The sequence below is a fragment of the Pantoea sp. SOD02 genome (assembly GCF_024707505.1).
Taxonomy (GTDB): domain Bacteria; phylum Pseudomonadota; class Gammaproteobacteria; order Enterobacterales; family Enterobacteriaceae; genus Pantoea; species Pantoea symbiotica.
Window position 1 is genome coordinate 57,672 of record NZ_CP102605.1, and the last position, 115,343, is coordinate 173,014.

93 protein-coding genes and 1 riboswitch (1 of these 94 only partly in view) are annotated in these 115,343 nt (G+C 53.5%); of the genes, 56 read left to right on the top strand and 37 right to left on the bottom strand.

What is annotated here, in order from left to right; genetic code table 11:
- Positions 1–222 carry the 3' end of a Cof-type HAD-IIB family hydrolase gene (locus tag NR302_RS19915; RefSeq protein ID WP_008109141.1) on the top strand. Its footprint begins 600 nt before the window's first position, so the window shows 222 of its 822 coding nt (coding positions 601–822); its start codon lies off the left edge, out of view; it ends in the stop codon at positions 220–222.
- 122 nt (positions 223–344) lie between these two features.
- Here the strand turns inward: NR302_RS19915 and NR302_RS19920 are convergent, their stop codons facing one another.
- A complete protein-coding gene (locus NR302_RS19920; RefSeq protein WP_258145565.1) occupies positions 345–1,232 on the bottom strand; it encodes an SDR family oxidoreductase in 888 nt (295 codons plus the stop codon).
- A 103-nt stretch (positions 1,233–1,335) separates the two neighbouring features.
- On the opposite strand from NR302_RS19920, the gene NR302_RS19925 reads away from it, so the two are divergent.
- Positions 1,336–2,160 (top strand): helix-turn-helix transcriptional regulator, encoded by an 825-nt coding sequence (locus NR302_RS19925; RefSeq protein ID WP_258145566.1) that lies wholly within the window; start codon positions 1,336–1,338, stop codon positions 2,158–2,160.
- Here NR302_RS19925 and NR302_RS19930 read toward each other — a convergent pair.
- Positions 2,102–2,533 (bottom strand): helix-turn-helix domain-containing protein, encoded by a 432-nt coding sequence (locus NR302_RS19930; RefSeq protein ID WP_176973274.1) that lies wholly within the window; start codon positions 2,531–2,533, stop codon positions 2,102–2,104. The genes NR302_RS19925 and NR302_RS19930 overlap by 59 nt on opposite strands.
- Positions 2,534–2,644: 111 nt before the next feature.
- On the opposite strand from NR302_RS19930, the gene NR302_RS19935 reads away from it, so the two are divergent.
- The 4 genes from NR302_RS19935 to NR302_RS19950 all read left to right on the top strand — a co-directional run bounded on the left by NR302_RS19935 (position 2,645) and on the right by NR302_RS19950 (position 7,749).
- The gene (locus NR302_RS19935; protein ID WP_258145567.1) at positions 2,645–3,694 is read left to right on the top strand and encodes an NAD(P)-dependent alcohol dehydrogenase; all 1,050 of its coding nucleotides are present in this window, start codon (positions 2,645–2,647) and stop codon (positions 3,692–3,694) included.
- A gap of 412 nt (positions 3,695–4,106) precedes the next feature.
- Positions 4,107–4,499 carry an adenylyltransferase/cytidyltransferase family protein gene (locus tag NR302_RS19940; RefSeq protein ID WP_258145568.1) on the top strand — a complete coding sequence of 131 codons (393 nt, stop codon included), beginning with the start codon at positions 4,107–4,109 and terminating at the stop codon, positions 4,497–4,499.
- Between the two features lie 166 nt (positions 4,500–4,665).
- A complete protein-coding gene (locus tag NR302_RS19945; RefSeq protein WP_258145569.1) occupies positions 4,666–6,501 on the top strand; it encodes a methyl-accepting chemotaxis protein in 1,836 nt (611 codons plus the stop codon).
- A gap of 171 nt (positions 6,502–6,672) precedes the next feature.
- Positions 6,673–7,749: a diguanylate cyclase gene (locus NR302_RS19950; protein ID WP_258145570.1), complete on the top strand. Its 1,077-nt coding sequence runs from the start codon at positions 6,673–6,675 to the stop codon at positions 7,747–7,749.
- Position 7,750: 1 nt separating this feature from the next.
- Here NR302_RS19950 and NR302_RS19955 read toward each other — a convergent pair whose 3' ends face one another.
- Entirely contained in the window at positions 7,751–8,212 is a 462-nt protein-coding gene (locus NR302_RS19955) for an OsmC family protein (RefSeq protein WP_154156670.1), read from the bottom strand.
- A gap of 358 nt (positions 8,213–8,570) precedes the next feature.
- Between NR302_RS19955 and NR302_RS19960 the strand changes: the two genes are divergently transcribed.
- The 3 genes from NR302_RS19960 (at position 8,571) to NR302_RS19970 (ending at position 10,200) form a co-directional block, all read left to right on the top strand.
- Positions 8,571–9,074, top strand: a complete 504-nt coding sequence (locus NR302_RS19960) for a hypothetical protein (protein ID WP_258145571.1) — start codon at positions 8,571–8,573, stop codon at positions 9,072–9,074.
- On the top strand, positions 9,071–9,418 hold the full coding sequence (locus NR302_RS19965; RefSeq protein ID WP_258145572.1) for a hypothetical protein: 348 nt from the start codon (positions 9,071–9,073) through the stop codon (positions 9,416–9,418). The genes NR302_RS19960 and NR302_RS19965 overlap by 4 nt, the downstream gene beginning before the upstream one ends.
- Before the next feature lie 245 nt (positions 9,419–9,663).
- The gene (locus tag NR302_RS19970; RefSeq protein WP_258145573.1) at positions 9,664–10,200 is read left to right on the top strand and encodes a GNAT family N-acetyltransferase; all 537 of its coding nucleotides are present in this window, start codon (positions 9,664–9,666) and stop codon (positions 10,198–10,200) included.
- 53 nt (positions 10,201–10,253) lie between these two features.
- On the opposite strand, the gene NR302_RS19975 is transcribed toward NR302_RS19970, so the two are convergent.
- The 6 genes from NR302_RS19975 to NR302_RS20000 form a co-directional block, all read right to left on the bottom strand.
- Complete coding sequence (locus tag NR302_RS19975; RefSeq protein ID WP_258145574.1) at positions 10,254–14,024, bottom strand: autotransporter adhesin family protein; 3,771 nt, start codon at positions 14,022–14,024, stop codon at positions 10,254–10,256.
- Positions 14,025–14,098: 74 nt separating this feature from the next.
- A complete protein-coding gene (locus NR302_RS19980; protein WP_258145575.1) occupies positions 14,099–15,331 on the bottom strand; it encodes an autotransporter strand-loop-strand O-heptosyltransferase in 1,233 nt (410 codons plus the stop codon).
- Between the two features lie 258 nt (positions 15,332–15,589).
- A complete protein-coding gene (locus NR302_RS19985) occupies positions 15,590–16,669 on the bottom strand; it encodes a mechanosensitive ion channel family protein (RefSeq protein WP_258145576.1) in 1,080 nt (359 codons plus the stop codon).
- Positions 16,670–16,930: 261 nt separating this feature from the next.
- Complete coding sequence (locus NR302_RS19990; RefSeq protein WP_258145577.1) at positions 16,931–17,800, bottom strand: ATP-grasp fold amidoligase family protein; 870 nt, start codon at positions 17,798–17,800, stop codon at positions 16,931–16,933.
- A gap of 5 nt (positions 17,801–17,805) precedes the next feature.
- Positions 17,806–19,041, bottom strand: a complete 1,236-nt coding sequence (locus NR302_RS19995; protein ID WP_258145578.1) for an oligosaccharide flippase family protein — start codon at positions 19,039–19,041, stop codon at positions 17,806–17,808.
- 366 nt (positions 19,042–19,407) lie between these two features.
- Positions 19,408–19,980, bottom strand: coding sequence for a TetR/AcrR family transcriptional regulator (locus NR302_RS20000; protein ID WP_154156681.1), 573 nt, complete (start codon positions 19,978–19,980; stop codon positions 19,408–19,410).
- A gap of 94 nt (positions 19,981–20,074) precedes the next feature.
- Here NR302_RS20000 and NR302_RS20005 point away from each other — a divergent pair, with 94 nt between their 5' ends.
- The gene (locus tag NR302_RS20005) at positions 20,075–20,968 is read left to right on the top strand and encodes an ABC transporter six-transmembrane domain-containing protein (RefSeq protein WP_258145579.1); all 894 of its coding nucleotides are present in this window, start codon (positions 20,075–20,077) and stop codon (positions 20,966–20,968) included.
- A 77-nt stretch (positions 20,969–21,045) separates the two neighbouring features.
- On the opposite strand, the gene NR302_RS20010 is transcribed toward NR302_RS20005, so the two are convergent.
- Positions 21,046–21,792 carry a FadR/GntR family transcriptional regulator gene (locus NR302_RS20010; protein ID WP_008109091.1) on the bottom strand — a complete coding sequence of 249 codons (747 nt, stop codon included), beginning with the start codon at positions 21,790–21,792 and terminating at the stop codon, positions 21,046–21,048.
- Between the two features lie 195 nt (positions 21,793–21,987).
- On the opposite strand from NR302_RS20010, the gene NR302_RS20015 reads away from it, so the two are divergent.
- The 8 genes from NR302_RS20015 to NR302_RS20050 all read left to right on the top strand — a co-directional run bounded on the left by NR302_RS20015 (position 21,988) and on the right by NR302_RS20050 (position 28,373).
- The gene (locus NR302_RS20015) at positions 21,988–22,728 is read left to right on the top strand and encodes an SDR family oxidoreductase (protein WP_258145580.1); all 741 of its coding nucleotides are present in this window, start codon (positions 21,988–21,990) and stop codon (positions 22,726–22,728) included.
- A gap of 13 nt (positions 22,729–22,741) precedes the next feature.
- Positions 22,742–23,587 (top strand): fumarylacetoacetate hydrolase family protein, encoded by an 846-nt coding sequence (locus tag NR302_RS20020; protein WP_258145581.1) that lies wholly within the window; start codon positions 22,742–22,744, stop codon positions 23,585–23,587.
- Complete coding sequence (locus NR302_RS20025; protein WP_258145582.1) at positions 23,587–24,873, top strand: L-fuconate dehydratase; 1,287 nt, start codon at positions 23,587–23,589, stop codon at positions 24,871–24,873. The genes NR302_RS20020 and NR302_RS20025 overlap by 1 nt, the downstream gene beginning before the upstream one ends.
- Position 24,874: 1 nt before the next feature.
- Positions 24,875–25,729 carry an amidohydrolase gene (locus tag NR302_RS20030; RefSeq protein ID WP_258145584.1) on the top strand — a complete coding sequence of 285 codons (855 nt, stop codon included), beginning with the start codon at positions 24,875–24,877 and terminating at the stop codon, positions 25,727–25,729.
- A complete protein-coding gene (locus NR302_RS20035; protein ID WP_258145586.1) occupies positions 25,707–26,483 on the top strand; it encodes an SDR family oxidoreductase in 777 nt (258 codons plus the stop codon). Before NR302_RS20030 ends, NR302_RS20035 begins: the two co-directional genes overlap by 23 nt.
- Positions 26,480–26,830, top strand: a complete 351-nt coding sequence (locus NR302_RS20040; RefSeq protein WP_154182695.1) for an L-rhamnose mutarotase — start codon at positions 26,480–26,482, stop codon at positions 26,828–26,830. The genes NR302_RS20035 and NR302_RS20040 overlap by 4 nt, the downstream gene beginning before the upstream one ends.
- Positions 26,831–26,866: 36 nt before the next feature.
- Positions 26,867–28,093, top strand: coding sequence for an L-fucose:H+ symporter permease (fucP, locus tag NR302_RS20045; RefSeq protein ID WP_258145587.1), 1,227 nt, complete (start codon positions 26,867–26,869; stop codon positions 28,091–28,093).
- Between the two features lie 91 nt (positions 28,094–28,184).
- Positions 28,185–28,373, top strand: a complete 189-nt coding sequence (locus NR302_RS20050) for a YjfB family protein (RefSeq protein WP_008110591.1) — start codon at positions 28,185–28,187, stop codon at positions 28,371–28,373.
- 97 nt (positions 28,374–28,470) lie between these two features.
- Here NR302_RS20050 and NR302_RS20055 read toward each other — a convergent pair whose 3' ends face one another.
- Positions 28,471–29,478: an NAD(P)-dependent alcohol dehydrogenase gene (locus NR302_RS20055; RefSeq protein ID WP_258145588.1), complete on the bottom strand. Its 1,008-nt coding sequence runs from the start codon at positions 29,476–29,478 to the stop codon at positions 28,471–28,473.
- 94 nt (positions 29,479–29,572) lie between these two features.
- Between NR302_RS20055 and NR302_RS20060 the strand changes: the two genes are divergently transcribed.
- On the top strand, positions 29,573–30,475 hold the full coding sequence (locus NR302_RS20060) for a LysR family transcriptional regulator (protein ID WP_258145589.1): 903 nt from the start codon (positions 29,573–29,575) through the stop codon (positions 30,473–30,475).
- Positions 30,476–30,502: 27 nt separating this feature from the next.
- Here NR302_RS20060 and NR302_RS20065 read toward each other — a convergent pair whose 3' ends face one another.
- From NR302_RS20065 to NR302_RS20075, 3 genes are all read right to left on the bottom strand, one after another.
- A complete protein-coding gene (locus tag NR302_RS20065; RefSeq protein ID WP_258145590.1) occupies positions 30,503–31,150 on the bottom strand; it encodes a dTMP kinase in 648 nt (215 codons plus the stop codon).
- 192 nt (positions 31,151–31,342) lie between these two features.
- On the bottom strand, positions 31,343–31,555 hold the full coding sequence (gene cspA / locus NR302_RS20070; protein ID WP_007885867.1) for an RNA chaperone/antiterminator CspA: 213 nt from the start codon (positions 31,553–31,555) through the stop codon (positions 31,343–31,345).
- A gap of 261 nt (positions 31,556–31,816) precedes the next feature.
- Positions 31,817–33,718 carry an acyltransferase family protein gene (locus tag NR302_RS20075; protein WP_258145591.1) on the bottom strand — a complete coding sequence of 634 codons (1,902 nt, stop codon included), beginning with the start codon at positions 33,716–33,718 and terminating at the stop codon, positions 31,817–31,819.
- A gap of 654 nt (positions 33,719–34,372) precedes the next feature.
- Here NR302_RS20075 and pagP point away from each other — a divergent pair.
- Positions 34,373–34,930, top strand: a complete 558-nt coding sequence (gene pagP / locus NR302_RS20080; protein ID WP_374990665.1) for a lipid IV(A) palmitoyltransferase PagP — start codon at positions 34,373–34,375, stop codon at positions 34,928–34,930.
- Positions 34,920–36,437 carry a carboxylesterase gene (locus NR302_RS20085; protein ID WP_258145593.1) on the top strand — a complete coding sequence of 506 codons (1,518 nt, stop codon included), beginning with the start codon at positions 34,920–34,922 and terminating at the stop codon, positions 36,435–36,437. Before pagP ends, NR302_RS20085 begins: the two co-directional genes overlap by 11 nt.
- Here NR302_RS20085 and NR302_RS20090 read toward each other — a convergent pair.
- From NR302_RS20090 to NR302_RS20100, 3 genes are read right to left on the bottom strand one after another with little or no spacing between them, the layout of a single operon-like run.
- Positions 36,424–37,389 carry an acyltransferase gene (locus NR302_RS20090; protein WP_008110604.1) on the bottom strand — a complete coding sequence of 322 codons (966 nt, stop codon included), beginning with the start codon at positions 37,387–37,389 and terminating at the stop codon, positions 36,424–36,426. The genes NR302_RS20085 and NR302_RS20090 overlap by 14 nt on opposite strands.
- The gene (locus NR302_RS20095) at positions 37,386–40,448 is read right to left on the bottom strand and encodes an efflux RND transporter permease subunit (protein WP_258145594.1); all 3,063 of its coding nucleotides are present in this window, start codon (positions 40,446–40,448) and stop codon (positions 37,386–37,388) included. Before NR302_RS20095 ends, NR302_RS20090 begins: the two co-directional genes overlap by 4 nt.
- Positions 40,448–41,533, bottom strand: a complete 1,086-nt coding sequence (locus NR302_RS20100; RefSeq protein WP_258145595.1) for an efflux RND transporter periplasmic adaptor subunit — start codon at positions 41,531–41,533, stop codon at positions 40,448–40,450. The genes NR302_RS20095 and NR302_RS20100 overlap by 1 nt, the downstream gene beginning before the upstream one ends.
- A gap of 760 nt (positions 41,534–42,293) precedes the next feature.
- On the opposite strand from NR302_RS20100, the gene NR302_RS20105 reads away from it, so the two are divergent.
- Together NR302_RS20105 and NR302_RS20110 are read left to right on the top strand one after the other, a co-directional pair.
- Positions 42,294–44,981 carry a cation-transporting P-type ATPase gene (locus NR302_RS20105; RefSeq protein ID WP_258145596.1) on the top strand — a complete coding sequence of 896 codons (2,688 nt, stop codon included), beginning with the start codon at positions 42,294–42,296 and terminating at the stop codon, positions 44,979–44,981.
- Positions 44,982–45,106: 125 nt separating this feature from the next.
- Entirely contained in the window at positions 45,107–46,147 is a 1,041-nt protein-coding gene (locus NR302_RS20110; RefSeq protein WP_258145887.1) for an AI-2E family transporter, read from the top strand.
- 73 nt (positions 46,148–46,220) lie between these two features.
- On the opposite strand, the gene NR302_RS20115 is transcribed toward NR302_RS20110, so the two are convergent.
- Entirely contained in the window at positions 46,221–49,265 is a 3,045-nt protein-coding gene (locus tag NR302_RS20115; protein ID WP_258145597.1) for an efflux RND transporter permease subunit, read from the bottom strand.
- A complete protein-coding gene (locus NR302_RS20120; protein WP_258145598.1) occupies positions 49,265–50,353 on the bottom strand; it encodes an efflux RND transporter periplasmic adaptor subunit in 1,089 nt (362 codons plus the stop codon). The genes NR302_RS20115 and NR302_RS20120 overlap by 1 nt, the downstream gene beginning before the upstream one ends.
- Positions 50,354–50,860: 507 nt before the next feature.
- On the opposite strand from NR302_RS20120, the gene NR302_RS20125 reads away from it, so the two are divergent.
- A complete protein-coding gene (locus NR302_RS20125) occupies positions 50,861–53,563 on the top strand; it encodes a cation-transporting P-type ATPase (RefSeq protein WP_258145599.1) in 2,703 nt (900 codons plus the stop codon).
- 60 nt (positions 53,564–53,623) lie between these two features.
- On the opposite strand, the gene NR302_RS20130 is transcribed toward NR302_RS20125, so the two are convergent.
- A complete protein-coding gene (locus NR302_RS20130) occupies positions 53,624–53,857 on the bottom strand; it encodes a YgdI/YgdR family lipoprotein (protein ID WP_258145888.1) in 234 nt (77 codons plus the stop codon).
- Between the two features lie 129 nt (positions 53,858–53,986).
- Positions 53,987–54,757 carry a GntR family transcriptional regulator gene (locus NR302_RS20135; RefSeq protein WP_258145600.1) on the bottom strand — a complete coding sequence of 257 codons (771 nt, stop codon included), beginning with the start codon at positions 54,755–54,757 and terminating at the stop codon, positions 53,987–53,989.
- 79 nt (positions 54,758–54,836) lie between these two features.
- Here NR302_RS20135 and NR302_RS20140 point away from each other — a divergent pair, with 79 nt between their 5' ends.
- The 8 genes from NR302_RS20140 to ddpX are packed head-to-tail and all read left to right on the top strand — an operon-like array spanning position 54,837 to position 64,076.
- Positions 54,837–56,117: a M20 family metallopeptidase gene (locus NR302_RS20140; RefSeq protein ID WP_258145601.1), complete on the top strand. Its 1,281-nt coding sequence runs from the start codon at positions 54,837–54,839 to the stop codon at positions 56,115–56,117.
- 21 nt (positions 56,118–56,138) lie between these two features.
- Entirely contained in the window at positions 56,139–57,737 is a 1,599-nt protein-coding gene (locus NR302_RS20145) for an ABC transporter substrate-binding protein (RefSeq protein ID WP_258145602.1), read from the top strand.
- Between the two features lie 9 nt (positions 57,738–57,746).
- Entirely contained in the window at positions 57,747–58,694 is a 948-nt protein-coding gene (locus NR302_RS20150; RefSeq protein WP_007885920.1) for an ABC transporter permease, read from the top strand.
- Complete coding sequence (locus NR302_RS20155; protein WP_008110632.1) at positions 58,687–59,514, top strand: ABC transporter permease; 828 nt, start codon at positions 58,687–58,689, stop codon at positions 59,512–59,514. The genes NR302_RS20150 and NR302_RS20155 overlap by 8 nt, the downstream gene beginning before the upstream one ends.
- Complete coding sequence (locus NR302_RS20160; protein WP_258145603.1) at positions 59,514–61,151, top strand: ABC transporter ATP-binding protein; 1,638 nt, start codon at positions 59,514–59,516, stop codon at positions 61,149–61,151. Before NR302_RS20155 ends, NR302_RS20160 begins: the two co-directional genes overlap by 1 nt.
- 10 nt (positions 61,152–61,161) lie before the next feature.
- Complete coding sequence (locus NR302_RS20165) at positions 61,162–62,388, top strand: M20 family metallopeptidase (protein WP_258145604.1); 1,227 nt, start codon at positions 61,162–61,164, stop codon at positions 62,386–62,388.
- Positions 62,388–63,500: a Xaa-Pro peptidase family protein gene (locus NR302_RS20170; RefSeq protein ID WP_258145605.1), complete on the top strand. Its 1,113-nt coding sequence runs from the start codon at positions 62,388–62,390 to the stop codon at positions 63,498–63,500. The genes NR302_RS20165 and NR302_RS20170 overlap by 1 nt, the downstream gene beginning before the upstream one ends.
- Positions 63,501–63,515: 15 nt before the next feature.
- The gene (gene ddpX / locus NR302_RS20175; protein WP_258145606.1) at positions 63,516–64,076 is read left to right on the top strand and encodes a D-alanyl-D-alanine dipeptidase; all 561 of its coding nucleotides are present in this window, start codon (positions 63,516–63,518) and stop codon (positions 64,074–64,076) included.
- 212 nt (positions 64,077–64,288) lie between these two features.
- Here the strand turns inward: ddpX and NR302_RS20180 are convergent, their stop codons facing one another.
- Entirely contained in the window at positions 64,289–64,555 is a 267-nt protein-coding gene (locus tag NR302_RS20180; protein WP_008110643.1) for a DksA/TraR family C4-type zinc finger protein, read from the bottom strand.
- A gap of 112 nt (positions 64,556–64,667) precedes the next feature.
- Positions 64,668–64,795, top strand: a riboswitch (TPP riboswitch).
- A 101-nt stretch (positions 64,796–64,896) separates the two neighbouring features.
- On the opposite strand from NR302_RS20180, the gene NR302_RS20185 reads away from it, so the two are divergent.
- The 6 genes from NR302_RS20185 (at position 64,897) to NR302_RS20210 (ending at position 71,853) form a co-directional block, all read left to right on the top strand.
- Positions 64,897–65,979 (top strand): long-chain fatty acid--CoA ligase, encoded by a 1,083-nt coding sequence (locus tag NR302_RS20185; RefSeq protein WP_258145607.1) that lies wholly within the window; start codon positions 64,897–64,899, stop codon positions 65,977–65,979.
- Positions 65,976–67,424 (top strand): acyl-CoA reductase, encoded by a 1,449-nt coding sequence (locus NR302_RS20190; protein ID WP_258145608.1) that lies wholly within the window; start codon positions 65,976–65,978, stop codon positions 67,422–67,424. Before NR302_RS20185 ends, NR302_RS20190 begins: the two co-directional genes overlap by 4 nt.
- A gap of 97 nt (positions 67,425–67,521) precedes the next feature.
- Positions 67,522–68,289 carry an SDR family oxidoreductase gene (locus NR302_RS20195; RefSeq protein ID WP_258145609.1) on the top strand — a complete coding sequence of 256 codons (768 nt, stop codon included), beginning with the start codon at positions 67,522–67,524 and terminating at the stop codon, positions 68,287–68,289.
- Between the two features lie 277 nt (positions 68,290–68,566).
- Positions 68,567–69,262 (top strand): hypothetical protein, encoded by a 696-nt coding sequence (locus NR302_RS20200; protein WP_258145610.1) that lies wholly within the window; start codon positions 68,567–68,569, stop codon positions 69,260–69,262.
- Between the two features lie 545 nt (positions 69,263–69,807).
- Positions 69,808–70,287 (top strand): type VI secretion system tube protein TssD, encoded by a 480-nt coding sequence (locus NR302_RS20205; RefSeq protein WP_258145611.1) that lies wholly within the window; start codon positions 69,808–69,810, stop codon positions 70,285–70,287.
- 129 nt (positions 70,288–70,416) lie between these two features.
- Positions 70,417–71,853 (top strand): protein kinase, encoded by a 1,437-nt coding sequence (locus NR302_RS20210; RefSeq protein ID WP_258145612.1) that lies wholly within the window; start codon positions 70,417–70,419, stop codon positions 71,851–71,853.
- Between the two features lie 276 nt (positions 71,854–72,129).
- Here NR302_RS20210 and malG read toward each other — a convergent pair whose 3' ends face one another.
- The 3 genes from malG to malE are packed head-to-tail and all read right to left on the bottom strand — an operon-like array spanning position 72,130 to position 75,801.
- Complete coding sequence (malG, locus tag NR302_RS20215; protein ID WP_061719673.1) at positions 72,130–73,020, bottom strand: maltose ABC transporter permease MalG; 891 nt, start codon at positions 73,018–73,020, stop codon at positions 72,130–72,132.
- 9 nt (positions 73,021–73,029) lie between these two features.
- A complete protein-coding gene (gene malF, locus NR302_RS20220; RefSeq protein ID WP_154156714.1) occupies positions 73,030–74,550 on the bottom strand; it encodes a maltose ABC transporter permease MalF in 1,521 nt (506 codons plus the stop codon).
- A 60-nt stretch (positions 74,551–74,610) separates the two neighbouring features.
- Complete coding sequence (malE, locus tag NR302_RS20225; protein ID WP_154194289.1) at positions 74,611–75,801, bottom strand: maltose/maltodextrin ABC transporter substrate-binding protein MalE; 1,191 nt, start codon at positions 75,799–75,801, stop codon at positions 74,611–74,613.
- Positions 75,802–76,164: 363 nt separating this feature from the next.
- Between malE and malK the strand changes: the two genes are divergently transcribed.
- The 3 genes from malK to malM all read left to right on the top strand — a co-directional run bounded on the left by malK (position 76,165) and on the right by malM (position 79,638).
- On the top strand, positions 76,165–77,274 hold the full coding sequence (malK, locus tag NR302_RS20230) for a maltose/maltodextrin ABC transporter ATP-binding protein MalK (RefSeq protein ID WP_061719670.1): 1,110 nt from the start codon (positions 76,165–76,167) through the stop codon (positions 77,272–77,274).
- A gap of 41 nt (positions 77,275–77,315) precedes the next feature.
- Positions 77,316–78,617 (top strand): maltoporin, encoded by a 1,302-nt coding sequence (locus tag NR302_RS20235; RefSeq protein WP_179452535.1) that lies wholly within the window; start codon positions 77,316–77,318, stop codon positions 78,615–78,617.
- Positions 78,618–78,714: 97 nt separating this feature from the next.
- Positions 78,715–79,638, top strand: coding sequence for a maltose operon protein MalM (gene malM, locus NR302_RS20240; RefSeq protein ID WP_258145613.1), 924 nt, complete (start codon positions 78,715–78,717; stop codon positions 79,636–79,638).
- A gap of 134 nt (positions 79,639–79,772) precedes the next feature.
- Here the strand turns inward: malM and malQ are convergent, their stop codons facing one another.
- Entirely contained in the window at positions 79,773–81,815 is a 2,043-nt protein-coding gene (gene malQ / locus NR302_RS20245) for a 4-alpha-glucanotransferase (RefSeq protein WP_258145614.1), read from the bottom strand.
- Positions 81,812–84,205, bottom strand: coding sequence for a maltodextrin phosphorylase (malP, locus tag NR302_RS20250; RefSeq protein ID WP_258145615.1), 2,394 nt, complete (start codon positions 84,203–84,205; stop codon positions 81,812–81,814). The genes malQ and malP overlap by 4 nt, the downstream gene beginning before the upstream one ends.
- A 274-nt stretch (positions 84,206–84,479) precedes the next feature.
- On the opposite strand from malP, the gene malT reads away from it, so the two are divergent.
- Positions 84,480–87,182 (top strand): HTH-type transcriptional regulator MalT, encoded by a 2,703-nt coding sequence (gene malT, locus NR302_RS20255; protein ID WP_258145616.1) that lies wholly within the window; start codon positions 84,480–84,482, stop codon positions 87,180–87,182.
- Between the two features lie 514 nt (positions 87,183–87,696).
- Here malT and NR302_RS20260 read toward each other — a convergent pair.
- Positions 87,697–88,230 carry a GNAT family N-acetyltransferase gene (locus NR302_RS20260; RefSeq protein ID WP_258145617.1) on the bottom strand — a complete coding sequence of 178 codons (534 nt, stop codon included), beginning with the start codon at positions 88,228–88,230 and terminating at the stop codon, positions 87,697–87,699.
- 44 nt (positions 88,231–88,274) lie between these two features.
- Complete coding sequence (locus NR302_RS20265; protein WP_258145846.1) at positions 88,275–88,784, bottom strand: GNAT family N-acetyltransferase; 510 nt, start codon at positions 88,782–88,784, stop codon at positions 88,275–88,277.
- A gap of 63 nt (positions 88,785–88,847) precedes the next feature.
- Here NR302_RS20265 and NR302_RS20270 point away from each other — a divergent pair, with 63 nt between their 5' ends.
- Complete coding sequence (locus tag NR302_RS20270) at positions 88,848–89,420, top strand: XRE family transcriptional regulator (protein ID WP_179452541.1); 573 nt, start codon at positions 88,848–88,850, stop codon at positions 89,418–89,420.
- A gap of 60 nt (positions 89,421–89,480) precedes the next feature.
- On the opposite strand, the gene eptB is transcribed toward NR302_RS20270, so the two are convergent.
- On the bottom strand, positions 89,481–91,133 hold the full coding sequence (gene eptB / locus NR302_RS20275; RefSeq protein ID WP_258145618.1) for a kdo(2)-lipid A phosphoethanolamine 7''-transferase: 1,653 nt from the start codon (positions 91,131–91,133) through the stop codon (positions 89,481–89,483).
- A 401-nt stretch (positions 91,134–91,534) separates the two neighbouring features.
- On the opposite strand from eptB, the gene NR302_RS20280 reads away from it, so the two are divergent.
- Positions 91,535–91,783 carry a hypothetical protein gene (locus NR302_RS20280; protein WP_258145619.1) on the top strand — a complete coding sequence of 83 codons (249 nt, stop codon included), beginning with the start codon at positions 91,535–91,537 and terminating at the stop codon, positions 91,781–91,783.
- A 28-nt stretch (positions 91,784–91,811) separates the two neighbouring features.
- Positions 91,812–92,120: a surface-adhesin E family protein gene (locus NR302_RS20285; protein WP_258145847.1), complete on the top strand. Its 309-nt coding sequence runs from the start codon at positions 91,812–91,814 to the stop codon at positions 92,118–92,120.
- Between the two features lie 15 nt (positions 92,121–92,135).
- Here the strand turns inward: NR302_RS20285 and NR302_RS20290 are convergent, their stop codons facing one another.
- Positions 92,136–93,056 (bottom strand): LysR family transcriptional regulator, encoded by a 921-nt coding sequence (locus tag NR302_RS20290; protein ID WP_258145620.1) that lies wholly within the window; start codon positions 93,054–93,056, stop codon positions 92,136–92,138.
- A 111-nt stretch (positions 93,057–93,167) separates the two neighbouring features.
- Between NR302_RS20290 and NR302_RS20295 the strand changes: the two genes are divergently transcribed.
- The 6 genes from NR302_RS20295 to NR302_RS20320 all read left to right on the top strand — a co-directional run bounded on the left by NR302_RS20295 (position 93,168) and on the right by NR302_RS20320 (position 102,425).
- Entirely contained in the window at positions 93,168–94,310 is a 1,143-nt protein-coding gene (locus NR302_RS20295) for a M20 family metallopeptidase (RefSeq protein WP_258145621.1), read from the top strand.
- A complete protein-coding gene (locus tag NR302_RS20300) occupies positions 94,297–95,697 on the top strand; it encodes a YfcC family protein (RefSeq protein ID WP_258145622.1) in 1,401 nt (466 codons plus the stop codon). The genes NR302_RS20295 and NR302_RS20300 overlap by 14 nt, the downstream gene beginning before the upstream one ends.
- A gap of 302 nt (positions 95,698–95,999) precedes the next feature.
- The gene (locus tag NR302_RS20305) at positions 96,000–100,559 is read left to right on the top strand and encodes an autotransporter outer membrane beta-barrel domain-containing protein (RefSeq protein ID WP_258145623.1); all 4,560 of its coding nucleotides are present in this window, start codon (positions 96,000–96,002) and stop codon (positions 100,557–100,559) included.
- A gap of 134 nt (positions 100,560–100,693) precedes the next feature.
- Positions 100,694–101,287: an NAD(P)H-dependent oxidoreductase gene (locus tag NR302_RS20310; protein WP_258145624.1), complete on the top strand. Its 594-nt coding sequence runs from the start codon at positions 100,694–100,696 to the stop codon at positions 101,285–101,287.
- A complete protein-coding gene (locus NR302_RS20315; protein ID WP_258145625.1) occupies positions 101,284–101,859 on the top strand; it encodes a TetR/AcrR family transcriptional regulator in 576 nt (191 codons plus the stop codon). Before NR302_RS20310 ends, NR302_RS20315 begins: the two co-directional genes overlap by 4 nt.
- 17 nt (positions 101,860–101,876) lie before the next feature.
- On the top strand, positions 101,877–102,425 hold the full coding sequence (locus NR302_RS20320) for a pyridoxamine 5'-phosphate oxidase family protein (protein ID WP_258145626.1): 549 nt from the start codon (positions 101,877–101,879) through the stop codon (positions 102,423–102,425).
- Here the strand turns inward: NR302_RS20320 and NR302_RS20325 are convergent, their stop codons facing one another.
- The gene (locus NR302_RS20325) at positions 102,426–103,892 is read right to left on the bottom strand and encodes an MFS transporter (RefSeq protein ID WP_258145627.1); all 1,467 of its coding nucleotides are present in this window, start codon (positions 103,890–103,892) and stop codon (positions 102,426–102,428) included.
- A 116-nt stretch (positions 103,893–104,008) separates the two neighbouring features.
- Between NR302_RS20325 and ftrA the strand changes: the two genes are divergently transcribed.
- Positions 104,009–105,013: a transcriptional regulator FtrA gene (ftrA, locus tag NR302_RS20330; RefSeq protein ID WP_258145628.1), complete on the top strand. Its 1,005-nt coding sequence runs from the start codon at positions 104,009–104,011 to the stop codon at positions 105,011–105,013.
- 75 nt (positions 105,014–105,088) lie between these two features.
- Here the strand turns inward: ftrA and uraH are convergent, their stop codons facing one another.
- Positions 105,089–105,511 (bottom strand): hydroxyisourate hydrolase, encoded by a 423-nt coding sequence (gene uraH / locus NR302_RS20335; RefSeq protein ID WP_258145629.1) that lies wholly within the window; start codon positions 105,509–105,511, stop codon positions 105,089–105,091.
- 149 nt (positions 105,512–105,660) lie between these two features.
- Positions 105,661–106,677: a LacI family DNA-binding transcriptional regulator gene (locus tag NR302_RS20340; RefSeq protein WP_258145630.1), complete on the bottom strand. Its 1,017-nt coding sequence runs from the start codon at positions 106,675–106,677 to the stop codon at positions 105,661–105,663.
- A gap of 389 nt (positions 106,678–107,066) precedes the next feature.
- Here NR302_RS20340 and NR302_RS20345 point away from each other — a divergent pair, with 389 nt between their 5' ends.
- The 3 genes from NR302_RS20345 to NR302_RS20355 are packed head-to-tail and all read left to right on the top strand — an operon-like array spanning position 107,067 to position 110,899.
- A complete protein-coding gene (locus tag NR302_RS20345) occupies positions 107,067–107,786 on the top strand; it encodes a gluconate 2-dehydrogenase subunit 3 family protein (RefSeq protein WP_154156741.1) in 720 nt (239 codons plus the stop codon).
- Positions 107,787–107,814: 28 nt separating this feature from the next.
- Positions 107,815–109,587 carry a GMC family oxidoreductase gene (locus NR302_RS20350; protein ID WP_258145631.1) on the top strand — a complete coding sequence of 591 codons (1,773 nt, stop codon included), beginning with the start codon at positions 107,815–107,817 and terminating at the stop codon, positions 109,585–109,587.
- Position 109,588: 1 nt separating this feature from the next.
- The gene (locus tag NR302_RS20355; RefSeq protein ID WP_258145632.1) at positions 109,589–110,899 is read left to right on the top strand and encodes a cytochrome c; all 1,311 of its coding nucleotides are present in this window, start codon (positions 109,589–109,591) and stop codon (positions 110,897–110,899) included.
- A 374-nt stretch (positions 110,900–111,273) separates the two neighbouring features.
- On the opposite strand, the gene NR302_RS20360 is transcribed toward NR302_RS20355, so the two are convergent.
- A complete protein-coding gene (locus tag NR302_RS20360) occupies positions 111,274–111,477 on the bottom strand; it encodes a general stress protein (protein WP_008106297.1) in 204 nt (67 codons plus the stop codon).
- Positions 111,478–112,388: 911 nt separating this feature from the next.
- Between NR302_RS20360 and NR302_RS20365 the strand changes: the two genes are divergently transcribed.
- On the top strand, positions 112,389–113,954 hold the full coding sequence (locus tag NR302_RS20365) for a methyl-accepting chemotaxis protein (protein ID WP_258145633.1): 1,566 nt from the start codon (positions 112,389–112,391) through the stop codon (positions 113,952–113,954).
- Positions 113,955–113,998: 44 nt separating this feature from the next.
- Here the strand turns inward: NR302_RS20365 and map are convergent, their stop codons facing one another.
- Positions 113,999–114,781, bottom strand: coding sequence for a type I methionyl aminopeptidase (map, locus tag NR302_RS20370; protein WP_258145634.1), 783 nt, complete (start codon positions 114,779–114,781; stop codon positions 113,999–114,001).
- Entirely contained in the window at positions 114,778–115,023 is a 246-nt protein-coding gene (locus tag NR302_RS20375) for a ParD-like family protein (protein ID WP_258145635.1), read from the bottom strand. Before NR302_RS20375 ends, map begins: the two co-directional genes overlap by 4 nt.
- Between the last annotated feature and the right edge of the window lie 320 nt (positions 115,024–115,343).

A 115,343-nucleotide genomic window follows, 5' to 3' on the forward strand; every position in this document is an offset into this window, starting at 1 on the left:
CTGCTGCAGGAAAAATGGGGCATCGATGATTGTGAAGTGGTGGCGGTAGGCGACAGCGCCAACGACATCGAAATGCTGCGTCAGGCGTGCTACAGCTTCTCAATGGCGAACGCCGCAGCGCCGGTCAGCGCGGTGTCGCGTTACAGAACCGAAAGCAACAATGACGAAGGCGCGCTTAACGTGATCGCCCGCATTCTTGCGCGCGAAGTGCCGTTTGGTTGATGAATTTCCAGGTGCGCATAAATGCGCACCCTACGAAAACCTCGCCAAATCGTCGTAGGGTCGCCATTCATGGCGACCGATTCACGCTTAACTGTCAAGCATTACGCCATTCATGGCGACCGTTATTTAAAATATCCCGCCTCACGCATATCCTGCAGTAATCCCAGCCCACGCGGCTGCCAGTTAAACGTCTCACGCGTCCACGCGCTGGAGGACGGATTATCGGTAGAGGCGAAGAACGCCATCCAGCCTAGCCACGCTTTGGCTTCTTCCAGCGTCAGGCTTTTCACCGGCAGCGCTAATCCGGCGCCGATGGTTTCGGCAATCTGACGGAACGGCACACCTTCTTCCTGCACCGCATGCAGAATCGCCCCCGGCTCAGCCTGCTCAGCCGCAAGGCAAAACAGTTCAGCTGCATCATCACGATGTACCGCAGGCCAGCGATTCTCGCCGTCGCCAACATATACCGCCGCACCTTTCTCCTTTGCCATGTTGATGATTATCGGAATAAATCCATGATCGCCCGCGCCATGCACGGTTGGCGGCAAGCGCACCAGCGCCACGCGCACGCCGCTGTCGGCCAGCGCCAACGCGGCGACGTTAGAATTGGAACGTGGATGCGCGCCCGCTGTCGGTCTGATTTGTTCGGTGGCGAGACGTCCAGGCGACACCAACGCGGTGCCGGTGGTGACAATTAGCGGGCGATCTGAACCTGCAAATACTTCACCCATCGCCAGAATCGCGCGCTGATCGACCTCTGCAGCATGATCCATGCGGCTGAAATCGTGTATATATCCGGCGTGGATCACGCCGTCGCTCTGTTCAACGGCCTTGCGCAGACCGACGAGATCTTCAAGATCGCCGCGAATCACCTGCACACCTTGCTGCTGCAATTTTTCTGCGGAAGCCTCGCTACGCGCAAGACCTTGCACCTGATAACCACGTGTCTGCAGTTTTTTCACAATGGCGGAACCGATAAAGCCGCTCGCCCCGGTCACAAAAATTCGCATATTGGTGCTCCACTTTTTCAAAGTTGAAGCACTATCATAAAAGTCTGCGACGCGGCGAAAAGTCGTGAGCTTATACAGGTATACGCACTAACAGGATAAAGGCATGACTCAGCAAGATGACAACGTGCTCGGCAACTATCTGCGCGAACGCCGCCAGCGGCTTGATGCGGCGAAACTCGGCTACACCTTGCTGCGCCGCCGCACACCGGGCCTGCGCCGGGAAGAAGTGGCGGTGCGCGCGTGCGTTAGCACCACGTGGTATACGTGGCTGGAGCAGGGCAGAGGCGGCGCGCCTTCGGAAGAAGTGCTGGAACGTTTAGCTCGCGCATTGGAGCTGAGCGCCGCCGAGCGCGATCACCTGTTTTTGCTGGCGCAAAATCGTCTGCCGGGCGTGACATGGCAAGCGGGTGTGGATGTTTCGCCATCGCTACAGCGCGTACTCGACAGCATGGAGAACACGCCAGCGCTGGTGAAAACCGCAGAGTGGCAAGTGGTGGCGTGGAACCGCGCGGCGACCAAAGTGTTTGTTGATTACGCCGAGCTGCCGCCCGCCCAGCGCAATATCCTGCTAATGATGTTCCGTAACGAGGAGATGAAGAAGCGCCTCCCGGACTGGCATAAAGTGACACGCGGCATGGTGGCTAACTTCCGCGCGGACGTGGCGCGAACCGGCGCCAGCGAGCATGTGCGCGCGCTGGTGGATGAGCTGTGCGAGATGAGCGACACCTTCCGCCAGCTGTGGCAATCGCAGGAAGTGAGTCAGCATGGCGAAGGCATCAAACAGCTGTGGCTGCCCGACGAAGGTGTGCTCGAGCTGGAATACAGCACCTTCGCGGTTGAAGGCAAACCGGGTTTAAGTCTGGTGGTGTTTAATCCGCGTCAGCAGCACGATCGGGATTGTGTGGTGCGGCTGATGGCGCGTCCGTAGCGGCGCGATAGTGGGCTTCCATCTCATCCAGTGCCGCCTGATTCTCCAGCCCCCATTGATACATCTGTTCAATCGGTGCCGCGAACGTCATGCCGAGCGGCGTTAAGCGGTAATCGACTTTCGGCGGCACTACATCATAAACGTGACGGGCAATCAGCCCGCGCTGTTCCAGCTCTTTCAGCGTTTGAAACAGCATCTTCTTCGAAATTCCCTGCAGGCTGCGTTGCAACTCGCCGGTGCGTGCGCGATGGTTCGGCCAGTGATACAGCGCGTGCAAAACCATGCTGCTCCATTTCACCGAAAACAGATCCATCAGCCGGCGCGGCGGCGAATCCGCATAAAAAAACAGCTTACCGTCAACAATTGCGGGCATCGTTTGAACCTCCTGTACGGTTACCAAATGGTAACTACTATCAATTTTGCACCATGTTCACTATAGTCTGCCGCCTTCAGCTAGCCAAAGCCAGTTCATTACGGAGGCACTATGAAAATCAATGCATTAGTCGCGCACGACGCGGCTAAACCGCTCTCTTCCAGCCAGATTGCACTGCGCCCGCTGCAGCAGCAGGATGTCAAAATTGAAATTTTGTACTGCGGCGTGTGCCATTCGGATCTGCATATGGCACGTAACGAATGGGCGGTCAGTCGCTATCCGCTGGTGCCGGGACATGAAATCGTTGGACGCGTGGTGGAAACCGGCGCGGACGTAACCAATTTCAAAGCGGGCGATGTCGTGGGCGTGGGCGTGATGGTCGATTCCTGCCGCGAATGCCATTTCTGCCAGCAGAAAGAAGAGCAATATTGTGAATCCGGCTTTGTTGCAACTTACAACGGCATCGATAAATACACTGGCGACAGCACGTGGGGCGGCTACGCACAAAATGTCGTGGTCGATCAGCACTTCGTGGTGTCCGTACCTCAAACCTTGCCGTTAGCGGGCGTTGCGCCGCTGTTGTGTGCGGGCGTCACTGTGTGGTCGCCGTTGCGTCACTTTAACGTGAAAGCTGGTGATAAAGTTGGCGTTGTCGGCTTGGGCGGATTAGGCCATATGGCGGTTAAGCTGGCGAGCGCGATGGGCGCGGAAGTCACGCTGTTCACCACTTCACCGGCCAAAGGTGAAGATGCGCTGCGTTTAGGCGCTGCGCGCGTAGTGGTTTCACGTGATGCGGAGCAGATGGCGGCGGCACAAACTTCACTCGATTTCATCGTGGATTGCGTCTCAGCACCGCACGATCTCGATCCTTACCTTGCCACGCTGAAAACCAACGGTCGTTTAGTGCTGGTCGGCATTCCCGAGCAGCCGCACCAGTCTCCTAACGTCACGCCGATGGTGAATCGTCGATTGAGCATCAGCGGCTCGTCGATTGGCAGCATTCAGGAAACCCAGGAGATGCTGGATTTCTGCGGCAAACACAATATCACTGCCGATATCGAACTGATTGCCGGTGAAGAGATCGAAACTGCGTTCACACGCATGTTGAAGGGTGATGTGAAGTACCGCTTCGTTATCGATATGCAAGCGACGCGCTGGTAAACGTTATACGCCTGCACATTGTTGCAGGCGATTTCACCCTGAAATCGCCTGAATAAACATATTCAGTCTATTGATATCATTGATTTTTAATTCTGAAGCGGGTGTCAAAGCTCGCCAGAAACAATTAGTGAATATAGTTACAACATACTTTTAATTGTTCACCTATCAGCACCCTGATGTGACATCATCGTCACCTGTCGGTCCACCAGCAAAAATCGAAATTTTTTTGCCCAACTCTGCAGTCCATCCATTCGGGATTCTTTAATAAACAGCATTATTAATTTCCACCTGAATGGAAGTTTTACTTCCGCAATAAAACATGTGATCTAGATATTCAATTGAAAATAATGCTTTATTTTTATGGCATGTAAATTGCTCTAGTGGGTATTACATTTTAACTGATATCACGCCGATGAAAAAAATCATCACCTTCGGAACCTTTGATGTGTTCCATGTTGGGCACCTACATATCTTACAGCGAGCAAAAAGGCTGGGTGACTGGCTAGCTGTTGGCGTCTCCTCTGACGCCTTAAACTTCCACAAAAAAGGGCGTTATCCGGTTTACGATGAAAGTGACCGAATGTCGATTATTGCGGGCATTAAATATGTCGATGAAGTTTTTCTCGAGGAGTCGCTGGAATTGAAGCCTGACTATATTAAAAAATATCACGCCGATACCTTGGTGATGGGCGATGACTGGAAAGGTAAATTTGACAGGTATTCTTCACTGGCTGAAATCATCTATCTGGAACGCACTCCTTCGATATCGACAACCTCCCTGATCGAAGTAATAAAAAAGCGTTAACACTGTTGGAGGTGGTGAGTAACGCCAGTAAATCTTATGCGCTGTTTCCGGTTGCGCGTCACATCCTGCAATCACTTTTTGCACAATCCTGAATAAACATTTCCCGTACCGCTCCGATAACTCCCTTACAAACTTTACAAAAACAATAATCGCAGGAGCAGGGAACATGGGGCTGGTATCCCGATTACGTAATGTGCGCATCACGCGTAAGCTGTCGGCAGGATTCGGCATCGTGCTGTTGTTAGTGGCACTGGCAACCGGATTGAGCGTGCAGCGCTTCAACGCCATTCATGACATCTATCAGAAAACTAATCTGATTTATGACATCAACATTGAAGTGTTTCAGGCCAAAATTAACCGCCTCAAATATCTTTATGGCGATGACAAATCTGGCCAGGTGATGGCGAACTACGTCACGCATGCGCAGCAGCTTACCAGCGAAGCGAAACAACTTTCATGGTCGGATGGCGCCAGAGCGCGGGTGGATGAGCTGGGAACGCACCTCACCAGTTTCCAGAACAGCATTGGCGCCATGACGCAAGCCACGCAGCAACTCAATAGCCTGCGCTCGCAGCTTGATGCCTTAAGCCAGCAAGACATGACCTCGCGCTACACTCAACTGATTCGCACCCCGGTTACCAATCCTGAACTCACCAACCAAATCTACGAACAGCTGTTCGCCATTAGCAACGTGCGTGAAGAAGCCTGGGCGCTGCGTTTTAACGTTAGCGATACGCTGCGTAAAACGCTGGAGAACCATTTCCAGCAGGCCGAACAGGGCATGAAAGCGCTGCTGGCGCAGTTACCGCCGGAACAGCAGGGCGAATTTACCTCGCTGTGGCAGGACACTGAGAAATTTAAAAGCCTCAGCCTGCAAGCGGCGGATGCCTATGGTCAGCTGCGTGCGGCGGAAGATACCGTCAAAGTGGCGGGCGATAAAAGCAGTGCGGCGATTAAACAGATCATTACCATCGTCAAAGCGCGCAACGATGAACTGGCCAACGGATCGGCGGCAATCTCACTGCTGATTGGTGGTCTGGCGATCCTGTTCGGCGTGCTGGTGGCGTGGTACATCATTCGTCAAATCACGCGTCCGGTATTCCATAACCTGGAACTGGCGGAGCGCATCGCCAATGGCGATCTCAGCTCGCATTTTGCCACCGATCGCCATGATGAACTCGGCAAGCTGACGTCGGCGATGGGACGCATGAACGAACGGCTGCGCAGCATGATCGGCGATGTGCTGAGCAGCGTTAGCAGTGTGTCACAGGCGGCCAGTGCGATTAATCAGGGCAACCTCGATTTGTCATCGCGCACTGAACAACAAGCGGCGGCGGTGGTGGAAACCGCTGCCAGCATGGAGCAGCTCACTGCCACGGTGAAAAATAACGCCGCCAATGCGCGTCAGGCAAGTCAGATTGCGGCGGAAGCGTCACACAACGCCAACAAAGGCGGCATCGCAGTGCGTGATGTGGTGAACACCATGGGCGAAATCTCTGACAGCTCGAAAAAGATCGCCGATATCACCGCCGTAATTAACAGCATCGCCTTCCAGACTAATATCCTCGCGCTGAACGCGGCGGTGGAAGCGGCACGAGCCGGCGAGCAGGGCCGTGGTTTCGCCGTGGTCGCCAGCGAAGTGCGCAATTTGGCACAGCGCAGTGCCGGTGCGGCAAAAGACATTGAGCAGTTGATCAGTGAATCGGTGGGACGCATCAGCAACGGTCACCAGCAGGTGGCGCGCGCCGGTGAAACCATGGATCAGATCCTCGGCAGCATTGCGCGCGTGAATGAAATCATGGAAGAGATTTCAGCAGCATCGGATGAGCAAAGCCGCGGCATTGAGCAAATTGCCCGCGCGGTAGGCGAGCTGGATACCACCACGCAGCAGAACGCAACGCTGGTTAGCGCCTCTTCGCACTCAGCGAATTCACTGGAAGAACAGGCGATGATGCTGGAACGATTGGTGGCGCAGTTCCGCTTGCAGGGAGCTGTACGCTAAAAATTACAGTGGAAGTCGGTTCAGATTGACTTCCACTGTTTCTCTTTTGAGCTACGCGCGACTTTTTTGTGCGGTTGCAGAAGTGCAAGGTAAATATTCTTAAAATATTCCGCTCCACTGATAACTTTTCCCGTTAAACTGCAATTCTTGTCGTCCTGATACTTCCCGTGCATGAACTACTACTCACCTGACGATAGTCACTTGAAGCGGCGTTCCCAACGCTTCGTCCGTCGCATGTTTATCATGCGTCAGCTCGGCACGATTTTATGTTTTTTCCCAATCCTCTCGGTACTGATGGAGATGGATCGTGGCCTGGCGTTTAGCGCCCTGTTATTTGTGAATGCGTTTCTCTGGCCGTGGCTGGCTTATCGCCGCGCGTTGCGAGCCGAAGATTCCACCACCACCGAACGGCACAATTTAACCCTCGACGCCGCCTTCGGTGGCATTTGGGTGGCGCTAATGGCGCTGAGTCCGCTGCCTTCATTTGTCATTATGGCGGTGCTGGCCTCGGATCGTTATGCCGCCGGCGGTGCCGCGCAGTTGATCGCAGCGATGCAGGCATTTCTCTGCGGCTTTGTCATGGTATGGCTAATGGATGGCGCTGGCGTAAACCTGACGTTCAGCACACAAACCGTTTGGCTGACCTTGCCGCTCGCGACTTGCTACATGCTGGTGCTCAGCGTCACGTCGTACAATCTCACCTGGCAATTGCGCAAGCGTAACCGCGAGCTGGAGCGCATTGCGCTGATGGATCCCGGCCTGGAAATTCCCAATCGTCGCCTGTTTGAACGCCGTTTGGAGAGCGAATTTCTCAGTACGCGTCGTGGTGACAGCGCCGGTTATTTGCTGCTGATGGACCTCGATTATTTCAAAACGGTAAACGATACGTGGGGCCATGAAGCGGGGGATTTCCTGCTGGCAGAAATCTCCGCGCTGCTACGAAATCATGTGGGATTGCAGGATATTCCGGCGCGTTTTGGCGGCGATGAGCTGGGCGTGATTGTGCATCATGCCAGCGACGAATCGGTGGTGGCGCTGGCCCAACGTTTGCAGGAAAAGATCGCCCAGGTGCGCTTACCGGCGTCGGCGGAGTTTCGTTGTTCGGTGAGTATTGGTATTGCATCGGCAGCAAATGCGGAGTCGATTCGTCACTGGTTGCGGCATGCCGATGAAGCGCTGTATGAGGTGAAACGCGCCGGACGCAACGGCGTGCGCTTATGGCAACCGTCGCTGGCCGGCGCGGCCTGAATCACACGAATTCGGGTTCGCAGTTCACCGGGAAGTTAAGCGAGTTAGCGATGAAACAGGCTTCATGCGCCTGATGATGCAGTTCACGCGCGCGGTCCGCATCAGCCGGATCGCGCAGCGCAATACGCGGTTTCAACGTGATATTGGTAAACCGGCCGCGCGTGCCCTCAATCATTGTTCCTTCCGCCGCATCTTCATAGGCTTCCACCACAATTCCGGCGTCAGAACAGAGATGCAGATACCACAATTTGTGGCAAGCCGAGGCTGAAGCTAGCAGTAACTCTTCTGGATTCCAGCGCGCCGCATCACCTCGAAACGCCGGATCGGCGCTCAGTGCTACCGTCTCTTTGCCAGCGGCAATCAGCTCCGCGTTGCGGTCATAAGCGGTATAAGATGCGGTGCCTTTGCCACGGTTGCCGGTCCAGCGTACCGTGACCTGATAATGGTGTTCCTTTGCTGCCATGTTAAAAGCTCCTTTTTAAATCGTAGGGTTGCCATTAATGGCGACCCTCTCAATGTACGCTCGAAACTGGAAAATACCAGCCACGGTGTTATCCGGTCACCATAAATGGTGACCCTACGAAAATCCCGCCAAACCATTGTAGGGTCGCCATTCATGGCGACCAGGAATCAAACCTGTGCGGCAAACCCTCATTATGCAAAATTCCACTAGACAACAATAAACGCATAAAAAAATAAAGTTACAGAAAATATTGCCGATAACTCTTTTCGTATTTATCTAAAGAGTATTCCTTTCCAGATTGGTTGAACTTCACTTTTATATTGCTGTTATTAGGTTTAATATTAAATAAGGATATTATATGAAGTATTTTAGCACCTTGTTAATCCCCACAGTGCTGAGCCTTTCAGGCTGTGCTAATTTATTCCCTGAACCAGAGCAATTCACACCGCCACCTGCAAGTTCCGATGTGGCAAAAATTCGTCTTATCGGACCTCCAATGAGTTATGCATTACATCAGACTGACAGTTCAGGTAAAAAAACTGGCGGTTGGATCTTGAAGCATAACGCATATCTAAATCCTTTTTTAGGTTCTACCAAGGATATTGGGTTACCAAAAATAACAGGCAAGCAGTATAAGGACGATTATGTTGAAACATTGCTTATTCCTGATGAAAAAACCATTATTCATCACTCGTTATATCAGGGTTGTAACGTGAATCTCCCGTTTGTTCCTGAAAAGAAAAAAATCTATGAAGCTCATATTAGCTATGGCGATAAGACAGGATATTGTGTTCTATACCTCAAAGAAGTGGCTCTCGATAGCGTAAATGGTATCTACGTTGAAAAGGAAATTTCAAAATGAAATGGGATAGATTAATTCTAACAGTATTAGTTTGCGCGTTCATTTCTTCGTGTGCAGCTAACGTTGATCGTACAAAAGAGACTCGACTGTCGGATTATTCAGAGAAAGAAGTTAAGCAGAAACTCGTCCCTGAAGTAACGAGCCGTAAAGATGTACTGCTCACTTTTGGTACTCCGATAAATCCAGAGGATTATAATAATGCCAAACGTTGGCAGTATTATTCTAAAATTGTTGATAGACGCATCTACTTTCTCATTCCATTTATCTCTGACAGGGAGCAATTTCTCACTGTCGATTTTTCAGACCAAGGTATAATCACGGCTTATCATTATGAAGAAAAGTGATTGCGTAATTTGAAATACACACATTTCGCAATACCACAATTTATCGTGCAATAACCTGCCAAATTAACGTAGAGTCGCCATTCATGGCGACCAATTTAAGCATTAGATACAAGCATTACTCACTCATTGGCATCGTTAAAGTGTATGTGCTCCGAGTCATCAATTTTCATCAATGGATAGGATCTTTTCGAGACGCTATTAGGTAAACTAAGGGAATCGTTAGCGTTTGTCAGGGTGAGTTTTTAATGTTAGAGACAGACCGCCTGATCCTCAGACAATGGCAGGAAAAGGACTTACAACCCTTTGCCGAACTCAACGCCGATCCTGAGGTAATGAAGTACTTCCCGAAAGCGTTGAGTCGCCAGGAAAGCGACAACGTCGTTTCAAGATTCATAGAAATGATTGTTTTAAACCAAGGTTGGGGTTTCTGGGCCGTTGAGATGAAAGCCACCGGCGAATTTGTAGGTAGCGTGGGTTTAGCACATCAGGCAGATCGGTTTGACTTTTCTCCCTGCACGGAAATTGGCTGGCGTATCAATAAAAAATTCTGGGGGCAAGGGATTGCCAAAGAAGCAGCCGAAACATCGCTGGCTTATGCCTTTGATGTTTTGCATCTTCGTGAGGTCGTTTCGTTTACCAGCATTCATAACACGCCATCTGAGAATTTAATGAAGCGATTGGGGATGCAGAAACAAGCAACATTTCTCCATCCCGCGTTACCTGCCGATCACCATCTTGCTGAGCACGTGCTGTACAAGATTTTCAACCAACAGCTGAGTTAAGAACCTGGTTTCACTTAATGCCGGGCAAAAATGCCCGGCATGTGTGGTTGGAATTACCGGAACGACACGCCCAGTCTGACCATGCCGTAGTAGCCTTCAGATTCTCCGCCATGCAGAGATTCAGACCAGCCGCCCTGTACGCCTAACGTGACGTTTTCACGGATGTTCGCATCCACGCCGCCGTTTAATCCTATACCGGTACCCGACAGCTTGCTCCGGAACGACGCATCCGAGCCTGATACACCTTCGACTGACGCTTTGACCTCACTGTGGCCGCCATATGTCTGTGTCACGGACGGCGTCACCCACCAGGAAAGTCTGGTTTTAGCGTCCTGGAACGCGCTCAGTTTTAAACCTGCGCGAACCGACTGGCGGTGGCTGTCAGACCAGTTGATCGAGGCTGCTTCATCCTGTCCATCATCCAGACTTAAGCCCTGCACCGTGTACTGCAACTGCGGTTCCAGAGCCAGGGTTGAATTTATACTGAAAGCCTGCCCGACTTCTGCAGAAGCCAACCAGCCGGTGCCGCTGGTCTTCAGCCGCGTACTATCATTAGACGCAACAGAGAGGCTGTGATGGCTCGCCTGCAGCAGGCCGTCAATGTGCAGACCGGCATTGCTGCGGCCCGACAGGTAAGCGCCGCCAGTGTAAACCGTGTCGCGATCGGTACCCGCCGCGCCGGTGCCGCCGTCACGCCAGACGTCACTGCGCACCAGGCCGATGCCGCCGTAGAGGCCCGCGCGCCAGTTGGCATTCACGCCATCCAGCTGCCAAAGATCGCCACCCAGCTGCAGGAAACTGTACTCGCCGCTGCTTTCCGGCACGCTGCCTGAGGTTAGGCTGCCGCGATCAGGATGACCGAGCTGTCCCGCTGCGAGGCGGCCCCAGACCCGGCTGTCAGGCGCATACTGGAATCGTGTGTCTGCCGTTCCTGCCATCAGGCGGTCATAGTCGAGTGACTGTGACGGAAGGGCCGCGTAACTCCACATTCCGTCGCGGTAGTTTACTGGTCCGGTTGCCACTACGTCAGGCGTGCTGCTGTTATCCGTACTCGGTTGTTGCGTCTGCTGCGAAGTCAGATACCAGCTCTGATCCGCGTTACGGTAGAGGCTATAAGCGTAAGCACCCGCGACCAGTGGCTGATTCATGCTGAACGCGCCAGCTTCGGTCGTGGCACCGTTGATGGCCTGAATCACCGCAATACCACTGCCGGTAGTCTGTGCGCCGAGTCCGCTGCGGTTTAGAATCCGTAGCCCGGTGCTGCCCGTGGCCTGTCCACCATCAATGATCACTTTATCAATCGGTGAACTGCTGTCGCCTGCCACGGTATTGAGTGTGATGGTGCCGCCGTTGCCTGCAAGGTTTGTCACGGTCAGCGTATGCGGCGTAAATGCCCCCTGTGACGGCACAAAAACAATGCTGCCTGCATTGGTCAGCGTATCAACCAGCGAATCTCCGGTGATATTCCAGCTACTGCTTTGGTCGATGGTCACGTCTGTCGGATCAATAATCCCCGTCAGGACGGTGCTGTTAACCAGTGACAGCGATGTACCGGACAGCGCCACGATATTAGTGGTTGCCTGCAGGCCGTCCATGACCAGCGCACCAGCGTTAAGATTGACCTGCGACTGGCTGAAGGTGCCTCCCAACGTTAGCGTGCCAGCACCGCTCTTGGTGAGTTGTCCGCTGCCGGATACGCTGGAGTATAAGGATGCGTTAGTGCTGGTGTCATAAGTGGTGACACCATCGTTGATAAAGTTGCTGTTTGCCAGCGTTAAAACGCCGCCATCGGCAATGTCCAGCAAGCCGCCGGTTGCAACGGTGGTGTCAGTGGCAACGCCTCCGCTGGCGACTGATAAGAGGCCACCCTGATTGATGATTGATCTTGAGGCAATGCCGCCGTTGAAGACAGTCAGCATACCGCCGTCGTTGACGGTGGTGGCAATAGCGCTGCCCTCAACGTACTCCCGACCACCGGAGTTTACGAGAGTGCCTGTGGCGGTTCCGCCCGCTTTTACGGACTGCAGACCGCCAGCGTTCACCGTGGTGCCGGTGGCGCTGCCGCTAACGGATTCCCGTCCAGCTGAGTTTAGGATCGTGCCGCTTGAAGCGTCACCGGCTTCGACATCCAGAAAACCGTTATTTTCCAGCAATACATTTTTCGCCTGGCCACCGCTGATGGAAAAGGCCCCCAGCGCGTTGTTACCGTTCAGAGTGGCACTCGTTCGGGTGTTGAGCACCGCGCCGGATGCCAACGTCAGGCCGGTGGCGGTGGCACCATCATTGGTATAAAGCGTTCCGCCACTTTTGACTACAGCACCCGATGCCGAACCACCGCTTTGAACATTCATGTAGCCGTTATTAGTGACAGTGGTCCAGTTTGCGCTGCCTCCGTCATACACGTATTGTGCGCCGCCTGCGGCCACCGTGGCTGAGTTTGCCGTACCGCCGACACCTTGCGCCGCGTTATTGCCGATCAACGTACCGTTCGCGATACCATCCGTATAGACGTACTGGGCGCCGCCTGAGTTCAGCATCGTTGAGGTTGCCATGCCCAGAACCTGTTGCGTGCCACCCGTTACCGATGCCGAGATGGCTTCACCGCCCGCATAAACCGTCTGGTAACTGCCTGAATTGAGCTGAGCGGCGGTGCTTAATCCACCGGAGTTAAGGTATTCGATACCACCAGAATTAATGATGGTAGACACCGTTGAGGCACCACTGTTAACGAAGACTTTACCGTTATCATTGATCGTGGCTGAGGTAACCGTTCCAAAGTTGTTTATCTGGCCGCCAGAGTTAACCACAGTGCCTGCGGCTACGCCGCCTGCGCTCACATTCTGTTGCCCATTTTGGTTCACTGTGGTGCCCGTGGCTGTCCCGGAGACCACCTCCTGGCCACCATTAATCACAGAAAAGAGGGCAGAGCCGCCGCTATAAATTGTCTGATTGCCACCGTCTAACACGGTGGTAGCGATAGCCGTTCCGCCACTCGTTACCACAGCCAGGCCCGCTGATGCGACAGTGGTATTGGTCGCGCTGGTTGCAGACAAGACGCTGAGTATGCCGTTATTCTCCATCAGCAGATTTTGTGCCTGCCCACCGCTAATGGAGAACGCACCCAATCTATTGATACCCATCAGCGTGGTGCTGGTGTCGGCGTTCAGCGTGCCACCTGCCTGCTGGTTAATATTCATCCCCACTGCGCCATTCAGGATGCTCAGGGTCCCGCCTGAATTGATGAGTATCGTATTGGCAGAACCGCCAGCAATATTCGCGCGTCCACCAGAATTAATCGTGATACCGGAAGCGTTGGCATTGGTATTCAGCTCAATGCCGCCACCGTTACTTAACGTGGTTGAGGAAACGGAACCTCCAGCATAGACATACTGTGTTGCTTTATTGTCAACCAGAGTGCCTGTTGCCACGCCACCACTCTGAACATACTGGTATGATCCTTTGTCACTCAACACGCTGGATGTTGCCAGGCCGCCGGCATAAATCGTTTGGTCGGCACTGCTGGTGACTTGGGTGCCCGTAGCGGTTGCGCCGCTGTTTACATACTGTTTTGCATGATTCGAAACGGTTACAGCAGATGAGGTATCGCCACTATTCAGTGTTTGTGTGTTCCCGGCACCCGTCACAACCGTTCCAGTGTAATTCTGTGCCGAGGCTGGCAAAGAAGTCATGCCACTCAGCAGCAGAAAGGCAACCGCTGCCTTCTTCACGGCCATTGGTGGGCGACCACCGCATCCGGCACGCTCAGAAGCCACTACCCATGCCTGACGCGCCGCGCTCCAGACGATTCTGTATGCTCTATTCATTTCCCTATCTCTCTTTTTTTATTGTATTCAGGTGAATAATTCACCTTGCTGTATGTCATTACGTAGTTGTGGTGTTACTTGTCCTGAAGCTGTGCATGGAGACGATCCGTTACGCCGCATACCTGCTTGCCGGTGATAAGGCGGGTGCACTCGTACTGCCGGTCGGTTCCTTTGTGACGGGGACACCAGAAATAGTCCCGGTGATCGAAAGTCTCTTGCAGGCTATCCCAGCAGCCACTGCATCCATGGCTGCTGAATACCCGCCATGGCGTGTAAAACTCCGCGCCGGGCAGACTGAAACCACTAATGAGGACGACCGGTATCTGCGCTGCCCACGCAAGCCATGACAAGCCACTGGCAAGACCGATGAAAAAGCTGGCATGCCGAAGCAGATCTACACGCTCTTGCAGCGGCAGATTGCCAGTGAAGTCTTCGGCTCCGTATGGGATGTGGTTCCAGACAAAACCCTGGCCGGTACGGGAATCACGGTCAATGCACAGCACTCGATAACCGAGTTTTTTCAGATGCATGACGACTTCCGCCCAACCATGGCCGTTGTTCCAGAACTTGGCCTGACAGGTTGACTGGACGCCGATGCAGACGTATGGCTCGGTTATGGTGCGCGGTGCATTGAGATTCAGACGCGGCGCTTCCTCTCTGACGTCAACGCCAAGGATGTGACCAGCGATGCGGTGAAACCCGGCCTGGCGAAAATCAATTGGCTGATGCGTAGAGTTGCCGCCGAAAAACAGGCCGACCCGATAGGTGGCGTAGGGAGTAAGATGCTGGATTGCATCCGGCGTCGAGAACCGTATCTCGGGATACTGCCCTTCAAGCAGAGTGATGATGTTCTGCGCCATAGCACATTCAAGGCGGCACTCGTGGAGCAGGCGAAAACGCTCCGCATACTGGAACCAGCCCAGCAAGTCACCCAGTGTGCCGGTAGGAAAGAAAATCAGTACGTCTCGATCTTTAAGGGATAGGGTTTCATCCAGTAAGGGAATCGCTTCGTCGCCACGCCAGACTTGAATGCGAAAACGGACAAAATATTTTTTAGCCGACGTGACCCAGCCCGCGCCAGATTCACAATGGAACAGGATGTTGCCTGAATCGTCGTCCATCAGCGCCACGCGCCAGCGTCCTTGCGGAAGCAACACTCTGGCACCGTCGTTGAAGTCGTACAGAATCCCTTCAGGCCCCTGAATCGTAGGTTGCGCCGGCGCACAAACAAATGGATAAGGATGAGATTCTTCCGCGATAACTGACGATACGGCGATGTTGTCGGCGATGGGGATTATTCCCGTCATGGCCGGCCTCTACGACGTGTTGCCAGCAACGAACGCGCATGCCAAATCAGCTGGCTAATGATGATCCTCACAGCGACTCCCTGATGCTTAAAAGATAAGCACGGCTTACATTGAAAAAGCGATATCAGGGGTTATCGGAGGAGAGAGAAGTTTCAATAGAGGGCGGTATGAAAAAAATTGTAGTGGTTTCATTCATAACGAGGGTGCAAAGACGCCATTATGATCGTAGGGTCGCCATTAATGGCGACCGATTTACCCTTAACTATTCGCCTCTCGAGTCCCGGCATCAGTCAGTGTCGCCCGGACCTGAGGAAGACTCTGCGGATAATTTTGCTGAATAAACTCAATCATCTTTTCCCGCACGTAACAGCGCAGATCCCAGGCGGTGGGGGAGTTTTGTGCCGTCATCAACATACGTATCGTCATGGTTTTGTCCGTGGTATCAGTAACCTGAAGCACCTGAGTTTGCTGATCCCAAAGTTTAGTTTCGCTGAGCACTCTTTCAAAATGCCTGCGCAGTGGTTCTAACGGCATGGAGTAATCGAGATAGAGAAATACCGAGCCTAATATTTGGGCGTTATTACGCGTCCAGTTCTGGAAGGCATTTTCAGTAAAGTAGGTAATGGGCAGAACCAAACGGCGCAGATCCCAGATACGCACAACAACATAAGTTAGGTTGATCTCTTCAATCCAACCCCATTCATTTTCTACCACCACGGCATCATCAATTTTTATTGGCTGCGTAAAGGCGATCTGAATACCTGCAAACAAGTTGACCAGCGACTTCTGCAGCGCAAAGCCAATGATAATACCGGCAACACCGGCACCGGCGAGGATGGTGGTGCCGAATTTTCGTACGCCAGGGAAACTAAGCAGAATCAGTGATAGACACAACGTCACCAATACGACGATAGCGACTTTTTTGACATACATTATCTGCGTACGAATTTTTCGTGCGCGAAGGTTATTCGACAGATTGATGTCATAGCGAATGAAAAGCATATCCTGCGCCACATTAATCAATCGAATTATCACAGAGCAGAAGGATAGAATAATAAATATATTAACGGTGGTAGTGATAAAACTCAGGGATCCAGGCTGGATATTAACAGAGTTAAGCCCTGCACTGATTAACAGCAAAGGTATAAACAGAAACATCGAGCCACGCAGGTGCTTTTCCAGTGATTTGAACAGTTTTCTGTCACGATTCTGCCAATAGCGGATGAACCTGAGCAGGATAAATCGCGCCAGAAAACCCACTGCGAGTGAGAGCGTGACAAGTAACACAGCAGGCACCCAAGTTGGCGCACCCGATAACTCATCAAATAATAATGGCATTACTTTCCCTTTTATTAAGCCAACAACCTAGGTTGTCAGATAAGTTAAAAAATCAGTAACCATTCTTTTATCGGTTATCTGCGGATTATTTCTTTACGCATATCAGTATAGACGCTGTGGCTGGCTTGATCGTTAGGGGGAAAGATGGCGGGTGCATCGGTCGCCATTAATGGCGACCCTACGATGGATTGGCGCGTTTTTCGTAGGGTGCGCATTCATGCGCACCTATTGTGAAAACTGGCAAATCATTCACTTTCGACACTACAACTTTAGCTGGTGGCCTAAAATAGCATCGGCTTCCTGCAATGTAACATCGAGTCCTGCAGACGGCGTGAAGGTCAGTTCGCCAAAAATAACGTTACCATTGAGAAGGTAAAAATCAGCGCGGACAAATTTAAAATCCGATGCCAGTTTAACAGCATACTCTTTCATTTTATGAAAACCTTCGGGCATTTTCGGATAATTGTTGGAATTGATTAATTCAACGGTATCTTCAAAGGGAAGCGGGTTCCAGTTCATATCAAAATAATAGAACTTAGGTTTGCCTTTTTCTCGCTCCATGCAAACCATCACCGCATAAGGTTTTCCATTGAAACAGTAGAATTTGTAATCTTCTGGAAATCCACCGCGCTCATTCTCAATGTATTTCTCGCATAAGATTTTGCGGTCTATTTTCTTATACTGGGGTTCAATAAAATGGGTCGAGAAATCCTGCTTTAACCATTTATTAAGCTGCTTGTTGGTTTGTTCAATGTCCAGTGAAGCTTTGTTGTCACAGATGATGTTATAGCCTGCGCCATGGTTACACTTGAGGGCAAACTTATTGGGTAATGCGCGGTAGTCTATTTCCTGCGGATCATCATACACGCCGTAGAGTTGGTTAAGTATTTCACCACATCCTTTCGATTTAACATACTCCCGCACCTTAAACTTGTCTGCGCACAATGTATAAATGTCACCATTTAGCTCATTGAATTTAAGCCACTGAATTTTTTCATTGAAATTGATCGGGTTGGTTAAGTTAAGCTTTTTCTTGAACTTAATGTAGTAGTGAGTTTTTGCGCAAAATTCCGGGTACATGTGAGCGCTGATTTTTAATGCGGATTTGACTGTGTGTTTTATCATTTTCATTAAAATTATCTCAGTTTGAAAATGTTAAGATGCATTTTGATGATTGTTTTATTTCTGAAAAAGTAATTGAGTAAAGTGCAAGACAAAATCTCAACGATCAAAAAACAGTATGCAGCCCCATTAATCCCGTAAGAATTAATCATTAACCAGGATAGCGGTATGGTTAAGACACAGCATAAAAACATCTTTTTAGCCAGGTAACTGTATCCGGACTCTTTTATCATATAGCGATAGCAAATTGTGCCTAATGCAGAGAACATCGTACCAATGATAATAATGGGAATGATATTTACCGAATCCATATACTTATCGCCATACAGTAAATGGATAAAGTAATCACCAAAAATATAGAATCCACCTAACGCAATAAGCGAAAACAGGATGACAATGCGATTGATTTTAATCAGCAGCATTTCAACGGTGATTTGATCCTTTTCGCTGTAGATCTTTGAGAAGAAGCTTGTTATTAATGCCAGCACGATAAATGACCAGGCACCTCCTATGGTTAACGCGACGCTATAAACGCCCAGGTTTGAGTAAGAAAGGATTTTTGCCAAAAAAATACTCGATATCTGCGTGTAGATGTCCGCAGATAGGCTCGATAAAATCAGCGCCCCCCCGGTAAACAGCATATGCCGGTTATACATTCCGGCGCCCTTGCGATTCTCATTTATTTTTGTCGTATATTTAAAATAGAGGAGACGCAGGATATAAGGTATCAGCGGAATGAGAATAATCGGCAGGGTGAAGTAGTACACTGGCAGTTTAAAGTGTGAGATATAGAACCGAATCACCAGGGCAACAGATAAGCCAATCACATTAGTGATGGTGTTGATTTTTGATTTTAACTGGGTGTTGTTGTAGATGGAAAAGAAGTCCATCACGATATAGTAGGTGGCAATACCGTTGGCCACACCAAATAAAAAAACAATGATGTCTGTGAAAAAATAGAGATAGATCAACACTGAGCTTGATGACAGCAGGAAGAAAATACGCCGTTGATTTTGCGTGTGCATCGCTAACGCAATTCCTGACTTAGTATTTTCACTCATGCGCTTAAACAGGATGTTCTGACCACCAAACCACGACAGCGTTTGCACAAATATAAATAGAGAAGTTGAAATGTTGATCTTACCAAAGTCTTCAGGGCCAATGTATTTTGCCATCAGTGCATTGATGTAGATGAGCCCGATGATATTGACCGACTTTTCTAACATGATCCATATTGAGTTAGAGTACATTGCTCGTTTCTCATATTCATAGCAGTATTGATGATGTTCAGCGCGTGTAATGAATCATCAGCAATATGAAACTTTTTTGCTATATGCGTTAATGTTATGTTTTATTGCAGCATGCTCATATATGAGCAGCGCTCAATGTCATATTATTTATTTATACTTGATTAATTTGGTTGACAGTGTGGCTGCTTAAATAGAATTAGTGAAGGGTTTTTTGATTAATCAGAATAGTGACAGGATTTTCTAAATAATGAGTCCATTATTTAGTGTTGTTTACAGGAAATAATATGATGAGGAATTAGCTTATAAGTCAGAGCGGCAGGTACCAGACATATAGCTAACCTGCCAATCCACTCACCTAAAAACACCTCAAAGCGTAAGCCGAATAAACGCCTGAATATCCTCAACAGCTTCACGGTGTTTGGCTGGAGTAGGGCTGATCATCAGGCTGTCGGCATAGCCGTTAAGCAGGGCGCTGAGTTGGCGTGTAAAGCGTGCGCTGTCAACAGGCCGGTAAATACCTTCGGCAATCCCTTCCTCAACGATGGCGGTGATGAATTGGGTCCACTTGTTAATAAACAACTCTGCTAGCTCAGCAAAGGCTTTATCGCGGCCCGCCATCTGCCAGAGTGAACCATAAAGCTGCCAGACGGCGTCCGGGGCATCCGGCAAATAGTTTTCAATGGCAGTATTCAGTTTGTCAGCAGGTAACGTTGATTCAATGGATCGTGAAAAATCATCCAGTTCGTTCTGCAAATACCTTGTCAGGGCTTCGATGCATAGCGTCTGCCAGTCGCTGAAATAATAGTAAATATGGCTACGGGAGATTGAGAGCCTTTCGGTGAGTTCGCGCGTTGCAACGTTCTCGATACCTTTTTCTATGAATAGTGCGGCAGCGCCATCCAATATGCGGGCTTTCAGCGCTTCCTTGGTTTCTTTCATGTTGCGGCTCCGTTGACTTTGAGCAGTTGCTCAAATAGACTTCCCATCAGAATTTGAGCATTCGCTCAAATTAATATTAACAGAAATTGATCCTATGCAAACGCATGAAATTATTGAACCGGTTAACGTCTCCGGCAGCGCGGTTAATACCCTTAAAAACATTGGACGCCGTCATTACAGAAAGCTTTTCTTTACCTTATTGCTGGTTATTGCCGAAAACGTGACCTATCTGCTTTATCCATTGCTGGCCGGTTTTGCCATCAATGCCATCGTCGCAGGTAAGGCATGGCATGCCGTATTTTATGCCCTAATGGTTTTTACCATGTGGGTGATTGGTGCCGCCAGGCGCAGCCTTGATACGCGCACTTTCGCGAGAATTTATGCTGAACTGGCTGTGCCGGTTATTGTTGCCCAGCGTCGGGAAAATCACAGTCATTCAACTATCGCTGCCCGTGTTGCGCTTTCAAGAGAGTTCGTCGACTTCTTTGAAAAACATCTGCCGGTATTGATTACTTCCCTGGCTTCTATCACCGGGGCGGCGTTGATGCTGCTGGCGATTGAATTCTGGTCGGGCATCGCCTGCCTGGCCGTTTTAGTGTTCTTTTCGTTTTTTCTGCCAGGTTACACCAACAAAAATGAGGCCCTATTTTTCCGGCTTAATGGTCGGCTTGAAAAAGAAGTGGGCTTTGTCAGCAGTGCACCGGTCGCATCTTTGAGCAGACATTATCGGGTGTTGGCGGGGCTGCGTATCCGCCTGTCCGACCGCGAAGCGATGGGATATCTTTCGATTGGCGCGGTTGCCGCTTTACTGTTTGCTATGACCATTTTCACCATGGCGTTACGTGGCGGAACCGATGCCGGCCATATTTATTCCGTCATGACTTATCTCTGGATGTTCGCGATGAGCCTTGATGATGCGCCCCAACTGCTGGAAAAATATTCCCAGCTGAAAGATATAGGGAAAAGGGTGAAGACGGATCCTATCTGAAGCTGCTGCAAGAACGGCAACTGCTCGATCCCGTAGGGGCGCCATTCATGGCGACCAGGTGCGCATAAATGCGCACCCTACGAACGCTCAAAGGTCGCGATCACCCGATCGATATGCTTCTTCATCGCGCTCCTCGCTGCTTTAGCATCGCGTTTCTCCAGCGCGGAAAGAATCGCCATATGTTCGGACTCCGAGACCACCGGCATATCGCTAGGCGTGTAGTGCGCCTGCAACATGCGGAACATGCTGCCGTAGCGATGGCCGAGCAGGTGGCCGATGATAAATCCATAGGCAGGATTGCCGCTCGCCTGGGCAATGCGGATATGGAACAGGCGGTCGCCGGGATGGGTGCGCGATTGCGCGCGGTTATCCTCGCAGTTTTGTTGATAAGCCGCGCGGATCAGCGCCAGTTCCTGCTCGCTGGCATGCACCGCAGCAAGCGCAGCGGCTTCTGGCTCAATTAGACGGCGGGCTTGCAGCAGCGAGAAGGGTGGAAGCTCGGTGGAGAAATCCAGGTTGATACCCAGTTCATCGTCCGGCTCATTCCACTGATCGCGTCCGGCCTGCACCATTACCGGTTCCTGGGTGCTGGAACGCGCTTTCACAATCACACCATTGCCGACCTTCACATCCACCAGACCAATCACTTCCAACGCGATCAGTGCTTCACGCACCGATGCACGACTGACCTGCAGCTGCTCAGCCAACTCACGCTCCGCTGGCAGGCGGCTGCCGGGTGGAAATTCGTTATTGTCGATAAGCGCAATCAATTGGTCTGCTATTTGTCTGTAAAGTCTGGGGTTTTCCATCTTTTTGATCGGCATTGCGCTGCTCCCTGTCTAAATAAATTAAGTGATCAGTTGCACAAATAATCGTCAGGACACTTGTCAATGTTACGCAATTGTCAATAAAACGTAATGCGTAAGCGAAAAAGTAGCCAGCGATATTTTGCTCTCACGCTGGGAAGAAATCTACTTTCAATGGCCTGACCATTAGATCTTTGGACCAGAGGAAATGCAATGAATTTACATGGAAAACGTGTGCTGATAACCGCTGCCGGACAAGGCATTGGTTTAGCCAGCGCGCGCTACTTTGCTCAGCAAGGCGCAGATGTTATTGCCAGCGATATCAACATTGCTGCGCTGCATGATTTACCAGGCATTCGCGCTTATCAGCTGGATGTCACCGACCGCGAGGCGATTAGCGCGGCGGCGCAGGAGCTCGGTACGCTGGATGTGCTGTTCAACTGTGCTGGCGTGGTCCACAGCGGCAGCCTGCTGGAATGCAGCGAAAAGGAGTGGCAGTTCGCGCTCGACCTCAATGTCACGGCGATGTTTCGCATGATCCAGGCGTTTCTGCCCGCGATGCTGCAACAGCAAAAAGGATCGATCATCAACATGTCATCGGTGGCATCGAGTGTGAAAGGCGTGGTTAATCGCTTCGCCTACAGCGCCACCAAAGCCGCAGTGATTGGCCTGACGCGTTCGGTGGCGGCGGATTACATTGGCGAAGGCATCCGCTGCAACGCCATTTGCCCCGGCACCATCGATTCACCGTCGCTGCGTCAGCGCATTGCCGCGCAGGCGCAGGCGGAAGGGCGCAGCGAAACCGATGTTTATAACGCCTTTGTCGCGCGTCAACCGATTGGCCGTATCGGCACCACAGAAGAGATCGCTTATCTGGCGGCCTATCTGGCTTCCGATGCCAGCGCCTATACCACCGGCACCGCACAGATTATCGATGGCGGCTGGAGCAACTAACAGGAGTGGAAGAATGAAATTATTACGTGTCGGCGAACCGGGTAAAGAGCGTCCGGCAATGCTGGATGAGCAGGGCGAATTGCGCGATTTGTCGCACTTCATCAATGATTTGGCGGGCGATGCGCTGCTGCCCTCCGCGCTGGAGAGACTGCGCCAGCTGCCGCTCAGCGAACTGCCGAAAATCAGCGGCCAGCCGCGCATTGGTGCCTGCGTCGGACAGATTGGCAAGTTCATCTGTATCGGCCTGAACTATGCCGATCATGCAGCCGAAACCGGCGCCGCCATCCCGCAGGAGCCGGTAGTGTTTGGCAAATGGACCAGCGCGGTTGTGGGGCCGAATGATGCAGTGCGTATTCCGCGCGGCTCGGTGAAAACTGACTGGGAAGTGGAACTGGGCGTGGTGATTGGCAAAGGCGGCAGCTACATCGCGGAAGAGGATGCGCTGTCGCATGTCGCGGGTTACTGCGTGGTTAACGACGTCTCGGAACGTGAATATCAGATCGAACGCGGCGGCACCTGGGATAAAGGCAAAGGCTGCGACACCTTTGGCCCGATCGGTCCCTGGCTAGTGACCGCCGATGAGATTGCCGATCCGCAGCAGCTCGATCTGTGGCTGGAGGTTGACGGCAAGCGCTATCAAAACGGTAACACGCGCACCATGATCTTTTCGGTCGCGCACATCATCAGCTACCTCAGCCGTTTTATGAGTTTGCAGCCAGGCGACATCATCTCCACCGGCACACCGCCAGGCGTCGGCATGGGACAGAAACCGCCAGTCTATCTGCGTGCGGGGCAAGTGATCAGGTTGGGCATCGCCGGGGTGGGCGAGCAGCGTCAAATCACCGAGGGCAGCGAATAATGACCAAACTTACGGCACTGCGCGTGGAAGATATCCGTTTTCCCACTTCGCAACACCTCGATGGTTCGGATGCGATGAATCCAGACCCCGATTATTCCGCCGCTTACGTCATCATCGAGACGGATAACGCGGCGATCAGCGGTCACGGTTTGACCTTTACCATCGGGCGCGGCAATGAGATTTGCTGTGCCGCAATACGTGCACTTGAGCACCTGATCGTCGGCCGTCAGCTAGAGTCGATTACCGCCGATATGGGGCAATTCTGGCGCGATATCACCAGCGACAGCCAGCTACGCTGGATCGGCCCGGATAAAGGCGCGATTCATCTGGCGACCGGCGCGGTGGTCAACGCGGTATGGGATTTATGGGCGAAATCAGAAGAGAAGCCGCTGTGGCGGCTGGTGGCCGATATGTCGCCGCAGGAACTGGTACGCTGCATCGATTTCCGTTATCTCACCGACTGCATCACGCCGGACGAAGCACTGGCTTTGCTGACGGCGCAGCAGGCAGGAAAAGCGGAGCGCATCCGCCAGCTCGAGCAGCACGGATATCCTTGCTACACCACCTCGGCGGGCTGGCTTGGCTACGACGACGAGAAACTGCGCCGTCTGTGCCAGCAGGCGGTCGATGCCGGGTTCTCCCACATCAAGCTGAAAGTGGGGCGTGACCTCGAAGATGATATTCGCCGCGTGCGCATAGCGCGCGAAGTGCTCGGGCCGGATCGCCAACTGATGATCGATGCCAACCAGGTTTGGGAAGTGAATGACGCGGTGGATTGGGTACAACAGCTGGCGTTCGCGCGGCCGTGGTTTATCGAAGAACCTACCAGCCCGGACGATATTGAAGGGCATCGCAAAATTCGTCAGGGCGTTGCGCCGGTTAAAGTGGCAACCGGCGAAATGTGCCAGAACCGCATCATCTTTAAGCAGCTGATTATGCGCGAGGCGATTGACGTGGTGCAGATCGATGCCTGTCGCCTCGGCGGCGTGAATGAAGTGCTGGCGGTGATGCTGATGGCAGCGAAATACCAGCTGCCGGTGTGTCCGCATGCGGGCGGCGTTGGGTTGTGCGAATACGTTCAGCATCTGTCGATGATCGACTTTGTTTGTATTGCCGGCAGCCATGAAGGTCGGGTCATCGAGTACGTCGATCATCTGCACGAACATTTCCTTAATCCGTGCGAAATCCGCGGCGCGGCCTATATGCCGCCCACCGCGCCCGGCTTCTCAATCGAAATGTATCCCGCTTCGCGTGAGCAATACCGCTATCGCGCGCAGGGAGGCTGACGTGCGAATCGACGCCCATCAACATTTCTGGCGCTACGACGCGGCGGACTTTCCGTGGATCACCGATTCAATGACGCGACTGCAACAGGATTTTTTGCCGGACGATCTCGCGCCGCTGCTGGAGCAACGTCAGCTGCAGGGTTCGATTGCGGTGCAGGCGCGGCAGTGTGTGACGGAGACGCAGCAGCTGTTGCAATGGGCGCAGCAACAACCGGCAACGCAGGTGATTGGCTGGATCGACGTCACCGCCGCGGATTTGGCGGAGCAATTGACGGCATTGCAGCATCCGTTGCTGCGCGGTTTTCGTCATCAGGTGCAGGATGAACAGGATCCCGCCGCATGGCTGCAGCAACCTCGCGTGACAACCGGCATCACTCAGATTCAGCGGCGAGATTACGTGTGGGAAATGCTGGTGACCTGGCGACATCTGGCGGATGCCACGCGCTTTGCCGCGCAGCACGACCGACACTGGCTGGTGCTAGATCACCTGGGAAAACCAGATATTGCGCGCGGCGCACAGGCTTGGGGCGAGCAGGTTGCAGAACTGGCCGCGATGCCGCACGTGGTGTGCAAATTGTCCGGACTGGTCACCGAAGCACCGCACGGTCAGTGGAGCAGCGCGCAGCTGCGGCCCTTTATCGATGAGGCGCTGGCGCGTTTTGGTCCGCATCGTCTGATGTTTGGTTCAGACTGGCCAGTTTGCCTGCTGGCAGCAGAATATCACGCGGTGGTGCAGTTAGTTGACGATGCGCTAGCGGAGCTGTCCTCCGATGAACAGGCCGCTATTTGGGGCAAAACCGCCGCGCAGGTTTACAGCCTGACAGGAGAGAAGAATGAATCTGTTTTTGCAGGATAAAGTGATTATCGTCACCGGCGGCGGATCGGGCATTGGTGCCGCCATCTCACGTCTGCTGGCGGAAGAGGGCGCGATTCCCGTCATCGTCAGCAACGCACAACCAGATGAGATGTGGCTGGCCGCGCTGCGCGCACTGCAGCCACAAACCGAAGTGCTGATCGCCGATCTCTGTGATGAGCAGAACTGCCAGCGTGCGGTGGAAGCCGTGCAGCAGCAGTTTGGTCGCATCGACGGTTTGGTGAATAACGCTGGCGTCAACGATGGCGTTGGGCTGGAAGCGGGACGCAGCGCCTTTGTCTCCTCGCTGGAAAAGAACCTCATCCACTATTACCAGATGACGCATTTCTGCCAGCAAGCGCTGGAAAACAGCCGTGGCTCGATCGTCAATATTGCGTCCAAAACCGCGCTGAGCGGGCAGGGCGGCACCAGCGGCTACTGCGCGGCGAAAGGGGCGATTCTGTCACTAACGCGCGAGTGGGCGGTATCACTGCGACACAGCGGCGTGCGGGTCAACGCCGTGGTTCCCGCCGAAGTGATGACGCCGCTGTATGAACGCTGGATCGGCACCTTCGCCGATCCGCAATCCGAACTGGAGAAAATCACCCAGCGTATTCCGCTCGGCCAACGCATGACCACGCCGCAAGAGATCGCTAACACGGTGGTGTTTTTGCTGTCGTCGCGCGCTTCGCACACCACCGGCGAGTGGCTAAGCGTCGATGGCGGCTATCTGCATCTCGATCGGGCGCTGTTATGAGTGGCGCAACCGGGCGTTATTGTCTGGCGCTGGATCTGGTGGACGAGGCGGAGAAGATCGCCGAATACCAGCGCCTGCATCAGCGCATCTGGCCGGAAGTGGCGCAGCATTTGCGCCAGCACGGCATCGAAAATATGGAGATTTACCGGCTTGGCACCCGACTTTTTATGCTGATGGAGGTGAACGATCGCTTTAACACGCAGGATTTTGCTCAGGCATCTGAACAGGATCCGCATATTCAGCGCTGGGAAGCGCTGATGTGGCAGTTCCAACAGCCAACGCCCTGGACGCCCGAAGGGGAAAAATGGGTGGCGATGGCGCGAATATTCTCTTTGCAGGACCAATAACAACACTTACCGACTGTACCCTACGAGGATATAACCATGTCTACACAACGCGTCGAGACGCCTGAAAATATGGGCGTCAGGGGAACTATTAGCCTGCGCTGGGCGTTCATGCTAATTACCACCCTGTTTTTTATGTGGGGCGTGTCATACGGCCTGCTGGATGTGCTGAATAAACACTTTCAGGAAACGTTAAACGTCACCAAAGCACAATCGGGATTATTACAGGCGGCTTATTTCGGTGCCTATTTTATTGTCGCGCTGCCGGCCGGTTATTTTATGCAGCGTCACGGTTATAAAGCCGGAATATTGGCGGGATTATCGTTGTATGCGATTGGTGCGCTGCTGTTTGTGCCGGCGGCGATGGTCAATAACTTCTCGGTATTCCTGTTTGCGTTGTTCGTGCTGGCGTGCGGACTGGGCTGTCTCGAAACCGCCGCGAACCCGTATGCCACGGTGCTGGGCGATCCCAACGGCGCGGAACGTCGTCTCAATCTGGCGCAATCCTTTAACGGGTTAGGACAGTTTGTTGGACCGATGATTGGCGGCTCGCTGTTCTTTACACAGGCCAGCCAGGATGCCGCGCAGGACAGTGTCAAAATAACTTATGTGGTGATTGCATGCGTAGTTATTGCCATCGCGCTGTTATTTAAACGCACCGCGTTGCCCGATATTCGTGAATCCGCCAGCCAACATATTCAGCAGCCCGGCGCTACTTTATGGCAGCAAAAACATTTTGTCGGCGGCGTAATTGCGCAGTTCTTTTATGTTGCCGCGCAGGTTGGCGTTGGCGCCTTCTTTATTAACTACGCTACCGAGCACTGGCACGGCGTCACCAACCAAAGCGCGGCTTATATGCTTTCGGTTGCGATGATCTGCTTTATGCTCGGACGTTTCTTCTCAACCTGGTTATTGGGACGAGTGAAACCGGCAGCGATGCTGGCGGCTTACGCGCTGATCAACATCGTGCTGTGCGCGGTTGTGATGCTGGGCGCGGGCGATGTCTCCGTGGTTGCATTGATCGCCATCTTCTTCTTTATGTCCACCATGTTCCCAACCATCTTTGCCATGGGCGTTAAAAATCTTGGCGAATCAACCAAACAGGCCAGCTCATTTATGATCATGGCGATTGTCGGCGGCGCGATCATGCCCTATTTCATGGGGCTGATTTCTGACCACGTCACCACTGCCGTGGCGTACAGCTTGCCGTTAGTGTGTTTTGTGGTGGTGCTGGCCTATGCGTTGAGGCAGCGCAAGCATTCGTGAGGGATGGCGCAGTTAAAGCTTTACGCCAAATTGCCGATAACTGTTTCTGGCTTTTTAGCTACTCAATATTCGTATTAATCAGGAGAGCAAGATGGATGTATCACAAATTACATCACTGGCTACCGGCCTTGATAACATGGAACTGGCGAATAAAATCAGTACGCTGGTATTGAAGAAGACGCTGGATAATCAGCAAACGATGGCGGCAGGTATTTTGGATTCGATTCCTCAGTTGCCGGCAAATCCGGCAATCGGGCGCAATATTAATACCACTGCCTGAAGTCAGCATTAACGGTTATATGGCGGGATTTTCGTAGGGTGCGCATTTATGCGCACCTGGATGATTGCCTAAAGGAGCGGCAACAGTTCCATAAGACTCAAGTATTCAAATCAATCACCACTTTCCCGACATGCCCGGCGGATTGCAGGTAACGATACGCTTCCTGAGTGTCAGCAAAGGCAAAAACACGGTCAATTTCTGGTTGGATCTCGCTGGTCTCAATCGCCCGGACTGCCGCGCGCAGATCGGACGTCGAGCCGGTATTATTACCGACGATATTTAACATCTTCTGCATAATCGGCAGCACCGGCACGTTAAGCTCTTCACCGCCAATAAAGCCAATCACAAATATGGTTCCGTTGTAGGCGGCGGCATTAATTGATTTGGCAAAGGTCGAGGCGCCCACCGATTCCAGCACCAGATCTGCGCCATGATTATTCGTCAACTTGAGCACCTGTTGATCCCAATCGGGCTGTTCGCGATAGTTAATCCCTTCATCCGCGCCCAGAGCTTTCACTCTGGCCAGTTTCTCGTTGGAAGAGGACAGAATAATCACCCGTGCGCCCGCCGCTTTGGCGTATTGCAGCGCAAATAGACTTACACCCCCGGTGCCGAGCAGCAAAACCGTACTGCCGGGCTGAATTTTAGCGCGCACGATGGCGTTCCAGGCCGTCGTGGCGGCGATAGGTAAAGTCGCGGCTTGCAGCCAGGTAAGAAAATCAGGGATACGCACTAGCGACTCGGCGGGGACAACAGCGTATTCCGCCAGCCCACCATTAGCCGTAACGCCACGCAATGCGTGATGATGATCGGGGCCTAACGCACCCGCATGCCAGCGGTACATCATGCCCGGCACCACGCGATCGCCGATTTGCCAACTGCTCACGCCCGCACCCAATTCGACAATCTCTCCAGCGCTGTCTGCACCTGGAATAAGCGGCTGTGCAATGGCGCCGAACTTACCTGTAGCCAGTGCCAAATCAAGGTAGTTAAGGCTGACGGCATGTTGCCGAATCACCACCTCACCATAGTTAGGTTGTGGGCGCGGTAATTCGCAGATATTTAGGCTGTCGATTGTTGGTGCAGTTAACTGAATGGCTTGCATAACGTTCTCCTGTTTACTAAGTGCAGTCAGTGTGCGGTAAAACAGACGCTATAATGCATGCCAAAACCAAATGACCGTTGCGCGGGGTGCAATAATGCAAGATGACGATTTTCGCCAACGCGAAGCCTTTTTAGCGGTAGTGCGTGCGGGCAGTTTTAGCGCGGGTGCCCGTGCGTTGGGTCGTGATGTTTCAGTAATTTCCCGTCGTATCGCTGCGTTAGAGAAACGGTTAGGGATTCGCTTGATTGAACGCACTACGCGTCGCATTCGACCGACGGAAGAGGGCCGGCGCTATCGGCAAAAAATTGAACTGGCAGACGAACTGCTGCGTGAAGCTGAAGAGGAAGCCCGCGCTTTGGCAGCACGTCCAGCGGGGACGATTCGCTTAACGGTGCCCGCATCTTTTGGGCGACGCTGGGTCGCCCAAGCGCTGCCGGGCTTTTTAAAGGCTTATCCCGATATTCGCATTGTGCTGCACTGCAGCGATCGTTACGTCGATTTACTCGGTGACAATTTCGATATGGCTATCCGCATTGGTGTCCTCACGGATAACCGGCTTATTGCGCGAAAGCTGGCAGATACCAGCCGCATATTGTGCGTTGCGCCGTCATATCTGGATCACCATTCAGCGCTCACGCATCCACAGGACCTGCGTAAGCACGATTGTCTGGGATTCACACCAATGCACAGTTGGCCAGAGTGGCGACTGGAAAAAGAGGGCCAGCAGATAGCGGTTCCGGTGCAAACACGTTATGAAAGTGATGAGATGGATGCGTTGATACTGGCCGCTCAATCTGGCATGGGCGTAGCGCTGGCTGCCAACTGGCTGGTGCAAAAAGAACTGGCAGAAGGGACGTTAGTGCCGGTGCTAACGGATTGGCAGGCGATAGGGGAAGACGGTGTCTGGTTGATGAAACCTTCGAGCCAATTGCAGTCAGCGAAGATCAGTGCGTTAACGGAGTGGCTGGTGGAGTGGTTTGCTGTTCAACGCTGGTAGTTCGTTCCCACCAAGAGATTGCTGTAATTACTGGCGGGATCCAGCAGAACTGATGCCTAAAGGGCATCCAGGCAATCTGTAAATCTCAGTAATAACCTGCTTCGTTGCCTGTTCGATTGTTCCTTCATTACGGCATATAACCCAGCCGTGTTCTGTAACGGCTCGCTCGAATGCCTGGGTACAAGCAACATGTTCTTCCAACTGATGAATCACCGTACTACTTAGCCCACGCGTTCTGGCCGCGGCCCTTGCCCATGAAATGTCAGGCGCGGTAACAACCCCGACATGCAGGTCCGGCGTTTGCACGTTTCGTTCAATGTTGAGCTGTAAAATCTCTGCAAAGGGAACCATCCGGCGAAACGCGGCTTCCGACGGGTACCAGCGATCCATTAAAATTATGCTTTCCGGTGGCTGTTTAGTCAGCGCATGTTGGGAAATCCATGCACGGCTATCAGCAAAGCGCTCACAAACTTCCAACTCTAAATCCCGGGATGGATTTCTGGCGAGTCGGTTCACAAGGGCCATTGTTTCTTTTCTGTAGGGATCGCTGTTTTTCTCGCTAAGTCGGATCACTTTGATGTTATCGGCCCTGAGTTCTTTCGTAATGGCTTCCAACAGTGTGGTTTTACCGACGCCCTTAGGCCCATCCAGTGAAACAAACAGCGGACGACTCATAATTGAAATGACGGTTGAAATACCGGACGTGTAAAAATCAAATCTGGTATGAGCATGTTATTTCCTTCTTTTTTAAACTTTAGACAACAAAAAAACCCGCACTAAGCGGGTTTCTTTTATTATCAGCGGTTCTTATCTGCTCAGACTATTGTCTTCATCGCTATTGTAAGCGTCGCGGATAATGAGCGCGACTTACAGCGGAGTTACGTTGCCCGCTGCTGGGCCTTTGGCGCCATTTTCAATGGTGAAGGAAACTTGCTGACCTTCATCAAGAGTTTTGTAGTTGTCGCTCTGGATAGCAGAGAAATGGACGAATACATCCTTGCTGCCATCGTTTGGAGTGATAAAGCCAAAACCTTTATCAGAGTTAAACCATTTTACTAAACCAGTCATTTTGTTAGACATAGATAATTCCTTATTTGATGAGCCACTAAATTGCGGCGAATTTGGCCTGAAGTGAAAGATTTACTTATTGGGCACTTAGGAGGAGGCTCTCGAAGAAGGATATCTGTGGATAACACTTGAACTGAGGACTGCTTTACTAAAACTGCTTTCATAAGGTCTGTGTTCCAAACCGGTGATGCATTAAGACATAGCGGTAATAATTTAGCAACGAATAAGTTTAATTATTTTAACCGTTTAAAGACCTGGATGGCTGAACGGCTGCTAAATTCTGTCGATCATTTTCCACATGCCACCAAACACGCCGTTCAGGTTTTTATTCCCCACTTCGGAAAGATGATTATCGTCGCGATACAGCGGCACATCATCTTTGGCACCGTAGCAGAAGTTGTTGTCGCAAAATCCCTGGGTCGCATCGAGCAGGGCGACATTTGGCGATTGAGCCGCGATGTTGTTGAGCATCGCCAGCGTCTCCTGATTGTGAGATTGATATTCTGCGCGCGTCTGCTGAATCGCCAGCGCTTTGCCGCGCATTGCATCGCGCGACATGCGATAGATCACGTCGTAACCGAACTCAGGAACCGGCGTCATAATAAACACGCGACGATGCGTGGCGAGCTGTTTCACCGCCGCACCGAAATGCTGCTGATAGGCGGCGATGGAGCTTACGTCATTGATAAATGAGTATTTAGGCGTATTGCTGCCGCTGGCATAATCGCCATGTAGATAGAAGGATAAGCGATTAATAATCAGCACCGACGCATGGGGATATTTCCGTTCAATATCCGCGATGGCATTCTTCACAAAGTCGCCGCAATCGGGGCTGGCACTGCGATGGATATCCGGTACAGATGGGCATCCGGATTGCGCGATAAACACCACTGAATCCTCCGCTCTGGCGCTGCCGACAATCGAAGACAACATCGCGGCGGCGTGGCTATCGCCCAATACCACCAGATTAACCTGGCTGGCATTGCCGAAAACGCATTGCGGAGACGTGGTGCCACTGAACACAAAGCAGTTTTCGCCGCGCACAAATCGCTCCAGTGAATACTGTTTGATGCTGGCGACCACTTGCGGCGCGCGCGAGGGAAATCCTGCTTTTGCCACGATCAGCACGCCCATCAGCAGCACCAACGCGGTTTGTCCCAGCGTCACGTAGGTTTTGCCACTCAGCCAGCCGTGTTTGTTCTCTACCAGCACATATGAAGCCCAACCGGCGGCGAGTGACAGCAGAATCAGCATCGCCTGGCTAATCAGCGTGATCGGCCAATCGGCCAGATGCCAAAACACCCACAGCGGCCAATGCCACAGATAGATCGAATACGAGGTTTTACCGATGTGCTGCACAATCCGGTTGTTGAACCAGATGCTGTTCTGCACGTTGGCGTGGATGATCATTGCGGTCAGCAACACTGGAATCAGCGTCATGATGCCGGGCCAGGCGGTGCTTTCATCAAACCACAGCGCACAGACAATCAGCCCAATAATGCCTAGCAGCGGAACCGCGCGTTGACCACTGAGCGCCGATCTTGGCGCCAGATATACCAATCCGCCTGCCAGCATCTCCCACGCACGGGTTGGCAGCAGATAATAGGTTGCGGTGAGGTGAAAGTTGGTTGCCACCATTGCCAGCACCAGCCCAAATGAAAGCAGCGCTGCGATGCCCATCGCCCAGGCAAAATGCTGGCGCAGGAAACGTGCTGTGAACATCAACGCCAGCGGTAACAGCAAATAGAACTGCCACTCAACGCTTAATGACCAGGTATGCAGCAGCCATTTATATACCGAGCCGGTTTCAAAATAACCGCCCTGTTTGAAATAGACTACATTGGAAATAAAACTCAGGCTGGAGACGGCATGCTCCGCCATTTTCTTATATTCATCCGGCGGCATAAGGAAGTAGCCTACCAGCATTAATATCAGGCACAGCACCATCAACGGCGGGATAATGCGGCGACAGCGCGCAGCATAAAATCCCAATAAGGAGAAGTTCTGCTTATTGAGACGCGTCAGAATTATCCCCGTCATTAAGTACCCGGAGATGACAAAGAACACGTCCACACCGAGGAAACCCCCGCTGACGCTGGAGAATCCGAAGTGATAGAGGATAACCAGCATCACAGCATAGGCGCGTAGCCCATTAATATCGGTGCGGAAATTCATGAGGCGTTATCCACGCAGAAGAATATAAGAAACAATGTAAGGATTGTGAAAATATGAATCAACAGATGTGAAAGCCATCACTTTCGGTTGGTTGATATCAGCATGGAACTGTCAGCTAGCTCATTAATCTTATATTAGAATAAGTGGTATAACTATTTCAGCGGCTTATCAACACGTTATTTTTTAAATGGCTTATTTTTGAAATTAGAAACCACACTGAATATTCAGAATAGACCGCACGCTTCTGTTTCTAAAGACGCAGAAATATACTGGCTTAGCCGTTGCAAAAGGTAATGCCGCTCAGTTAACCATTAATTTGCATATGTATGCAGGTGCGCATGAATGCGCACCCTACGAAAAACGCGCCAGTCCTTTGTAGGGGCGCCATTTATGGTGACCGAAAGACGTTTAACTGACGAGAATTAGGTGATTAAGTGTGTACCGTTCTGATAAAAAACGAAGAACTCCATACCGGGCTTCTTAGTCTCATCCGACATTTTTAAAAATGTGCGATGCATCATTAGCCCTTTCAGGTCATTTCCTATAGCAATAACAAGCAACTATAATCTAACCGGTTAAGTGGCTTGATCTGCCTTTTGAGCACATCAGCTTTTCCACTCCTTTTCGTGGCGGTGAATTTCAGAGGCATACATGATGCGAACTCTTCAGGCGGCCTGGTTGCTTACTCTGGCCCTGTTTGTCTGTCCCGCCACGGCGGCCAACTCGCTCAGCGATGGCTGGGAGTGGCTAAAGCAGGACGTTTCACAAACCTGGCAGGAACCGCAGTATTACGATCTCTATCTGCCTTTCATCAGCTGGCATGCCCGCTTCGCCTACGATAAAGAGAAAACCGATAACTACAATGAAACGCCGTGGGGCGGCGGGTTTGGCGTCTCGCGCATTAACGAAGACGGCAACTGGAGCGCGCTCTATGCCATGGCGTTTAAAGATTCCCATAACAAATGGCAGCCGATCGTGGGTTATGGTTGGGAGAAAGGCTGGTATCTGGATCAATCACAAGATTTCCGTCTTGGACTTGGGTTAACCGCCGGGATTACCGCGCGCGATGACTTCGCCAATTACGTGCCGCTGCCGATTGTTTTGCCGCTGTTCTCCGCCGGTTACAAACGTTTCAACGTGCAGTTCACTTACATTCCCGGCACGTACAACAACGGTAACGTGCTGTTCGCCTGGGTACGCTATGCCTTCTGATTCCGCCAACGCGTTGCACAAAGACCGCATCAGCAAAGTCCTTAAGCGCATTGCTTTAGGTTTGCTGGTTTTGCTGGTGATGTTCCTGGTGATCCGCGGTTATCAATCCGAACAAGGGCCGCCACTGCATCGCTGGCATACGTGGTCGGCGGATGAAATGTCGGTGGATGAGATCGATCGCGCCAGCTTCGCGGATTATCTGACGCGCGAAGCGGCCATTTTCCACGACATGAAAATCAACGTGACCGATCAACTCAGTGACGATGAGAGAACGGCACTCAATCGCTTCAACGCGCAAAGCCCGGTTTATCCGGCGCGATTTAATACCGACTGGAACCGTTCTTACATCCTCGAACCCGAGGGCGACGTGAAAGGTGCGGTGGTGCTGCTGCATGGATTAACCGATTCGCCCTACAGCATGCGCTATCTGGCGCAGGCATATCAGCAAAAGGGTTTTGTGGCGGTGGTGCCGCGACTGCCGGGACACGGCACGGCGCCCGGTTCGCTTACCAAAGTTGACTGGCAAATGTGGATGGCAGCAACCCGCTTAGCGGTGCGGGAAGCGACGCGCCTGGCGGGCAGCAAGGTGCCTTTGCATCTGGTTGGATACTCGAACGGCGGTGCGCTGGCGGTGAAATACAGCCTTGATACGCTGCAGAACAACGCGCTACGCAAGCCGCAACAGTTGGTATTGCTGTCGCCGATGATTGGCGTCACCGCTTATGCGCGTTTTGCCGGATTAGCCGGCTGGCCGGCCATCATTCCTGGCTTCGCCAAAGCGGCGTGGCTGAGCATCATCCCGGAGTACAATCCCTTTAAGTACAACTCGTTTCCGGTGCGCGCGGCGCGTCAATCGTGGCTGCTGACTCAGGCGATGCAGGATCAGCTGCTGCATGTGATTCGCGGCGGCACCATGACGGCGTTTCCGCCAGTGCTGACTTTCCAGTCGGTGCTGGATTCCACCGTCAGCACCCGCGCGGTGGTCAATGCGTTCTATCGCTATTTACCGGATAACGGCAGTGAACTGGTGATGTTCGACGTCAATCAGGCTGCGAACTTACGCGCGCTGTTCAGGCCAGCGCTCTATTCGGCGGTCAATGATTTGTTGCCGCCTGCGCCGCGCCGCTATGCCTCAACGGTGATCACCAACGCATCACCGACCACTTATCAAACCGTGGCGCGCATGACGCCAGCCGATCAGACGCAAGAGATCGTGCGTTCGATGCATGAAGCCTGGCCGCAGGATACCTATTCGTTATCGCACGTTGCCGTGCCGTTCCCGCTCAGCGACTCGCTGTATGGCCGCGAGCCAACGGAGAAGAATCGCTATGGCATTAGCTTCGGTACCATCTCGCTGCGCGGTGAAACCGCCAGCCTGATCGTTGGGCTGGATACGCTGATGCGCAACACTTCCAATCCGTTTTTTGATTACATGATGCTGAAAATAAAAGGGCGCATTGATTGCAGCAGTCAGCCCAATCTGCCGACTTGCTTTAAAGCGTTATAACTTTTTTCAGCCAGCCGCTGGCGAGGATCAGTTTGGAGAGCAGCACCGAAGCGGCAAAGGTCACGGCTATCAGCGTCAGTTTGGTGGCCAGCGAGGTGATCGGAATCAGCGCGGTGAGCAGATGGAAAACCGAGTAGTGCAGGATATAAACGCCGGTCATGGTTTTGCTGATGGTCGCCAGAATGGTCTCTTTAACCAGCGCATTGCGGCGAAAGCGCACCTGACTGGCGGCGATCACCAGCACCACCACCAGCAGATAGATCTGCGAGCCGGTGAGAATAAAGGCGTTGCGATCGGCTTTGAATAGCGCAAAAAAGAAGTGCTGCTCATAAAACCAGGTAAACAGGTAGATAAAGGGCAGGGCGATCACCGCGCCGCGCGCCACCTTTTTACGCTCCATCCAGTCATTAATCAGCGGATCGCACAGCAGCTGGCCGGTTAAATAAAACAGCAGCCAGGTCCAGAGCCGATACTGCGGCTCAAGCCGGAACAGCGGATCGTCCGGATGCAGCACCGCCAGCAAATCGTAGCCATACGAGAACGCTAGCAGCGCAAACACCAGCCCAATAAACGCGCGCCGATGCTGGCTGAGCCACAGCATCAGCGGGTGAAAGCTGTAGATGATAATGAAAGAGAAGACGAACCACGGCTGAATCAGGTAGCCGCGCTGATAAGGTTCCCACAGATAATAGACCGTCATCCAGAACAGAAACACGATCACCAGATTACGAATCTTGCCCATCTGCCAGTTTACGTCCTGCTCGGAACGGGCATCCATAATCCCGGCGACGACAAAAAACAGCGGCGTGGCGATGGTGGAGATAAAGGTCAGAAATGCCAGAATCCAGTGATAATCGTAATCGTAGCGATCCCAGGTGTTATACACGGTAAAAAACGTCACCGCCGTCATACATCCCAGCGTTTTAATCACGTTGAGGCCGGTCACATTCATGATGCAGTCGCCACCTGTTGACGATGGAAGCAGGCGTAAATCACCGGCAGCACCAGCAGCGTTAGCACCGTGGCAAAGCCAAGACCAAACATGATCACCACCGCCATGCTCTGGAAGAACACATCGCGCAGCAGCGGCGCCAGCCCGAGCACGGTGGTAAAGGCGGTGAGCAGAATAGGGCGCAGACGCGAAGTGGCGGCGTAGATGATCGCTTCAGCCTGCGGCTTTAACAGCTTCTGCTGTTCGATCTCTTCAACCAGCACGATGCCGTTACGAATCAGCATGCCGCTCAGACTCAGCAGGCCGATTAACGCCATAAAGCCGAACGGAATCCCGGTGATCAAAAAGCCCGGCGTCACGCCAATCAGCGCCAGCGGAACCGTCAGCCAGATGGCGACGGCATTTTTCAGCGAGCTGAACATCAGCACGGTGATCACGAACATCACCAGATAACCCAGCGGCAGCGAGGTAAACACGCCTTGCTGCGCTTCACTGGAGCTCTCCGCATCGCCGCCCCACTCAATGCTGTAGCCGTGCGGCAGCGGAATTTGTTCAATCTGCGGCTTCACGCGCGCCACAATATCGCCGGACGTATCGTTACTGAGCGGATTCGGGTCGGTTTGCACGGTGAGCACGCGGCTGCGATCGCGGCGCAGAATCAGCGGATCTTCCCATTGCAGCGTAAAGCCGCTTACCACGTTGCTGAGCGGGATGTACTGCTGCTGGCTCTGGCTCCATACCAACACGTTATTGAGATGATTGGCATCCTGGCGCTCACTGGCTGGCGGCCGCACGATCACCGGCAGCAGGTCAGCGCCTTCACGGTACAGCCCAACGCGGCTGCCGGTGAAATTCATCTCCAGCGCGTTATCCACGTCCTGTTTATCGACGCCCAGCTCGCGGCCCAGCGCCAGATTGAACTGCGGGCGAATCACCTTGCTGCGGTTTTGCCAGTCATTGCGCACGGTGTCAGTGGCGGGATCGGCGGTGAGGATGTCGCCAACCTGGCTAGCGATCAGGCGCATTCTGTCGGGATCGGGACCTTTAATCCGCACCTCAATTGCGCTGCCGCCCGAAGGGCCAAACATCACCCGTTTGGTGCTAGCGTTGACCTGCGGATACTGGCGCACAATGTAGGCATCAATACGGTGTGACAGCGCGGCGATATTGCGCTGATCGTCCATGCGCACCATGATCTGCGCATAATTGCTGTACTGACGCTGCCCATTGTAGGTGAGGATAAAGCGCATGCTGCCCTGGCCGATGGTGGTGACGGTGGACACCACGCCTTGCTGCCCGGTGATCGATTTTTCAATGTCGCTGGCCATCTGCTCTGTGGCGTTGATGTCGGTGCCGTACGGCAGCCAGAGATCGACGAAGAAGATTGGCGTATTAGCCGAAGGGAAAAAGTTTTGCCGTACCGATCCGAAGCCCCAAATCGCCAGCGCCAGCAGCACCGCCATCAGCGCAAGCGTGACAGTTTTTTGCCTGAGCAACACCTTGAGCATGCGCTGATAGAGACGATAAAAACCGCCGCCGTAAGGTGAAATCTCAGCCTCAACTTTAGTGGCTGCCTGTGCTTTAAAAAGCCACCATTTTATCAGCACCGGCGTGATGGTCAGCGCCGAGAACCAGCTCAGCAGCAGGGAAATCAGCAATACCTGGAACAGCGACTTACAGTATTCGCCGGTGGAATCCTGCGATAGACCAATCGGCGCAAACGCCAGAATGGCGATAATGGTCGCGCCCAGCAGCGGGAAGGCGGTGCGGCGAATGACAAAGTTGATGGTGGTCATCAGCGGCGAATTTTGCTGACGCGCGATCAGCACGCCTTCGACAATCACAATCGCATTATCCACCAGCATGCTAAGCGCAATAATCAGCGCACCCAGCGAGATGCGCTGCAACTCAATGCCGCACAAATACATGATCAGCAGCGTGCCCAGCACATTTAACGCCAGCGACAGCGCAATGATAATGCCGCTGCGCACGCCCATAAAAATCAGCAACACGCCAACCACAATCGCCAGCGCCATCAGGAAGTTAGCAATAAAGCCGTTAACCGAGTGCGCCACTTCCGCTGCCTGATCGTAGAACACATTGATCTGGATGCCCGCCGGTTTTTCTGCCGACATCTGCTGCAGTTTGGCCTCCAGCGCGCGCCCGACATCAATCACATTCACGCCGGGAATAAACGAAATGCCCATGGTGACCGCCGGACGTCCGCTGGCGTGGTAAATGCTGGAAGGCGATTCACTTAACCCGCGCGACAGCGTAGCAATATCGCGCAAGCGGGTGGTGGCGTGATCGCCCGGCGCACTGACCAGCAAGTCGCCTAACTCCTCGATGTTCTGAAACTCGCCGGTCGGGTGCAGACGGATCGATTCTGTGCCGGCTTTGATATCGCCCGCATTGGAGACCACGTTGAGGCGGCTTAGCACGCTGGCGAGTTGCGGCAGCGAAATGCCGCGCGCGGCCATCATCGTCAGTGAAACATCGATATTAATTTGCTGCGGGATCACGCCGCCCAGCGCCACTTTACCCACGCCCGGCACCAGCACCAGTTCACGACGCAGCTGTTCTGCGTATTGCACCAGTTCCGGATTGCTGAAGTTGTCGCCCGAAATGGCGAAGAAGAAACCAAACACATCGCCAAAATCATCATTAACGAACGGTGCGGCCACGCCGGGCGGAAAGAAACGCGCCGCATCGCCGACTCTGCGCCGCAGTTCATCCCAGATTTGCGGCAACTGGTTTGAGTGGTAACGCGAGTCAATGTTCACTGTAATCTGCGACAGGCCGTTGGACGAGATGGAGCTGACATTGTCGAGATAAGGCAACTGCTGCAGCGCATTTTCCAGTGGTAAAGTGACTTCCTCTTCCACCTGCTGAGCAGACGCGCCGGGATAGTGGGTGACAACCACCGCCGTTTTAATGGTAAACGCCGGATCTTCCAGACGACCAATATTAAGCAGAGCAAAAATGCCGCCGACGCCCAGTAACAGAATCGCCAGCCAGACGCGGACCGGATTATCGATAAACTGCCGGGAGATATCCATTACAGCCCCCGCTCACGCGTCCAGATGCGTACCGGTTGTTGAGCATGCAACTCGTTGACGCCAGCGGCGACCACGCGCTCACCGGCATGCAGCCCGGCGGTGATCACCACGCCGCGATCCGTCACTTCACCGACGCTGACTTTACGATCCTCTAACGTCAGCTGATCGCCGCTGCCTTGCACCACCCAAACATGCGGTTGATTGCGCTGGCTGTTATCGGGATTGAACACCGCTTCCACCGGCACCACCAGCGATTCGCGGTTCACGTTGGCGGGCAGATTGGCGAGGTTAATCGTCACCGTGCCACTGACGCCGCCCACCGCCGGGAAATCGTCCGGACGCGGCATGGTTAAAATGATCTGCCAGGTCAGCGAGTTGGTGTTACTGCTGTTGGTGTGCTCTTTGTAATCGGCCTGGAATTCGCGGTCCGGCAGCGAGTTGATGCGCACCACCGGACGATAGCTCAGATTGCGCATATCCAGCGCGGTAAACAGGTTTTCCGGCACGCTGAACACCACGTCGAGCAGATCGTTGCGGGTCAACGTGGCGATGGTCTGTCCGGCGGCAACCACCTGATGGTTGCGAACGTTGACGACGGCAGCCACGCCAGTGAACGGCGCAGTCAGCGTCATTTGGCTTAACTCTTCACGGGCAATTTGTAGCGCAGCATTCGCCGCATCGCGGTTGGCACGCTGCACGTCCATTTCTGCCTTTGAAATCGCCTGACGACCGGAAAGCGTCTGGAAGCGGTCAAATTGCCGTTGGGCGAGAGTGGCGGCGGTTTGGCGTTCATTGACGCGCTGCTGTGCTTCACGCGCCGTTAACCTGGCTATGAGCTGGCCCTGCTCAATGCGATTGCCCTGGCGAATATCCAGCGATTCAATCTGTCCAGCACGTTTAAACGACAAATCGGTGGAGTCGCCGGACTCAATGCGTGCCGGGAAGATGCGTTGTTGAGATTCGCCGGAAGCCATAACCTCAACGACTTTAACCATGCGCGGCGGTGGCGTGACTTCTTGTGTTTTTTGATCGCAACCAGTTGTTATAAATATAACAATGGCAACCAGCGTAATATAACGAGTCACTGTTTTATCCTCAGCAACAACGAATCCATTGTTGGCATTATTTGAGTGGATAATTTAATTACCAAGCATAGAAACAACCGCGTAAGTGAATAGTCCTACGGCGGAGCAGGTAACAATTGCAATGACAACATAAAGACTCAGACGGAGCAGGCTATAACCATACATCGTTGCCTCCATTAACCATGACCACAGAAAAACTGCGCCATCGCCCTAAAAGGTGAGAAGTATTAACGGGATGTTTTTGTTATCGATGAGCATAGACGCAGATGTCAAAAAAAGTAAAGGCAGATAGCTTGTAATATTTTTGATGAAATAAATAGCATTTAAATTCATGTCATTTCAAATGTAGAGATTTAAACACCGCAAATGCAGAATAAAATACTTGCGTAAAGCAACCTCATTATTTGATTAAAAACGCCCAGCCTTATGAATTATCACACTATATTTTTATTATTCTCCGTGATCGGATTAGTCTGATGAGATAATTGCGTTCCGCCTCGCGACTTTTATTGCAAAATGAATGTGTTGAATATCCCTGTGCTACGTTTATAGCGTTCATTTTTCAAAATACTTTCAAATTCGTATAGATAATACGGCTGCTCCACTGCCGCTGAGCAGCGATTAATTACATATATTTCAATCTGAAACGGACCACTTCTCTAGCTGAGTAAGTCAGGTCTGATCTTTTCGTTCAATGGCGACTTGTTAATCACGGGATATCACCGCCTTGATTTCCGAAACAGGATTTGAGGAGAAAGCGATGAATACTGCTAAACCGGAAAGTACCTATTACCAACTTTCTGTCGATGAAACGCTGGCCAGTACGCAAAGTTCCAGCGAGGGAATCAGTAGTGCTGAAGCGGCGGCGCGCTTAACACAGTACGGGGAAAATGCCCTGCCACAGAAACCCGGCAAGCCGGTTTGGCTGCGTTTTCTCGCCCACTTTAACGATGTTCTCATCTATGTTCTGCTCGCCGCCGCGCTGCTGACTGCCGTAATGGGACACTGGGTCGATACGCTGGTGATCCTCGGCGTTGCGGTGGTGAATGCCCTGATTGGACACATTCAGGAGAGCAACGCGGAAAAATCCCTGCAAAGTATTCGCAATATGCTCTCCAGCGAAACGGTGGTGATCCGCGCGGGTAATCACGAAACGCTGCCGACCACCGCGCTGGTGCCGGGTGATGTGGTGGTGATCCGCGCCGGCGACCGCATCCCGGCGGACTTGCGCGTGATTGAGGCGCATAACCTGCGCGTTGAAGAAGCGATTCTGACCGGCGAATCCACCGTGGTTGAGAAGGGCACGGACGCGTTGACCGGCGAGCTGCCGCTCGGCGACCGCACCAATCTGCTGTTCTCAGGCACCACCGTGAGTTCGGGCGGCGGTAAAGGGCTGGTGATCGCCACCGGCGGCGCCACGGAACTTGGCCACATCAACCAGATGATGTCCGATATCGAAAAGCATCGCACGCCGCTGTTGGTGCAGATGGATAAGCTCGGCAAGGCGATTTTCCTGATCATCCTGGCGATGATGGCCGCGCTGTTTGTCTTCAGTTTGCTGTTCCGCGACATGCCGGTTTCCGAGCTGATGCTGTCACTGATCAGCCTCGCCGTGGCATCGGTTCCTGAAGGGTTACCGGCGATTATCTCGATCATTCTGTCGCTTGGCGTGCAAACCATGGCGAAGCAGCAGGCGATCATCCGCAAACTGCCGACCGTGGAAACGCTGGGCGCGATGACGGTGATTTGCTCGGATAAAACCGGCACGCTAACCATGAATGAAATGACGGTGAAAGCGATTATCACCGCCGATCAAATTTACCGCGTTGATGGCGTCAGCTATGAACCGGTCGGCGCCATCCATAAAGCCGATGACGCGGTTCCGGTGAAAGTGGCGCAGGGTTCGATACTGGAGCGCTATCTGCGCACCATTGATCTGTGTAACGACAGCCAGCTGATCAAAGATGAAAGCGGTCTGTGGAAAATCACCGGCGGCCCGACCGAAGGCGCGCTCAAGGTGCTGGCCGCCAAAGGGCAATTACCCTCAGTGACCACCGAACTGCGCAATAAAATCCCCTTTGATTCGCAATACAAATACATGTCGACGCACTATCTGATCGGCGATGAAGAGTGCGTGTTACTGACCGGCGCGCCGGACGTGCTGTTCAGACATTGCCAGCAGCAGCAAACCGAAGCCGGGCTGCAACCGATCGATCTGGCGTGGTGGGAAGCCAAAATTGAAGAGTATGCGCGCGAGGGATTACGCATGGTGGCGGCGGCCTGGAAACCGGCCACGCCAGGGCAAAGTGAACTGACGCATCAGGATCTGCAGCAGGGCATGATATTGCTCGGCATCGCCGGGATGATGGATCCGCCGCGACCCGAAGCCATCACTGCGATTGGCGACTGTTTGCAAGCCGGCATTCGCGTCAAGATGATCACCGGCGACCATCCGCAAACCGCGATGAGTATTGGGCAGATGCTGGGGATCGGCAACGCCAGCACCGCCATCACCGGACGCGAATTGGAGGTGATGGATGATCATCAACTCGGCGAGGCGGCGCAGGCCTACGACATCTTTGCCCGTACCAGCCCGGAAGATAAGTTCCGTTTGGTACAGGCGCTACAGAGCAAGAAAGAAGTGGTCGGGATGACCGGCGATGGCGTTAACGATGCGCCTGCGCTGAAGCAGGCGGATGTCGGTATCGCCATGGGGATCAAAGGCACCGAAGTGACCAAAGAAGCGGCTGATATGGTGCTGACGGACGATAACTTCGCCACCATTGCCAGCGCGGTGCGTGAAGGGCGGCGAGTGTATGACAACCTGAAAAAGACCATTTTGTTCATCATGCCAACCAACCTCGCACAGGGCTTACTGATCATCATTGCCTTGCTGGCGGGTAACTTAATTCCGCTGACACCGGTATTGATTCTGTGGATGAACATGGCGACCTCCGCCACGCTCTCTTTCGGCCTGGCGTTTGAAGCGGGTGAACCTAACATCATGCGTCGTCCACCGCGCGATCCCAAACTGCATGTGATGGATGGTTTCGCCATCTGGCGCGTGATTTTTGTTGGTTCGATGATCGCCATCAGCGCCTTCGTACTGGAAGCCTGGCTGCAACCGCGCGGCTATTCGCCGGAATTTATTCGTACGGTGTTATTACAAACGCTGGTGACAGCGCAATGGTTCTATATGCTGAACTGCCGTGTATCTGACGGTTTCTCACTCAGCAAAGGTTTGCTGATGAATAAAGGCATCTGGATTGTTAGCGGCGTGCTTCTGGTCCTGCAATTGCTGATTATTTACGCGCCCTTTATGCAACTGCTGTTTGGTACCACCGCGCTACCGTTACGTTACTGGATTATTACTCTGATCATTGGCTTCGTGATGTTTTTAATTGTCGAAATCGAAAAACCATTAACGCGGAGATTCAGAATCAATTAATAGCGCGTGACATTCAGGCCTGAGTAATCGCGGCCTGAATGTTTTTCGTCACTTGACCTCAAACAAGGCCCAGCGCACAGGTTTTTCTCTATAATACATTTTGTATAGGATGAAGGATCTTAATGATGGGATTGAACGAGTTTCCTTTATGGTCAAGACTTTTGCGCGTACTGTTAATTCTCGCCACGCTGACCATAATTCTCACCGGTATTTATCTGGCATCAGCATTAATTAATCAGGTGATGCTGTCGCTGTTTCTGGCGATAATGCTCGACCCATTAATCAGTCGGCTGGAAAGAAAACGCGTGCCGCGTTTACTGTCATCCCTGCTGGTGATTGTGCTGCTGTTACTGGTGATTGTGTTCACCATTATCAAACTCACGGTATTAACCCCCGATTTAATCCAGCTGAGCCGCCAGGCACCGCAGCTACTGGCCGAACGCTTCGAGCCGGTGACGCAGACGTTTAGTCATCTGGGCATTGTGTTGACGCCCAACGATATGCTGGCGTTTGTGGATGCAGGTGCGGTGGTGCGTTTTGTCACTGGTTTCCTCACGCAAATTCCGAGCATTCTTTCCTGGTGGCTGATGGTGTTTCTGATGCTATTTTTCATGCTGTATGAAATGAAAAATTTGAAAACCTTGTTACGCAAACAGGCCGAAGGGAAATATCAGCGCTATTACTTGGCGCTTGAAGAGGGCGTGCAAAGCGTTATCGTTTATGCTCAGGTAAAAACCCTGACCAGTATTGTCGGCGGCATTATTGTCTGGGCAGGCGCACATCTTCTTGGCCTGAAGTTCGCCTTTTTCTGGGGCGTGTTGATGTTTGTTTTCAACTATATTCCGGTGCTGGGTTCATTTATGGCGGCCATCCCGCCGGTGCTGCAAAGTTATATGCTGTACGATATCCAAACCGCATTGGTGGTCGCGCTGTTCTTTGTGGCACTGAATTTAATCCTGAGTTCAGTGATTGAACCGTTATTATTGGGCAAGCGATTAAATATGGCGCTCACCACCCAGCTGCTGGCGTTTCTTATCTGGCAATCGCTGTTGGGCATCATTGGCGCGATTTTGGCGATTCCGCTGACGTTTATGTTGAAAAAGATATTGCTGGCGAGCGCTGGGAATGAAACGCAGGGAGAGCATTTTTCAAAAAGGTCGCCATAAATGGCGACCCTACGAACACAGATCTCGCTTTTGTAGGGTCGCCATTTATGGCGACCTCAACACCCCCAAAGCATCAAACCCTCTTACCCGTATAAAAACTCTGATACAGCACCGGCAACACCAGCAGCGTCAGCACCGTAGCGAATCCTAAACCGAAAATGATCACCACCGCCATGCTCTGGAAAAACACATCGCGCAGCAGCGGGAGCAGGCCGAGCACGGTGGTGAAGGCGGTGAGCAGAATCGGGCGCAGACGCGAGGTTGCGGCATCGAGAATCGCTTGCTGCAACGGCTGATGCCGCGCCAGCTGGCGCGTTTCCTCAACCAGCACGATACCGTTACGAATCAACATCCCCGACAAACTCAGCAAACCAATCAACGCCATAAAACCAAACGGAATGCCGGTGAGCAGGAAACCGCAGGTGACGCCAATCAGTGCCAGCGGCACGGTGATCCAAATGGCCAGCGCATCACGCAGCGAATTAAACATCAGCACGGTAATCACAAACATCGCGAGGAAACCTAACGGCAGCGATCCGAGCAGGCCGCTCTGGGCATCACGGGAACTCTCCAGCTCGCCGCCCCATTCCAGATGGTATCCGGCGGGCAAGTTCAGTTTCTCGATGGCCGGCTGCACGCGCGCCACAATCTCTGCAGCGGTGCGACCGCTGGCCGGATCGGGATCGGTCTGTACCGTTAATACGCGCATGCGATCGCGACGCATAATCAGCGGATCTTCCCATTCCAGCTGGAAATCACTTACCAGATTGGCCAGCGGCACATAGCGCTGCTGCGCCTGACTCCACACCTGAACATTGCCAAGATGATCGATATTCTGCCGCTCCTGCTCGGCGGTTTGCAGCATGATCGGCATCAACTGCGAGCCTTCGCGCAGCAAACCGACGCTATCGCCACTGAAGTTAATACGCAGCGCCCGGTCGATATCGCGCTTGTCCACGCCCAGCTCCTGACCGCGCAGCGGCGAATACTGCGGACGGATCACTTTACTGCGCGCCTGCCAGTCATTACGCGGCGGAAACGCGCTGCCTTCGGCGAGGAAAATGTCATCTATCTGGCTGGCAATCTGCCGCAGCATAATGGGATCGGGGCCGGTTACGCGCAACGCAATCGCGCTGTCGCTGGCACTGCCGAAATTGATGCGTTTGATGCGCTCCGTCACCTGCGGGAAGCGCTCGCGGATGTGCTGCTCAGTCTGCTGCGCCAGCGATTCCAGCTGCTTCGCGTCCTGCACGCGCACCATAATCTGCCCGTAATTACTGTACTGACGTGTCGCATCGTAGGTCAGCGTAAACCGCATCGCGCCCTGACCGATGGTGGTCACGGTACTGGTGACGCCCGGCTGCTGGTTGATCCAACCTTCAATCTCGCGCGCGGTTTGCGCGGTGTAATTAATATCGGTGCCATAAGGCAGCCACAGATCGGTGAAGAAAATCGGCGTATTGGAGGCAGGGAAGAAGTTCTGCTTCACGAAGCCGAAGCCATAGATCGAGGTTGCCAGACACGCGGCCATCAGCACCAACGTGGTAATGCGGAAGCGCAACAGCGTGGTAAGCACGCGACGATACAGGCGGAACACCACGCCCTGATACGGCTGCGCGGTTTCTTTGCTGACAACCTGCCGACCATCCATCCACTGCACGAATACCGGCGTCAGCGTCAGCGCGGTGATCCAACTCAGCAGCAGAGAAATCAGCAGCACCTGGAACAGCGATTTACAGTATTCGCCGGTGGAGTCCTGCGATAAACCAATCGGCGCGAATGCGATGATGGCGATCACCGTAGCGCCGAGCAGCGGCAGCGCGCTGCGTTTCACCATCTGCATCATCGCCTGTTGCAACGGTTTGCCGCGCTGGCGATCCACCTTGATGCCTTCCACCACCACGATGGCGTTATCCACCAGCATGCTAAGAGAGATAATCAGCGCACCCAGCGACACGCGCTGCAGCTCAAGCTTAAACAGGTACATGATCAGCAGCGTGCCCAGCACATTGAGCGCCAGCGAGGCGGCAATCACCATGCCGCTGCGTACGCCCATAAACAGCAGCAGCGTGCCCACCACAATCGCTAACGCCATCAGGAAGTTATTGATGAAGCCATCCACCGACTGCTTCACTTCCTGCGCCTGGTTATAAAACACGTTCAGATCGATGCCGAGCGGTTTGGCCTGCTGATGCTGCTGAATTTTTGCGCTTAACGCATCGCCAACGTCGATGACGTTGACGCCAGGCGCAAAGGAAACGCCCATCGCCAGCGCGGCGTTGCCGTTCGCGTGATAGAGATTGCCCGGCTGATCGGTAACGCCATAGCTGAGCGTGGCGATATCGCGCAGCAACACTTGCTGGCTGCTGCCGGGCGCAGAGATCGGCAGCGCGCCGATCTCGTCCAGCGACTGAAATTCGCCGGTGGGATGGAAGCGGATGGCTTCATTACCGAGGCGAATCTGGCCCGCATCGGAAACAGCATTGACGCTGTTGAGCAAGGCGGCCACGCGCTGCGGCGTCACACCCAGCGCCGCCATCTTCTGGCTGGAGAGCGTGATATTCACCTGCTCCTGCTCGATACCGGCAATTGCCACTTTCGCCACGCCAGGCACCAGATTCAGCTCACGCCGCAGCTGATCGGCGTAAGTCCGCAGCTCGCTGTTGGTGAAGTGCTCGCCCGACAGGGTAAAGAAGTAACCGTACACATCACCGAAGTCGTCATTCACCAGCGGTGTGCTGACGCCGGGAGGAAACTGGCGCGTGGCATCGTCAACGCGGCGACGCAGTTCATCCCATACCTGCGGCAAATCGTCGGCGCGATAGTGGCTGTGAATCGTAACGGTGATTTGCGACAAACCGTTGCTGGAGATCGAACTAACGTTGTCGAGCGATGGCAAACGCTGCAAGGCGTTCTCCAGCGGCAGCGTGACTTCCTCTTCCACCTGCTGCGCCGACGCGCCGGGATAGTGCGTCACGATCACCGCCGATTTAATGGTGAAAAGCGGATCTTCCAGACGACCAATATTGAGCAGTGCAAAAATGCCGCCCACGCCGAGCAGCAGGATCACCAGCCAGCTGCGAATCGGGTATTTGAGAAACTGTTCCAGCAGGCGCATCACAGACCTCGCTCGCGTGTCCACAGGCGCACCGCCTGGCCATCACGCAGATCGCTGACGCCCGCCACCACAATGCGATCGCCCACTTTCAAACCGGAGAGAATTTCGATGCCCTGCGCATTGAGTTTTCCCACCACTACCGGTTGCTGCTGGACGTTAAGCGCATCGCCTTCACCGCTCACCAGCCACACGTAAGGCTGATTCGGCAGGCTATGATCCGGGTTAAACACCGCGTTGGCCGGCACGCGCAGCAGCGGCGTGCCATCGGAAGTGGGCAGGTTATGCATCTGCACTTTCACCGTGCCGCTCAAGCCGCTGACCTGCGGTAAATCCGTCGGGCGCGGCATGGTCAGCACCACTTGCCAGGTTAGCGTGGCGGCATCAGCTTCTGCGCGATGCTCTTTATATGCTGCGCGAAACGTCCGGCCCGGCAGCGCATTCAGGCTGATCTCTGGCTGATAACTCAGGTTCTGCACGTCGAGGCTGGTGAACAGGTTTTCCGGCACGCTGAAAATCACATCCAGCACATCGTTGCGGCTGATCACCGCCACCGTTTGTCCGGCGGCGACCACCTGATGATTTTGGGATGCTACGCTGGTGACGATGCCATCAAAGGGTGCACGCAAGGTGTGATAATCCAGCTCCTCTTTGGCGATGTTGAGCGCCACGGCAGCGGAGTCGCGGTTCGCCTTTTGCACATCCATATTTGCCTGCGAAACCGCACTGCGCGTGGCCAGCGCGCTAAAGCGTTGATACTGGCGATCTGCCAGCAGGAATCTGTTTTGCTGATCGTTGACCCGCAATTGCGCATCGGTATCGATCAGTCGGCCAATCACCTCGCCAGCCTTAACATGGCTGCCTTCACGCACCTGCAACTGCGCCAGTCGCCCGGTACGCTTAAAGGCCAGTTCGGTGTAATCGCCCGCTGAAATACGCGCCGGAAATACCCTGACTTTTTCTGTGGTATTTTCCGTCAGCGTTAGCGCTTTAATTACGCGCGGTGCGCTGATTTCGTCACCGCTTTTATTGTCACAACCGATCAAAACTAAACAAATTAGAAGTGCGCCCAGCACTGGCCAATTATTCATGCCCTAGCCTCAATAAGAGAGAAAGGGCGGGAATATGCCATTGTCTGAAGGAGGGAATAATGACCCTCAGCAAAATAAGGGCCATTAGAGGAAATGAATTTTGTGTGTTTAACCTTGGTTTAATTTAGCTGTGTTTAGCGAAATCAATTATGCCACCATGCGCGAAACCACATGGTAAGAGAGTAAGCCGATGGCGGTAGCTGATGATACTGCAATGATAATAAAGGAAATAATCATCGGTATTGTCAGGTTGTGTATTTTATTCATAATAATTCTCCCTATGAATAATAGATTCCGAGATGAAACTAAAATTAATATGCGTTACGCACTCGTTCTATTTGCGTTTAAATAATAACGCTACGCAATCAGTGCTATCGCTATTAGCATCACACTTCTGAATCGGTAAAAACATGACCACGGTCAGTATGCTTCGGGAAAATATAATTAAAATGTGTTTTTTATTTTCGCACTCTTTTTTATTTTCAATTCAATAGCACGGGGTTAATTATGACTGTTATTCCTATTCAGCCAAAACGTCCGGAGGCATCCGCGCGGCCCTATTATCAGCAGGATAACGCCGCGGTATTTAACGCAATAAACAGCTCACCAGCGGGGTTGAGCACCACCGATGCCCAGCAACGACTCGATGCCAACGGGCCGAACGTGCTGCCGCAGAAAGCGGAAAAATCATTGCTGATGCGTTTTCTGGCGCATTTCAAAGATGTCCTGATCTATATCCTGCTGGCTGCGGCGGTGATCACGGCGGTAATGGGCCACTGGGTGGATACCTTTGTGATTCTCGGCGTGGCGGTGATCAACGCGATGATCGGCTTCATTCAGGAGAGCAACGCCGAAAAGTCGCTAAAAAGTATTCAGAACATGATGTCGAGCGATGCCATGGTGCTGCGCGACGGCCAGCAGATCACCGTAGCCACGCAGGATCTGGTGGTGGGCGATGTGGTGATGTTACGCCCAGGCGATAAGATCCCGGCGGACTTGCGTCTGTTCGAGGTGCACAACCTGCGCGTCGAAGAGGCGATTCTGACCGGCGAATCAACGGTGGTTTCAAAAAACACCGTGGCGCTTGAGGGCGAAAAAGCGCTCGGCGATCGCCTGAATCTGGCCTATTCCGGCACCACCGTCAGTTCGGGTACCGCGCTGGGCGTGGTGATCGCCACCGGCGGCGATACCGAGTTGGGCCATATCAATGCAATGATCTCCTCGATTGAAGAGGCGAAAACCCCGCTGCTGGTACAGATCGACAAACTCGGCAAAGCCATTTTCGGCATCATCATGCTGATGATGATTGCGCTGTTCGTGTTTGGTTATCTGCTGCGCGACATCGCGGTGACGGAGCTGCTGCTGTCGGTGATCAGCCTTGCGGTGGCGGCGGTGCCGGAAGGTTTACCGGCGATTATCTCGATCATTCTATCGCTCGGCGTGCAGTCGATGGCGCGTAATCACGCCATCATTCGTAAGCTGCCGACGGTCGAAACGCTCGGTGCTATGACGGTGATCTGCTCGGATAAAACCGGCACGCTGACCATGAACGAGATGACGGTGAAAGCGGTGGTGCTGGCGAACAGCCAGTGGCGCATCAGCGGCAATAGTTACGAACCCAAAGGTGAGTTCACCCTTGAAGCGGGTCAGCAGAGCGATGCGCTGATGCAGGGCTTCTTGCAGGTGGTGGATATCTGTAACGAAAGCCAGCTGCGTCAGGATGCCAACGGCAACTGGGGCATTGTCGGTGGTCCAACCGAAGGCGCGTTGAAAGTGCTGGCCGCCAAGGCGGGCATCCAGAGTGACAAGGTGCAAATTCTCAGCAAGCTGCCGTTTGACTCAGCCTACAAATACATGGCGGTGAGCTGCCTGATTGATGGCAAACCGTGCCTGCTGATGACCGGCGCGCCCGATGTGTTGCTGTCGCTGTGTCAGCAGCAGCAGGGCGCAACCGAAGCGGAAGTGATAGATCGCGGCTACTGGGAAGCGGCGATCACCACGTACGCCAGCGAAGGGTTGCGCACTGTTGCCGCCGCGTGGCGCTGGCTGCCGGAAGCGCAGCACCATATCGATCACGACGATTTACGCAACGGCATGAAGATGCTGGGTCTGGCGTGCATGATGGATCCGCCGCGTCCGGAAGCCATCACCGCGATTCGCGACTGCCAGCAGGCAGGAATTCGCGTGAAGATGATCACCGGCGACCACCCGGAAACCGCAATGGCGATTGGCCAGATGCTGGGCATTGGTAACAGCGATTCTGCAATTACCGGCTATCAGCTGGAGCACATGGATGATGCTGAGTTGGGCGTGGCGGCGCGTGAGTACGACATCTTTGCCCGTACCAGCCCTGAGCATAAGTTACGTCTGGTGAAAGCGCTGGAGAGCAGCGGTGAGATCGTCGGTATGACCGGTGATGGCGTCAATGATGCGCCTGCGCTGAAGCAGGCCAATGTCGGTATCGCGATGGGCATCAAAGGCACCGAAGTGACCAAAGAGGCGGCGGATATGATCCTTGCCGATGACAACTTCGCCACCATCGCGGCAGCGGTGAAAGAGGGCCGACGCGTCTACGATAACCTGAAGAAAACCATTCTGTTTATCATGCCGACTAACCTCGCACAGGGATTGTTGATCATCATTGCGATTCTGATGGGCAACCTGCTGCCGCTAACGCCGGTGCAGATTCTGTGGATGAACATGGCGACCTCGGCGACGCTGTCGTTTGGCCTGGCATTCGAACCGGCAGAGCGCAACATCATGCGCCGACCGCCACGCAATGCGCGCAGCCCGGTGATGGATGGTTACGCTATCTGGCGCGTGATTTTCGTCGGCCTGCTGATTTCGATTAGCGCCTTTGTGCTGGAAGCCTGGCTTCAGCCGCGCGGCTACACGCCGGAGTTCATCCGCACCGTGCTGCTGCAGATGCTGGTCACCGCGCAGTGGGTTTACATGCTGAACTGCCGCAACAGTAATGGATTCTCGCTGGATGCCGGCTTGCTGAAAAACCGTGGAATCTGGCTGGTCACCGTGGTGCTTATCGCGCTGCAGGCGATGATTATCTATGTTCCGCTGATGAACACGCTGTTTGGCACCGCGCCGCTGCCGTTTAAATACTGGCTGATTTCGCTGGCGGTGAGTGTGGGGATCTTTGTGCTGGTGGAGATAGAAAAGCATTTAACGCGAGGTTGGCGGGTAGCCCGAGTTTAAGAAGGGTGTAAGTTAAGCGTAAGCGGTCGCCATAAATGGCGACCCTACGAATGTTGGATATTAATTATCCAGTTCGCTCATGTTGGTGATCTTGTCGCGGTTGATCTGCTCAGTTTTACCGGTTTGCGCATCCTTGTAAGAAACAAGGCCTGTGTCGCTGTCGATTTGCGGCTTACCAGACGTCACGATAGTGCGTCCGTCGGTGGTTTTAATCGCCTGATTAGAAGAGCAAGCGGTCAATGTCATTGCCATAAAAGTGCCAAGAAATGCCGTTGCCAGTACTGTTTTATTCATCATGATGAGTTCCTTTCAGTGGAATACGTTTAACTACCTTAATAGCGTAGAACATTTTCCCGAAACTTCCAGAAACCCGGCGCATCTGCGCTGTTTAACCTGACTCAAACGGCGGTTCATGCCGCGCGATCAGCGAATCTCATTCACGTACATAAAGTGTTCGGTGCTAAAGCGGTGGTGCGCCAGAATCACCGGAAGGGCGCTCTGATCAAATGACACTTCATCAATCACCATCACGGCGTGCGGCAAACTCAGCTCCAGCAGCGCCGCATCCTCTTCATTCGCCAGCGTAGCGGTGATTTGCTCGCGCACCGCAGCGACGCGCAGATCGTAGCGTTCAAACAGATAGCGATAGAGCAGTGGCGGCAACTGATCGGCGGGTGGGAAATTGGCCAAACGCGCCGAGGGCAACACCAGCGTTTCATGCATCGCGGCGATTCCCTTCACGCGCCGCAAACGCTTCAGCCGGATCACCTCATCACCCTGAGCAATTTGCAGTTTATCCGCCTCATCGGCGCTGGCATGACTGAGCTGATAATCGAGTAATCGGGTATCGGATTGCAGCAATCCGCCGGTTTTATCGTGCAGCCGGAAATACTGGAAAAAGTGGCTGAGGTTGTGCAGCGGCGCCCAGCCGGTCACCACGGTGCCGGTTTTGCGACGTCGCATCAGCATGCCTTCTGTGGTCAGCGCCGCCAGCGCTTTTCGCACCGTGCCAACCGACACACCAAACTTCGCCGCCAGGCTATTTTCACTCGGCAAAATTGTGCCTGCGGGCAGTTCACCTTGTAGGATCGATTCGCTGATATGGCGCTTGACCACTTCATACAGCGGCGCACCTTCGCCTTCGCTGAGTCTGGCGAAAGGTTGAGCATCGTTCGCGTCATAGTTTTTTTGCATGTTTCCGATTACCGATTGACCGCAGTGGTTGAATTGCATTATCTATAAACTATATAGAAATACAACAGACGATAATCCTATGATGCAAAATTCACGCTTTAACAGTGCATTAGCGATGATTGCTAACGACGGCGCGCAAATGACGGATGACCTCAAACAGATGCTCGAGGTCGATACCTGCTTCCCGCCGGGCAACGGTTACGGCGCATTTGCTGACGTGATGACGCATCTGTTGCAGCCGCTGGATTTTCGCTTTGCGCGCGTCTCGGTGCCGGAACATTTGTGGCAGGCACCGGACGGCAGCGCGTACGGTGAACGCGTCAATCTGCTGGCATCACTTGATGCCGGTGCAGCTGAAAACTGCAATCTCTATTTCCATACCGATACCGTGCCCGCCGGCGATGGCTGGCGTTTCCCTGCGCTGTCGCTGACCGCAGCAGAAGGCAAGCTGTTTGGGCGCGGCGCGGCAGACATGAAAGGCACCATTGTTGCGGCGATGGCGGCGGTACGCGCGGCGCAGGCGGCGGCGATTCCGCTGCGTTTTAATCCGGTATTTCTGCTTTGCACTGATGAAGAGGGCGGCTTGTATCCCGGCATCCGTTATCTGGCGGAACAACAGCTTTTCTCCGGCCATCTGCTCAGCTTCAACGGTGGCGCGGTGCCGCGTATCTGGGCCGGCTGCTTTGGCAGCATCGATCTTAAAGTGATTATCACCGGACGTTCGGCGCACTCCGGCGATCCGGTTAACGGCATAAATGCTATCGAAGCGGCGCTGCCGCTGATGAACGCGCTTTACCAGCTGAAGCTCGAGGTGGAACAACGCACCTCGGCGATGCCTTCTCCGCCGCATTATCACGGCAAACCGCTGACGTCACTGTTAACGCTGGCCGCCGCGCAGGGCGGCAGCAAAGGCTCGACTATTCCTGAACGTTTTGAGCTGCTGATTAATCGCCGTTATGCGCCGGAAGAGCGCTTTGACGCGGTGTGGCAAGAGCTTACGCACTGTGTGGAAAGTGCGATGCGCGGCAGCCCCGCGCTCGATGTCACGCTGCAAATGATTGGTCATCTGGCGCCGGTCGCAAATCCTGACGGCCCACATTGGCCGCGCTGGCAGGCGGCGCTGAGTCAGGGATTTGGCTTCCAACCCAGCGAGTTCAAACCCTGGGGATCGTCCACCAGTTCCGATATGGGCTGGGTTCAGCAAGCCGGGATTCAGGAGATTTTACTCGGCGGGCTGGCCCGTCCGGACAATCGCATTCATGCCGCCGATGAGTACACCACGCTGGCAGATTTGATCGCACTTTCGCAGTCCATTCTGGCGTATCTCGCCGATGATTTTCAGCCAACCCAGGGTAGTTAACTAATTAACGAGGAAGAGAAGATGTGCGCAATGAAAGGGTTAAACCGCAGACAGTTTATCGCCAGTTCTACCGCTCTGACGGGCGCAGCGATGCTGCCTTGGTCGTTCTCGGCCCATGGCGCGCAGGTGGCGAGTGCTACGCCGGGCGGCACCGCGCGTAAAGGCGGTGTGTTGCGCATCAGCGTTGACCAGGCCGTCAGCGTGCTGAATCCGCATCAGGTTCGCGTCAACCCGGAATATCTGGTGGCGGAACTGCTGTACAGCGGCTTAACGCGTCTGACGCAGGAGATGAAAGCCGAAGCCGATTTGGCGAAATCCTGGCAGGCGAGCGCCGATCTCAAGCAGTGGACATTCACCCTGCGCCCGAACCTGAAGTTCAGCGACGGTTCCGCCTTAACCTCAGCGGATGTGGTCGCCAGCCTGCAGGCGCTGCTCGATCCGAAAAATGCTTCACCGGCGTTGCATAACATTGGGCCGATTAAAGCCGTCAGCGCGCCTGATACCAATACGGTATTGATTGAAACCGATGCGCCTTACGCCGATTTGCCGGTGATGCTGGCTTATCCGGATGCGAAAATCATCCCGGCCAGCATCGCGCAAGGCCAGTTTGAAAAGCTGAGCAAAGCCTCGTTCGGCGCAGGTCCTTTCCAGCTGGTGTCCTACGATCCGGAACGCAAAATTGTGGTGAAGCGCAACCCGCATTACTACGATCCGGCGCGTCCTTATCTGGATGGCGTGGAAGTGGTGGTTTATCCCGATGGCATCGCGGAGAGTTCAGCGCTGATTTCCGGTGACACCGATTTGATGCTGAGCGCGCAGTCGAGCGAGTTCGCGCGCCTGTCCAAATCTTCCGGCGTGCTGCCGCTGCGCGTGGCATCCGGCCAGTTCCTCAATGTGAACATGGGCTGCGATCAAAAACCGTTCAACGATGTGCGGGTACGTCAGGCGCTGGCACTGTGCGTTGATCGTCAGGCGTCAGTGGATTTCGTGGCGGATGGCTTGGGATCACCGGGCAACGACACGCCGATCAACGGCGCGTATCCGTTCTTCGCCAACCTGGCGAAAAAAGCGGTGGATTACAGCAAAGCTAAAGCGCTACTGGCGGATGCCGGTTATCCCAACGGTCTGGATTTAACGCTCATCGCCTCCGACAAACCAGCTACCCGCACGCAGTTGGGCATCGCGCTGCGCGAAATGGCGAAACAGGGCGGTTTCCGCATCAACGTGCAAACCATGGCGCACAGTACCTATCTCGATCAGGTGTGGAAGAAGGGCAACTTCTACGTCGGCTTCTACAACATGCAGCCGACGCCGGACGCGGTGTTCTCTCTGCTCTACACCTCAACCGCATCCTGGAATGAAACGCGCTGGAACAACGCGGAGTTCGATAAAGCGGTTGGCACAGCGCGTGAAACCCGCGATGAAGCCCAGCGCGCCACGCTGTATGGCAAAGCGCAGCAGCTGATGCATGACGAAGTGCCATCGGTGATCCCAACCTTCTTCGATCTGCTTGCCGCCAGCCGCGATTATGTCGGCGGATATCACCTGCATCCGCGCGGTGCGGTGTTCCGTCTTGACCATATCTGGTTGACCGACAAAGCGCCGAAGCGCGCAGTGTAAGGAGCGAACGTGACAGCAAGTTATCTGCTTAAACGCCTTCTGCTGATGGTTTACACCTTGTTAGTGGTGTCGCTGCTGGTCTTTGGCATCACTCAACTGTTACCGGCCGATGCGGCTGTCACTTTGCTGGGACAAAACGCCACGCCGGAAGCGTTGGCGGCGGTGCGTGAACGTCTGGGGCTGGATGCCCCGGCGTGGCTGCAATATTGGCACTGGCTGACGCAGGCGCTGCAGGGCAACTTTGGCGTATCGATGCGCAATGGCCTTGAAGTGGCACCGACACTGCTGACGGCGTTATCGCGCTCGCTGCTGCTGGCGGTTTGTGCCCTGATCCTGATGCTGATTATCGCCATTCCCCTCGGCATCTGGGCGGCGGTGCGTCGCGGCAAAACCGCCGATGTGCTGGTGAGCGTTATCTCCTATATCGGCATCTCGTTCCCGGAATTCGTCACCGCCACGCTGGTGCTGCTGCTGTTTGCCGATGTCTGGCAGATTTTGCCCGCCACCGGCTATGTGCCGCTCAGTGAGAACTTTGTCAGCGGCATTCAGCACCTGATTCTGCCGTCGGTGACCGTGGCGCTGATTCTGGTGGCGCACGTCTCGCGCATGGTGCGCTCAGAGATGGTCGATGTGCTGCATACCGATTACATCCGCGCCGCGTGGCTGAAAGGCTTATCGCGTCGTCGCATTCTCTGGCGACATGCGCTGCGCAACGGCTTGTTGCCGACCATCACCATTGTGGCGCTGGATGTCGGTTATCTGCTGGGCGGCATTGTGGTGGTGGAAGAGATCTTCGCCATCCCCGGCATTGGCCGCGAATTGATTGTCGCCGTGCAGGCGCGCGATCTGCCCACCATTCAGGCTGGCGTGATGATCCTCGCCGCGACCTATTCAGTGGTGAATTTCCTGGCTGATTTGGCCTACGTCACTCTCGATAAGCGGATCTCTTATGCCTGATATTTTGAAACGTTTGCTGCGTTCACCGCAGGGCGCCGCTGGCGTGCTGATTATCCTGCTGGCGCTGCTGATGGTGGTTGGCGGTGCGCACGTGGCGCCTTTTGATCCTGAATCGATCTCCATCCTGACGCGCTATAAGCCGCCTAGCGCGGAACACTGGTTTGGTACCGATCAGATGGGCCGCGACATCTTTAGCCGCGTGATGGTGGGCGCGCGCTCAACCATTTTACTGTCGCTGCTGGCTACCGCGCTGGCGATGGTGATCGGTTCGGTGCTCGGCACTGCCAGCGCCTATCTGGGCGGCAAATTTGATGAGTTCATGATGCGCACTATGGATGCGGTGATGGCGATTCCCAGCCTGCTGTTTGCGTTGCTGATTGTCAGCACGCTCGGGCAGAGCAGCATGAACGCGGTGCTGGCGATCACCATCGCCTTTGTGCCGGGCATGGTGCGCATCTCGCGCAGCGTGGCGTTGGCCGCCCGCCAGCAGGATTACATCAACGCCGCCATCGCGCGCGGCGAAGCCGGGCACTACATCATTCTGCGTGAAATGCTGCCGAATATTCTGGCGCCGATCATCGTGGAAGCCACCATTCGCGTCGCCTTCGCCATCATGCTGTTTGCCACCCTGAGTTTCCTGGGTTTGGGCGCACAGCCGCCAGAGCCAGAATGGGGATTGATGGTCTCGGAAGCGCGCGCCTACTTCTTCAATGCGCCGTGGATGATGATGATTCCGGGCCTCGCCATCGCGCTGGTCGCCATTGGTTTTAATTTACTGGGTGACGGGCTGCGTGATGTGCTCAACCCAAGGAGCCACTGATGAGTGACAAGCTTGCACCGGTGCTGTCGGTAGAAAATTACAGCCTCGATTACGCGTTAGCCAAAGGACATGCGCTGCCGGTATTGCGTGACATCAACCTGCAGGTGATGCCCGGCGAAGTGCTGGGGCTGGTGGGCGAATCGGGTTCCGGTAAAACCACGCTCGGCTGGGCGATTATGCGCTGGCTGGCGGGTAATGCGCATGAACTGCAGGGCGATATTCGCCTGAACGGCGAAAGCCTGCTGACCTTGCCTGCGGCCAAACTGACGGCGCTGCGCGGGGCCAAATTGGGCATGATTTTTCAGGATCCCAGCGCCTCGCTCAATCCAACGCTGACCTTGGGTGAGCAGGTCACCGAAGTGTTGCGCCGCCATCGCGGCTTGTCCGCGCGCGAAGCGCAGGAGCTGGGCGAATCGCTGCTGCACGACGTTGAACTCAAAAATCCGGCACGCATGATGCGCCGCTATCCGCATCAGGTTTCGGGCGGCGAGAAGCAGCGCATCCTGATCGCCACCGCGTTTGCCTGCCAGCCGGACTGCATGATTTTTGATGAGCCAACCACCGCGCTGGATGTGATCAGCTCAGCGCAAATCCTCGACCTTTACGAGCGGTTGCGCGAAGAGACCGGCGTCGCGTCGCTGTATATTTCGCACGATCTGGCGTTAGTCGCCAAAGTCGCCAACCGCGTCTGTGTGCTGGAGCAAGGGCGCATCGTCGAACAGGCCGACACGCGCAGCCTGTTTAACGCGCCGCAAAATGCCTATACGCGCAAGCTGATTGAGGCGGTGCCCAATCCGCAGCATCGGCTGGTGCAGGACGCGCCAGGCAATCAACCGTTACTCGGCCTGAAGCAGCTCACCATCGAATATGGCAAACAAGGCTTTCTCGATCGCCTGCTGAAGCGTGAAGCTAATACCACGCGCGCTGCTAATGCGGTTTCGCTCACCGTGCATCAGGGAGAAATCCTCGGCGTGGTTGGCGAATCCGGTTCCGGTAAATCCTCGCTGGGTAAAGCTATTACTGGCCTGGTGCCGTTCAGCGGCGAGCTCGATTTTTGTGGCTACACGCTGCATGGCCGGGCGCAGATGGATAAAGAGTATCGCCGCCGCGTGCAGATGATTTTCCAGCATCCCGATGCTTCGCTGAATCCGCGTATGACCATCGGCGAAATCATCGCGCGGCCGCTGCGCTTGTACGGTTTGCCGCCAGGTGAAACCGAAGCGCAGGCGGTGGCGCGCCTGCTGCAGGAAGTGCGTTTGCCTCCAGAGTTTGCGCAGCGTTATCCGCATGCGCTGTCGGGCGGCCAGAAGCAGCGCGTCGCTATCGCTCGTGCCTTTGCTAATCCGCCGGATTTGGTGATTTGTGACGAGATCACCGCCGCGCTCGACGTCTCAGTGCAGGCCACCATCATCGAGCTGCTACTGGAGTTGCGCCGCCGCTACGGCACCGCCTATCTGTTTATTACCCACGATCTCAACCTGATTCGCCAAATCGCCCATCGCGTTGCGGTGATGTATCGCGGTGACGTGGTGGAAGTGCTGCCGGGCGACAACATGACGGCGCTGGCGCAGCATCCTTATACCCGTGCACTGCTTGATGCGGTGCATATTCCCGACTTATCCAAGTCCGTTGCATGACGAGAAACACATGAATCCTGAACAGTTAATTCATCATATCGATCGCGAATTTTGCCTCTCTTTCCTGGCAAAAATGGTGCAGCACAAAAGCTACAGCGCCACTGATGGCGAGCGTGAACTGGCGAAATACATGGCCGCGCAGATGGCGCAGCTGGGCCTGGAAATCGAACTGCAGAACGTGCCTGGCGATCGACTGAACGCCATTGGACGATTGGCGGGCAGCGGCGGCGGTAAAAGCCTGCTGTTCAACGGACATCTGGATACCAATCCGGTCACCGAAGGCTGGACCGTCGATCCCTGGGCAGGAAAAATTGACGATCAGTTCATCTACGGCATCGGCGTGTCGAACATGAAAGCAGGTGATGCGGCCTACTTTTGCGCCTTGAAAACGCTGATTGATGCCGGTGTAAAGCTGAAAGGCGATGTGATTCTGACCTACGTGGTGGGCGAGTTGCAGGGCGGCATTGGCACGCTGGCGGCAATTGAGCAAGGCGTGCGCGCCGACTACTTCATCAACGCCGAACCCACCGATCTGCAAGCGCTGACCATGCACGCCGGTTCGCTGATGTTTACCATTGAGCTCACCGGCGATACGCGCCATTTATCGAAACGTGAAGAAGCGGTCGATGCGATCAGCGCCGCCGTTGAGCTGATTCCGCAGATTAACGGCATGACCTTTAGCGGTGCGAAAACTGCTGAGCATCTGAAGATTAACCGTGGACACATCGGTACCGTGCATGGCGCGTTGGGCCGCGATTTGGAAGAGTGGCGACCGCCGCAGGTGGCTGACTTTGTGCGCTTAAAAGGATCGGCACGCTTCGCGCCAGGGCAAACGGTGGAAGGCGTGCTCGCCGATCTGCAGGCATTGCTGAATACCTTGTGCCATCGTTATCCGGGCCTGAAAGCCGAGCTTTATGATGATGGCATTCGCGATAAACCCACCATGTTGCCGTTCGAAGTGTCACCGGAATCGGCCATCGTTAAAGCGGTGAATCGCGGCTGGAAAACCGTGCGCGGCACCGAGCAGCCGACCGGCGTGATAACGCCACCGGCATTCTTTGGCACCGACGCGGCGCATCTCTATCAGCATGCGGGCATGGAAGGGATCGTCTGTGGGCCGGGCGGCAAATACAACACCATGCCGGATGAGCGCGTTGAAATCAGTGAATTCCTCGATATGGTGCGCATCTATTTGCTGGCCATTCTGGAGATTTGCCAGCCGGTTGAGGCCGCGTAATGCACGCCGAGGCGCTGATGCGTCTGCGTGCCGCCATGCAGCAGAACGCAGTTGATATCATGCTGGTGGATCACGGTGAGCTGCTGGCCTGGCTCACCGGCTTTACCGTCTCCGAAACCTTATATCGCGCCTGCCTGGTGCCGCTCAACGGCGAACCCTGGATGGTGCTGCGCCAACTGGATGAAGCGCCATGCCGCACGCAATCGCCGAATCTGGAAGTGGAAAGCTATCGCGATGATCAGGATGCCTGGCACGCGGTGGCGCAAAGCCTGATAGGTCGTGGATATCAACAGGCGCGCATCGGCGCAGATTTTTACTCTTACGGCATGACGGTACACAGCTGGCAGCAGCTTTCGCGCTATCTGCCAGAAGTGACATGGCATGATTTAACCGGGCTGAGCGACCGGCTGCGCAGCGTCAAATTCCCGGCGGAAATCGCCGCGTTGCGTCAGGCTGCTGCCATCGCGGATGCCACTTTGATGGCGATAGGCGCGGAAGTGGAAGGCGGCTGGCGCGTGCGCGATGTCGCCGCGCTGGCCGCCGGACAGTTTTTGCGGCTGGGCGCGGATACCGGCGAAACCGGGCCGATTGTGATCGCCAGCGGTGATAATGGTTTTCTGCATGCCAGCGGCCACGAGCAGCGGCTGGAAAAAGGCGATGTGCTGCACGTCGAGCTGATCCCAAAAGTGAAACATTACAGCGCGCGCCTGATGCGGCCTTATATCGTCGGGGAGATTTCGGCGCAGCGTGCTGAACTGGCAGCACAGCTGATCGCCATTCAGGATCAGCAATTTGCGGCCATGAAACCGGGCATCGCGGCGCACGAAGTGGATGCCATCGTGCGCGATGCGGTTTTGAGTAGAGGATTGCGCGCGGATTATCCCAATATCACTGGTTATGCGTTGGGGCTTTATACGCGCACGCCACGGCCGAGTGATTTTTCCTGCAGTTTTCACGCTAACGCGCAGTGGCTGCTGGAAGAAAATATGGTGTTCCACATGTATATTTCCGCGCAAGGTTTGGCGTTCAGCGAAACGGTGCGCGTTACGCCCGCTGGCGCAGAACGGCTGACAAATTTACCGCGTCAGTTATTATCATTGCCGGACCAGTAATGAGCAGGATGTATTATGACGCAGGACGTTGAACTGATTGATTTAGCCGTAACCTTTCCCGCTTTACGTTTCGATCTGAAATATGCCACGGCGGATAACATCGCGGGCTATGCCATTTACCAAGAGGCCAAAGCGCTGCTGCATCCGGCCGCCGCCGACGCACTGGCAAAAAGCATTGAGATCGCCCGGCTGGCGGGATTTAGCTTATTGATACTCGATGCCTATCGGCCGCAGCAAGCGCAGTGGCACTTATGGGATGCCTGTCCGGATAAAGATTATGTGGTGCCGCCCGCGCAGGGATCGAATCACAGTCGCGGTGTGGCGATTGACCTGACGTTACTTGATGCACAAGGCCAGCCGCTGGATATGGGCACCGCCTTTGATGCGATGGAAGTGGAATCGCATCCGTATCATCCGAATGTTCCCGCCGAAGCACAACGCAATCGCCTGCTGCTGAACGCGATTATGTTTGGCGGCGGCTTTGTCGCTATGCCAACGGAATGGTGGCACTACGAGTTGCCTAACGCGAAAAGCTATCCATTACTTGATGAGCGATTTGGCTGCGTTGCGCGTTGAATTATTTCGTTTAGCCGATGGTACAAAACCCTGATTAGTTTTCAGCTGTAATCATGCCAAAGCAACGTAGGGTCGCCATTTATGGCGACCGATTCAAGCATAACCAGACATATATGCGAATTTCGGTCACCATAAATGGCGACCCTACAAAGGATTGGCAAATTTTTAATAGGGTGTGCATTCTGGTGATACTCAATCATTAATTAAAATAACTACCGCAACTGACTATCCTTACTTCCACGGCGGTTATAACCGCTGATCGCCGCCTGTTTTTTATCGATCTTGCTCTGGCAATTCACGCAGTAACGCACGCCAGCTAATGCCGCGCGACGCGCTTCCGGGATCGGTTCGCCGCACTCGTCGCAAAACTCGGCACTTTCACCGTGGCCGAGATTCTCGCGCGCGCGGGCCACCGCGTCATCGACCGTGGCATCAATTTGTTTGTGCACTGCACCGTCTTCTGACCAACCGCCAGCCATACTTCACCTCCACAAATACTAATGCCCAAAGTATAAGACATGGCGTGATGAATGCCGGACAAGCCAGAATTTAACAAGGTTGACACATCATCGCGCGCCATCCTAGACTGCGGCTTGTTCCAAGGGGTGCTCTGTTAAGGGGCTGAGATTCTACCGGCTGGCGTGTATGCGCTGGCAACGTAGTGACCCTCCGAACCTGATCCGGCTAATACCGGCGTAGGGATGCGGAACCGCAGGGCGATATTGCGCCCTGATTCCCTCTTTGTGCTTTGTAGCGGACAGTTCGCGCTCTTCAGGCGGTACCTGAGAGTCTCTGCGCAATCGCAAAGGTGGCGACGTACATGAACGAAACACACATCATTCAGGCTCTGCTGACATTCCTGCAGCGTGAAGAGTCTTCAGACGACGATTTCAACCAGCTGGCCCTCGAAATCTTCGCTTATCAGTTCGCACACAATCCACCTTATCGCCGCTTTGCCATCCAGCGCGGACGCACGCCGCTGACGGTGAAAAACTGGCGCAACATTCCCGCCATCCCGATTAATGCCTTCAAAGATCTGACGCTCAGCTGCCGTCCCACCGACCAAATTGCCGAAATCTTCATGACCAGCGGCACCACCGGCGCGGTAAAAGGGCGCAGCTACCATCCGACTCTGGACGTGTGGAAGAAATCGATGTTACTCAACTTCCGCCGTCGCTTTATGGCGGGCAACGAACGCATGCGCATGGGCATTTTGTTCCCGGATAAAGTGGCGATGCCAAACTCCTCGCTGGCGACCTATCTCGATTTGGCGCTGCAGGAATGTGGTACGCCAGACAGCGAAGTAATGGTGGGCGAACATGGTCTCAATATCGATCGCCTGTTCAGTGCGCTAGAGCAGGCCGAAGCCAGCGGCGAACCTTATGCGCTGCTGGGTGCCAGCTACAGCTTCGTGCCTCTGCTGGATGAAATGCAGCGCCAGCAACGCCGCTTCGCGCTGCCTGCCGGCAGCCGCATTCTCGATACCGGCGGTTTCAAAGGCCAGTCGCGCGAGATTGGCGCAGAGGAATTCTACGCTTCGCTCTCTCACGCCTTCGGCATCCCGCGCTCACACTGCATCAACATGTACGGCATGACGGAAATCAGCACGCAGTTTTACGACGCAGGCAATGAGCGCTGCCCGCCGGTGAAATCCGGGCCGCACTGGATCCGCACGCGCGTGGTAAATCCGCTTACCGGCGATGATGTGCCGGACGGCGAGGTTGGCGTGCTGGTGCATCATGATCTGGCACATTTTAACTCGGTTTCCGCCTTGTTAACGGAAGATGCGGGCGTGATGGTGCCTGGCGGATTCCATCTGCTAGGACGCGCGACCGGCGCTGATGCCAAAGGCTGTTCGCTAACCATGGAAGCGTTTCTCGCCAGCGCGCAGGCACCGCTGTGAAGGAAGTTGCCGGACATTTGCCGGGCCTTTCCGCTGACGAAGTGCAGTGGCACACGCTGAGCTTCAATCATCACGGCGAGCGCCTTGATGTTAGCGTTCCGCAACTTAATGACCAGCAGATAACGGCGCTCGCGGCGCGCATCCGCACCAACGCCCGCACTTATCTTCATCAGCTAAGCGTGGCGCAGATCATCGCCATCATTGATGAAGCGGTGGCGCGACTGCTCGATCGTCATCATCCGCTACGCATCAAAGCCGAAAAGCTGCTGCCTATCGTCACCGGTTACGACGCCGACATGGTAAGACTTGGCCTCACCGGCTACCTGAAAACCTTTCGTCAGCCGCAGCTTAAGCGCTTTCTGGCGGAGGATTTCGCCGATCCGCAGATGCTCGACGATTTCCAGCCGCGCCCTAAAGGTGGCTTCGCGCGTGCGTTTGGTCCGCAACTGTTGATGCACATCTGGGCGGGCAACGTGCCGGGTTTGCCGCTGTGGAGTTTGATCTGTGGTCTGCTGGTCAAGGCGGGCACCATCGGCAAACTGCCGGGCAATGAGCCGCTGATGGCAAGCTGGTTTGCGCAGTTGCTGGCGGAAATCGATCCAATACTCGGCGAGTGCATCGCGGTGGTGTGGTGGAAAGGCGGCGACGCCCAAACCGAGCCAACCTGGCTGCGCCAGCCCGATACGCTGGTGGCTTATGGCGGAAACCCAACGCTGGCGGCGATCCAACAACGTTTGCCGGTTACCACACGCTTTTTGCCGCACGGCCACAAAATCAGTTTCGGGCTGGTGGCGCGTTCGGCGTTGAATGCTCGGCAGGGCGCGGAACTGGCGCGCCGCGTGGCCTATGACGTGATGCGTTACGATCAGGCAGGCTGCTACTCGCCACAAATGCTATTTGTCGAGCGCGGCGGCAAGGTGTCGCCGGATGAGTTCGCCAGCTATATCGCCCATGAACTCGCTGCGCTGGCGCATAAGCATCCACGCCGTCAGCTGGCTAATGATGAGATGAACAGCATTGCCGCGTGGCGTAATGGCGAGGAGATCCGCGCGCTGTGCGGCGATCGTACGCTTTATGGCGAGGCGTCAGACAGTTGGGCGGTGGTGAGCGTTGATCATGCAGAACCTTTATCGCCTGCTGCGCTGGGCCGCACCTTGAAAGTGGTGTCCGTGGATGTGCTGGAGGAAGTGGTCGATTTGGTGGCGCAGCAGCGGCATTTTCTGCAAACCGCAGGCGTGGCGGCCGCGCCGAATGAGTTGTTCCGCATCTCCGCTTTGCTCGGGCAAGTTGGCGTGACCCGTATCGCGGCGATCGGCAACATGACCTCGCCGGAAGCGGGCTGGCACCACGACGGGCGTTTTAGTTTGCTCGATCTGGTGACCATCACGGAGATCGAGCAGGGCGCAGAAGCGGCCGCAGAAGGGTTTGCGCCTTATGCGGACTGACGCGGTCGCCATGCGCCGCATTTATGCATATTGGGTTTTGTAGGGTGCGCATTAATGCGCACCTGGCTGAATCACACTCCATCCCTAAGGAGCAACAATGAAATTCTCCAACCAAACAGTTCTGGTAACCGGCGCAAGTCGCGGCATTGGTGCGGCAATCGCTAAAGTCTTCGCCGCTGAAGGCGCATTTGTGGTGGTGAACTATCTGCGCAACGAAGCTGCTGCAGCGAGCGTAGTTGCAGAGTGCCGCGCATTGGGCGGCGATGCATTGGCGATTGCCGCAGATGTCACCTGTGTGCAGCAGGTCAACGCGATGATGGAGCAAATCATCAACGCTACCGGCCGCCTCGATGCGGTGATCAACAACGCCTTCGCACCTTACGTTTTCGACACCGAAAATCGTCAGCGTTTCTGGGAAACGCCGTGGTCGGGATATCAGTCGCAGTTCGATGGCGCGGTTAAAGCTGCCTATAACGTCTGCCAGGCGGTGCTGCCTATAATGCGCGCGCGCGTACGCGGCAGCATCGTCAATCTCACCAGCGATTTGGTGGCGCGTCCATCGGTGCCGTATCACGATTACATCACCGCGAAAGCGGCGCTGACAGGTTTTAGCCGCACGCTGGCAACGGAGCTTGGCCCGCTGGGAATTCGCGTTAACTGCGTGGCGCCCGGCCTTGTTTATCCCACCGATGCCAGCCAGACCACACGCGAAGAGGTGCGCGATTTCCTCACCGCGCAAACCCCGCTGCGCCGTATCGCGCGGCCGGAAGATGTCACTGGCCCAGTGCTGTTTCTGGCCTCCGACTGGAGCGAATTTGTCACCGGACAAACGTTGTACGTTGATGGCGGGTTAGTGATGAATTAACCCGTACGGTCGCCATTTATGGCGACCGTTTCGCATTAATAAGCTCAAGACGAATGACATATATCTGTACGCAATTACGTATTAAATAATAGATATTTCAAACACCAACACATCTCAGTGTTTTCTTTACTGAAACGAATAAAACACACATTTAAGTGCGGATTTATACATCCCTATTTTATGAATAAGGATCACATCTGGTTAAAATTTATCTTCACGGAGTTATATCATTACCCTATAGTTTTTATGGTTAACGGAATTAACTATAGGGATATATATGTACCACAGTGATGCGGTCATAAAGCAGCTTCAGGCGCAAAGGATTCTGGCAGAAAAGCTCGACAATGCCGTTTCCGGTGTTATTGATGCAGTTTCCGATCAGGTTAGTAAGATCAAAAAAGGGGCAACCCGGCTTTCATTTTATGCATCGTGCTTTACTGATGAATACATTGACGTCTGTAAAAATCAGATGCTGGAAGATAATCGTTTCAGAAAAGCGGTCATACGGTTAATCAAAGATAGAGATATTATTTATTCGCTGGTGCAAACTTACATTGACTATCAGCTTGAGCACAGATCATACAGGCAGCTTGAAGTAATTAAAATACATCTGATGCGAGCCAACATTCACATTGCAGCCAGCACACTGACTACTCGCGCATTTGGTGCTGGTGCGACTATGGCTGTCGTTCTGGGGATGAATATAACGCTTCCTGTTGGGCGTAATGTTGGTACTGCAGTTGGCGCGACAGCGTCATTATTGGGAATTTATGCCATAGTTCAAAACGCAGCAGACAGCGCTAAGCGCTTGCAAATAATGCACCCTCCTTTTTATCAGGCATTGTATATGCGAGAACTCGAAATGATGTATTTCCTTATTGAACCTTCATTCATACGGGCTGGTGCGCTAAGAAATCAATGGCTTTCAGATTACGAAGTCGCTGAAGTATTGATGAAGTTAGTGGGCAAGTGATGAAGAAATTTTTAAAGCAATGGTTAATATCAGAATCGAAATTTCTGATCTGCACTTACGTGCCGATAGTATCAACAGTACTTTTTGCGCTACTACAAATCTACTTTTTTCCAGATAGCAGTATGTTAGGTGTAGGGATATTTTATCTGTGCTCTCTGTCATTTGTTATCTATAAATGTCGTTGAATTAAGATTGAAGCATGTCAGTTTAGGTTTTTTATTTTTGTAGGGTGAACATATGTCCTTGATTGCTAATTTTAGACTCTTATAGAAATGGCCTGTTTTTAATGTGATTAGGTGTAAATGCTCGTTAGACTTACTTACGATTAAGTCGGAGTAAAACTATGAGAGGGTTTTTTAGTAGGTGGTTGGTAACACAATTGCAATTTCTATTACGCATATACGTTCCCGTTTTATGTGCGCTCGTGTTTGGCATGTTGAAATTTTATTTCTATCCCGAGAGTGGGATGATGAGCGTATGGATCATTTACCTTTGCGCGTATATTTTTGTTGTTTATAAATGTAGAAAACTTTAAAGGAATAAATATGTCAACTCCAGCACATATCTGGTTAGAAGATGAAAGCGGTTCGCCAATTTTGGGCTCGTGCATGATGCCGACCAGACTCGGTTCGATAGAGCTCAACTCAGTCATGCACAATATTACGATCCCGGTGGATTTGCATACAGGCAGGCTAACAGCCACAAGGATTCATGCACCAATATCCGTTCAAAAAGAGTTCGATAGAACAACGCCGATACTGTTTCGTGCACTGTGTCAGGCCAAAACGTTGAAATCAGCGACCATCAAGATGTACCGAATTAACGAAGCGGGTATTGAGGTCGAGTATTTTAATATCCTTCTGGAAAACGTCAAAATCTCCAGCATCTCTCCGGCTTTGCTGCCAAACGCCCAGACCAGCACGCATCTGGAAAATATTGAGCTACGATATGAAACGATCACATGGAAATACGTGGACGGTAACATTGTGTTTAAGGATGGATGGAATGAGAGGATGATTGCTTAATCTCATTAACAATATTAATCTAATAACCTGCCCAGCGAAACTTAGGTGATGTGCACACGCTTTTCAGATCGACCCTAAAGGCTGGCGGCAGAAAAAACTCTAATAATATCTAAAATTACTGGATTTTAAATGATTAACCAATACAAATGTCCCATTGAAGGTTTTTCAATAATAGGTTTCCTTGGTGATGGAGGTAATGGGGATGTATACAATATACAATCAGATGATGGTTTAGAGAATTTCGCCCTAAAAGTATTGAGGAAAGTTCAAGACGTCACGTATGACAGGTTTAAAATAGAAGTTAACTTTCTTAATGAAATAGATATATCAGGTGTTATGCCACTTATTGATTATTATTTGCCAGAAAACTTAAAAAAAGATAAAGCTTGGTATGTTATGCCTCTTGCAACTACTTTCAGGGAACATATAGTTTCAAAAAGTCCCATTCAGATAGTGACCGATTTTATACCTTTGGTTCAAACCGTTGCTGAACTACACGAAAAGAAAATTTCACATCGGGACATCAAACCTGACAATTTTTTATTTTTCAATGAAAGAGTTTACTTGGCGGATTTTGGATTAGTTAAATACCCGGAAAGAATCGAATTAACACCTGATTTTAGAGATGTTGGTGCAAAGTTCACAATGGCCCCAGAAATGAGGCGGATCGCTAACAAAGCAGATGGTATACCAGCGGATATATATTCGTTAGCAAAATCTTTATGGATGGCATTAACTAAAGAATTTCTTGGATTTGATGGGCAGTATGTTTCTACATCAAGTATTGGGCTTAATCATTATATTAAGGATTTGCTTCTTTCACCCTTAGATAAGCTTTTGGAGCAATCAACCAGTAATGATCCTGAGATGCGACCAACCGCTCAAGTATTCTTAGATCAACTTAGCTTTTGGGTGAATATTAATCAAAATTTTATTCAGCGCAATCTTACCGAATGGTTTGAAATACAGAACCTACTTTTCCCTTTCAGTGCTCCAGCTCGTGCCGAATGGAATGATGTTAGAGAAATCGTAAGTGTTTTAAATCTGATAGCTAGCAGGCAAGCATTGAATCATATGTTTTATCCCACCGGGGGAGGAAACGACCTTATAAGTGCTGAGCTTGCTGCTGAAGAAGGATTTATTGCATTAATTGTCTCTGAACGTAGTGCGGAAGTTCTCAAGCCAAAAAAACTTGTTTATGAATCTTTTGGATATGACCCTGAATGGAATTATTTCTGGTTGGAGTGTGAAGATATAACGCCTACAGGAATCACAACTCTAGGGTATAAAGGTATGGATGAATACTTAATCGAGCTATCACCTGGTCGTTATATTGAGCCCTCTGGCTGGGAAATTAATGAGTATCAAGGCGTCCAGCTTCCATTAACATCAAGAATCATCAGTCGTTATATTACGGGGAGTTTTGTCTTTTTTTGTAAATCTTCGACATATAATCATACTAGTGCGACTTACGACGCATGGCAAAATAGAGGTGAAACGAAATTTAGAGATTTAATTTCGAGATCGGCTTTATTTAACAATGGTAAAAGACCAATCATGCCATGATTTTTCAAGGTTTTTAATTATTTATTAATTTTCCCTATAATATTTTCAATTGATTGGCTAATGTAATTATATGCTGTGTTTTTCTAAAGAATGTGAACTGTTATGGTGTTCTAAATAATAGTGTAAGAATATGGCGGGTATTTCAAATGCGCATTACAACGCTATTTACCTAAAGTAATAAATAATCAACAATATCCACCCCATAAAAAAAGCGGCCCTAAGGCCGCCAAAACCCTCAATTGCAGTGAACATTGAGGAAGGAGGATAATAAACGGGTTAGCCTTTCACACCACCGGCGGTCAGGCCGCTGACCAGCCAGCGTTGTGCCAGCAGGAACACCAGCGTAATCGGAATTGCAGAGAGCACCGCCGCCGCCGCAAAATCGCCCCATAGATAGTTTTGCGGGTTGAGATATTGCTGCATGCCGACCGCCAGCGTGTAGCTATTCACATCGCGCAACAGCAGCGACGCGACCGGCACTTCAGTAACCGCAGCGATAAACGCCAGAATAAACACCACCGCCAGAATCGGCACCGAGAGCGGTAGCAGCACCAGCCGGAAAGCCTGCCACGGCGTAGCGCCATCCAGTGCGGCGGCTTCTTCCAGTGATCCATCGATGGTTTCGAAATAGCCTTTAATGGTCCAGACGTGCAGGGCGATGCCGCCGAGATAGGCAAAGATCACGCCGCCATGCGTATTCAGGCCGATAAACGGCAGATATTGTCCCAGACGGTCAAACAGCGCATACAGCGCCACCAGCGACAGCACGGCTGGGAACATCTGGAAAATCAGCATGCCTTTTAACAGCGTGGCGCGCCCGGCAAAACGCATGCGCGCAAAGGCATACGCGCAGGTGGTGGAAAGCGCCACAATGCCAATCGCGCTAATGGCGGCGATTTTCACCGAGTTCCACAGCCAGAGCAGCACCGGGAAGGGCGGTGGCGTCACGCGGCCATCGGCGTGCTCGACGCTAAAACCTAACGCCAGCTGCCAGTGTTCCCAGGAAATCTGCTCCGGGATCAGCGAGCCGGTGGCGAAGTTGCCAGCGCGCAGCGAGATGGCGAAGACCATCAGCAGCGGAAACAGTATTCCCGCAATAAATATCAGCAGCAGCAGATGCGTCATTAACAGACGCAGCTTTTGCGATTTGGGTTGCACCATAGCCATAACGCCTCCTTAATCGAATTTCATCCGCACGGCTTTAAGATTGATCACTGCCAGCGCGCCCACCAGCAGGAAGATCAGCGTGGCAATCGCCGCCGCCAGACCAAAGTCCTGTCCCCCGCCACCTTCAAACGCAATGCGCCAGGTGTAATTGACCAGCAAATCGGTGTAACCGGCTGGCGTGGTGGTGCCGATTCGATCCGGTCCGCCGTTGGTCAGCAGCTGCACCAGCACGAAGTTATTAAAGTTAAAGGCAAAACTGGCGATCATCAGCGGCATCAGCGGCTTCAACAGCAGCGGCAGAGTAATCAGGAAGAAGTTCTGCAGCGGCCCGGCACCGTCCATCGCCGAGGCTTCATAGAGATCGTCCGGAATCGCTTTCAGCAGCCCCATGCAGAGAATCATCATGTAGGGATAGCCGAGCCAGGTATTCACAATAATCAGCATGGTGCGCGCCAGCGTTGGATCGCTGAACCACGCGGGCTGGAAGCCAAACAGTGCTTGCAGCATCACGTTGATTTCACCGAAGCTCTGGTTGAACAAGCCTTTGAAAATCAGTATCGAGATAAAAGCGGGCACGGCGTAGGGCAAAATCAGCATCACGCGATACACCGCTTTGCCTTTCAGCGCTTCCCACTGCACCAGACACGCCAGCACCATGCCGACCGCCACGGTGAGAATCACCGTCACGAAGGAAAACAGCAGCGTCCAGCCAAAGATCGCCAGAAACGGTTTTTGAATCCCTTCATCGGTAAACACGCGAATGAAATTCTTCCAGCCGGTATTCACCGTGAAGCCCGGGCTCAGCGCTTCGCCGCTGCTGTTCTGATAGAAACCGCTCTCACGATTGGCCTGATATAGCACGCCGCTTTGCTGGTTTTTCAGATCGCCGTTGGCTTGCAGCACATACAACGGGCGCGTGCCGGAGAACTGGCGCAACGAGCTCATCACCACCAAACGACCATCCGGCAGTTCGGCCTGAATCTGGTTCAGCGCCTGGCGATTAGTGGTGACGATGCGCAACGTGGCGCGTTCGCCCGGCGGTGGCGGGGCGCTGGTCAGTTTCAGCTTTTGCGCTCCGCCAAAGGCAAACGCAGGCGAGACGAAGGTTTGCCCGTTGGCCGCTTCGGTCAGCACCAGTTGCCAGCGATCGCCCGCCGGAATCAATGAGAAGTTCAGCGCCGAACCATCCTGATATTGACGGCTCAACAGCACTTGTTGCGCGCGTTCCAGCGTCAGCTGGTTGGTGCTGCTGTAGTTGGTAAAGGCAATCGCCACGGTGCAGGCGAGGGGAAACAGCACGAACAGCGCCATGCCGGCGAGGCCGGGATAGACATAACGCCAGGCATAGGCGCGACGATTGGCATAAATCCAGATGCCGACGGCGCTGATAATCAGCGTCACCAGCGCAAACAGATATTCACCTTTTGCATACATCAGCACGAGCAGATAGCCGACCAGCAGACAGCAGATACCGAGAAAAAGAGCCTTCAGCACGGCGCTGAACCGTGCTGTTTTCGGTTTTCCTGACATGATGCGGTTTTCCTTAACAGCCAGTAACGAGCCGGATTGCGCCGGCTCTGGTAGAGAGGATTACTTGTTGAGTCGTGCCTGCGCATCTTTCAGCGCCGCATCGACGCTTTGACGTCCGCTCAGCGCATTCAGCGTGGCGGTGCGCATCGCGTACCAGAAGGCGGCCATCTGCGGGATGTTCGGCATAATGTCGCCGTTGCGCGCGTTGGTCATGGTGGCGGCAATGCGCTCATCCTTCTCCAGCGTCTGCTGGAACGATTTCAGCGCCACCGCGCCAAGCGGTTTGTCTTTATTGACCGCATCAAGACCAGAATCGGTAAGCAGGTAATTTTCCAGGAACTCTTTGGCCAGCTCTTTGTTCGGGCTGGCGGCATTGATCCCAGCACTCAGCACGCCGACAAAGGTTTTGGAATTTTTGCCGTTCAGCGTTGGCAACAGCGTGACGCCGTAGTTGATTTTGCTCTTATCGATGTTGCTCCACGCCCACGGCCCGTTGATGGTCATGGCGGTTTGCCCCTTGTTGAAAGCGGCTTCAGCGATGGAGTAATCGGTATCGGCATTCAGCGTTTTCGCCTTCACCTGGTCGACAAGGAATTTCATGCCCGCTTTGGCGCCAGCGTTATCCACGCCGGTATCTTTCACGTCGTAGCGGCCATCGTTGAGCTTAAAGGCATAAGCGCCGCCCGCCGCCAGCAGCGGCCAGGTGAAGTACGGTTCCTGCAGGTTGAACATCATGGCGCTCTTGCCTTGCGCGCGCATTTTCTTATCAATGGCGGCGATCTCTTCCCAGCTTTTTGGCGGCTCAGGCAGCAGATCTTTGTTGTAGATGAGGGATAAGGATTCCACCGAAATCGGATAACCGATCAGCTTGCCGTTGAAGCGCACCGCGTCCCAGGTGAACGGGAAGATTTTCTCCTGGAAGCGCGCGTCCGGGGATATCTCCGCTAACAAGCCTGACTGCGCATAACCGCCGAAACGGTCGTGTGCCCAGAAGATGATGTCCGGGCCATCGCCAGTGGCGGCAACCTGCGGATACTTCTCTTCCATTTTGTCCGGATGCTCAACCGTCACTTTGATGCCGGTTTCCTGCTCAAACTTCTTACCCACTTCAGCCAGTCCGTTGTAGCCCTTGTCGCCGTTGATCCAGATGACCAGCTTTCCCTCTTCAATCTTTGCAACGGCAGAAGCTGAAAACAGCACGGCCGTCAGGGCGGAAAGGGCAAGAATGCGTGCACCGGTTTTCATTGTCATAACTCCATCCTGTTAGCGGAAACGGAAATCGTTTTACCTGCCACATTGTGAGTATCTGCCGCCGCTTCTCATCCTCCCTGCCTCTACGCCTGCCTGGTATCTGATGTGATCTGTGTTGCAAAAACACCCGGTTATCACGGACTGGCGCACACAATCGTCGCTCTGCTCTGCGTCATAGCTCACAAAAATGGTTGCCTGCCGCGTTTTATCAGACGCGTCTGCACGATCTCCTCCTCCCGTCTCCTCCCCCACGCTGACGCGCTGCGGTGGAGGATGTCGGCCTTGATGTCCTTGCCCATAGTGGTCGCCGGGGTCTGTCCGCCGATTTGCGGACAAGGAATAGCAAGCTGAGAGGAAAGCATCATGTCGAGTGTTACGTTGCGCAGTGTCTCCAAGGTGTGGGGCGAAACCGAGGTGTCGAAAAACATCAGCCTTGAGATCGCCGAAGGAGAGTTCGTGGTTTTTGTCGGACCTTCAGGCTGCGGCAAATCGACGCTGCTGCGCATGATTGCCGGTCTGGAAACCATCACCAGCGGCGATCTGTTTATTGGCGACAAACGCATGAATGAGGTGCCGCCCGCCGAGCGCGGCATCGGCATGGTGTTTCAGTCCTACGCGCTTTATCCCCATCTTTCGGTGGCCGAGAACATGTCGTTCGGCCTGAAGCTGGCGGGCACGCGCAAAGCGGAGATCCAGCAGCGCGTTAATCAGGTAGCGGAAGTGCTGCAGCTGGCGCATCTGCTGGAGCGACGTCCGAAAGCGCTGTCGGGCGGGCAGCGTCAGCGCGTGGCGATTGGCCGTACGCTGGTGGCAGAACCGCGCGTGTTTTTACTCGATGAGCCGCTCTCTAACCTCGATGCCGCGTTGCGGGTGCAAATGCGCATTGAGATCTCACGTCTGCATAAGCGTTTGAAGCGCACCATGATTTACGTCACCCACGATCAGACCGAAGCGATGACGCTGGCCGACAAGATCGTGGTGTTAGATGGCGGCCACGTTGCCCAGGTCGGCAAGCCGCTCGAGCTTTATCACTATCCCGCCAATCGTTTCGTCGCCGGTTTTATCGGCTCACCGCGCATGAATTTCTTACCGGTAAAAGTTACCGCCACCGCTATCGATCAGGTGCAGGTGCGTTTACCCAACACCCAACTGGTGTGGCTGCCGGTTGACAGCGCGGGTGTGCAGGTGGGCAGCAACATGTCGTTAGGCATTCGTCCTGAACATCTGCTCTCCAGCGATATCGCTGACGTCACCCTCGAAGGCGAGGTGACGGTGGTCGAGCAGCTGGGACACGAAACGCAAATTCATATCCAGATTCCCGCCATTCGTCAAAGCCTGGTTTATCGCCAGGAGGACGTCGTGCTGGTAGAAGAGGGCGCCCTGATGGGCATCGGCCTGCCGCCAGAGCGTTGCCATCTTTTCCGTGAAGATGGCAGCGCCTGTCGCAGGTTGCATCAGGAACCCGGTGTTTAGCCCTGCAAAACAATAAAAGCAATGACCTCAGGAGATAGAAAATGTTAACTCTGCGCAAACTCCCTATCGCGGTTGCTATCGCGGCAGGTACGCTCGCTGCCCCGTCGATGGCAGTCGATTTTACCGGCTATGCCCGTTCCGGCATCGGCTGGACCGGCAGCGGCGGGGAACAGCAATGTTTTCAGGCCACCGGCGCACAAAGTAAATACCGTCTGGGCAACGAATGTGAAACCTACGCTGAGCTGAAGCTGGGCCAGGAAGTGTGGAAAGAGGGCGATAAGAGCTTCTATTTCGATACCAACGTCGCCTATTCAGTTTCCCAGCAGAATGACTGGGAAGCGACATCCCCGGCGTTCCGTGAAGCCAACGTGAAGGGCAAAAATCTGATTGACGCGCTGCCGGGTTCCACCATCTGGGCCGGTAAGCGTTTCTACCAGCGTCATGACGTACATATGATCGACTTCTACTACTGGGATATTTCCGGTCCCGGTGCCGGTCTGGAAGATGTGGATCTCGGCTTCGGCAAACTCTCTTTTGCCGCCACGCGCTCCTCGGAAGCGGGCGGTTCTTACACCTTCTCCAGCGATCAGATTCGTGATTACGCCACCAGCACCGCCAACGACGTGTTTGATGTGCGTTTAGCGGGCCTCGAAACCAACCCGAACGGTGTGCTGGAATTGGGCGTCGATTATGGCCGCGCCAACGCGCGTGACGGTTATCGCCTCGAAGATAACGCCTCTAAAGATGGCTGGATGTTCACCGCCGAACATACGCAGAGCATGATGAAGGGCTACAACAAATTCGTGCTGCAGTACGCCACCGATGCGTTGACCTCACAAGGCAAAGGCTTGCCGCAGGGCACCAACATCAACAACAGCGGCAGCATGTATCGCGTACTCGATCACGGCGCAATTAACCTCGCCGATCGCTGGGATCTGATGTACGTCGCCATGTACCAGAACACCGATCTGGATAACAACCGTGGTACCGAGTGGTACACCGTGGGCGTGCGCCCGATGTACAAATGGACGCCGATCATGAGCACGCTGCTTGAAGTGGGCTACGACAACGTCAAATCGCAGCAGGTAAACGAGCGCAACGGCCAGTACAAAGTGACGCTGGCACAACAGTGGCAGGCGGGTGACAGCATCTGGTCGCGTCCGGCGCTGCGTCTGTTCGCCACCTACGCCAAGTGGGATGAGAAATGGGGCTACAGCAAAGACAGCTCAGGTGATTTGACCTCCTTTGCCTCTAACGACAGCAGCGGCAACGGCATTCTGACCAACAGCCGTGGCAACAACGATGAAGTGACATTCGGGGCGCAGATGGAGATTTGGTGGTAATGCTCCCGCTTGTGGCTTAACTGATACGCTCTCTTTTCGGCGCGGCGCGCCATTGCCTGGTTCGCGCCGCCGCCTGACAGTTTTTTGAGGTTATAAAATGAGAATGAAAAAAACGGTTTTTGCGCTCTGCCTGAGCGCCGCGTTGCTGGCCGGTCAAAGTTTACCGGCGCTGGCTGATGTCAATCTGGTGCCACAGGATCTCTCTGCCGCACCGACATTCCCCACCGCCAGCCTGCAAACGCTGAGCTGGCTGCCGGTAGAACCCTCCCGCACGCAGGTCACCACGCTGAGTGAAAACCATGCCAACCTGAACGCCGCAGGCGTGACGGGTTCGGTGGCCGCTTATAGCCTGCCAGCGAATATCGGTGAGCTCACTATTACGCTCAGCAGTGAAGTTAAACAAAATCAGGTATTTGCGCCGAATGTGCTGGTGCTGGATGAGAATATGCGTCCAGCAGCCTGGTTCCCGGCGCGCTTTTTCACCTATCAGCAGCCGGGCGTGATGGCGGCGGATCGGCTGGAAGGTGTGATGAAACTGACGCCGGCGCTGGGTCAGCAAAAGATCTATCTGCTGGTGTTCACTACTGAGAAGGATTTGACCGAAACCACCACCTTACTCGATCCGGCTAAAGCCTACGCACGCGGCACCGGTAATGCGGTACCGGATATCCCTGATCCGATTGCCCAGCACAGCCGCGATGGCACGCTGAAACTCAAAGTGAAAACCAGTTCAGGTTCATCAATTCTGGTTGGGCCGCTGTTTGGATCATCGGGCCCGGCACCGGTTACCGTCGGCAATACACAGCCGGTTGCGCCTGCGACTTATCGTGCTGCCCCGGTTTCGGACGCAAAACCTAAACCGATCATGACGGATACCGAAGGTTACTTTAATCAGAACATCCGCGAAGCGGTTGAGAAGGGCAATATCGATAAGGCGTTGAAGCTACTGGATGAGGCCGAGCGTTTAGGTTCCACCTCCGCCAGACAAGTGTTTATCAGCAGTGTTAAAGGCAAGGGGTAATCCGCCCCGGCAGTGCTGATTTGTCCCATCTGGTGCGCTTCGGCGCACCTTTTTTTGCCAGGTGCGCATAAATGCGCACCCTACGATCCTGTAGGGTCGCCATTTATGGCGACCAGGTACATATAAATGCCCAATCAAACCCGCTTCCGTCGCTGATCAATATCCTCTAACAACGCGTTTATCTCCACGTCAGCAAACATCTCCTCCAGCGAGGCGCTGAGTTTGCGCCGCCAGTTGGGATATTGGCTGGTGGTGCCGGGGATATTCACTGGGGAAGCCATATCAAGCCACTCTTCGGGTTGCAGGCCCAGCAGCGCGCTGTTGCTCTCCGCCAGATAACGCTGCATCGCCGCACTTAACGCCCGATCCATCACCTGCGGTTCGGCCTGTTCGGGCAAGCAACTGCTGCGTTGCAGGCTCTTAAACAGCGCGCGTCGTGCGGCCAAACGCGACTTGTTCAGCCCGGCAAGAATCTGCTTATCGGGATAAAGCCCCAACTCGCTGCCCAGCCGTAGATCGTCGCTTTGCCACCAGCCGCGCAGGGTTGGCATATCGTGGGTGGTGGCGACCGCCATCGCCTGACGTGGCCAGCGGGCAGGGGCGCGAAAGGCCACTTTGGATGTCTGCTCAAAATAGAGCACTTTGTAGGAGTAAACGCCCGCCTGCTGCAGCTTGCCGATAATCTTCTCCGGCACCGTCCCCAAATCCTCACCAATCACCATGCAGTGATGACGCTGACTCTCCAGCGCCAGAATCGCCAGCAGATCGTCGATGGGATAATGGACATACGCACCTTCCGCCGCGCTTTCGCCCTGCGGGATCCACCACAACCGCAGCAGCGCCATCACGTGATCGATGCGCAGTGCGCCGCAGTCGTGCATGTTGGCGCGCAGCAGCGCAATCCACGGCTCGTAGGCGCGCGACTGCATAATCTGTGGATCCATCGGCGGCAATCCCCAGTTCTGGCCCAGCGGGCCGAGAATATCGGGCGGCGCGCCGACGCTGGCCTGCAAGCAGTAAAGCTCGCGATCGCTCCAGGTTTCTGCGCCGCCCTGCGCCACGCCCACCGCCAAATCGCGATATAAGCCAATCGGCATCGCCTGCTGCTGGCAAACCGCCCAGCAGTCAGCGAACTGGCGTGCGGCCAGCCATTGCAGCCACAGATAAAAGCGCACTTCGTAGGTGTGTTCGATGCGGAATGCCCGCACCGCTGCGCTGTCGGGCGACTGCAACGCCGCAGGCCAGGTTGTCCAGTCGTAGCGCTGAGGGTCTTCGGCGATCTGCGCGGCGTGCAGGGCATCGAAAACGCCCTGATGCAGCAAACTTTCACCGCCTTGCTGCATAAAGCTTTCAAAGGCGACAACCCGGTCATCTTCCGCGCCGCGCTTCCTGAAGTGCTGCCAGGCGAGGCGCAGCGCCTGCAGTTTGAGCGCAGTTACCGCTGAGTAATCGACCCACTCAGCATCCCGCGTCGCCTGTAACACCAGTTGCGTGCTGGCTGCTTGCCACCAGCGCTGAGCATCTTCACTCAGCGTAAAATCCTCAACGGCGGCGACGTCGATATACAGCATATTGAGCCAGCGCCGCGACGACGGGCTGTACGGGCTGGCGCTCTCCGGCGTCGCTGGGAACAGCGCATGCAGCGGGTTCAGCCCAATGCAGGCACCGCCGCGCTGCGCGACCTCGACCAGCATCTGCTTTAAGTCGCTGAAGTCGCCGATTCCCCAGTTGGATGCCGATCGCAGCGTATAAAGCTGAATGCAGGCGCCCCACAGCGATTGCCCTTGCTGGATGGCTGGCGGCTCGTAACAGCGAACCGGCGCGACAACAATCCGGCAGCGAAACGCCTTCTGATGTGCGGTGTAGCTGAGCTGGTGATAACCCAAAGGCAGCGCAGGCAAAACGATCGGCTGGTTGGCGATAGCGCGCCCGTGCCAGCTTTCGCCCTGTTCCGCGATCAGCTGCCACTCGCCTGCTATGCCGGATGCAGGCAGCACAATCTCCGCGTGTTCTCCCTGTACAATCAGCACCGGCGGCAGCGGCGAAGCGTGCGGTTTCGCGGGATGCATCGCCGCCAGCAAACGCTGGCGGGTAACGGCAGAGACCGATTGCAGCTGCCCGTGCGCGTCGATGTATTCACTGGCGATTTCAGCGGTTGGCGTGATAGTGCTGTTCATCGCGCGGCCTGCCAGATGCGTTGCTGATAGTCGCGGATGGCGCGGTCGGCGCTGAACATCCCGCAGCGCGCGGTGTTGAGAATCGCAGCGCGCGTCCAGCCATGTTGATCGGCCCACAAGGTTTCAGCCTGCGCCTGCGCATTGAGGTAGTGACGAAAATCGGCCAGCACCAGATAAGGATCGCCGCCTTTGGCGCTCAGGCTGTGCAGCAGCGGCTCGAACGCGGTGACGTCGCCGTCACTAAAGGTGCCGTCTTCCAACGCTTTCAATACCCGATCCAGCTGCGCATCTTTTTTGCGCCAGGCGTCAGGTGAGTAGCCTTCCGCTTTCAACGCGTTAACCTGATCAACGGTATGACCAAAGATAAAGATATTATCGGACCCAACCTGCTCGGCGATCTCCACATTAGCGCCATCCAGCGTGCCGATGGTTAAGGCACCGTTCAGCGCCAGCTTCATGTTGCCGGTGCCGGATGCCTCTTTGCCGGCGGTAGAAATCTGCTCGGACAGATCCGCTGCCGGAATCAGTCGTTCGGCAACCGAAACGTTGTAATCAGGCACAAACACCACTTTGAGGCGGTCGCCAATGCGCGGATCGTTGTTGATGGTGGCCGCCACTTTGTTGATCGCGTAGATGATGTTCTTGGCCAGCACATAACCCGGCGCAGCTTTGGCGCCAAACAGCACCACGCGCGGCGTCAGGTTGGCCTGCGGATCGCTCACCAGCGTTTGCCACAGCGCGATAATGTGCAGCAGCGCCAGATGCTGACGCTTGTACTCGTGCAGGCGCTTAATCTGCACATCAAACATCGCCTCAGGATTCACCTTGATGCCGGTGCGTTCAGCAATCCATTGCGTGAGTGCAACCTTGTTCTGCTGCTTGATGGTGCGATACTCCGCCTGAAATGCGGCGTGATCGGCGTAAGTTTCTAACGCTTTCAGCTGATCGAGATCGGTGAGCCACGGCTGATCAAGAGTTTTAGTGATCAACGCCGCCAGCGCCGGATTGCACTGATTAATCCAGCGGCGCGGCGTGATGCCGTTGGTGACGTTATGGAATTTTTCTGGCCACAGCGCGTGATATTCCGGGAACAGGTCTTTCACCACCAGCTGCGAGTGCAGCGCCGCCACACCGTTCACCGCAAAGCCGCTGGTGACGCAGAGATTGGCCATGCGCAGCTGATTGTTGTGTACCAGCGCCAGTTTCGCCCAAGTCGCTTCGTCGCCCGGCCAGTGCGCCTCAACCTGCTTCTTCAACTGAGCATTGAGTTGGTTAACGACCAGCATATGGCGCGGCAGCAGGGCGCGCACCATGCGTACATCCCAGCACTCCAGCGCTTCAGGCATCAAGGTGTGATTGGTATAGGCAAAGGTGCGCTGGGTGATGTGCCACGCCTCGTCCCAGCTTAGCGCGTGTTCATCCAGCAGCAGACGCATCAATTCGGGGATCGCCAGAGTGGGATGGGTATCGTTAAGCTGAATCACTTCATAATCCGGCAAGCTGGCAATGCTGCGTCCGGCGCGTTGGTGACGGCGCAGAATGTCCGCCAGCGAACAGGCACACTGGAAATATTGCTGCATCAGACGCAGCTTTTTGCCGTTGTCGTGATGGTCGTTGGGATAGAGCACTTTAGTGAGTTTTTCGGCCTCAATGCCCGGCTGCTCGGCGCGCAGGAAATCCCCGTTATTGAAGCGCTGCAGATTAAACGGCTGCGCATGCTTTGCCTGCCACAGACGCAGCGGCTGGGTAACGCCATTCTGATAACCGACCACCGGCAGATCCCAGGCTTCGCCCAGAATTTGCACCGCCGGCTCCCAGCGCACAACGCCATTCTGCGTGATGACTTTGCCACCGAGATGCACCTGCACGGTTAGCGCCGCGTTGTGGTTAAACCACGGATAGCTATCGCGCTGCCAGTTATCCGGCATCTCCTGCTGCGCGCCATCAACGAAGTGCTGGCGGAACAGGCCATATTGATAATTGAGTCCGTAGCCGGTGGCGGGTTGTCCAACCGTCGCCATCGAATCGAGAAAACAGGCAGCGAGCCGGCCCAAACCGCCGTTGCCCAGCGCCGGATCGGTTTCACACTCTTCCACGTCGCTCAGCGTGATATTCCACTCGGCCAGCGCCGCGTTGACCTCGTCATACCAGCCAAGGTTGAGCAGATTGTTACCGGTCAGTCGGCCAATCAAAAACTCCATTGAGATGTAGTTAACGTGGCGTTGCGGTGTGGCTGATGGCGGCGCAGGCATCTCCGCCAGCATGTCGGCCAGCGCGCCACTCAGCGCCTGCCACCATTGATTGGGCGTCATCTCTTGCGCATCGTGCAGACCAAAACGTTGCCATTGGCGGGTTAGCGCGTGTTTAAACTGGGTGCGATCAAATTTCATAATCAGTCCTGTAAGGGCGGAGGTGAATGTGCTTCATTCTGCGCGTCAGCCATTACGTGCTCCTCCTCCTGCACCAAATTCAGCGGGGAGGATGAGCGGGGAGGAGAGGCTGAGGGAAATCTTAAAGTGTGACAGGAATGTGATAACCGTCGCTTTTGTTAAGACTGCTTAATGGGTTCGCTTGCAATAGGTAAATGAATGTCTGAACGTATGTGACTATTAATTACGAAGCGTAAAATAATGATGCGCCACGTTTAGGGAGAAGCGTTCACCGATGTTAATACCCTCCAAACTTAGCCGACCCGTCCGCCTTGAGAACACCGTTGCGCGCGAGCGCCTGATGCAAAAATTGGGCGCGGCGGGCAATTACCGTTTGGTGTTGGTGACCAGTCCGGCGGGATATGGCAAAACCACGCTGATCTCACAATGGGCGGCGGGGAAGGCCAATCTGGGCTGGTATTCACTGGATGAGGGCGATAATCAACCTGAACGCTTCGTCGATTACTTAATTGCCGCCCTGCAGCAGGCAACGCAGGGCGGCTGCGCTTCCAGCGAAGCGCTGGCGCAGAAACGGCAGTACATCAATCTTAATGCGCTTTTCGCCCAGTTGTTCAGTGAGCTGGCGGCGTGGCAGCAACCGATTTGGCTGATCATTGATGATTACCATCACATCACTAATCCCGCGATTCACGACGCGATGCGCTTCTTTTTACGCAATCAGCCGGAAAATGTGACGCTGATTTTGCTGTCACGTAATCTGCCGCAGCTCGGCATTGCCAACCTGCGCGTGCGTGAACAGCTGATTGAGTTGGGCAGCCAGCAGCTGGCGTTTACCCATCACGAAGCCAAACAGTTTTTTGATTGCCGCCTGACGACGCCGCTGGAATCGGAAGAGAGCGGACGTTTGTGTGATGACGTGGCAGGTTGGGCTACAGCGTTACAACTGATCGCGCTCTCGACGCGTCAGGGCGCCAGCTCCGCCCAGGATTCCGCGCGCCGCCTGTCCGGCATTAACGCCAGCCATCTGGCGGATTATCTGGTTGAGGAAGTGCTGAATAACGTCGATAGCGCCACGCGACAGTTCTTGCTGAAAAGCGCGCTACTGCGATCGATGAACGACACGCTGATTGCCTGCGTAACCGGTGAAGAGCAAGGGCAGATGCGGCTGGAAGAGATTGAGCGTCAGGGCTTGTTCTTACAGCGCATGGATAACTCGGGCGAGTGGTTTAGCTATCATCCGCTGTTTGGCAGTTTCTTGCGTCAGCGCTGTCAGTGGGAACTGGCGGCGGAACTGCCTGCGCTGCATCGCGCGGCGGCTGAAAGCTGGATGCGCCTCGGTTTTCCTGGCGAAGCGATCCATCATGCGCTGGCCGCCGGTGATGCACTAATGCTGCGCGACGTGCTGCTGCAATACGCCTGGACGCTGTTTAATCAAAGCGAACTCACACTGCTGGAAAATTCTCTCAAGGCGCTGCCGTGGGAGATTCTGCTGGAAAATCCGAAGCTGCTGCTGTTGCAGGCGTGGCTGATGCAGAGCCAGCACCGTTTTTCCGAGGTGAGCAGTTTGCTGACGCGCTTTGAGCACTCCTGCAGCGAAGAGATTGATGATGTGCTGCGCGGCGAATTTAACGCGCTGCTGGCGCAGGTTTCTATCAACGACGGTAACGCCGAGGAAGCCGAGCGGCTGGCGATGCTGGCGCTCGACGCGCTGCCGGAAAGCCGTCAATACAGCTGCATTGTGGCCACTTCGGTATTGGGCGAAGTGATGCATTGCAAAGGCGAGCTAACCAGTTCGCTGAAGCTGATGCGTCAGACCGAGCAGATGGCGCGTCGCGAAGAAGCGTGGAATTACGCGCTGTGGAGCCTGATCCAGCAGAGTGAAATTCTGTTCGCGCAGGGATTTTTACAGTCCGCTTATGAGATGCAGGATCGGGCGTTTGTATTGGTCAAAGAGCAGCATCTGACGCAGTTCCCGATGCATGAGTTCCTGCTGCGTATTCGCGCGCAACTGTTATGGGCGTGGGGCCGACTCGACGAAGCGGAACAGGCGGCGCGTGAAGGCATCAAAGTGCTGAAAGGCTATCAGCCGCAGCAGCAGATTCAGTGCCTCGGCTTGCTGGTGCAGTGTTCGCTAGCGCGCGGCAATCTTGATAACGCCCGCAGCCACCTGAGTCGGCTTGAGAATCTACTCAACAACGGATCGCTGCACAGCGACTGGATCGCCAATGCCGATAAGGTGCGGGTGATTTTCTGGCAGATGACCGGCGACAGTCAAAGCGCCAGCAGCTGGATGCGTCAGACGGCGAAACCGGAGTTTGCCAATAATCATTTCCTGCAAGGTCAGTGGCGCAACGTGGCGCGCGCGCAGATTTTGCTGGGAAATATGAGTCAGGCCGAAGTGGTGCTGGATGAGTTGAATGACAACGCCCGCGCGCTCAACCTGATGAGCGACATGAACCGTAATCTGCTGCTGTTAAATCAGATTTACTGGCAAACCCAGCGCAAAGCGGAAGCGCAGCAGGCGCTGACCGAAGCGCTGAAACTGGCGCGCAGCACCGGTTTCGTCAGCCATTTTGTGATTGAAGGTGAAGCGATGGCGCAGCAGCTGCGTCAGCTGATTCAGCTCAATACGCTGGATGAACTCGATAACCATCGCGCCAGACGCATTCTCAGCGAGATTAATAAATATCATCGCCATAAGTTTGCCCATTTTGACGAAGGCTTTGTGAGCCGCCTGATTAATCATCCCGATGTGCCGGAGCTGATTCGCACCAGCCCGTTAACTCAACGCGAATGGCAGGTTTTGGGGCTGATCTATTCGGGATACAGCAACGATCAGATTGCTGGCGAGCTGGATGTTGCTGCCACCACCATCAAAACGCATATTCGCAATCTGTACCAAAAACTGGGCGTGACGCACCGCGCGGAAGCGATGAATCAGGCGCAGTCGATGCTGCGGATGATGGGGTATGTGTAGGGGTTGGTCGCCATAAATGGCGTAATGCCGCTCAGTTAAGCGCAGAGCGACTTTCGTTCGCTATCTGCTGAGGCAGTTGCAGTACTCTGGTGCGGCGACCGAGCAGAGGACGCCTGGCCGCGCCCTCTGCACTCCCGGGCCCTGCGCCAGCCCAACCCGCCGCTGCGCGGTACCTTCACTCCTTCACGATTCCTGACGGACCGGTGTCGATTCGCTCCTGCTCAGCGCCACCTCTCGCCGCATCCATGCGGCTCGCCCTGGAATCCCTCATTCGTTCAGCGGTTTAGGATGTCGCCTCAATCCCCGCGCTGCAGCAACTATGCATTTTCCTGATTTACCATCGCTACAAACCCCGTAGGGTCGCCATTCATGGCGACCTGGTGCGCATGAATACGTTCCCAACGAAAAACCGCGCCAATCCTCTGTAGGGTCGCCATTTATGGCGACCGAAAGACACCGAACTGACGAGCATTAAGATATAAACGGGCGGAACTACGTTGATTTGGCTGATTTTTTATGTGAGCCACTCTTCGCGGGTTAACTCCCACAATTCGTAATCGAGAACACCCGCCACATACTCTTTTTTACCGGTTTCTATCAGACGCATGCCAGATTTACGTGAGATCATCACCGAGCCGGTATTCACCGCCGCTTTTGGCACGCGTAGTACTTCGCGGCCCAGCGTTTTAAACCAGAAATCATTAACGGCGTTGCAGGCTTCACTCATGAATCCGCGTTGCTGCCACTCAGGTACCAACCAGAATCCGCGGTTATCATTTTCTCCATCGCGCAGTTCGATCAGCCCAATTAATTCCTCAGGTTTCTCCTGACGTCTGATACTCCAGCACCAGCATCGACCTTCTTTGACGGCGGGCAACACCACGTTATCGACGTAATCCTGCGCGGCACCTTCAGGATAAGGCCAGGGCACATTAGCATTGAGATAACGCACGATCTCCCAGCGTGGGAAAGCGATTTGCATCGCCTGCCCATCGCGGCTTTCCAGCGGCTTCAGGATTAATCGTTCCGTTTTGATTTCTGGCGTCATATGTCCTCCATTTTGGGATTTTGCTCCAGCCAGGTCATCGTCAATTAAGGTTTGTCCCTGTTATCCAGCCGTAGCTGCATAAATGTTAGATCCAGCCAGCGGCCAAATTTTGTTCCTACCTGCTTTATCTGTCCGGCATCGGTAAATCCTAGCTTGAGATGTAACGCGATTGAAGGTGTGTTTTCAGACTCAATGCCCGCCACCATCACGTGTTTACCTTGCGCGGTCGCATGCGTGATAAGTGACCGCATTAATGCTAATCCAAGACCTTTTCCCTGTGCGGCGTTATGGACATAAACCGAATGTTCAACCGTATAGCGGTATCCATCCCACGGACGCCAGTCACCATAGGAAGAGTAACCGAGCGCAATGTCATCCTCATCAACAGCGACCAGAACCGGAAATCCTGCCGATTGCCGATCTGACAACCATTTGATTCGCTTAGCAATATCGACCGTGTTATCGTTCCATATGGCTGTGCTGTTCTGCACGGCATGGTTATAAATATCCGTGATTACCGCTGCATCTTTTTCAACTGCCGGACGTATGTTCACCATAGACACCTCGCTGTTATGCCACTAAAGTAGACGCTTCGTACACTATCTTATATATCTACTATGTCAGACGAAAAATCCACTAAAGAAGATGATTTAAACGCGCGAATTGGCAAAAAAGTTAAGGCTGAAAGAGAAAAACGCAGCTGGTCGCTGACCGAATTGGCTGAGCAGTCAGGCGTATCACGGGCGATGATCCATAAAATTGAACGGGGAGAAAGCAGTCCTACAGCGACGTTGCTGGCACGTTTGGCGGGTTCGTTTGATATGAGCATGTCGCAACTGATCGCGTTGAGCGAAGTGCAAACGGGCACATTACTGAAGCAGCATCAGCAACCGGTTTGGCAGGATCCTGAAACGGGATATATCCGACGACATGTGTCGCCGGGGCAGATACCGCTCGATCTTGTCAGCATAGAATTGCCGCCCGGCGTTAGCGTGCCGATGCCGGTCATTTCCTATGTGTCGCGCCGTCAGCTTATCTGGGTTTTAGAGGGTGAATTACGTTTTCAAGAAGGCGATAAAATCTTCGAAATGCAGACGGGCGATTGTCTTGAACTGGGCGATCCTGCTGACTGTATTTTCAGGAATGACTCGGAACAACGTTGTCGTTATGCGGTAATCGTACTCAAATAAAAGCAGCAGCAGTTAAACATCCATTATTAATGGACGTAAAACTGCCGCCTGGATTGTACCTTAATGCGCGCACCAGTTCCTGAGCGAATTAATTCCGCCATCCGGTGAGGTAAAACCTGAGCAACCTAATATCGAGTCGAATAACTTCTCGTGGAATACCGGCGTTTTGTCATTCTGCAGTTGCTGAAGTTTGGCAAATGACGCTTTGTTATTACTGTCACTTAAAAACTTATCCGATGCCCAAACCATAATCGGCACCGTGCGTTGCGCCATCGGTGCATGATCGCGTGGCGTGCCGTGGAAATGCAGATTATCGGAAATCGATTCCCCATGATCAGAGGCATAAAACACGATGGCATTTTTATCTTTCAGGCTATCGAAAGTCTGCTTGAGAAAATAATCGGTATACAAAAGGCTATTGTCGTAGGAATTGATCATCTCCTGCGTGCTACAGGCATCGTCAATGCCCTGACACTCCGGTGTATAACGTGCAAACGCGCGTGTATAGCGTTCGGTATACATATAATGTGAGCCTTTGGTGTGAAGAATCACAATATGTTTCCCCTGCGGATGGCGCTGAATTGAGTCCTGCAATTCATTAATCAACGCCATATCATCAACTGGCTTGCCGACATTGCGCTTCTCCGCCTGAATAGATTCACGCATCGAATAACTGTCGGCCATGACTTTGTTATAGAACCAGGCTTCGCTCTGCATGGAGTAGAGATCTTCCGAGAAGCCTTGCTTCTTCATCACCGTGAAGACATTCATCTCTTTCAGCGTGCGCTGCGGGGCTTCTGAGGCGCCGCCTTCTCTAACAAACATACAGCGCAGCGAGAGCTTGGTGGAGGTATCGCAGGAATAGCCCTGCAAGTGAACCAGGTTTTTTTCGTGATCGAGATAAGGCGTGTTATCGCGATCGTAACCGTATAAACCCATATGATCGCGGCGGGCACTTTCACCAATCACAAACACGATATACAAGTTATCCGCATTTTTCGGTGGAACGTATTTAAAGTGCTCAGCGGGATCGTAAAGATTACGATTATCTTCAGCCTGGCTGAACGAACTATAAGCCAGCAAGCCAACGCCCGATAACCAGTTAGACGGTGAATAGGTACCCGCAACAATGCCGCCGTAGCTGGCCATCATGCGATTATTCTTCTTATCCTTTTCATCCTGCACCTTGCCCATTAGCGTTAGCGGCAACCAGCAACCTACTGCGGCAATAACAATGGCGATAGTTTTATAAGACCAGTAACGCTTTTTACTGATATTTGTTACGGGATTAATGCGCATTCCGCGCCAGATTAGCCAAAGCGGGACGATGTTAATGATCACCATCCACAGCATAAAGTGCCAACCCACCGATTCCTTAGAAAGGTCTAATGAATCGGTGGCTAAAACAGCTGCGATAATTCCATAACCAATATCAATATTAAAGAAAATCATGTAATAACTGGCCGCACTGGAGAATATCACCAGCATGGTCATTAATACGCGCGATAGATATTTCCCGGTTAATGAGGTTAACAACGTCAACAGCATTACCAAACAAAATGCAGCGATGATCTCCGTCACTAATGAAAGGGTGTTATCAAACTGCAGTTGCGTATAGCGACGGATGAAAATCGGAATATTAAGAAGTACACCGATATAGAGCGAAATAAACACCGGTATATAAAACTGCTTAACCCAACCCTTTTTAAACATGTATTCCCCGTTATTATAATGAACAACTAAATCACTTGCCTGTAAATTGACGGCCTTAAGTGAGAGGATGGGATTGGGAAGGAGTTCAAACATTGCTGGGCCTAAAGTATGTTATAATGTAACAATCGAGTCTGGGCGCTGACTTTGCTATTCGACTTCTGCTCCTTACCTTAGGCCGCACGCTGCTAATCAGTGTGTTAACAGCTTTATTAGTAATCGATGTATGATGCGTGAAGCGGTCATATCAATGTAATACAGAGTATTGATGGTAAGCTTTTATGGATTACAGTGCCAAATAATGAAATGACGATAATTTCTTTTGGACCAATCAGGCCAAATCAAGTAAAAACTCTTGTTGAAAAAGGTTCTTTTGTTCCATTACCTTGAGGTCAGAGACGATTATGGCAAGAATACATATTAAAGAAATTCAAAACTATCTTGCTGCACAAGGAGAAAAGGATGCATTACCCCACGTTAACAATGGTGAGGGTTATTTTCTTGAAATTCGATTCGATGACCAAACAAAAAATGGTTCACACGGTATAGATGAGGAGCTTAGAAATAAAGTTATCACCGCTGATTGTCCTTACGGAATGGTGACAATTATTTTTGGTGATGATGGGCAGCTTATCTCGTTAGATTTAAGTTGATTAATTAGTCCTGTTTCAATTTTATTGAATCAATAACTATGCGCAGCAGACGAAGATCATTGATAACCCACCGATGTACATTGCCAGTTCAAGTTCACGGGCAATAGATGTCATTAACTGTGATAAAAATCAGCGTGCGGTGATGGGAAGATCTTTCTTTTCCAAACCTTTTGCCGAAGGCGAACTTGTTCATGCGAGTGTCGAAATAGGACAGTGGGAATCATTTCCGGAGAACTCTCTTTTAGGGATTACTGCTGGGATGATGTGCCGAATTCCAGTTGAGAAACTCAAACCGGAACCCGCAAAAGAGAGCCGCAAGCCATTATCAAATTTGTAATCAAATAAGCAGCGATTAAACCGCTCCCGCCGTACCTTCAAAAAACGCCACCAGCAATTGCCATAAATGCTGCGCGGCGGGCGTGAAGCGGTGATCGGCGCTGCGTAATAAGTGGCACTGGCTTTCGCGGGCGATGCGATGGTGAATCGGCACAGCGACTAAGTTCTTAGCGATGAGGTCGTCTTCAACCACTTTGGCGGTCATAAACGCGATGCCCATGCCGGCCTGGCTTAAGGCGATGGCGCTGGAAAACAGATTACAGCTATAAGCCGGGCTGAATATAAATCCTTCCTGACTGAACATGGCATTCATATAACTTTGAATGCCAAAATTTTTGTCCATACCAATCAACGAATAATTAACCAATTCGGCCACTTCAATTTGCGGGAAATCCGCGATGGGATGTTTGCTGTGCACCACCGCACAGATCGGTCCGCGGTGAAAACTCAAACACTTCAGGCCGGGAGGACCAATCGGGCCAAAACCCACCGCCATATCAACGTCGCCTTTGGCAATCAGCGAAACTGTGGTTTGCATATCGCCCGACAGGATATCGATAAACACATCGGGATAAGTTCGCGAAAACGGCTGCAATACATGCCTGACGACTTCATCCACCATGCCTTGACCGACGCGCAATTTGATCGAGCCGCCGCGTTTATGGCGCAGATCTTTTAACTGACGATCTAACTGGCTGCGGCGCTGATGGGTGTGCGCGTAATCTTCAGCCAATAACTTGCCGGCTTCGGTCAGCACCACATTGCGGCCACGTCGCTCCAGCAGCGGCAACTGCATCTCCCGCGCCAGTTGCGATAACTGACGGCTGATGGCGGCGGGATCAACATCCAGGGCTTCCGCCGCCCGACGAATACCGCCGTAATTACCCACTTCATACAGATACCTTATGGATTTTTCTGGATAGAGCAGCATCGCCATAGGTTTTTCCTATCTGTTGATCTGAGGTCAACAATAATAGCCTTTTATCTCCATTTTTTAAGCGCATTTTTATCTCCATACTCGAAGATTCACTATGCGAGGGCAGTACAAATGAAAACTATAAAAAATTACCTGCAACAACATGCCGATGAAATTCTTCTGGATATCAAGGAATTGGTCGCGGCGGAATCACCATCAATGAACAAAGCCGCCGTGGATCGTTGTGGCGAAGTCTTACAAGCGCTGTTTGCCAAACGTTTGGGCGTGGCAGCAGAGATTGATGAGCAGCCGCATTACGGCAATCATTTGAAGTTCACGCTGGGAAGCGGTGACGAGCAAACCGTGTTACTCGGGCATTTCGATACCGTCTGGGATGAAGGCGAGTTGGTGATGCGTGAAGAAGAGGGCAAGCTTTACGGTCCTGGCGTGCTGGATATGAAAGCCGGCTTGGTGCAGGCCATCTGGGCGGTACGCGCGTTACAACAGCACGATTTACTGGCGGGCAAACGCATCGTGTTTCTCTGCGGCAGCGATGAGGAAGTCGGTAGCCCAAGCTCCAGCGCCTGGTTATCGCAGCACGCGCTGGGATCGGCACAAGTGCTGGTGGTTGAGCCTGCGGTGGCGGGATCGGGCGCACTGAAGACAGCGCGCAAAGGTACCGGACAATATGAAATCACCATCAACGGATTAGCTGCCCACGCCGGGAACAATCCCGAAGAGGGCATCAGCGCGGTACAAGAAATGGCGCATCAGATCATGTTCTTGCACAGTTTAAACGCGCCGGAGCGCGGCACCACCGTCAATGTGGGAATCGCGCGTGGCGGCAACCGCATCAATGTGGTGGCGGATAAAGCGGTGTTAGGCATTGATACGCGCGTTACCAGCGAAGCAGAAGCCGAGCGCATTCACGCCGAAATCAGCAAAATCACGCCACATTTAGCTGGCATCACGCTGGATATTAGCGGCGCACAATCGCGTCCGCCGATGCGTCAAACACCGGAATCGTTGGCGTTGATGGAGCATGCGCAGCAGGTTGCCGAGCAGCTCGGTTTCTCTGTGGAAGGCAAGGCGGTTGGTGGTGGCAGCGACGGCAATTTCACTGCTGCGTTAGGCATTCCAACTCTCGATGGTTTGGGCGCAACCGGCGCGGGTATTCATGCACGTCATGAACATATCATCATTGCCGATATTGTTCCGCGCGCGGCGCTGGTGGCGGGCTTGATCCTCGGAGGTGATGCGCATGTCTCAGGTTAATGTGGAGAAAAATACGCTGCGGCAACCGCCAGCAACGAAAACGGAGCAAAGTCCTTATCTATTGCTGTTTATTATTTTGGTGCTCGCGGCGGTGGCTACCTGGATTATTCCGGCGGGCAAGTTTGATCATGAAACCCGCAATGGCATTACTTTCGCCATCAAGGGAAGTTTGCATGAAGTCGCGCGTTCGGGCGTTTATCCTGGCGAAATCTTTATGGCGATTGTGCAAGGGGTGATCAAAGCCGCGCCGATCATTTTCCTGATTCTGTTTACCGGCGGGTTATTAGCGGTGATCGAATCGACCGGTGCTATTGCTACGGCGCTTAATTCACTGTCGCGCAGTACCAAAATTAGCGATACGCGTATTATCATTATTTTTGGTGTGATATTCGCCATTCTCGGCACCACTGGCGTGGTGCAAAACTCGGTGGTGGCGTTTGTGCCGATCGGTTTATTAGTGGCGCGTTCGTTGGGGTTATCGCCAATGATTGGTATGGCATTGGTGTATTTAACCTGTGCCGCCGGTTTTAACGTTGCGGTATTAGGTCCAGCCACCACCGGATTAACCCAACATCTGGCGCAGTTACCGCTGTTCTCCGGCATGTTGTTGCGCGGCATCACCTGTTTATTGTTCGTCTTAACGGTGATGACCTATTTGATTATCTCGGTGAAACGCGCGCGGAATAATGGTGAAGTGCGAATAGAACAAACTGCGCAGAATGATGAATCACTGGCGATTACTGGTCGGCATAAACTGATTCTGATCACCTGCGCCGCAACGCTGATTGTATTTATGATTGGCACGGTGCAATTGCATTGGGCCACCAATGAAATGTCGGCGATGTTTATTATTCTGTCGATTATGGTCGGCATGATTGGTCGCATGTCGGGTTCTGCCATTGCCAACACCTTCCTTACGGGTTGCTCGCAATTGGTCAAAGGCGGCTTCATTGTGGGTATGGCTGGCGCGATTTCCGTGGTGCTGCAACAGGGCAATATTCTTGATCCGATTGTTGGCTTCCTGTCTGATTTACTGGCACCGGTTCATCCCGCCATTGCGGCGGTGGGCATGTTCATTAGCGCGGCGTTGATGCATTGCGGTATTTCATCCGGTTCCGGTGAATCCGCATTGCTGATCCCGATCTTCTCGCCGCTCGGCGATAACCTCGGTTTAACCCGTCAGGTGACGGTGCAAACGGTGTTGCTGGGTGAAGGTATCGTCAACTCCATCAGCCCAACTTCTGGCGTGTTAATGGCAGCCTTGGCCACCGCCAATATCTCTTTCGGCAAATGGATTAAATTCGTTGCACCGGTAGTGGCGATTTGGTTTGCCATTTGTATTGTCACCTTATTAATTGGTGTGACGATCAACTGGGGACCATTCTAATAAATCGTAAGAAGCCACTTAATGGTGGCTTCTTATTTTTATATTGTTGTTAACACGATCAACATCCTTTCCGCTATTTCAGTCCCACGAATAATTGTATTCAATCCCCGGCCTTTTCTTAAAGTTATCTAATCATCGCTATTTGACTTAAGTCGCGCTGGAACTCTCTCGCGTAAAGTGATGTTATTGCCACGTCGCAGAATTCCCTTACGTTCAATTACACAAATTAATATTAGCCAAACCCATTGCTGGCGATGTCTTTACGCATCGCGGCAGCGTTGCATGCTTCTCTGGAGTGAACAATGATGTTTCGATTGCATCCGCTGTTTATTAGCCTTATTGCCGCTTACGGTGTGTTTAATCCGGCTTCGCCAGTTTGGGCGGCGACGCTTCAGCCTTTTACGCCGGAATTAAATGACAATCGCGCCGGGGTGTTTTGTATTTGTAATGGCTCTACCCAAACATTAAGTGGCAATCAGCGATTTGCGCCCGGTCAGGATGGCGGTGGCACCATATCCATCGGACAATTGCTCAGCAGCGGCAGAATTATTTCGTATTCCTGGCAAGATTCAGGTCGCGTCGATCTGGGCGCGCAGAATTATGTGATTAACGTGCCGGACGCCAATGGCAGCGGCAATAATAGCGTGCAGGTATATAATTCCGCCGCGATTAGCGCCATTGAAACCAATACTTTGCCCAATTTTTATAACGTTAGTAATGGGCAATATATCAACGCGCGCGTAGCGCAGGTCAGCAATGGCACCATCAATGTTGATATCGGGCAGAAGGGCGCAGCAACCACCGCCAGCACCAACGGCTGGTCGATGGCGGCAAAACAGAGCGAATTGTTTACTGCCAGCGGCAGCGGCACCATGAACTGGAACTCCGCCAACCGCATCTCCTTTTTTGGTTCCTACACGCCTTACACCTATCAACTGGGGCAATGGTTCGACAATGTGGTCTCCTGGCGCGGCGCGTTTAGCGTTACTACGCTGGACAACGCCACCACTTCATTCAACGTGTCCAACGTCAGCAGCTTGCAGAGCTACAACAATTGGCTGATTGAGCAATTGCAAAACGGTAATCTGGCTGCCGATAGCTACAGCAGCGAGTTCAATAAAGCGCTCTCACTGCGCAGCGATGTCATCGCCTATGTGATCGATGCCGACGAATACTACGACGAAGTGACGCAGCCGATTGGCGAACGCATTGTGTTGAGCGCCGATGGCCCCAACGCCAGGGCAACCATTGGCAGCAGCGGCATTCTGGAAGTGGTAAACGCCAGCAGTGCGGCGATGCGTGCCAGCAATGGCGCGACGGCGGTGATTGACGGCAAACTGGCTAGCGTTGGCAGCAACGCACTGGAACTGTTGAACGGTAGCACCGGCATTAACAACGGCGTCATCAACAGCGGCTTTTTCAATAATGCCGATGGCAGCGGCGTTGATGCCTCGACGGTTGGCGCGGGCGGCACCGGCGTATATGCCAACGGTGGCAGCCGATTCAACAACAATGGCGTGATCAATACCGCGATTAACAGCACCGGCATCCGACTCGAGGATGCCAGCGGTGAGAATAACGGCACCATCAATGTGAAAGGCAAGGGCGCGACGGGCGTTACCGTTTCTGGCAGCCAGGCCAATTTTGCCCAGAACGGCAGAATCAATCTGTATGGCGAAAACGCGGTTGGCGTTGATGTGCGGGATGACGCCAGATTAACCATCAGCGATGCCAGTTCACTGCATTTCTACGCGCCGAATCAAACCGGTTATCAAGCCACCAACTATGCGCACATCGATAGCAACGGCGGCAGTTATGATGTCGCCACGCCAGGTTCAGCGCTTTATCGCCTGAGTGACGGCGTGATCTTTAATCCGGTGGTGGCTGCCGATGTGACGTTGAGCGGAGCCAACACACGCGGCATTGTCGCTTCAGGTGCCGGTTCACGACTTTACGGCACCACCTTGTACGGTACCGACAGCTATCACGTTAATGGCGAAGGGGCGATTGCGGTTCAGAGCTCGGAGGGTGCAGACGTGACCATCACCAACCCGATTGAGCTGAACGGCAACAATACCATTGCGGGCACCGGGCAAGGCGGATTCTTCGCCAACGTGGCGCCGATTACCGGCAACGGAGCCAATGCCACTGCCTTTGATATCAGCGATGGTGTTATCTATGAATCAACGCCGCGCGGCACCATCAATCTCACCGGGCCAAATAGCATCGGCGTGCGTATTCGTGGCGGCGGAAATATCTTCGATGGATCCAGCACCAACATAGCCTCGGGCGTCGCGCTGGATAGCGCTGAAGGTAATACCGTTTATTGGACCGATCACAGCGGATTGAGTGCGGGCGGCATCGCCGCAGTGCGCGTAGGCAATAACGGCGGGCTGACGATAAATGGCGATACCGCCGGGCCGAATTTTTACTACAGCACCATCAACGCCAATGCGGGTGCAGACACCATTTTGCTGGATAAAGGCGCAGCGTCGTTAACCGCCAGCAACATCGGACTCTACAATTCTGGCGGCGGCACTGTGCTGAACAACCGCGCGGAAACCAGCAATATTTCGCTGCAAGATGTCGGGATGAACACCGATGGCGGCACCTTGATTCGCTCCTCGACCTCATTCGATCCCAACGGGTATATGCTCGGTACGGTGAGTGGCGCAGGTGCGACGGGCTATGTGTTTAGCAAAGAAGATGGTTCCACCACCAGCAACGATTTAGTTATTCCGCAGGGTTACAGCTTCTTTGTCTATGGTCCGGCAACCGGCGTGCGTGCCAACACCACCGGGCGGGTGATCGCCAACGGTAACATCATCGTTAACAGTTCCGATGGCGGCTCGGCGATCGTCACCAGCACCGCCAGCGAGGTGATCAACCGCGGCACCATCGTTTCGCTCAGCCTGGTTTCGCCAATTATCGATCTGCGTGGCGGCAACTCGGTATTTATCAATGAAGGCAACGTCACCGCGCCTTACCCGGAAACCGTTGTGGTTGCGGGTGGCGCCACCAATGACCAGATTGCACTGGTCGATGGCAACGTGGTGGGCGATGTGAACACCGGCAACGGCACCGACATGGTGGAACTCACCGGCGGAACCATTGACGGCAGCGTGACGATGGGAACCGGTGCTAACAATGTGGCGACGATTGCTAACGTCAGTCTGGCAAACACCCGCCACATCACCACCGCAGGCGGCAGTGGCAGCACGCTGAACTTTAGCGAGATCAACGCGCGCGGGGGTTCGTTCAGCAACGATGATCTGGCGCGCGGCGTCAACCTCGGCGCGGGCTGGAGCACCATCAACTTCTACAACACGCAATTTACCCTTACCGATAATCTGAAGCTGGCGCACAGCACCATCAATGTAGATAGCGGATCAACGCTGTTTGTCGGCGATCAGGTCAATCCGGTGTTGTCGGGCGAAACCGGTGATTCGCTGGTGGTGAACAACGCCGGTACGTTGGATCTCACCAACGGCGCGGCGGGCAACACATTGACCATCAACGGTGATTTGGCGTCGGCGGGTGGCAAGCTGGCGTTGCGTACGCAGGGCGCACAAAGCGACACTTTACGCATTAACGGCAACGTAACCGGCACTACCTTTATCAATGATGCGCTGAGTGCTGCCACGCTGGCGGATAGCAATCGAGATGGCGTGATCTCCGCCAATGAAGGCGTTTCTCTGGTGCAGGTTGCTGGTAGCGCCAGCGCCAATAGCTTTGCGCTGCAACGGGGTTATGTCGCTGCAGGGCCGTGGCAATACGGGCTTTACAGTTTTGCTCCCGCGAATGGCAATACAACCTGGGATTATCGTCTGGCCAATAACTACGTTTGTGAAGAGGGTTCCGTTTGCCAGCCGCAGACAGCAGGCAGCGGCGCGGTGCGCCCGGCGGTCATTCCACAGCTTCCTTCGTACATCTCGGCGCCGGTGGGATTGGCGTATTACACCCTGGCAACCATTGGTGATTTACATCAACGCTTGGGCGAATTGCGGCAGAATCCTGACGGATCAGCGGAAATGTTCATCCGTTATTCCGGCTCCAACCAGAAGTACAAAACTAACCTTGATACGGCGCATTACGGTTACGACTTTGACCTCGATTACAGCGCGGTGCAGTTCGGCGGCAACCTACTGCGGTTGGACGGCGAGCAAGACAGCCTGCGCGGCGGCCTGGCTTACACGCGCGGCAATGCACGGATCCGACCGAATGCAGCTGATGGTTACAGCTCAACCGATTTCGACAGCGACAGCCTGGCAATTTACGGCACCTGGCAGCGCGAAAGTGGCTTTTATCTGGATGGCGCGCTTTCACTCGATTGGCATCGTGGCGACACCGATATCGCGCGACAGAAAGAGGTGGCGAAGTTGAAAGGCAAAGGCTGGACCGCATCGCTGGAGAGTGGTTATCCGTTCCAGCTGGCGAACGGCATTCGTCTTGAGCCGCAAGCGCAACTGCTGCATCTGCATTTGAAGATGGATGACTTCACCGACGACGATCAAACCAAAGTCTCTTACGACGATTATGACCAAACCATTGGCCGCGTCGGCGCGCGTCTGGCGCGTACCTGGCAGGACAGCGGCAGCGGGCAATATACGCCTTATCTGCGCACTAACTACTATCGCGGTTGGGGCGGCACGGCGAAAGTGAATGTCGGTGCCAACAACAGCGACGTCAGCGAGAGCTTCAACAGCGGCAAGTTCGGCCAGATGTGGGATGCCGGCATCGGCGGCAATGCGGCTTTCACCAACAATGTCTCACTGTATGCCGAAGCCAATTACCGCAAAGAGATCGACGGCAACGGCGTGCAAGGCTGGAATTACAACGCGGGCGTACGCTGGGTGTTTTGATAAAACGGTTACCCTCACAAGCCCGCCGGTTTAGTTGACGGCGGGTTTTTTTACATGTTGAGAGCGCGGTAAAATTGACAACCTACCAATGGTAAGTTACTACTAGTAACTTATTCATGACGGAGGTTGTCGCTATGCATGCTCTGATTGTTACTGCTCATCCAGATCCCAACTCCTATACTCATCACCTTGTTTCTCAGGTGGCACAAGGTATTGCTGCTGGCGGCCACAGCTATGAAATTGCCGATCTGGCGGCGGAGCAGTTTGATCCGCGCTTCAATCAGGCCGATGTTGATCAGTTCAAAAGTGTTGCGCCGTCGCCTGCTGACGTTGTGGCTGAACAGCAGCGGTTGGATCGCGCGGATGCGCTGGTGCTGGTTTATCCGATTTATTGGTGGTCGTTCCCGGCGCAGCTGAAAGGCTGGATCGATCGCGTTTTCACCCAAGGTTGGGCGTACGATGATGACGGCCAAACCGTGGTGAAAAAGCTCGGCCATTTGCAGGTGCATCTGCTGGCGCTGGGCGCGGCGAGCCAGCGCACCTATGTGCGTCGCGGCTATTTCAGTAGCATGCGCACGCAGATCGATGAGGGAATTTTTGGCTACTGCGGCGCGCCGGTGGTGACCAGCGAATTGTTGTTGCCAACCGATGAAAATTATCCCGACGCGCATTACACGCTGGCCCAGCAACTTGGGCAGCGACTTTTTCACGTGAAGGAATCGGCATGAATCAACCGACTCGCCAGCGCATGTCGCATCAGGCACGTCGTCAGCAACTGATTGGCGTGGCGTGGAATCTGGTGCGCGAGCTGGGCAGCGATGCGCTGACGTTAGGACGCGTGGCAGAAGAAGCGGGCGTCAGTAAACCGGTGGTCTACGATCATTTTGGCACGCGCCACGGTCTGCTCGCGGCGCTGTATGAAGATTTCGATCTGCGTCAGAACGCGATTATTGAGGCGGCAATGAATGCCGCCGGTGCCAGCCTTGTTGAACGGGCTAACGTGGTGGCGTCGAGTTACGTTGATTGCGTGTTGACGCAGGGACGTGAAATCCCCGATGTGCTGTCAGCACTTGATAGCTCGCCGGAGCTGGCGGAAGTGAAGCGCAAGTACCAGCTCGATTTTATTGAAAAATTCCGTGGCTGGTTTGCCGAGGCAACGTTGCCGCAAGCCAGCATGTGGGGAATGTTAGGCGCTGCCGATGCGATTTCTAATGCGGTGGTAGGTGGCGATATCAGCCAGCAGCAAGGATTAGCGGAACTTCAGGCGCTGATTCTGGCGCTGGTGGATCGTCATCAGTAACCGAACAGGAGCAACAGATGTCATTGCGCGAGATTGATACCGCTTGCTGGCAACAACTGGAAACCGGCGCACGCGAGCCCGATGCCGGTTTTCACTTCTTAACGCTCGCTTCGGTTGATCTACAAGGCAAGCCGCAGGCGAGAACGCTGGTGCTGCGCGCGGTTGACCGCGTACAACGCACACTGGAGTTTCACACCGATATGCGCAGCCCGAAATGGCAGGCGCTGGCGGTGAATCCAGAGGTTACGGTTCTAGGTTACAGTGCGAAAACCCAGCTACGGCTGCAAGGCACGGTCGAGCTACACGCCGCGCACAGCGCAATAGCTGAAGCGGCGTGGCAACGCTTATCGCACCGGACGCAGCAAACCTATGCTGGCGCTGCGCCGGGAAGTGATATTGACAACCAATCCAACGATGTCAGTAACGCCGAGGATAATTTTGGCGTCTTGATCATCCAAATTACCCAACTGGATTGGTGCCTGCTGGCACGGGACAACAATCAAAGAGCGTTACTGAATTACCGCTCAGACGGAGCCCTCACCAACAGCAAATGGGTGCATCCGTAACTAAGGCGTACATTGTTCCTGCGCCTTGCGACGGACGTTAAACAACAGATAACTCGCCAACGCCAATCCCCACACGCCTGCCGCGCCATACAACAACACGCCGGAAAAACCGTCGGTCAGCACCTGCGCGGCAATATCGTGGGTCAGTGAAGCCTCGCCGCCGCCAGCGATGCGCTCGGCCAGCGCCTGCACATCATTTTCACCCGGCATAAGACGTTGCAAACTCGCCGCAATGCCCGCCACCAGCAAGCTGCCCATTAGCGCGATATTGATGGCAAGCGTAATCAGGCGCGCGCTGATATCGATGCCAGACGCCATGCCAACGCGATTTCCCGGCACCGATGCGGTTGTGGTGTTGGTGACTGGCGTGTTGGTCAATCCGAGCGCGATGCCAGAGAGCAGCGCGCCCGGCAGTAAACTCATCTGCTGCGCGGCGGCAAACTTCATCAGCATAAAGCCCGCGCCAATGGTGAATAATCCCAGCGGGATCATGCGCGCCGCGCCAAAGCGCACCACCAATTTCTCGCCAAGCGGCGGCATCAGCAAGGTCGGCAAGGTGTAAGCCAGCAGCGCCAAACCGGTTGCCATGCTGCTGTAGCCAAGCCCGCTCTGATAATAGACCGGCAGATAAATCATCAGCGGCCAGAAGCTGAAGTTCATGCCAATCGAGCCCATTAGCGCACCGGAAAAGGCGCGAATGCGGAACACCGAGAAATCAAACATCGGGTGTGGATGGCGCTTCTCAACCCATACAAACAGCAGCGCGCTGAGCAGCGTAACCAGTAAAATAAGCTGTGCCGCCAGGCTGCTCCAGCCGAGGCTGCTACCCTGCGTGATGAGGTAGGTTGCGCCGACCACGCTGATTGATAAGGTGATCAGGCCGCCGAGATCGAGCTTTTTGGCTTCAGAATCACGCGATTCCACCACATTTTTCAGTGCGAGGATCAGCGTCAGCAACGCGAAAAAGCCGTGCACCAAAAACACCCATTGCCAGCTAAACCAGGCGACCAGCATGCCGCCGATGATTGGCCCGAATCCCAGCCCAAAGCCAAAGGTAATGCCCCACGCAGCGAACGCTCGACTGCGCGCTTTTCCCTGTGGAAACTGGAATGACAAAATGGCGATCAGACAGGTTAACATCGCGCCACCGCTTAATCCTTGCAGCAAACGTCCAACGATCAGCCACCACGCATTGTTCGCCAGCCCGCACATCACCGACGTCACGCCGAAGGCGATAATGCTGATGATGAAGATACGTTTGCGTCCATAAGTGTCTGCCAGCGTGCCGGTTGCCATTAACACGGCGGTGCAAGCCAGCGTGTAGGCGTTCATGATCCACTGCAGTTCGCGAAAACTGGCGTGCATCTCCTTTTCCAGCACCGGCAAAATCACCGGTACGCTCGAAATCTCCAATCCCGACATCAATGCGGCCAGACAAACCGCCATCAGCGCCAACATGTTCTTCATACTCAATCCCTGCGATACGTTAAGAGCGTGCCAGCATGAAAGATTGGCGTGACAGTGGAAATCTGCCCGCATGCCATATATCGTCAAGATCGTGCCAATTTCTCCGGTGACCTTTAATGCAAATGATTGCTCCGTTACATGCCCGTTCGCCTGCACCGTTTAACCGCCGCATGGTTCTGCTGGCGTATGAATGTCTGTGTACCTTTGAATTCGGCACGGCGGTTGAGGCCTTTGGGCGCATCGACGACGAGTTCGGCCAGCCTTTATATGATTTGAGCGTGGCGTCGGTAGAAGAGGGCGTTTTCGGCGCGCAAGGCGGCGTGCGTTTGGTGGTCGATGGCGGACTTGAGCTGCTGGAAGAGGCGGGCACCATCGTGATTCCCGGCTGGCGCAGCGTGCACGAACCGGCTTCGGATGCGCTTATCGCCGCGCTGCAAAAAGCACACAGTAACGGCACACGTATCGTTTCGATCTGCGCAGGCAGTTTCGTGTTGGGCGCAGCCGGATTGCTGGATGGTAAACGCGCTACCGCGCACTGGAACAGCACCGAAATTCTGGCGCAGCGCTTCCCACAGGTGCAGGTTGAACACGGCATGATTTATGTCGATGAGGGCAGCATCATTACATCAGCGGGTGGCGCAGCGGGCGTGGATTTGTGTCTGCATCTGATTCGTCGCGATTATGGCATTGAAGTGGCAAACCGCACCGCGCGCCGTATGGTGACGCCGCCGTTGCGTGAAGGGAATCAGGCGCAGCTGATTCAGCAGCCGGTGCCGCAACGGGCGGCAAAGAATCTTTCGCCGCTGCTCGATGATTTACGCAATCACCTCAATACGCCGCTGGTGATTGATCAGCTCGCCAGGCAAGCCGGTATGAGCCGCCGCACTTTTTTGCGCCGCTTCCATGACGCTACCGGCACCACGCCGGGAGAGTGGATGTTAAGCGTGCGGCTGGAAAAAGCCTGCGCACTGCTGGAGAGCGGCAAGCTGAGCATTGACCAGGTTGCCGAGCAGGCGGGATTTGGATCGCCGGAAACGTTGCGACATCATTTCAGACAGCGCTTGAATACCACGCCAACGCATTGGCGCAAGGCATTTAATGAAAGAGGGATGGTGCTTTAATTCAGCCAGGTGCGCATAAATGCGCACCCTACGAAAAGCCCGTAGGGTCGCCATTCATGGCGACCGTTTTAAAATTTAATTCCCGCGATAAGTCGAATAACCAAACGGACTCAACAGCAGCGGAATATGGTAGTGCTCACCGTTGCTTTCCATATTGAACTCCACCGGAATTTCCGGGAAGAAAGTTTTCTGATTGTTCAGTTTGTAATAATCACCGGTTTTAAATACTACGCGATAGCTGCCTGCGCTGGCGGTTTTATCTTCCGGGAATAACGCGCTGATTCTGCCGTTGCTGTCGGTTTTGCCGCTGGCTAATTTCACCCAGTTATTATTTTGTTTCTGATCGAGTTCTACTTCAATTCCCGCTGTTGGTGAACCTGTCTGCAAGTTAAGCACATGCACGCTCAGTGGATTTTTTGTTGCTGTCGGTTGTGCCGCTCCCGCTGACAGGCTGGTAGCAATCAGGATAGCGCTGGCTGAGGTAAAGAAAGTTTTCATTAAAATATCCATTTTTAGCAATTGAATGTGCTGCAATGGTAGAGTCTTAAATATCAAAAGCGTAATCGATGAGACTAAATATGAAATTTCCCAGATTAAAATGAACAGCTCACCAAATGTGCTGAGAATATGAACAGAGATGATGATTATTACGCCATATTTTCCGCCGTCACAATACGTAATTCAACGCGTCCATCCTGATAAATATCTGGCTGAAAACCGGTCTCAAGATGGCGAATTAATAAATCAGTGGAGATCACCGCATGCTGACGTGCATTTTGATCAAGCGTGTAGGACAGCGTCCCCTGTTGTAGCAGCAAGCGCGTGACATCATAGAGTTCGTGGGTGATATAACAGCAATCAGTGAGTTGCTGTTGCTGTAATAACGCACTTATATCGCTGTTATTATCACCAGAATTATATAAGCCAACCACGTTGTCCGCTTGCAGCAGTGTTTGCTTAAGCAGGGCACGAATTTTGTGACGCTCATCTTCTCCGGCCAGCACCTCACGTAAGCGCAGCCAGGGAGCACGTTGTGTCAGTGCGTCGCGAAAGCCTGCAATACGTTGAATATGCGCGCTGAAATCAAAACGACCGCTCACCATAATGACATCACCCGGCGTTTTCATGCTTTTGCTCATCAGTAAACCTGCGGTTCTTCCGGCCTGATATTGATTGATGCCAATATGACAAAAACGCTGCGCGCCAGGTAAGTCGGAAACCAGCGTAATCACCGGAATGCCTTTTTCATGGCAATGCAATAAAGCCTGGTGAATAACCGGATAATCGTGACCGTAAACAATTATACCGTCGCGCAACTCACTACTTTTTTTTATCTTTTCTGCCAGTTTTTCCGGTGGGTTTTCGTTGACCAGCGTGCGGAATAATTTAATTTTACGGTAGCCCAAACGATCGGCTATTTGCGCAAACTCATCGGCCAGTTGCTGAAAAAACCAGGTTCCGTTGCTGCTTAAAAACACTTCAATTTGCCACGGATGCTGAGTATCGTCGGGCAGCAGGCGCTGCAATCCCGCCTGACGTGCGGCACGTAGCACCTTGCGTACCGTTTCAGGACGCACGCCGCCGCGTTCATTCAATACGCGATCAACCGTTGCGATACCCACTCCCGCTAACTCGGCCACTTTAATTAAGGTGAGCTTCTTCATTTATACTTAACGGCCTCAGCATGCAATACAGTTAATTTATTCAATTAGATTTCGTGACAGACAGATACTTAATTGTTGCGAGACGAAACTTCATTATACGCATTGTCGCTTATCAAACGGTAAATAATCAATGATGGGAAACCATCAAGAAAAACCTTTTAAACCTCAGGGTAAGAAATTATTCTTTGTGACGTAGTTAACATTTTATTAACTCTATGATTTACCTGTAAAGATGCTTACCTCGTTGTTTATCAGATAATAAAAATTGCCTAACGGGCACGCACGAATTTGATCTATGAAACCTTTTATATGGCTAATTAATCGCCAGGCACAAATACGTCCGTAATTTGTCCTGGTTTGCAATGTGAACATTTATTGGCAGGGAACCTATGAAACGCAGAGAATTTCTCACTTCCATCACCGCGTTGGGAGTCGCTTCCACCATCCCCACGCTAACCCAGGCTGAAGTCGTTAATGGCGGACAGCCCTGGGAACCCGGCAAAGTTCAAACCCCTCCCGCACCACCGCGCAAAGGCGGCCTGCAATATCTCACCCAACATGAATTCGCTACCGTCGGCGCCATCGCTGAGCGCTTTATCCCGGCCGATGAAACCAGCCTGAGCGGTAAAGAAGCCGGTTGCGCCATCTTCATTGATCGCCAGTTAGCCGGTGATTACGGCAATGCCGTGGCAATTTACCGTCTTGGCAAGTTCGTTAAAGGCACGCCGGAGCAAGGTCCGCAATCACCGCTAACGCCCGCGCAGCGCTATCGGCTGGGCATTGCCGCGCTGGATAAAGCCACACAGCAGCAATATGGCCAGGATTTCGTCTCGTTGAGTGGTGAACAGCAGGATCAGGTGTTGACCGCGATGGAGAAAAACAGCCTTGATTTAGGTGAAGAGGTGGAAACCAAGGTGTTCTTCGAGTTGCTACTGCAAAACGTGCGCGAAGGTTTCCTCGCCGATCCGATTTACGGCGGCAACAAGGACATGACCAGTTGGAAGATGATTGGCTTTCCAGGCGCGCGATATGACTTCCGCGATCTGCTGCCGAAGAAAGGGCAGAAGCTCAACATCATCCCGACCAGCCTGATCGACAACACCCTTTAATTTTTAGCCTTAGCTGAGCAATAACAACATGAATAACGTCCGTCCAAAAGCTGATGTCGCCATCGTCGGTCTGGGTTGGTGCGGTTCTTTGATCGCCGAAGAGCTGACCCGCGCCGGCTTGAATGTCGTTGCCATTGAACGTGGCCCGTGGTTCGAAACCGCCACTGATTTTCCGCCCTCGGTTGATACCGATGAACTGCGTTGGGATACGCGTCGCAGTATGCTGCTGCCGCCTGCGGTTGAAACCACCACTTTTCGTAATAACATCACGCAAACTGCGCTGCCTTCGCGCGAATGGAACCTCAACGAACTCGGCTACAACGTGGGAGGTTCAGGTACACACTGGGCAGGTATGGCCTGGCGCTTTACGCCATTCGATTTCGAGCCCTATAGCCAAACCGTTAAGCGCTACGGCAAATCGCAGATCGCCAAAGGAGTAATCCTGCAGGATTGGGGCGTCACCTACGACGAGCTGGAACCGTTCTACGATCGCTTTGAGAAAATCGCGGGCGTGTCCGGTAAAGCGGGCAAGCTGAACGGGAAAATCATACCGGATGGCAATCCGTTTGAAGGCAATCGCAGCAGTGAGTATCCGCTGCCTGCGCTGGAGAGCATGCGTCTGACCGATATTTTCGCCGAAGGCGCGAAGAAGATTGGCCTCAATCCGTTTATGGTGCCAGCCGGCCAGGCGTCACGCGCTTACGTTAACCCGCTTGGAGTGCGCATGGGGCCGTGTACCTATTGCGGCTACTGCCTCTATTACGGCTGTGGCAACTTCTCCAAATCCAGCCCGAATGCCTGCGTGATCCCGGCGCTGATGCAGCGCGAGAACTTTACCGTGCTGACCGATTCTGCGGTGGTGCGCGTCAACAAGGCGGAAGATGGTAAAACCGCTACTGGCGTCACCTACCTCGATAAGAACAAGAAAGAGTGGGAGCAACCGGCGGATATCGTGATTCTTTCCGCGTTCCAGATGCAAAACGTCCGCTTGCTGCTGCTGTCGAAAATCGGCATTCCTTACAATCCGGTGACCAAAACCGGCGTGGTCGGGCGCGCGTACAGCTTCCAGACCGTCTCTGGCGCAGCGTTGTACTTCAAAGATGAGAACCTCAACCAGTTTATTGGTGCGGGCGCGCTTTCATCGCAGGTGGATGACTGGAACGGCGATAACTTCGACCATACCGGGCTCGGCTTTATCGGCGGCGCGGGCATTCTGGTGGTGGCGCGCGGCGCGCGGCCTATCGGAAATGCCGATGCGCTGCCGCCGGGCACGCCACGCTGGGGTAAGGAGTGGAAAAAGGCCTATACGCATGCTTTCCAGAACGCCACGTTCATCTTCGGTCAGGGCACCAGCTATTCGCACGAAGATTACTACCTCGATCTCGATCCTGAATACAAAGATGACAACGGCAATCCGTTGCTGCGGGTGACGTTTGACTACAACGATAACGATCGCCGTTCGGCGAAATTTATCGAAGAGAAAAGCGTTGAGATTGGCAATGCGATGGGCGCGGAGTTGGTTATTGGCACCAATTCAGCCTCTGGTGCCTATTCACCGTACAACTTCGCCAGTGACCACACCATTGGTGGTGCGGTAATGGGAACCGATCCCAAAACCTCGGTGCTAAACCGTTATCAGCAGTGCTGGGACACCCACAACGTGTTTGTGTTGGGAGCGTCTTCCTTCCCCAACAATGCCGGGTACAACCCGACAGGCACGATTGGTGCGCTGAGTTTGTGGACGGCGAAAGCCATTATCGAACAGTACCTGAAGAATCCAGGTCCGTTGGTGAAGGTGTGAGATGAAAAAGAGCAAACTTATCGCCGGCGTTGCGGTGATCGCGGCCGCCGTCGCGGCGGGCATGCTGTGGATGAACGGTGATACTTCCGCAGATAACGTAGCAAGCAATGATGTATTGACCAGCCAACCGCCGACGGCGGCAGATGCTGCCGCCGTGGCGCGCGGACATTATGTCGCAATCGCCAGCGACTGTACGGCTTGTCACACAATGCCGGAGAGCAAACTGCCGCTGGCGGGAGGCTATTCAATCAGCACGCCATTTGGCGGCATTTATGCCAGTAACATCACGCCGGATAGTGAAACCGGCATCGGTAGCTGGACTGAACGCGATTTCTTCCGCGCGGTGCGGCACGGTAAAGGCAAAGAGGGCGAGCATCTCTATCCGGCGATGCCCTACAACGCCTACGTTAAGCTAACCGATCAGGATATGCACGACCTGTGGATGTATATGCGCTCGGTGCGGCCAATCAGTAATAAGGTGCCCGAAACCCAACTCGGCTTCCCGTACAACATTCGTCTGGCGATGATGGGCTGGAACCTGCTGTTCTTCAAAAATAGCGGTTTCCAGGCTGATGCCAATAAATCAGCTGAATGGAATCGCGGTGCCTATCTGGTGGAAGGCCCGGAACACTGCGCCGCCTGTCATACAGCCAAGAACATCATTGGTGGTGACAGCAGCGACTATTTGCAGGGCAGCAATCTCGGCGAATGGCACGCGCCCGATATCACGCCTAATCCGCATACCGGCATTGGCAGTTGGTCTGAGCAACAAGTGGTGGATTATCTGAAGCTGGGCAGCAACCATGTGGCGGTGGCGTCGGGTCCAATGGCGGAAGCGGTAACAAATTCGACGCAGCATTTAACCGACAGCGATCTCAAAGCGATTGCGGTGTATCTGAAACAGGTTCCGCCCTCGAAGAATACCAAACCGCAACCTATCGCCGCAGATACGGCACCAATGAAAATGGGCGAGAACGTCTATTCGGCTAACTGCTCGGCGTGTCACAACAGCGACGGTAAAGGGATTCCTAACCTTGCCGCGAGCCTGGCAGGCAATCCGGGACTGATGGCCGATGATACGTCCTCCATCATCACCACTGTGTTGCAAGGTGGGCGCGGTGCGGTCACTGCGGGTAACCCAACCAGCGGCGCGATGCCGTCATTCGCCTGGAAATTGTCGGATGAGCAGGTGGCTGCTGTAGCAACTTACTTACGCAATAGTTGGGGCAACGCTGCGGGGGCGGTGAGCGCCGATGAAGTGGCTAAAGCGCGTGCGCAGTTGAAACTGCCAGCGCAAATGGCGACTCATTAAGTTATCAGGGAGCTTCGGCTCCCTTTTTATCGCTTCGCTAATCTATTCCCGATTATTCTTACCGCCCAGTAAGAATTATCCCGCAAAAGATGTACAACCTAAAAGGGTATGTACAAATAGAACGTTAAGTCCGCAATTTATTATTAGCCTGCAAATATAGTTTTCTGATTAATAAGCGAAGGGTAAAACCAGGATAAGCGAAGCGGTAAATAGGGTGAGATTGATCAAGAAATGATCAGTGATTCGGATTTTTCGCTAGAAATAACTCTCCTGACATCGTTGAATCTGTATTTAAGCGAAGCGTAAACACGGAGTCAGGAGAGTTTTGTGCAGAAGTAAAACGCCGTTAGATGGTTATTCTTTTGCGAAGAATGTTATTTGCGTCGACTAATCTTTCCTCCTTTTCGTCCTGCTTCAATGGCGCGCTCCGGGTCATTCTTGAAGTTGCCGCCGCTCGCCTGACCACCCTTGCGCCCAGCCTCAGCTGCGCGTTCCTTATTCTCTGCGAAGTTGCCTGCACCACCACGACGTTGCGTCTTTTTTTCTTCCTCATCGGGTTGCTTCTTAGCGTCCGTCATTGGTTCTCCTCTCTCTTAAATACCAACTTGATGCAAAATAAATGTAGTGCCATTTTTACCAGTTTCAAGCCTGGACTAATCTTAAGTCTTAATTCTAAGAGGCTTGCTTGTATTACTTCCAGTTAAATTTTCGATTGTCTCTAAATGTAACTAGCATGAGTTATTTTTTGGGGTTTTTTAACGTTAAGAAGAAAGTGGTGCAGGCCGGATAATAAGCGAAGCGGCAAGCGTGTTTGCTTGTAAACTTAATCGCAATTTCCGTTAGTATTACCTTTCCTTCATGCTTGCCTGCTATGTTTAATTAATCTGCTCATGTCGTATTAATTAACGCTTCGCTTATTATGATTTATTACTCCGGATAAGTTGATGTTTAACCCACCTGCCCGCTGACACTGAAACCGCCTCTTCGCGGTTCTTCTCACGAACAGTGCAAGCATTTGTGTCTCTGGCCTGGCGACTTCATCAACTGCCGGGCGCGGCGATCGAAGGCAGTTCGTCGTGTGCTAAAGCGGCGGTCATGCATCTGCTGGTCGCAGCATTTGACGCTGATTTTTAAAGTATGCGATTAGATAAACTATTTCCTTTGAGTCAAATTGCGTTAAATGGCAAAAAAAAGATCATTCTTTCGCTATTCGTAAGGTCCACGTAATCATTTATTTTAAATTAAGCAAAAAAACCAGCTTGCTGCTTTTATATTACTCGCTATCAATAAATGAAAATGATCAATGAAATCGATTTCAACTAAATAGCAGTTTTCACAGGGTGTTTTAATGTGACTGCATCTCTAATGTTAATGAAATAGCTGACGATAACAGCAGGGATGCTGCCGATTAACTTCCGGAGCCTCTTCCATTTTTAAAATAACACCGTTGTCTTCACACCTTTTCAATCAAAATCATTGAGGTTTCTAAATGGACGTAGTTCAAAGATTTTCGCGTAATGTAAAGTTGCGAACCAAACTTACAATATCCTCTGTGTTGAATATCGCGATGCTACTGTTAGTGGCGTTGCTCGGATTAAATTCGCTTTTCTTAGCGGAAACCGGCGTTAATGGCATGATGAAGGATGATTACCCGACCATCGCCTTGGGCAACCAGTTGATTGATGAAATCAACGTAACGGTGCAGCAGCAGGCGCTGCTGCTGAGCCCCATTGATGCGCAGCGCAGAGTGACCATTCAAAGCAATCTTCAGGAAGCATCGAAAAATATCAGCGAAACCTATAAGCAATTAGGCGCGCTGGCAACGGATGAGGAATCCATTGCCTTTCTCAAACGCGTTGAATTGAAGCGTGCTGACTTTCTAAAGGAGCGAAACGCTTTCTTCGAGTTAGTGAATAGTGATGTGACAAAAGCGGTGGATTTCTATTTTTCTACTCTTGCCTCAGCGCAAAGAAATTACATCAATGAAGTTGAGGGTTTCATTAATCTGCAAGAGCAGCAAATGAATGGCTCTTACGATAATTTTATGGCGTCTTACAGTAAAACCAAAATTTCTATGCTGATTATTTTTGTGGTGGCTATTTTAGTATCCGCATTAATTGGCTGGATCATTATCCGCTCGATTACTGTGCCATTAAAACATGTGATCGCATTCCTTGGCCGCGTGGCGGATGGCGACCTCAGTTCTGATTTTTATGAGCAGCGTAAAGATGAAATGGGTCAGTTAATTAATGCCATTCAGCAGATGCAGGAAAAAATGTCGGATATTGTCAGCCATATTCGCATTAGCGCTGAACAGATATCCGGCGGCGCGAGCGAAATAATGTCGGGCACCAACGATCTCGCCGCCCGCACGGAAGAGCAGGCCAGCTCGGTGGAACAAACGGCGGCCTCGGTGGAGGAGTTTAGCGCCACCATCAGCAACACGCGAAATAACACCCACGTGGCCGCCGATCTCTCCGCCAAAGCGGAAAGCACGGTGGGACGCAATGCCAGCATGATGGATAACGTCGCCACCAAAATGGCCGAGATCAATGATTCTGCCAGCCGCATGGCGGACATCATCAACCTGATTGATTCCATCGCTTTCCAGACCAACATTCTGGCGCTGAATGCTGCGGTCGAAGCCGCACGCGCCGGTGAACACGGTCGTGGTTTTGCCGTGGTGGCGCAGGAAGTGCGCGCGCTGGCACAGAAAACGGCCACCTCGTCGCATGAAATCCGCAATTTGATCGAGGAGTCTTCCACGCGCATTGCCGATGGGCGCGATATGGTCACCGACGCCAATAAGTTGATGAACGGCATGATGTCGAATGTGGCCGAGATGAAAGAGCTACTGGTGCAGATTAATCAGGCCAGCACCGAGCAGGCCGACGGCATCAGCCAGATCAACACTGCAATTAGCCAGATTGATATCACCACGCAGCAGAATGCGTCGCTGGTGGAGCAATCGCTGGCCGCGTCGGCGATGCTGAGTGAGCAGGCGGCAAATATGGTGAATAGCGTGAGCGTGTTTACGCTGCGTCAAACCGCTTAAGGCGATGTGGATCCAGAACGGTCTTCGCGTTCTGGATCTTTTTATTAAATAGCCTGATATTCGCCGGTACCTTCTGGCCACGGCGTCAGCAAATCAAAGCCGGTTTCGGTCACTGCGATGGTGTGTTCCCACTGCGCCGACAGCGAGCGGTCTTTGGTGACCACCGTCCAGCCATCGGACAGCACGCTGGTGCCGGCTTTACCCGCGTTGATCATCGGTTCGATGGTGAAAATCATACCCGCTTGCAATTCCAATCCCGCGCCCGGCGTGCCGTAGTGCAGAATCTGCGGATCGCCGTGATACACCTCTCCGACGCCGTGACCGCAATACTCGCGCACTACGGAAAAACCGGCTTTTTCCGCCACCTGCTGAATTGCCGCACCGATATCCCCTAAGGTCGCGCCCGGTTTTACTACTTTGATACCTGCAACCATTGATTCGTAAGTGATATCCACCAAACGTTTGGCGCGCACCGAAGGTTGACCGACGTAATACATGCGGCTGGTGTCGCCGTACCAGCCATCTTTGATGATGCCGACGTCAATATTAACGATGTCGCCATCCTTAAGCTTTTTCTCGCCCGGAATGCCGTGACACACCACGTGATTCACAGAGGTACAGGTTGTTTTGCTGTAGCCGTGGTAGCCGATATTCGCTGGGATCACTTTCAGCACGTTTACCACGTAGTCATGACAAATCGCGTCCAGTTCATCGGTGGTAACGCCCGGTTTGACGTACGGCGTGATGATCTCCAGCACTTTAGCGGCGGCATGTCCGGCGGCACGCGCCAGTTCGATCTCTTCAGCGGTGTGCAGTTTGATGCTCATTGCGCGATTCCCTGCGAGGTGAATAAAGGATGGTCGAGCAGTTGCGCTAAATCCGCGCCGCTGTCGCGTTCAACGCGCATCAGCAAGCGCGTTAATTCCTGATGATTGAGTGACGGATAAATCTCGGCCAGCATGCCGATCTTCATCCAGTGTTCTGCCTGCGCATTGATGGAGCGGCTCATCGCCGTGCTGGCGATGCGCAGATTCTCATGCATCAGGTCGGAAATTTTTACGATGCCCATGATGAAACCTATATATGAAATGTATGCGATATGTATATAGGCTACTCAGGAATTAGCGGATTTGCAAAGGGGAAATTTTTTAGAGGGAAAGCGGCGGCTTTTCCCTCTGACAACGCGGTTCATTGATAGGTTAGCGAAAATGTCGCCGAGGCATTGGCGTTTCCGCCCGCATGTTCGCTTCGGTAATAGCGTGCGATGAGGGTCACCATAAATGGCGACCCTACAAAGGACTGGCGCGTTTTTCGTAGGGTGCGCATTCATGCGCACCGGCATAAAATTTAATGATGGGTGCCTGATTAAGCTTGCGGCTGCCCAACCGG

Coding starts and splice junctions, on each gene's coding strand:
- NR302_RS20085 (WP_258145593.1), top strand. CDS start 34,920: ATGCCTTCTGATTCCGCCAACGCGTTGCACAAAGACCGCATCAGCAAA.
- uraH (WP_258145629.1), bottom strand. CDS start 105,511: ATGAAAACTTTCTTTACCTCAGCCAGCGCTATCCTGATTGCTACCAGC.
- NR302_RS20375 (WP_258145635.1), bottom strand. CDS start 115,023: ATGGGCATCGTAAAAATTTCCGACCTGATGCATGAGAATCTGCGCATC.
- NR302_RS20025 (WP_258145582.1), top strand. CDS start 23,587: ATGACCAAACTTACGGCACTGCGCGTGGAAGATATCCGTTTTCCCACT.
- NR302_RS19920 (WP_258145565.1), bottom strand. CDS start 1,232: ATGCGAATTTTTGTGACCGGGGCGAGCGGCTTTATCGGTTCCGCCATT.
- NR302_RS20300 (WP_258145622.1), top strand. CDS start 94,297: ATGTCTCAGGTTAATGTGGAGAAAAATACGCTGCGGCAACCGCCAGCA.
- NR302_RS20145 (WP_258145602.1), top strand. CDS start 56,139: ATGTGCGCAATGAAAGGGTTAAACCGCAGACAGTTTATCGCCAGTTCT.
- NR302_RS20010 (WP_008109091.1), bottom strand. CDS start 21,792: ATGCCGATCAAAAAGATGGAAAACCCCAGACTTTACAGACAAATAGCA.
- NR302_RS20060 (WP_258145589.1), top strand. CDS start 29,573: ATGCAAGATGACGATTTTCGCCAACGCGAAGCCTTTTTAGCGGTAGTG.
- NR302_RS20345 (WP_154156741.1), top strand. CDS start 107,067: ATGAAACGCAGAGAATTTCTCACTTCCATCACCGCGTTGGGAGTCGCT.
- NR302_RS19930 (WP_176973274.1), bottom strand. CDS start 2,533: ATGCCCGCAATTGTTGACGGTAAGCTGTTTTTTTATGCGGATTCGCCG.
- NR302_RS20360 (WP_008106297.1), bottom strand. CDS start 111,477: ATGACGGACGCTAAGAAGCAACCCGATGAGGAAGAAAAAAAGACGCAA.
- ddpX (WP_258145606.1), top strand. CDS start 63,516: ATGACGCAGGACGTTGAACTGATTGATTTAGCCGTAACCTTTCCCGCT.
- NR302_RS19950 (WP_258145570.1), top strand. CDS start 6,673: ATGAACTACTACTCACCTGACGATAGTCACTTGAAGCGGCGTTCCCAA.
- NR302_RS19965 (WP_258145572.1), top strand. CDS start 9,071: ATGAAATGGGATAGATTAATTCTAACAGTATTAGTTTGCGCGTTCATT.
- NR302_RS20105 (WP_258145596.1), top strand. CDS start 42,294: ATGAATACTGCTAAACCGGAAAGTACCTATTACCAACTTTCTGTCGAT.
- NR302_RS20280 (WP_258145619.1), top strand. CDS start 91,535: ATGGCAAGAATACATATTAAAGAAATTCAAAACTATCTTGCTGCACAA.
- NR302_RS20050 (WP_008110591.1), top strand. CDS start 28,185: ATGGATGTATCACAAATTACATCACTGGCTACCGGCCTTGATAACATG.
- NR302_RS19925 (WP_258145566.1), top strand. CDS start 1,336: ATGACTCAGCAAGATGACAACGTGCTCGGCAACTATCTGCGCGAACGC.
- NR302_RS20000 (WP_154156681.1), bottom strand. CDS start 19,980: ATGAAAGAAACCAAGGAAGCGCTGAAAGCCCGCATATTGGATGGCGCT.
- NR302_RS20055 (WP_258145588.1), bottom strand. CDS start 29,478: ATGCAAGCCATTCAGTTAACTGCACCAACAATCGACAGCCTAAATATC.
- NR302_RS20115 (WP_258145597.1), bottom strand. CDS start 49,265: ATGCGCCTGCTGGAACAGTTTCTCAAATACCCGATTCGCAGCTGGCTG.
- NR302_RS20040 (WP_154182695.1), top strand. CDS start 26,480: ATGAGTGGCGCAACCGGGCGTTATTGTCTGGCGCTGGATCTGGTGGAC.
- NR302_RS20065 (WP_258145590.1), bottom strand. CDS start 31,150: ATGAGTCGTCCGCTGTTTGTTTCACTGGATGGGCCTAAGGGCGTCGGT.
- NR302_RS20350 (WP_258145631.1), top strand. CDS start 107,815: ATGAATAACGTCCGTCCAAAAGCTGATGTCGCCATCGTCGGTCTGGGT.
- malM (WP_258145613.1), top strand. CDS start 78,715: ATGAGAATGAAAAAAACGGTTTTTGCGCTCTGCCTGAGCGCCGCGTTG.
- NR302_RS19935 (WP_258145567.1), top strand. CDS start 2,645: ATGAAAATCAATGCATTAGTCGCGCACGACGCGGCTAAACCGCTCTCT.
- map (WP_258145634.1), bottom strand. CDS start 114,781: ATGAGCATCAAACTGCACACCGCTGAAGAGATCGAACTGGCGCGTGCC.
- NR302_RS20235 (WP_179452535.1), top strand. CDS start 77,316: ATGTTAACTCTGCGCAAACTCCCTATCGCGGTTGCTATCGCGGCAGGT.
- NR302_RS19960 (WP_258145571.1), top strand. CDS start 8,571: ATGAAGTATTTTAGCACCTTGTTAATCCCCACAGTGCTGAGCCTTTCA.
- NR302_RS19985 (WP_258145576.1), bottom strand. CDS start 16,669: ATGCCATTATTATTTGATGAGTTATCGGGTGCGCCAACTTGGGTGCCT.
- NR302_RS20120 (WP_258145598.1), bottom strand. CDS start 50,353: ATGAATAATTGGCCAGTGCTGGGCGCACTTCTAATTTGTTTAGTTTTG.
- NR302_RS20160 (WP_258145603.1), top strand. CDS start 59,514: ATGAGTGACAAGCTTGCACCGGTGCTGTCGGTAGAAAATTACAGCCTC.
- NR302_RS20320 (WP_258145626.1), top strand. CDS start 101,877: ATGTCATTGCGCGAGATTGATACCGCTTGCTGGCAACAACTGGAAACC.
- NR302_RS20195 (WP_258145609.1), top strand. CDS start 67,522: ATGAAATTCTCCAACCAAACAGTTCTGGTAACCGGCGCAAGTCGCGGC.
- NR302_RS20210 (WP_258145612.1), top strand. CDS start 70,417: ATGATTAACCAATACAAATGTCCCATTGAAGGTTTTTCAATAATAGGT.
- NR302_RS20005 (WP_258145579.1), top strand. CDS start 20,075: ATGCAAACGCATGAAATTATTGAACCGGTTAACGTCTCCGGCAGCGCG.
- malE (WP_154194289.1), bottom strand. CDS start 75,801: ATGACAATGAAAACCGGTGCACGCATTCTTGCCCTTTCCGCCCTGACG.
- NR302_RS20340 (WP_258145630.1), bottom strand. CDS start 106,677: ATGAAGAAGCTCACCTTAATTAAAGTGGCCGAGTTAGCGGGAGTGGGT.
- NR302_RS20260 (WP_258145617.1), bottom strand. CDS start 88,230: ATGACGCCAGAAATCAAAACGGAACGATTAATCCTGAAGCCGCTGGAA.
- NR302_RS20180 (WP_008110643.1), bottom strand. CDS start 64,555: ATGGCTGGCGGTTGGTCAGAAGACGGTGCAGTGCACAAACAAATTGAT.
- fucP (WP_258145587.1), top strand. CDS start 26,867: ATGTCTACACAACGCGTCGAGACGCCTGAAAATATGGGCGTCAGGGGA.
- eptB (WP_258145618.1), bottom strand. CDS start 91,133: ATGTTTAAAAAGGGTTGGGTTAAGCAGTTTTATATACCGGTGTTTATT.
- NR302_RS20015 (WP_258145580.1), top strand. CDS start 21,988: ATGAATTTACATGGAAAACGTGTGCTGATAACCGCTGCCGGACAAGGC.
- malG (WP_061719673.1), bottom strand. CDS start 73,020: ATGGCTATGGTGCAACCCAAATCGCAAAAGCTGCGTCTGTTAATGACG.
- NR302_RS20200 (WP_258145610.1), top strand. CDS start 68,567: ATGTACCACAGTGATGCGGTCATAAAGCAGCTTCAGGCGCAAAGGATT.
- NR302_RS20295 (WP_258145621.1), top strand. CDS start 93,168: ATGAAAACTATAAAAAATTACCTGCAACAACATGCCGATGAAATTCTT.
- NR302_RS20125 (WP_258145599.1), top strand. CDS start 50,861: ATGACTGTTATTCCTATTCAGCCAAAACGTCCGGAGGCATCCGCGCGG.
- cspA (WP_007885867.1), bottom strand. CDS start 31,555: ATGTCTAACAAAATGACTGGTTTAGTAAAATGGTTTAACTCTGATAAA.
- NR302_RS20205 (WP_258145611.1), top strand. CDS start 69,808: ATGTCAACTCCAGCACATATCTGGTTAGAAGATGAAAGCGGTTCGCCA.
- NR302_RS20135 (WP_258145600.1), bottom strand. CDS start 54,757: ATGCAAAAAAACTATGACGCGAACGATGCTCAACCTTTCGCCAGACTC.
- NR302_RS20130 (WP_258145888.1), bottom strand. CDS start 53,857: ATGAATAAAACAGTACTGGCAACGGCATTTCTTGGCACTTTTATGGCA.
- NR302_RS20185 (WP_258145607.1), top strand. CDS start 64,897: ATGAACGAAACACACATCATTCAGGCTCTGCTGACATTCCTGCAGCGT.
- NR302_RS20355 (WP_258145632.1), top strand. CDS start 109,589: ATGAAAAAGAGCAAACTTATCGCCGGCGTTGCGGTGATCGCGGCCGCC.
- NR302_RS20365 (WP_258145633.1), top strand. CDS start 112,389: ATGGACGTAGTTCAAAGATTTTCGCGTAATGTAAAGTTGCGAACCAAA.
- NR302_RS20170 (WP_258145605.1), top strand. CDS start 62,388: ATGCACGCCGAGGCGCTGATGCGTCTGCGTGCCGCCATGCAGCAGAAC.
- malT (WP_258145616.1), top strand. CDS start 84,480: ATGTTAATACCCTCCAAACTTAGCCGACCCGTCCGCCTTGAGAACACC.
- NR302_RS19980 (WP_258145575.1), bottom strand. CDS start 15,331: ATGACGGGAATAATCCCCATCGCCGACAACATCGCCGTATCGTCAGTT.
- NR302_RS20095 (WP_258145594.1), bottom strand. CDS start 40,448: ATGGATATCTCCCGGCAGTTTATCGATAATCCGGTCCGCGTCTGGCTG.
- NR302_RS20165 (WP_258145604.1), top strand. CDS start 61,162: ATGAATCCTGAACAGTTAATTCATCATATCGATCGCGAATTTTGCCTC.
- NR302_RS19945 (WP_258145569.1), top strand. CDS start 4,666: ATGGGGCTGGTATCCCGATTACGTAATGTGCGCATCACGCGTAAGCTG.
- NR302_RS20290 (WP_258145620.1), bottom strand. CDS start 93,056: ATGGCGATGCTGCTCTATCCAGAAAAATCCATAAGGTATCTGTATGAA.
- NR302_RS20155 (WP_008110632.1), top strand. CDS start 58,687: ATGCCTGATATTTTGAAACGTTTGCTGCGTTCACCGCAGGGCGCCGCT.
- NR302_RS20325 (WP_258145627.1), bottom strand. CDS start 103,892: ATGAAGAACATGTTGGCGCTGATGGCGGTTTGTCTGGCCGCATTGATG.
- NR302_RS20090 (WP_008110604.1), bottom strand. CDS start 37,389: ATGAATGTGACCGGCCTCAACGTGATTAAAACGCTGGGATGTATGACG.
- NR302_RS20310 (WP_258145624.1), top strand. CDS start 100,694: ATGCATGCTCTGATTGTTACTGCTCATCCAGATCCCAACTCCTATACT.
- NR302_RS19975 (WP_258145574.1), bottom strand. CDS start 14,024: ATGAATAGAGCATACAGAATCGTCTGGAGCGCGGCGCGTCAGGCATGG.
- malF (WP_154156714.1), bottom strand. CDS start 74,550: ATGTCAGGAAAACCGAAAACAGCACGGTTCAGCGCCGTGCTGAAGGCT.
- NR302_RS19970 (WP_258145573.1), top strand. CDS start 9,664: ATGTTAGAGACAGACCGCCTGATCCTCAGACAATGGCAGGAAAAGGAC.
- NR302_RS19990 (WP_258145577.1), bottom strand. CDS start 17,800: ATGAAAATGATAAAACACACAGTCAAATCCGCATTAAAAATCAGCGCT.
- ftrA (WP_258145628.1), top strand. CDS start 104,009: ATGCAAATGATTGCTCCGTTACATGCCCGTTCGCCTGCACCGTTTAAC.
- NR302_RS20305 (WP_258145623.1), top strand. CDS start 96,000: ATGATGTTTCGATTGCATCCGCTGTTTATTAGCCTTATTGCCGCTTAC.
- NR302_RS20270 (WP_179452541.1), top strand. CDS start 88,848: ATGTCAGACGAAAAATCCACTAAAGAAGATGATTTAAACGCGCGAATT.
- NR302_RS20020 (WP_258145581.1), top strand. CDS start 22,742: ATGAAATTATTACGTGTCGGCGAACCGGGTAAAGAGCGTCCGGCAATG.
- NR302_RS19940 (WP_258145568.1), top strand. CDS start 4,107: ATGAAAAAAATCATCACCTTCGGAACCTTTGATGTGTTCCATGTTGGG.
- NR302_RS19995 (WP_258145578.1), bottom strand. CDS start 19,041: ATGTACTCTAACTCAATATGGATCATGTTAGAAAAGTCGGTCAATATC.
- NR302_RS19955 (WP_154156670.1), bottom strand. CDS start 8,212: ATGGCAGCAAAGGAACACCATTATCAGGTCACGGTACGCTGGACCGGC.
- NR302_RS20035 (WP_258145586.1), top strand. CDS start 25,707: ATGAATCTGTTTTTGCAGGATAAAGTGATTATCGTCACCGGCGGCGGA.
- pagP (WP_374990665.1), top strand. CDS start 34,373: ATGCGAACTCTTCAGGCGGCCTGGTTGCTTACTCTGGCCCTGTTTGTC.
- NR302_RS20075 (WP_258145591.1), bottom strand. CDS start 33,718: ATGAATTTCCGCACCGATATTAATGGGCTACGCGCCTATGCTGTGATG.
- NR302_RS20110 (WP_258145887.1), top strand. CDS start 45,107: ATGGGATTGAACGAGTTTCCTTTATGGTCAAGACTTTTGCGCGTACTG.
- malP (WP_258145615.1), bottom strand. CDS start 84,205: ATGAAATTTGATCGCACCCAGTTTAAACACGCGCTAACCCGCCAATGG.
- malK (WP_061719670.1), top strand. CDS start 76,165: ATGTCGAGTGTTACGTTGCGCAGTGTCTCCAAGGTGTGGGGCGAAACC.
- malQ (WP_258145614.1), bottom strand. CDS start 81,815: ATGAACAGCACTATCACGCCAACCGCTGAAATCGCCAGTGAATACATC.
- NR302_RS20315 (WP_258145625.1), top strand. CDS start 101,284: ATGAATCAACCGACTCGCCAGCGCATGTCGCATCAGGCACGTCGTCAG.
- NR302_RS20140 (WP_258145601.1), top strand. CDS start 54,837: ATGATGCAAAATTCACGCTTTAACAGTGCATTAGCGATGATTGCTAAC.